This window comes from Peribacillus sp. B2I2, assembly GCF_041261685.1.
Taxonomy (GTDB): domain Bacteria; phylum Bacillota; class Bacilli; order Bacillales; family DSM-1321; genus Peribacillus.
Map to the genome: position 1 here is coordinate 5076139 of NZ_JBGCCB010000001.1, position 114225 is coordinate 5190363.

The window sequence follows — 114225 nt, forward strand, 5'->3', positions numbered from 1 at the left end:
ATTCCATCAAAACTGTAAAATGGTATTTCAGGTTTTATTTTCCTTGATTCTTCAACTGCATTTTTAACGATTTCCGAAATGACATAACCACGCTTTTGAAAAAACTTCAATGCCTGTAAATTATCGTTCGTTGTAATCGCTTTAATAGTATGGCAATTTTTTTCCTTAGCGATATTTTCCATCACATAAAGCAACGATGAGCCCACTCCTTGATTCTCATGCTCACTGTTCAAAGAAATGATCTGACATACATGGTCGGATAATTTGTATGTTCCCAACCCCGTGATTTTTTCATTCTCGTCCATCACTCCAAAACCCTCAAGTTCCGCATAATGAAACAAGCCTCTTGAAAAAACGACTTGAGTCGTCTCCCAGTGCTGAATGAAAAAACTCTTGACCGTATCTGTCGCAATCATTCTTTTCGCTACGATTTGCATAACTATTTACGCCCCCAAAATTTCTCTCTCTCTGCTTATAGTATAAAATGCTTATGCTGATAAGGGAACATTTTATTCTTCATCCAGGTCCTTTACAACCTTCTAACAAAACATAATACCATTCATATTCAGATAATCAATAATCATGGAATAAAAAAACGGCAGGACCTCTCGCGATGCACCCGCCTCTTCCGGGATCAAGTAATGGTATCATCCTTTATACGCCGGTTCCTTTTAGTGACTTCATCTTCAAATTGCTTGGTTTTCATTTCTTCCTTCTTTGAATATCTTATAATAGCCCTCATCGTAAAAACCGCTGCAACCAAAAAGATGAAGCAAGTTATGCCAGCCGAGATATATTCAGTCTTGTCTTCTGGAAAGTAAAGAAACAAACCTAGTAAAGTATGATTGAGAAAGTCCATCCGATACATCCTTCCTGATAGGGAATTAAACTGCATTATCCCATTATATCAATTACCAGAACAATCCACTAGTGGGCCTTATCCACTAAAACCTAAAAAAAACGAGAGGCCATTAGCCCCTCGCTTCCCTTTTATTTATAAAATGGTGATCCCTTTAATGACCACATCAACTGCTGGTTTGTCTCCCGCAACTGTCTCTACGTTAGCAATCGTATCAACAACGTCCATGCCTTCAACCACTTGACCAAAAACAGAGTGTTTATGATCCAACCATGGTGTGCCACCTTGTTCCATATAAGCGCTGATGATTTCTTCCGGATAACCGGCTTGCTTCATTTGCTCACCCATTCTGCTGTCTACATGCTGGGCTTGTACGACGAAGAATTGGCTGCCGTTTGTTCCCGGGCCTGCATTTGCCATGGAAAGAGCTCCACGCAAATTGAATAATTGCATAGAGAACTCATCCTCGAATGGAGTTCCCCAGATACTTTCTCCACCCATTCCAGTTCCTGTCGGATCTCCGCCTTGAAGCATGAAATCCTTGATGACACGGTGGAAGATGATTCCTTCGTAGTAGCCGTTTTCAGCATGGGTCAAGAAATTTTCCACTGTCTTCGGAGCCAGCTCAGGGAATAGTTTAATTTTAATATCGCCCATCGTCGTTTGCATGATGACCGCTTTTTCATTTTCCAAAACTTCACTTGTTAATTGTGGAAAGTTTGTCATTGTACATACCCTCTTTCTGTTTTAAATAAAATGGCCTTAACTGCCATTTTCCATCTTCATTTGTACACTTTACACGATTTTCGTGAAAAAAGCATCTTTGCGAAGTTGAACAAAATCGCTGTAAAAAATCGTTGTTCTTATGTATCATGAAGGAAGTTAAAAGAAAGGTGGTAGGGAAATGTCAGAACAGGATTTTAAAATCGGCGATAAGGTTACCGCCATATATAAAACTGGAAAATACATCGGGGAAATTACCGATATCAGACCTGCTGCATATCTTGTTAAAGTGTTGGCTGTCTTGAAGCATCCCATGCAGGGAGATCTTCATAACCCGAAGCAAACGGAAGTGTCCATGTTCCATCAGCGGCGCGCTCTTGCATTCCGGGAGCAAACCAATGTACCGAAGAATATGGTAAGGATCTTTGAAGAGGAGATTCCTGAGTATAAGGAGTCCTTAAGAGAAGCTGTCGAGAAAATGAAACGCACCTTAAGCGAAGCACACACAGAGTGGAATGATAAAAGCTTACAGTTGCTTGAGGATTTAGCGGCGGACTATTTCAAATAAAGCATGATAAAAGCCAAATCAGTAGTAGATGATTTGGCTTTTATAACGCTAAATGATTCAAAACCTTTGATAAATCAATGCGCTCGCCAATTGTCGTCGGTTCATGATTTTGCATATAACTTTTATCTTTCTCTACTAACTTAAAGATATTATATGTCGTGATTGCATCATCCAGCGCCCTGTGATGCTTGCCTGTCCCTTCTTTGCCATAGGCCTGTACAGCCTTCCAAAGTCCGGTTTGATTTTGATCTCCGAAAAAGCGTTTATACTCCATGCAAAGATCCGTTTGTTTCCCTGAAAAAGGGAAATCAAGTCCTGATTTCTGACAGTTCTGGCGAAGTACCTTCATGTCCATATTTCCCCAGGTCACAATCGTCGTCGGGTGCTGCTCATCAATTCTCTTCAATAAAGAAACCAACTCTTCAAATGAAATCCCACGGTCCACCTGATCTTGGGTAATGTTCAAGAACTTCTTGCATCTTCCCGTTAGGACTGGAAATTTCAATGGGTTAACAAAAGATGAGTATTGTTCCTGAATACTCTCATTAATGACTGTGACTAACCCAACCTCAATGATTTCTGGATAAAATCCTGATGGATTGGCTTTTCCTTCCGGCATCGTAAATTCAAAATCAATGAATACATATTGCTGTTGTTCCTCCATTTTTATGACCCCCTTCATTTTCCTGACATCACGTATAAACAAAAATTGGATTTAATTTTCTCATGAGAATATTATAACAGAAGATTTAGAAAGTTTTTAATTGGATCGTAATACACCATTCAGATAGGAATTTTGCCTTCATACCTAATTTACCCAAAACTCTTTATTGTCTACCTTAATTGGATTATGATGGATGAATGAACCAAAAGTACCATTCTTTCTTTCATCCAGTCATTTTTCCCTAGAACATACTAAAAATATATTAGTTAGGAAGTTGATCTATGCGCAAGTGCCTTGGTTATATCACGATTTCCCTCTTAGTTCCCGTATTGATCCTTTTCATTTTCCTTTCCTATCAGGAATGGTCCTTAGCGCAATCTCCCTATCATGTACTCGACGAGCGAATTCCCATTGATTCGGTAGAGCTGTCTCAGACCAGTTACATGAAGGCTGCAAATGGAAAGGTCATCAGTGAAATTTCCACTGGTGAAAAAAGGACCTACCTAAAACTTGAAGACATCCCCCTTTTCCTGGAAAACCTGTTCATCGTTACAGAGGATCAGAAATTTTATGATCATGCAGGCGTTGACCTATCCGGCATAAGCAGGGCGCTTCTTATCAATTCACAAAATAAAACAATCGAACAAGGCGGCAGTACCATTACCCAGCAACTGGCCAGGAATGCTTACCTTTCACATGATAGGACGTATAACCGAAAACTTAGTGAAATCCTTTACGCCTATCAGTTAGAGCGAAAAAAATCAAAACCGGAAATCATGGAGCTATATTTGAATGCCATATATTTCAGTAATGGAGCCTATGGAATCGAAGCTGCCTCCCAGTATTATTTCAGTAAACCGACTGGGGAGTTGTCCAAAGCGGAACTTGCCTTCCTTGCAGCGATCCCTAATAATCCCGAAAACTACAATCCTCTTAAACATTTTGATGAGACGAAAAAGAGGCAGGAGAGATTACTGAAACAAATGGTAGCCGAAGGTGATTTAGAACAGACCGAGTATGAAAAGCTCATCAAAACTACGATTAAATTAGACTTGTCCACCTCGGTCGACTTATATCCCGATTACGTGACGTATGTTCATCAGGAATTGAAAAACCTGGTGGCATCCTCTGAAGGTCTCACCAAATCTCTGCAAAGTCCTGATGTCGATATACGTCAGCAGGCGGAAGTAGAACTGAATAAAAAGGTCGAAAAGCTTTTGAATTCCGGTGTAACCATCCATACCGCACTCGATACCAAGCTGCAAACCCAGTCCAAGACTGCTGTACAATCAAAAATCGGTGTCAATGATATCGAAGGAGCTTTAGTGGTTATACAGCATCATACGCACGAGCTTGTCTCTTTGATTGGGGGAAAGGATTATAAAAAAAATTCTTTCAATCGGGCATACCAAAGTTATAGGCAGCCAGGTTCAGCCATAAAGCCACTTCTCGATTATGCTCCCTATATTGAAGAAACGGGTGCTGACATCAATCAGCTTGTAAGTGGAGCGAGCTATTGCAGCAATAGCTATTGCCCAAAGAATTATAGCGGTGACAGTTATGGGATGGTCACACTAAGGACAGCCTTCGCTCAATCCTATAATACACCCGCCATAAGGCTTTTTGAAAAGACGGGGATGGAGACTAGTTTCAAGTACCTGGAAGCTTTCGACTTTAAAAAAGTGAGCAAAAAAGACCACCATACGAGTTCGGCCATAGGCGGGTTCGAATATGGCATGAGTCCCCTTGAACTGACAAATGCCTATACTTCCTTCAATGACGGAAACTATCAGCCAGCGCGGGCCATTATTAAAGTCACTGATCAAAAAGGTGAAGTCCTTTATAAATGGAACGACAACTCCAAGGAGATATGGAACAAAAGCACCGTAGCCAAGATGCGGCAACTTCTCCATGAAACAACGCTTTCCGGGACAGCCCGCAAAGCCTACTTTCCCACAGATTATATCGGCGGGAAAACCGGTACGACCAATGATGTGAAAGACATGTGGTTTGTCGGCCTGACAGCAAACTATACAACAGGCGTTTGGATTGGGAGGGACAAGCCATCCAATCTGCAATCCATTTATTCACATACACCCCATGTACTGATTTGGAAAGATATCAGCCAGACTGCCGAGTGAAAAAAAGAAGGTGCCATGATGGCACCTTCTTTTTTTCTATATGGGAAGACTTGCAATAACGCTGTTATAAAGCTTCAATCCCGCATAAGCGACTATTGAAATCAAGGCAGCCCAAACGAAGATTGGAAAGAAAACCAATCCGACAAGCCTGGACAAATTCAGGCTCGGGCTTAACTTATTGACAAAATAAATTAAGGCCACGACATTCGTTGCGATAAAGATAGAACCAAGCCCGATGATGAATTGGACACTGAACAATGAACAGGCACCGCCAATGACATAAATGACAGACCCCCTTCTTACACTGTTCAGTGCTTTACCTTCCGAATCTTTGGAAAAGAATAATAAGGACAGCTCCAATATAGTATCGGAAATCAACTTCAATGCGGCAAAAACCATAAAGAATAATAGCAGCAATACGATCAGCAGCGCCAGCTTAATGCCCGCTTCAGAAAAAAACTCCAGCATCCCTTGGTAGATTCCCAAATTCCCAAATAACTTGAGCATCTGCATTTCCCCATAAATGGCAAAGGAGAGGCCGAACAATAGGATTGAAATGATTGGAAAGTAGCTAAGTAAATATGTGTTTTTCATGATTTCTCCATCCATGTATCTTTTATCCTATATTATGCTAGATAATCCACCATTTCACAATGGATACTCTACTAATTCACCCTTGAAAAACTTTTAAATTAAATTTTTCAGGTCGATTTCCTCTCCTTTTCTACCTATATATAAAACTCCATTTTAGTCGGCCTTCACTGTTTTTAAGGCCATGCAAACCCACAAAAATTGCGTTATACTTTTAAGCGAGACAAGTATTCGATAAAAAAATTCATAATCAACGAAGATTTCCTAACGTCTAGGATTGCGTGAAAAAAGCATAATAAGACGAATGACTTCGTTTTAAAAAGGGGGGAGTTTATGTCTTTACTTCATTGGGCGGTATTATCACCGTTTCTATTAGCACTTATTGTACCAATATTATACAAACTATTTCGACAAATACATACAGGTTGGTTTGTATTGATTTTACCGATTCTCCTTTTCACCTATTTTTCAAGTTTCATTTCCTTGACCAAACGAGGGGATATCATTACAGAAAGGGCTGCATGGATTCCTTCTCTCGGAATTCATGTTGATTTCTATGTGGATGGACTAGGGCTTTTGTTCGCCTTGCTTATCACAGGGATAGGTTCACTCGTCGTTCTGTATTCGGTTTTCTATTTATCGAAAGAGAAAGAAAAGCTGAACCAATTTTACGTCTTCCTTTTGCTTTTCATGGGAGCGATGCTGGGCGTCGTCCTTTCCGATAATCTGATTGTCCTTTATTCGTTTTGGGAATTCACGAGTTTATCCTCATTTTTATTGATAGGATATTGGAATGAAAGGGAGCGTTCACGTTATGGGGCGCAGAAATCCCTGTTGATCACTGTGTTTGGAGGCTTAAGTCTGCTTGGAGGCATCATTCTCCTTGCCATTATGGGGAACACATTCAGCATACGTGAATTGATAGCACAAAGTGGGGAACTTATGGACCACCCGCTCTTCACTCCTGCCCTTTTGCTTGTGCTGCTTGGTGCGTTCACTAAATCCGCACAGTTCCCGTTCCATATCTGGCTACCTGACGCGATGGAAGCTCCGACACCAGTCAGCGCTTACCTTCATTCCGCTACAATGGTCAAGGCCGGAATTTATTTGGTTGCCCGATTAAGCCCTGTTTTTGCAGAATCCGGAATATGGTTCTGGCTAGTTTCGATTGCCGGATTGATCACCCTGTTCTGGGGCTCATTCTCTGCAATCAAACAGACAGATTTAAAGGGGATTCTCGCTTTTTCCACCATCAGTCAGCTCGGATTGATTATGTCGCTTTTGGGGCTTGGAGCGGCGGCACTCCACTATGAATCTTTAGGGGAAAATATATACTTGGCAGCCACGGTTGCAGCTGTATTCCACTTGATTAATCATGCGACCTTTAAAGGCAGCCTTTTCATGGTTGCAGGCATCATTGATCATGAAACCGGTACGCGTGATATCAGAAAGCTTGGCGGATTAATGCAGTTGATGCCGATTACTTTCACCGTCGCCGTCATAGGTGCTTTTTCAATGGCTGGCCTTCCACCCTTCAATGGTTTTTTAAGCAAGGAAATGTTCTTGGCCAGCATGGTGGATGTATTGGAACTGAATATCTTCAATATGGCGACATGGGGGATGCTGTTTCCTGTGCTGGCATGGGTCGCCAGTGTATTCACTTTTATATACAGCATGATTGTCGTGCTCAAACCCTTCACAGGCAAACTTCAGTTAAACCTATTGGACAAGAAACCCCATGAGGCACCGATCGGGATGTTGATTTCTCCAATAATCCTTGCTTCGTTGGTGATCATTTTCGGCATTTTTCCAAACTTGCTATCATCGTCAATCATTGAACCGGCGGTAGCTGGCATTCAGCCAAGCTTGGTGGGTCCGGATTTCCAAGTCCATATCGCCTTCTGGCATGGATTCCAACCCGAATTATGGATGACGGTCGGCATCATTGCATTTGGAATCATTTTATACAAGACGTTTCCAAAGTGGCAAAAGATCCATCAGTGGATGCCTGAACGTTTATCCCTGAATGCTCTGTATGATAACGGGCTAAGAGGGCTCGAACGCTCGGCATCCTCCGTCATGAAATTTTTAATGACAGGTTCGATCCGTACATATCTGCTTTCGATATTCCTATTCTTCATTCTTTCATTGGGCTTTACGCTCTATTGGAAGGATGCATTTAAATTGGATACAGGAAATTTAGCTCCGATTGGCTTATATGAATGGGTATTAGCGGCGATTACCGTGATTGGCTCGATCGCCATTCTGTTTGCAAGATCCCGTTTGACTTCCATTATCATCTTAGGAGCGGTCGGTTATACGATTTCCCTATTTTTCGTTTTGTTGCGGGCACCGGATTTAGCCCTGACTCAACTTGTCATCGAAACGATTTCTGTATCACTGTTTTTGCTCTGTTTCTTCCACCTTCCGTTAATGGCAAGCAGAAAGGAAGAACGGATGACATTCAGGTTGAATAATGCCCTGATATCCATTGGTGTAGGAGTCATGGTTACATTGATTGCCCTATCGGCACATAGCAATAAACTATTTGACTCCATATCAAGTTACTACCTTGAAAATGCTTATAAGGAAGCAGGCGGAAAGAACGTCGTAAATGTCATTCTCGTTGACTTCCGCGGACTTGATACGATGTTTGAAATCACTGTCCTTTCGATCGCTGCGCTTGGAATATTCGCGATGATCAAATTGCGTTTGACAGGGGGGAAAGATAAATCATGAAGCAAAATGACCTGATTCTCCAAACGGTTACGAAGGTCGCCGCCTTTGTTATCCTGCTTTTTGCAGTAGCCATCTTTTTAGGGGGGCATTATTCGCCAGGAGGCGGGTTTGTCGGCGGCTTAATGACATCAGCCGCCATAGTCCTGCTGTTGCTCGCTTTCGACATTAAAACCGTCACAGGCATCCTGCCGATTGACTATAAGTTAATGATTGGTTCAGGCTTGTTCATATCAAGCCTGACTGTTGCCGGGCGGGTTAGTGTTCGGGGTGCCGCTCATGACACATGTATATCAATATATCGATTTGCCTCTGCTTGGGCACATCTCGCTTCATACTGCGGTACTTTTTGATCTGGGTGTTTATCTTGTGGTTGTTGGTGTAACGATGACCATTATTCAAACGATAGGGGAGAGTGAATAATGGAACTTTTAATGGCCATTGTCATTGGAATACTATTTATGTGTGCGACCTATTTAATGCTTTCAAAAAGCATTTTAAGAATCATAATCGGTACTGGGCTGCTCAGTCACGGCGCCCATCTTTTGATTTTGACGATGGGCGGTTTGAAAGGCGGTTCCGTTCCATTGCTAAGTGATGATGTTACAACCTATGTTGATCCGCTTCCGCAAGCGCTTATCTTGACGGCCATCGTCATCAGTTTCGGAGTCACATCATTTCTGCTGGTTCTTGCTTATCGGACCTACCAGGAACTCGGAACTGATGATATGGAAGAAATGAGAGGTACGGAAGCTAATGAATAATCTTACTTTCATGCCTGTTTTATGGCCGCTTTTCACAGGCATACTTCTCATTTTCTTTGTAAAAAAAATTAAGCTACAAAGAGGAATCTCTCTTTTTTCCTCTCTTTTCGGAATCGTTATATCCCTTTATCTAGTGTTCTCGGTTCATACTCAAGGGATCTTGACTCTCGGTGTCGGTAGCTGGGATGCCCCGTTCGGAATCGTGATCGTCGCAGACATGCTTTCTTCACTGTTGGTCCTGACCACGAATATCATTGGATTGGCCATACTGATTTACTCGTTTTACTCCATAGGTGAAGAACGTGAAAGACACTATTATTATCCTGTATTTCAATTTTTGCTGATTGGTGTAAACGGTGCCTTCCTTACGGGGGATCTTTTCAATCTATTCGTCTTCTTTGAAGTCATGCTGATGGCTTCTTACGTGCTGCTTGTACTGGGAGGGACGAAAGTACAACTAAGGGAATCATTGAAGTATATCATCGTCAATGTGCTTTCCTCTTCCTTTTTCGTCATCATGGTGGCGTACCTTTATTCAGTTCTTGGCACATTGAACATGGCGGACATCAGCAAGAGGATAGCGGAAGTCAACCAGCCTGGAATCATCTCGGTGATAGCAATTGGCTTCTTGATCGTCTTCGGTTTAAAGGGAGCCATTTTCCCGCTCTTCCAATGGCTGCCTGGGTCCTATTATGCTCCACCCATCCCAGTGATCGCACTATTCGGGGCATTGCTGACAAAGGTAGGGATATACTCCATTTTCAGGACCTATACACTCATGTTTTATCATGACCAGGATTTCACCCATACTTTCCTTGCGATACTTGCGATCTTGACCATCATCATCGGTGTCATAGGAGCGATAGCTTATTGGGATGTTAAAAAAATCATCATTTACAATATCATCATCGCCGTCGGGGTTATCATTTTCGGCATCTCGATCATGAATGGGCAGGCATTATCAGGCTCCATTATATATATCATTCATGACATGCTTATCAAGGCTGCGCTCTTCCTGCTGGTTGGCATCATGATCAAAATCAGCGGATCGGATGATTTACGTGATATGGGTGGCTTGATCAAGCAATACCCTGCACTTGCATGGACCTTCTTCATAGCTGCCATATCATTGGCGGGAATTCCACCGTTCAGCGGATTTGCCGGCAAACTCCTGATTCTTCAGGGAGCTGCAGAAAAAGGTGCCTACTTTGGGATGGCCGTTGTCTTGATTTCAAGCTTGATGGTCCTATACTCGGTTATGAAAATATTCATGAATGGTTTCTGGGGAACTCCAAAAGCTGATTATGCCTTATCTAGTAATACGGTAAATAAAATGCTGGTTCCTGCCGTCCTCCTTGTTATCATTTCCGTTTTATTCGGAGTAGGAACAGAATCGATTTACCCATTCATTACACAAGCTGCAGATACATTAATGAATCCCGATATTTATATCAAAGCGGTTTTAAAGGAGTAGTGCCTGATGTCATTCCAAATTTTACTGAATGTGTTCCTTGCGGTTATCTGGATGTTTTTGAAAAATGAGTTTAACGGGAGCACTTTTATCATCGGATATGTATTGGGGCTCGGCATCATGTTCGTCTTCCGTCATTTTTTCAATGATCGTTTTTACCTGAACAGGGTGAATGCCGTCGTTCTATTACTGCTCATATTCGCAAGGGAACTCATACTTTCCAACGTTAGCGTCCTTAAGGTCGTGCTTAAACCGAGTCTGGATATGAGACCTGGCATATTCGCATTCGAGACTGTGCTGACTAAGGATTGGGAAATTACGATACTATCGAATTTAATTACACTGACACCAGGAACACTTGTCGTTGAAGTATCAGTGGATAATCGGATTCTTTATATCCATGCAATGGATATTGCCGATAAGGATGAAGCCGTGGACAGCATTAGAAATACATTCGAAAAGGCGATCATGGAGGTGAGCAAATAATGTTCGATCTAATACTTAAAATCGCGTTGCTCGGTGTTTCGCTTTCCATGATTGGATTCTTATACCGTTTAATCAAAGGGCCTTCCGTACCGGATCGGGTCGTCGCACTCGATGCGATGGGAATAAACCTAATAGCAATCGTTGCACTTGCCTCCATTGTCATGGATACAAGCGCTTATCTGGAAGCCATTCTACTGCTCGGAATCCTATCTTTCATAGGAACGGTCGCGTTCGCCAAATTCCTTGAGAAAGGGGAGATTATCGAAGATGACCGCAATCGTTGAAATCCTATCAGCCCTATTCCTATTAATGGGGGTCTTTCTCTTTTTAGTCTCGGCTTTCGGAATCATCCGGCTGCCCGATGTCTATACAAGAAATCACGCTGCCTCAAAAAGCTCGACACTTGGGATCATGTTCATCCTGATTGGCACCTTGTTATATTTCTATTATAAGCATAGCCATTTCGATTTCCGGGTCGTGCTCGCGATCATCTTCATCTTCATGACCAGCCCTGTTGCCGGGCATTTAATCAATCGCTCGGCTTACCATTCAGGCGTTAAAATGTGGGATCGGAGTGTCCAGGATGATTTAAAGAAAATCCGGTGATTCCCTGCCATTGCAAAAGAGCTGCCCTGTTTAACAGGAGCAGCTCTTTTCTGTCTCAATCCTTTAAATATACCTGGTCCCCTAAATTGATTTCACCTGTTCGTATGACCGAGGCGTATACACCAAAATGATTGTTCCTTTCCTTGACGACAGTTTTCAAAAGTGATGGATCTCTATGGGAATCGCTTGGATCAACTGTTATGATCATACAACGCTCACAATGCCTTTTGATTTCCAGTTCAACATCTTCCCCGATCAGAATCCTTTTTCCGAACCATCGCTCTTCTAAAAAGGGCGTTTTGTTCTCTAAAGATAGCACCAAATTGGGCCTGAATCTTCTGCCATCCACTTCTCTTCCCCAAAGCTTCGACAATTCGCCAATCGAGGCATCACTGACTAGCAGGATGTTTTCTTCTTCAATCGCACCGAACGGGATATGTGCTGGCGGATAAACAACGGATGTTGCCTCCTGATTTAACAACCGTTCCATTTCCTCCCGAAAGGCTTCCTCTCCCCATGTCAGCACGTTTCCTGAAGGGGTCTTCACTTTTATTTCCGGATATTGGTCAAGTGTTTCCTCACCAGAAAAAACAGCTTGATAGCGGACCATCTCCGGGACTTGGGTTATCGTCAGGAACTTCCCATTTTTGTCTTTAAAGGCATGACTGCGATCTCCATATAGTCCATAATCCATCACCCTTGTTTTCTGTACCTGTTCACCAGTGAAAGATTTTACAGGATGACGGGTGATTTCCTGTATATGACCAACCAGCATAAAATAACTCCTTTTCATACAATAGTCTACTGCCATATTATACGTAAACCGGAAACTGTAGAATCAAAATAGTGAACCGGCTGTAAAATCATTACGTCACCTCAAAGCGATCGTTCCCTGATTCACTTCGGTAAGTCGATAACGGCCAATGTACAGCGTGAAATGCAGATAAGATTATCCTCTTCATCACGGATTTTCACGTCCCATACCATCGTCGTCCTCCCGCGATGGATGATGTTCCCTTCGGCGGTAACAATACCGGAACGGACGCCCCTTACATGATTGGCATTGATTTCAAGGCCCACGACAGCTTGTTTTTCACTGTCTACAAGCTGCATCCCGCCAAAACTTGCAACGGATTCCGCAAGGGCAACGGACGCTCCCCCATGCAATAAACCATATGGCTGCCTGGTACGTTCATCCACCGGCATCGTCGCAATGACTTTCCCGTCACCGTTTTCTTTCATGTCTATCCCAAGCGTGCCTATCAACGAATTTTCAATATTTCTCTCCATCCCCAATACCCCCAACTCTTATGTTTTTTCCTACAACGAATGATTCAGAAAAAGTGAATCACTATTCATAATAGTATACAAAAAAAGGATGACCCAAGTCTATCAAGTCATCCTTCAATAATGTGAATTGTATTATTTCGAGAGTATTTCTTTTAATTCAAACCAGTTTGTCAGTCTTGGGATATCCAATTCCCTGTTATAGGAGTTATCAATTGCATACACTTTCGTTGGAATATCCAATAAAGTTTCCAGGACTGCCGGTTTATCATCAAAATAATAATCCAATTCCAATTTGCGAATCGTATCAATTTTTTCATGATCCTTCATACCACAGTAAAAATGGTCATCCTTAACCGGAAAGCCGTTTTCAATCAACCATTTTTTCGTCCGTTCACCATGCTCCGATTTTCTAGCGGTGATGTAATAGATCTCATGACCATCTCGTTCAAGCTCCTGCAGCGTTTCCACCGCTCCCTCGAAGGTTGGACAGGATGAATAATACACTTCCTCGGCAAGGCTGTTCCACATCTTGCCCCCAGCCTCTTTATCAAGCCCGAAAGCTTCATGGATCTCTATTGTCTTTAATGCTTTGAATTTCGTTAACTCTATGTTCTTATTAAGCTTTTCATTATAAAGATGGAACGCGAACTCCCTCAAATTAATAAGGGTATCGTCAATATCAAAACCGAATTTCATATCTTTCACTCCTCTTTAAACATAAGCGGCGGCAAACTGTGATGCGAAGGAAATTTCCTTGTCCACCTGAATGGCCTGTAATCTTTCAATTTCGGCTTTTCTTTCCGGTTCAGCCATTTTTAATCCAAGGAATCCAATATCCCCCTGCATGATGCATCGTTGAATAAGCTCGGCTAATATATCGGCATCTTTCATGGCACAATTGAGTCCGAATGCACCTGTAGGTGTCATCGTATGGGCTGCATCACCTAATAATGCAACACCATCCTTTGTCCACGTTTCACAGTAGCTGCTGTAAACATCCAATAAAATGAAGTCATGCCAAGAGCTGATATTTTCACACACGACCTTTTTTAATTCAGGAAATGCAAAAAGTAAATCTTCAATGAATGGATCAAATGGCTGTTTTCGCAAATGGGGAAATGAACCATGTTCTATATTCCATCCAATTTGGATGAAACCTCCAGCCTGAGTGAAGAGGGCAACCTGGGAGCCATTGACCAATGCCATCTTGATCGATGGCTTCCATCCCTCTGGAGCAGGAATCTTTGCCCACAGTAAATCATAGCCATGATTTTTAATCACGACTGGTATCCCCGCTTTTTTTCGAACCATGGAAAATCTGCCATCCGCTCCGATTACCAATGAACTTTGCACTTCCAGGTCATTTCCGCCCTTTCGAGCCTTGACACCCGTAAACCGGCCCATTTCATTCTGAATCAGGTCCGTAACCCTCGTATTCATCATCAATTGAAAAGAATCCAGCTTTTCAGCTTCATTCAATATAGCTGTAAGCAGATGATTTTGAGGGACATGTATCCCAACATGGTCTATAGGAAATTCCGGGAAAATCCTTTTAAATAGTTGGCCGTCATTCCAATATTCAATTTGTTCCATCCTAAGCAAGCCAAGCCTTTCCACGTCCTCGAATAAACCGTGCTTTTTAAGAATGGCCTCTCCTTCATCGTTCAGGAACTCGCCCCGGAACTCCCTGGCAACTTCAGAATGCCTCTCAAGCAGGACGACTGAAATGTCCTGCTTGGCCAATAGGTAAGCTAGCAGCGCTCCTCCTGGTCCTGATCCGACTATGCATACATCTGATTTAACCAACATGCCTCTTCACCTGTTGTCTATTTTAATTTAGGATAAGCCGTTATGCGTATGTCTTCACCAAACGTGTCCACGCCAGAGAAGGCAACATCCATCGCTTCATCCATAGTATCTACATTCATTCCAGTATACGGTGTTAGTGAGTTTCTCCCACCCAATAGTTTAGGAGCTATATAAATCAAGTATTTATCGATGAGCCCCGCCCTTAGGAAAGAGGCATTCACTTCACTTCCACCTTCCAGCAAGACATCCGTAATCCCCTTTTTATACAGCTCTTCCATCAAGGTCCTTAAATTCAGGCCCGTATCGTTTTTGGGGACGAGAATGAATTCGACTCCTTTTTCACGTAAAGCCGCCATTTTTCCCGCAGGTGCTTGATCATGCGTTACGATCATGGTTTTCGCATCTGATACCTGGACAACATTGGCTTCCATCGGAACACGTAATTCACTGTCTAGAATGATTCGGATCGGATTTTCCCCTCCGCCCTCCGGAAGTCTTGTCGTCAGTGATGGATCATCGGCCAAAACAGTCCCAATACCAACGAGAATGGCATCCACCTCATCACGCAGCAAATGAACGGAATGACGGGATTCTTCTCCTGTTATCCATTTTGAATGGCCTGTGTGGGTTGCAAGTTTTCCGTCAAGTGTCATCGCATACTTCGAAATGACAAATGGACGGCTCGTCAACATATTGTGAATGAAACGCTCATTCAGTCTTTGCGCTTCCTTCTCCAGGACGCCAACTTCCACTTCAATGCCCGCATTCCTAATGATGGATATCCCTCTTCCTGCAACTTCCGGATTTGGATCTTGTGTAGCCACCACAACCCGCCGGACACCTGATTCTTTCACTAAATTTGCACAAGGAGGTGTCTTACCATAATGGGAACACGGCTCAAGAGTCACGTATAGCGTTGCACCTTCTGCATACTCACCCGCCATTTTGAAAGCATGGACCTCGGCATGCGGCTCACCCGCTTTACGGTGGATTCCTGTACCGGCTATCACACCGTCCTTAACTATGACTGCACCGACCACTGGATTTGGATTCGTCTTTCCTTTAGCACTGGCCGCCAAATCCAATGCCAGCTTCATGTAATATTGATCATCATTCATACTATGGCTCTCCTTATACAATCAAAGTTGGCTTCTTGTGGGGAATATGTCCTGACTTCTTAACCTTTGTATCCAGATAGAAGCTATTATCTTCCGTCAAACCGCCCCAAAGTGGGATATGGTCCTTTGCCGCAAGTCCATGCTTCATAAGGGCATCCAACTTTTTGGGGTTATTCGTAATTAAAGTAACCGGCTCCTCACGCAGTTCCCTCAACACTCGAATGGCTCCCTCGTAAGATCGCGTATCGTCTTCGAATCCTAACGCCTGATTCGCCTCTACCGTGTCATACCCTTCCTCCTGAAGCAAATATGCAAGAGATTTGGAAAACAGGCCGATCCCTCTTCCTTCATGGTCCGCAAGGTAAAAAATGGCCCCGCACCCATGCTCGGCTATCATCTTCATCGATTGGTGGAGCTGGTAGCCGCAATCGCAGCGTTTACTGCCGAAGATATCACCTGTGTGACAGATGCTATGCATCCGGACGAGTGCATCCCCCGACTTTTCAAAATCTCCATACACCAATACGGAGGATTGCTGTCCAAAAGCAAGGTTAGCTTCCGAAAGCGATTCAAGCACCGCTTCCTTGTCATTATCCATGCCATCAAGCTGGAGCCACGTATACCATTGGAAAACCGTTGAGAAATCGCCTTGTTCGACAGGCAGGTTCACTGGCCCCACAAGGCAAATATCCGCCTTTCCCGGGGTTTTGAGGATTTTCATTTTATCTATTAAAAGGTCTTTTGTTTGCTGGGTTATTTTCATGTTAACATCACCTATTTTATAATTTATAGTGTGCCTTCTCCTTACTTTAGGTAAGTAAGTATATTACTATACACTATACCTGTCAACGAAGCAGTTTACAAATAATAGTGTGTCTTTGATCATAATTTTCAAGAAGTTTTTTTGCAAAAGAAAGTCATTCACAAACCGCTATCATATCGGCTGGCCTTTATACATATTTTAACGTATAACGAAAACGTGTCTATATACAGACTTAAGGAAAGGAAGGAAACCTTTTGGAGGATTTCCCTTATTTTTTGTATGACCCCATCCTATTTCCACCTCACGCCGGGGCAATGGATATGAATCGGGAGCGGGGAGGAACATTCCGTCCCTACTCGGCAACCAATCCAGATCAGCTAGTTAAATCGGCAAAGACATCACAATCTTTAATGCTTGATGTAAAAAAAGTCATGGATACTTTAGCCACATCCAAGCCTTTTTCAAACCGGCTGATGACTGCTGCCCAAGCATCGAAAATGAGTGTCGTGATCGATATGATCCGAAAGATAGGAATTAAGAACGAACCTGATATCACGTATAACCCCGATGGAATCCGTTTTGATTTCTATCCTAAAGCAGAGGAAGAAAATTGTCATATCATCGTCAGCTTGAAATGGAGGGATGTATAACGTCCAACACCTTTTTGGTAAAAAATCCGAAGCCTTTTTTCGGCTTCGGATATTTTTGGTTCATCTCGTTTTCGTTTCAAAGGTTTCAACCAATAGTGCAAGCGTTCGTGCCATGACACCGGTCGCCCCCGCCGTGCACAATTCGGAGCTGCTCGAGGTTGTGGATGTTCCGGCAATATCCAGATGGACCCATGGAGTATCTTCGGCAAATTCGCCGATGAAGGCCCCACCCATGATCGCATGCCCTGCCCCGCCAGGTGAATTATTCAAATCGGCTATTTTACTATTGCGTACCCGCTCTTTATCCTTTTCGGTAATCGGCAATCTCCAAATGGGCTCCCCGGCCTCCTCTGAGGCTTTGACCACTTGTTCATAGAATTCCGTGTCATTGGTCATCGCACCCGTCATATCCATGCCCAACGCCGTTATGACACCACCCGTTAGAGTAGCAACGTCAATAAGATAGTCAGCACCATGATGTTTAGCGTAAGTCATGGCATCCGCCAAAACAAGCCGGCCTTCCGCATCCGTATTCAATACCTCTATCGTCTTGCCGCTCATGGCAGTGATCACATCATCTGGCTTGAATGCATCACCGCTGATCATGTTATCAGTGGACGGAATGACAGCCACGACATTTTGATCCGGTCCTAATTCCCCAATAATTTCCATTGCACCTAAAACAGCTGCCGCACCGCCCATATCCGTCTTCATTCCAACGATTCCGGCCTTCGTTTTCAATGAGTATCCACCTGTATCGAATGTGATGCCTTTACCGACCAACCCGATAACATCCTTCCATTCATCTTTACCTTGATACTTCAGGACGATCATTTTCGGAGGCTCGACCGAACCTTGATTGACAGCAAGGAGGGCGCCCATACCCAACTTGAGCATATCTTCCTTCTCCAGGATCTCCACTTCAAAGCCATATCGTTCACCCAAGGCAGATGAATATTCCGCCATATCCGTGGAAGTCAACAAATTGCCTGGTGTGTTAACCAATGTTCTTGCTGAATTCGTCGCCCTTCCGAAGATTCTCCCTACATGAAGTGCGGCCCCGACCTCTTCATTATCCGATTCACTGTAAACCGTAATCGATTCAATGCTTTTTTCGACCTGGTTCGATTTTTGCTTGTATCCGTCAAATTTATAGGAAGCAAGTTCAAAGGCCTCTGAACAAGCATGGGCTACATCCAATGCATCCAGGTTTTCAGTCGTGAATGTATCCAAAGCAATCGAAAGCGTCGTAAGCTTGGATTCTTTAATCGTTTTACGGGCTTTCCCCAACGCTTCGCGCAGCGTTTCAAAGGAAAGCTCCTTTTCCTTGCCCAACCCTACAAAAATCAATCTCTTTACGCCTAATTTACCTAATGTATGTATTTTAACTACTGATTTTTTCTTGGAAGAGATTTCTCCCGCTTTAACTAACTCGGTTAACTGACCGTCCAATCGTTCATCGGCTTCTTTCCCTATGCCTGTGAATTTTACGGGTTTGTCAAATATGCCTAGAATCAGGCATTCATCAATCAAATCTATATTCAAGGAATCTTTAACTGTAAACATTCTGCTACCTCCTTCATTCGATTACCTTCATTATAACGAAATTTTCAAAAACTTTCGAATAAGGCCCCTTAAAATAATAATAACAAGGGATATTGTTTAGAATGGGTGACTTTAGAGTAATAGTATAAGAAAGATCATATTTATACTTATAACCAGCAGGGAATCGACAGGACCGAATTGAACTAATAATAATAAGGGCCTTGTACCGAGCAGGATTTCTTATTTACCCATATATGGATTTCATCGTTACTCATAACTAGAAAGAAGGCTGATACTCTTGGAATTATTTCTCAACTTCCCTTTAATTGCAGCATTGATTGCCATTTTCTTTGCTCAATTCATTAAAGTGCCCATCCACTTCATAGCTTTTCGTAAGGTTAACTGGTCACTTCTTAACTCCACAGGCGGTATGCCAAGCTCCCACTCTGCGGCCGTGTCAGCTCTAACAGTAGCAGTAGGGATTGAAACCGGAATGGATTCTCCTGTATTTGCCGTTGCCGCGATCTTTGCCATCATCACGATGTTCGATGCGACAGGAGTGAGACGGCAGGCAGGAGAACAGGCAGCCGTCTTGAACCAGCTCGTCACGGACTTCAATACATTTGTCGAGCAAGCAAAAAACTGGCAGAAAAAAGCAGAAAAGCAGAAACAGCAACAATTAAAGGAACTGTTGGGCCATAAGCCAATCGAGGTATTTTTCGGAGCCTTGACCGGAGTTTTCATTGCACTGGCACTTCACTTTTTCATCTTTCAAGGGTAGGTGGTCAATTTGAAAATAATCTCTCTTTGCCCCAGCAATACGGAACTCTGCACATATCTAGGAATTGAAGATCAGCTGATTGCTATCGATGACTATTCCGATTGGCCCGAAACCATACAGTACCTTCCTAAGGTGGGGCCCGATTTATCGATTGATATCGATCATGTAGAATCACTGATACCCGATTTGGTGCTCGCTTCCCTGAGTGTACCGGGTATGGAAAAAAATATTGAAGGATTAAAAGAACGGAACCTCCCTCATATCATCTTCAATCCGCAATCACTTGAAGATATAGCAAAAGATTTGCTGATCCTGGGCGAAGCCACGGATCTTAATGATAAAGCAGCAGAACAGGCTGCTAAATTCCGTGAGGCCATCCTTCAATATAAAAACGTCGCCGATAAAATCGAAACGAAGCCGTCCCTATATTGGGAATGGTGGCCAAATCCCTTATTCAGCCCTGGGGGAGTTAACTGGTTAACCGAGATCAGCCTTCTTGCGGGAGGATATAATCTTTTCGAAGATGTGGACATGGCAAGCATTCAAGTCACTTCCGAAGAGGTCCGGAAAAAGGATCCCGACCATATTTGCTTAGCTTGGGTCGGCGTACCTTTACGAAAAGTGAATCCAGAGCTGGTCAAGAAACGAAAAGGGTGGACCGATATGAAGGCAGTCCGGGATAACAATATCCACATCATGGAAGAACCCTTATTCTGTCGGCCTTCCCCCCGTTTACTGGATGGTCTTTCAAAATTGGCAAAGACTCTTCACCCTGAAGCATACAACGGCTTGGGCTAAGGGATTTCAAATGAACGTGATATCAAAAAGGCTGCCACAATCTCGGGGCAGCCTTTTGACCTTCGCTGGACTTTATCCATCATTTCATTAAAAAGCAAAGGATGATACATTATCGTTCAATGTTTTTTCAGCGATTTTAGGCTTGAAAACCTGCCTGATCCTGGTTTCGTTCAGCTTTTTTAACTGTTCTTCAGATAATTCGCCGTTCCCTTTTTGTACAACATATACTTCAAGGGTTTTCTTTCCCCAGTTCTCGTACACGTCTTGTACCGTTTCGTAGTATAGATCCAAGTGATTGCCTTTGATCGCGCCACCCTTGTCCGCTACAACCCCATATCCATAGCCCGGAATCCAAAGGATGGTTCCGAGAGGAAAGACGGCAAGATCAGCTGCAATGGTGGAAAACAGATCCCTTTTCACCTTCACCCCTGAATAAGTGATTCCATAAGATGGGCTCTCCGGGAACTTTCCGGTTGATTCATACCCTGCTGTATATCCTGTAGCCAAAACTTCGTGCTTCGGGTATTTAGAGAGCTCGATTGCCTCCGCTATCGTAGTTGGACCATTGCTCATGGATGCGGATGCCACTAGCGTTGCCACTTGGCCACCACTATGGATGGCTTTGTATTCGAGACCAAGCATTCGATTTTGTCTCATCGCCTCTTCAAAGAGATGATTGTCAGACTCAGCTCCAAAAACATGATTTAAGGTTGATTCGATGGCCAAGATAAATAATATGATAATAGCAACCCTCAAAAATAATGCCTTTACAATCTTCATATGTAATAGTTCCACTCCTCTCACAAGGATATTTGTTCCCTTTCCCGAGTGAAAGTATTCATAAAGAATGAAAACAACCATTTTTTCTTACAAAAAAGGACCTCCATTAATGAAGGCCCTTCCCAATTCAAAACATTTGATATCCTTTATTCCTTAAAACCCTAATGACCACACCAGCTAAAACCGCGCCAAGAAGCCCACTCGATAAAATCATGATATCTGCCATATGTAAGGATGTTAGGTTCGTTCCAAGATGTGAAAAAGATATTCCCGGATTTCTGAAATATTCTATTAGCTTTGTTTCATTGACAATGATGATGAAGACGATTGGAAATAAGATGACCATGATCCACGAAGAACGAAAGAGCATATTCAGCAAAAAGCCAATTCCGAAAAACAGGATGAAAAATAAGAGTATTGAGATAATTAAAACAGGCAATGGCATGTTATTCTTGACCCTCCTTAAAAGCGACACCTTTAGTTTACTGAAAAAATAATTGCTACGTCAACGACTTATACCAAATAATACCGAAGAAAAGATAATTACCCAAATCACATGAATAATTTATAGGATGTATAGCCAAATTGATCTCCAGGATTCAACCCGTCAAGCATCGTCTGCATTCTTTCCTTTTTAAACGCTAAAAGCTGTTCCAATAGTAAAGATTGCTTCCCCTCCTGCACGAGTAATTCAGGGTCATGAAATTTAGCTTCATATAATTCATCCAATTGAGCGGTGACCTCAAAACTGAGCGGTTTAAGTAAAAATACTAACATATTATCACTTATATCCCCTTTGATGACTCCACTTCTCACTCCTACAATACCTTCGATTTCTGTATGAATACCCGTCTCCTCCAACACTTCCCTTACGACAGCTTCATCAACGGTTTCATCATTTTTGACAAAACCAGCCGGAAGCGACCACTGCCCTTTCAATCCGCCATACCTTTTGTTCACGACAAGCCACTCACCTTTATCAGATATCACAAGGCCGGACACTGCCAGCCAAACATTTTTGCATCGTTCCACCAAAACCCACTTCCCCTACATTCATTATAAGCAGTATAAACTCCAAACCGCATAAGAACATACGATGATTTTAAAGCTGTCATCCTTATCCCCATTATATTCCACATACGAAAGGTGCATACTCCCCGCTTTCATGGCACACTCATCGAGAGAACCCAAGAAAAAGCCATTCAGGGAATCCCCAAATGGCCATTATTTATGATTCAAAAAATTAAAGGACGTTGAATTTACCTTTTTTAGCAACCAGGGAAGCTCCGCCAATCATTAACAATGCTCTGTTATCGACCATTTTCTTCATGAATGATGCCGTCTTACCTGTAACTTTCTTGCCGAATACAACACCGATCGCATTGTCTTCACCAAGTGAACATACCGTTCCTTTGTTTTCGAAAGTGAACGTTTCAAGGTCGCTTTCGTTACGAACCAATTTAGTCAGGTTCTTCGCAATGACCTCACCTTGTTGCATGGCGATTTGTGCAGTTGGTGGATATGGACGATTAATTTCTTCGTTGATGATCAAAGCGCAATCCCCTACGATGAAAATATCGTCATGACCCGGTGCACGCATGTCAAGGTTCACTTTGATACGTCCACGCATAGCTTCAAAACCAGAAGCCTCAATCACGGAGTTACCACGTACGCCAGCTGCCCATACAACGGTTCCCGCCTTGATTTCTTCCACTTCATCTTCGCCTTTTGCCACGATGATACCTTCAGGAGTTGCCCCCTTGATCGGTGTACCGATTTTGAATTCCACACCTTTTTTCTCAAGGTAAGAAACTGCATAATCCACCAATTCCGGATCGAAGCCAGGAAGGACGGCTGGTGCTGCCTCCACACAGTACATACGAACCTTTTGGAAATCGATGTCATATTCTTTACAAAGTTCAGGAACACGATTAGCTAATTCGCCAAGGAACTCGATACCCGTAAATCCTGCACCGCCAACGACAATCGTCAATCGGTCTTCATTCTTCTCGACTTCAGAACTGTACGTAGCAAATTGCAATTGGATATGGTCACGGATTTTACGTGCAGTGTTCACATTGGAGATGGAGAAAGCATATTCTTTTAGCCCTTGGATCCCGAATGTTTCCGATTCCGGTCCAAGTCCAATCACTAGGTAATCATAAGAAATTTCGCCGTTTTCAAGGATGACTTTTTTGTCTTCTGTTTTCACTTCCAAAACAGAATCTTGGATGAATTTAACTTTGCTGCCGTTAATGACACTTTTGATTGGATAGCGCACACGATCATGATGAAGCGTTCCAGCAGATGCTTCATGCAGCCATGTTGTTTCATAGTGGTAATCATTTTTGTTAACTAATACGATTTCTGCTTCATTTTGACCTAATGCCTTCTGTAAGCGAGTAACGGTCATCAATCCACCATAACCTGCCCCTAAAACAACGATAGTTGGCTTTTTCAAAAGTATTCGTCCACCTTTACGATATTTTCTTGTGATGCTTTCCATAACTAAAATCTATTGTGTATCTTATTAATTTCCATTATAAAAAGCACTCTTATACATTTGTGACGTATTTCACGTAACAATTCGTAATTGTAATAAAAAATTCATAAAAATTTTACCAAATGATGTCTAAGTAAATATTAGTCTTTTTCCATACCTTTTTCAAGTAACAAACTGAACTTTTTAGCGTTAAAATAAAGCTAAAAAACGTTACTTTTCACCCGGTTACTGACCATATTTTTTCTATATGTTCAATCATGGTAAAGAGTATTTTTACCCACTTATGAAAGAGGGTGAACAGTATTCATCATGTGACTGCTCATATATAGTCAAAACTTTCTCACTTTTCTAATCTTTCTCCGCTTTTTAAAAGATCATCTATGTTAAAATAAAAGAATAAATTTCAGCAAACCTAGTATATCGGAGGGATAACGTTGGAAGTTAATGAAAAAGTTTATGATATTACCATCATTGGCGGAGGCCCGGTTGGATTATTTACTGCATTTTATGGCGGTATGAGACAGGCATCCGTAAAAATCATCGAGAGCTTGCCACAATTAGGCGGACAATTGTCGGCCCTTTATCCTGAGAAATTCATCTATGATATCGCAGGTTTCCCAAAAGTGCGTGCTCAGGAGCTAGTGAATAATTTGAAAGAACAAATGGCAAAGTTTGAACAAGATGTTGTCTTGGAGCAAGCCGTTCAAGAAGTGGAAAAGCAAGCCGACGGAGTTTTCAAGTTAACGACGGATAAAGAAATCCATTACTCCAAAACCATTATCATCACAGCTGGAAATGGGGCTTTCCAACCCCGCCGCATCGAAATTGATGATGCAAAAAAATATGAAAGCAGCAACCTTCATTATTTCATCGACGACCTCAATCATTTTGCTGGCAAAAAAGTGGTGGTATTCGGAGGTGGGGATTCAGCAGTGGACTGGGCACTTATGCTGGAACCGATCGCCGAGAAAGTGAGCATCATTCATAGAAGAGATAAATTCCGTGCCCACGAACATAGTGTAGAAAACCTTAAACATTCAAAAGTTGAAATAAAGACTCCTTACATACCTTCAGAATTGATTGGTACAGACGGCCGGATCAATACAGTTGTCATCAAGGATACAAACGGTGAAGATACAGAGACGATGGAGGTAGATGCAGTCATCGTCAACTACGGCTTTGTTTCCTCCCTTGGTCCCATCAAGGAATGGGGACTTGATATCCAGAAGAACAGTATTTTGGTGAATTCCAGAATGGAAACGAATATCCCAGGAATTTATGCAGCGGGTGATATCGCAACATATGATGGCAAGGTCAAATTGATTGCAAGTGGTTTTGGTGAGGCACCCACTGCCGTCAATCACGCCAAGCAATATATTGACCCAAAAGCAAAAGTCCAGCCAATGCACAGTTCTTCCATGTTTTAAAATTACGCAATAAAACCCGGCTTTCGTAGCCGGGTTTTTTTGTCCCCAATTCCATGATTGTGGATAACTGTTTTTCATTAGTTATCCACAGTGCTTAACATTGTTATTCTAAGGGTAGAGAGTAGGAGAAGACTTGAAAGGAGAATGCACATATATGAATATTTTAATTGCTGGAGCCAATGGAACGACCGGAAAGCAGATCATTGGGGAATTATCAAAAAATCCACAAATGAATGTATTCGGAATGATCCGGAAAGAGGAACAGGCTCAAACGATAAAAGAACTCGGTGGGCATCCAATTCTTGCAGATTTAGAGGGAAATGTGGATAAAGCAGTGGATAACATGGAAGCCATCATTTTCGCAGCCGGATCTGGACCAAAAACGGGACCGGATAAAACGACGGCTGTGGATAAGAATGGGGCGATTAAACTAGTTGATGCCGCCAAAAAGAAAGGGATCGAACGTTTTATCATGTTAAGCTCTGTCGGTACTGATGATCCGGAACAAGCCCAAGAAGGAATGCGCCATTATCTTGAAGCAAAACATGATGCCGATGAACATTTAAAAGCAAGCGGGCTGACATACCCGATTGTCCGGCCGGTTGCATTGACAAATGAACAAGCTGCCGGAAAAATCTTTGCTGAAGAACAAGTGGACCATGCCAACAAATCCATTCCAAGAGCAGATGTCGCCTCCGTTCTTGCCCAATCAGTCACAGCGGAAAATACGTTCAATAAGACATTCGAGATTTTCAGCGGTACCTTTCCAATCAAGGAAGCCCTTAACAATATTTAAAATAGGAAATAAGCATGAAAAAGGGGGGCACTTGTTAAAGTACCCCCCTTTATAAATGAACCAGTTTGTTAGCAATTCTCAGGCGTTCCGGCGTTTTTTGCCGTTTTGAAGGAAGACCCGCAACCGCATGAAGCGATGGCATTTGGGTTTTCGATCGTAAAGCCTCCGCCCATCATCGTTTGTTTATAATCAATTACCGTTCCTTTTAGTATATCGGCATCCCCGTTATCAACAAGGATCTTTATTTCAAATTGCTCCAGTTGGCTATCTTTTTCTCCGGGCTCTTCTTCAAAACCCATTCCGTAGGATAATCCACTGCAGCCCCCGCCTTTAACGGCCACTCTTAAAAAGGAACCCTCTTCACCATTTTGTTTCATCATTTCTTTTATCTGAAAAGCAGCAGCTTCCGTTATTTGAACAACTTCACTCACAATAAACCCCTCCTTCTTAAGATATGTGAGATAGAACTATTTCTCTTTATAGTATATACCAAAGAATTTCCCACGCTCAATTTTCCAGCTTGAAAAAACTCATATTCCCGCACTTATTTTACCCATTTACGGATTGCCTTGCTATACAGAATCAATCAAACAAAGGACCAAGAAGGAAGATTCTTGAGATTCGCACTTAAGGAATATGAAGCATCCTATTTAAAGGGGACTTGGACTTTAGCGTACTCAGGCATCTGAAGCCAGAATCCTCTAACTCGCTGGAGACATTTCAAAAAGGACAGGGAATGAAAAGGCTGTCCCAAGAGGAGCAGCCTTTTCATTCGCCGTTGATGATTACATTTCAAATTCATCAATGAACTTATATATTTTATCTACCAATTCATCCGTTGTGTCGCCGGAAACCACTTCACCGTTTACTAGTGCATATAAGTTACTGGAGCATTTGCCGCAATATCCCAAACAACCATATTCTATGATATCTAAATTTGGATCCCTCTCCAATCTTTCCAGAGCCTCTTGAGCACCGCTGGCTAGATTGCTTACGCAAAATTCAATAATCGGGTACATTGTTTCACCTCACAGTTACTAACAAATCATCTTATTACTTTTCCCAGTTACAGTCAATATTTACGCATAAAAAGTAAGCTGATTTCAAGATATCGGTTGTGATTTCCTTTTATATTCGTTATACTTTTGTCGGGGTACGTAAAAAAAGAAAATTATCTAATTTTTTATTCTTACTACTAATTGGGGTATATATATTTAATTAAACTTTAAAAGGGTTCATTTGGGGGAATCCTATAGTTGGATACTTGTTTTCACAAGTGAAGCATTTTTTCAAATTTTTCAAGAGATCAAATAAAGGGGAAAATCATATGAAGAATTTAGTCATACTTGGTGGTGGGTATGGTGGTATGCGCATGTTGCAAAGATTGCTGCCTAATCAGCTGCCTGAAAATGTGAGCATCACGCTTATCGACCGTAATCCTTATCACTGCTTAAAAACGGAATATTATGCTTTAGCAGCAGGTACCATTCCTGATCAGCACATCCGTGTTGCATTTCCTGAACATCCTCGCTTGAAGAACGTATACGGAGAAGTACTTTCCATCGATATGGAAAATAAACAGGTCATTATAGAAAACCAGGATCCTGTCGTTTATGATGATTTAGTCATTGGCCTTGGCTGTGAAGATAAATACCACAATATTCCTGGAGCAGACACACATACCTATAGTATCCAAACAATCGATAAATCACGTAGCACATATTCAGCTTTGAATAATTTGGGTGCAGGTGCAACCGTTTCTATCGTTGGTGGCGGACTTAGTGGTGTTGAGCTAGCAAGTGAATTAATTGAAAGCCGTTCAGATTTGAACGTTAAGCTATTTGACCGTGGACCGCATATACTATCTGCTTTCCCAGAAAGATTAAGTACCTTTGTCGAATCTTGGTTCGATAAACATACAATCGAAATCATCCATCATTCCAATATAACCAAAGTTGAGCCAAACCTTCTTTATAATGGTGACGAAGCCGTTCAAAGTGACGTCATCGTCTGGACAGCGGGAATTCAGCCAAGCAAAATCATCCGCGATATGGATATTGAAAAAGATCGTCAAGGAAGAGCCGTTCTGACTCCTCAGCATTTCCTTCCTAATAATGACAGCATCTTTGTGGTCGGCGACTGTGCGAGCCTGCCTCATGCACCTAGTGCTCAATTGGCGGAGTCCCAAGCTGAACAAATCGTCCAAGTCCTTGTGAAGAAATGGGCAAATGAACCACTTCCGGAAAGCTTCCCTACAATGAAATTAAAAGGAACATTAGGTTCCCTTGGGAAGAAACAAGGTTTTGGTCTTGTTGCAAATCGCCCAATCACCGGTAGAGTGGCACGCCTGATGAAATCAGGCATTCTCTGGATGTATAAATACCATAACGGTTGATTCCAACCCATCCATGCTACATTTCATAAACTGGCCCAATGAGCTGCTTGCAGCTCATTCATGGGTCAGTTTTTCTTATTTCTTCCATTATATATCACACTCGCATCGTATATCCGTATTTTTCCATCGTTTCCACCACTTTTTTGAGACGCACATTTCCCTCTGCAATGATCTCACCTTCGATGAGGACCAGTGGATAAAATAAATCTTCTTCGATCATCTTCGCGGCAAAGTTCTTTTGCTTCAGCGTTTCTGGGGGATTATACATATCTATATAGGATATTTTGAATTTCTGCTCAGGAAACTTTCTCGTTAAAGCGGCTTCAAGCCACTCACAGGTATCTTTTGAAGATGGGAGATTTACACAACTCGCGCAAATTTGCTCCGCTCCATACACTTCTATCTCAATTTCTTTCATTACCATACTCTTCCTCCTTCATTTTAGTATATCTGCTTCATTTTGAATAATGTTTAAAAACTTCTCACCTGTTTCCATCATACCAGAATAATATAGATTATATTTCCGCAAAGTTACAGTTGGATTTTTTACTACCTTCGCTTTATAATATGAATAGGAAAGGAGTCGATTGCAATGTCTGAACAAACAATGGAAGTTCAAGTTCAAGAAGTCCTAGATAAACTTCGTCCGTTTCTTCTTCGTGATGGCGGTGACTGTGAACTAGTTGACGTAGAAGATGGAATTGTAAAATTACGATTACTAGGAGCCTGCGGAAGCTGTCCTAGTTCGACCATTACGCTAAAAGCTGGGATTGAGCGTGCCCTTCTTGAAGAAGTTCCTGGTGTAGTGGAAGTAGAACAAGTTTTCTAATAGCCCTTTAAATAACATGCAGCGTATGGATGAAGGACCACTTCATCTATACACGTTCAACCTTTTTTCATGCAGGCCGGAACTTTTCCTGGACTGTAATAAAAAATAAAGCTGACTCGGCTTTTGCCCTATCAAATGAATTGATACGGCTTGACGCGAGTCAGCTTTTTTATATGGACAGTAAATGAAATGCGGCTCACGATTTCAAAAATTTCAATTCCTTTTTTTCCTGTTCTGAAAGGATTGCCGTATAACTGCCAACATTATCTATTTCCAATTCTTTCACAAGATATTCCGGAAATTTTTCCTTCAATCCAGTGAGCACACTTTCGCATTTTTCTGCGGATGCCAAGCATAAAACAGTGGGGCCAGCTCCGCTTAGGGCTGCACCAAATCCACCTTTTTGAAGGACGACCTCTTCTATAAGTGCTAAATGAGGAACTAACCCCGCTCTAAAAGGTTGATGGAATCGATCGCTTTGCATCATTTCACCAACAAGCTTCCAATCTTTCGATAAGACTCCTGCAAGCAAAACATTTGCGGCTGCACTTCCGCTTATCGAATCTTTATAGGAAAGTGAATTAGGAAGAACATTTCTTGAATCCTCAGTAAGCAATTCAAAATTGGGAATGACAGCAATCACCTTAACTCCCTCGATCGGAAACGACACGACATCCGTTCTCTCCTCTGTATGCAGGCCCACTACCAATCCACCATAAACAGATGCCCCTGCATTATCCGGATGCCCTTCAAAGAGGGAAGCATGCCTATTCTTTTCATCAACGGATAAATGGAGTTCACCAACGATGTTCGCTAATTCAATCCCCGCTACAATGGCGGAGGCACTGCTTCCAAGACCCCGTGCCAGTGGAATTTCACTAGAGACGAAAAGCCGGCATGGGGATAGTTCCTTTCCATAATAAGCCGCCGTTTCCTTGGCAACTTTAACGATAAAATTACGATCATCTCTTGGAAAAACAGACATTTCCTCTGATAGTGGAACGACTTCCCAATGATCTGATGAAGATCCGTGTATTTCCAAGTAAAGTCCTAGCGCCAAGCCGATGGAATCGAATCCTGGTCCTAAGTTGGCCGTACTCGCCGGTACACGGATCAAGAACATCTCGGAATCTGCACTCATGCCTGTTTCACACCCTGCAGATGTTCTAATATGACCTCTTCGTCCATTGGCAACAATGTCGGGTGAATCGTGCTAGTATCGACTGCCACATTCGGATCTTTCAATCCATTTCCAGTCAGCACCGCAACAATCTTGCTTCCTTTTTTGATTTCACCGCTTTTTAATTGTTTATAGATTCCTGCAATGGAAGCACATGAGGCTGGCTCTGCAAATACCCCTTCTTTTTTAGCGAGGAAATGATAGGCTTCCAGAATTTCTTCGTCTGTCACCTCATCAATTTTACCTTGGGATTCTTTTGCCGCTTCGACAGCAAAGTTCCAACTGGCAGGATTCCCAATCCGGATGGCTGTTGCAATCGTTTCGGGATTTTCAATGATGGTATCCCTGACAATTGCAGCCGCACCCTCCGCTTCGAACCCTCTCATTTCAGGTAGGCCCGTTTGTTTCGAGTCATTATATTCTTTAAACCCTTTCCAGTAAGCAGTGATATTACCTGCATTCCCGACTGGAAGCGCCAAAATATCCGGTGCAGAGCCTAGAGCATCACAAATTTCGAAAGCCGCCGTCTTCTGCCCTTCGATCCGGTATGGGTTGACAGAATTCACAAGGGTGATCGGTGAGCTCTCACTAAGTGAACGGACGATTTTTAAAGCCTGGTCGAAGTTCCCTTCGATAGAGATTATTTCTGCTCCGTACATAACGGCTTGTGCAAGCTTACCCATGGCTATTTTACCTTCTGGAATGACAACGATACAGCGCAGGTTGGCACGGGCGGCATAAGCCGCTGCGGCTGCCGATGTATTCCCAGTAGAAGCACAGATGATCGTGTCGCTACCTGCTTCGATCGCTTTTGCGACAGCCATGACCATTCCGCGATCTTTAAACGACCCAGTTGGATTAGCTCCTTCATATTTTACATGTAAGTCGATTCCCCACTCATCGGATAATCGATTCAGTCTGATTAAAGGTGTATTCCCCTCCAACAGGGATAGTGCAGGTGTATTTTCATTGACAGGTAAAAAATCTTTATATGTGCTTATAAGTCCTTGCCAGCTCATTTGATGTCCTCTCCTTCAACTCTATATGTGCTTTTCACTTCTCTTACCATATTGTATTCATTTAATTTCTGTATAATTTGCTCAAATGCTGCCAAAGTGGCTGTATGCGTAACTAATACGATTTCGGAAGATTCCTTTTCATCCAGCGGCAATTGAAGGATTTTATCGAATCCTACCCCATGCTCGGCAAATAAATTCGTGATTCTGGCTAAAACGCCAACTTCATCCTGAACATGCAATCGAATGAAGAACTTAGCGAAAATCTCAGTGGCATCCTTTAATTGTTTCGGGTACTGCGGTGAAACGGCACTGCGGCCATTTACGCCCAGCCTCATATTCTTGATGACCGTCACCATATCCGAAACGACTGCAGTCGCAGTCGGAAGACTTCCGGCTCCCGGTCCGTAAAACATCGTTTCCCCTACAGCTTCCCCATAAACGTATACCGCATTATACTCATTATTTACCGAAGCTAACGGATGTGCTTCCGGAAGAAGTGCAGGCTGGACACTTACTTCGACCCTATCGCCTGCCCTGGAAGCGACGCCAATCAATTTCATCGTATATCCTAGCTTTTTACTATATCTCAAATCCTCTTCGGATATATCGGTTATTCCCTGTACCTCCACATCATTCAAGCCAATGTTCATTGAGAACCCGAGTGTGGATAGTATCGCCATTTTGCGGGCTGCATCCAATCCCCCTACATCTGCTGTCGGATCCGCTTCAGCAAATCCCAGCTCCTGGGCTTCCTTCAATACGTCATCATAAGCTCTGCCTTCCTTGCTCATTTTCGTTAAAATGAAGTTTGTCGTCCCATTGACGATTCCCATCATTTTCGTGATGCGGTCAGAAGATAATCCATCGACAAGACCTCTTAGAATCGGAATTCCCCCTGCAACACTTGCTTCATAGAACAAATCACATTGATTCTCGGTGGCCAATTCCAACAGTTCCGGTCCATATAGAGCCATTAGGTCTTTATTGGCCGTAACGATATGCTTTTTATTTTTTATTGCTTCTATCAGATAACCGCGTGTTTCTTCAATTCCACCCATAACTTCAATTACAACATCAATCTCGGGATTCGAAAGGATATCCTCAGGTTTGTCAGTTAACATATCTTTATCAACCTCGACAAGCCGCTCCTTAGTCGTGTCCTTGACTAGTATCTTCTTAATGGATATGGAACAGCCCACTTGATGCATGAGCTTGTCCTGATGACTTTCAATGATTTGTACGACTCCTGATCCAACTGTACCTAACCCCAATAAACCGATCGAGATGGCTTTCATATTTGGTTCCCCCTTAAAAACTGTTTACCTGTAGAAAACATTTGTATTTGTATAGTAGACATTATAAGTTTAATTCATATAATTATCAATAGTTAGAAAAGATGGATGAACGAAATTTTTTTGCCCATCCCTTGAACGAGTAAGAACGGCTAAAGCTAAATTTTTATGGGAAAACCATTTTGAAGATTATTACTCAACGCTCTTTAATGAATCATTCGTTCCCATTACTACATGTGGCTTTTGCACGGGATCCATCCATTTCAGTAAGCTGAGGACATTCTTTTCGGCAGTGGCTGTACATCCTGCCGTCGGCTTTGTTTCCCCTCTCCATATATGAAGGAAGATTGCACTTCCTTTTCCTTTTATGATGGGATTCGTATTATAATTGATGACCGCCCCATACCTATAGAGTTCATGATTCATCCTTTCGAAAGACTTCCATTTACTTGAAGGATTTCCTTTATAGGTTATCCACTTGTTATAATCCTTGGATGTCCGATCATCAATCCAGTAGTCATATTGGGTAGTTTTCCTATAATTCATTTTCACTCCGGGCGGCTTCGTTTTGCTTCCAAAGGCCGTACCAAATGAATAAATTCCAACCGGTGATTTTCCATCACCCTCTTTTTTACTCTTCGTGAAGCCGTTCTTCCCAATGACGCCCTCCATCTTCTTTAATGCGCGTCGCCATTCACCTTGTTTCTTCTCGTAAGTTTGGATCGCGACCTTCGTATCACTCATGGATTTCCCTGTCACCGATACAACTTGATTAACACCTTTCCTCGTATCGAATTTTTTCAGAAGGACTTTTTCACCTGAACTGAAAACCTCTTTTGCATCTGCCATCTTGATATATGCAGTCTTTTTTGAATGACAGACCTTATACCAGTTTCCAGTTCTCCCACTTGCCGATAGTTCTTTATTTTTCTTATAAGTTTTTAATGTTTTACTCGTAGCCGACGCCTTTTCCTTTACATCCGTAGTAGTCTTCATGACAATCTTGAATTGAGTTGCTTCGCAGCTTGTTTTCGTTTCAGCTTTCGTAAGATCTGTCGGTTAGATGATTAAAAGGGCTAAAAGGGTGGCCATCATCAATCTTTTCATGGATCCATCCTTCCGTAGTAATAACCAAATATCTAACTATTCGAAAAAATCTTTTTATCATCATAACATAGTAAGTAAGGATGAATCATATTTCTTTCCCGTTTTTATCTAAATCCAGTCAATTTTAGGCAAATCATATTGCTTGGCCGGAACCTCCGCCAATTCATAAAAATGTTTGAGGAAGGACTCATATTGTTGGGAGGATTTCGTGATCGCAGATATTTTATCCTCCAGTTCATTCGCCCTTGATTCCGTCGTTTTTGAAAAATATTCTTCCACTGTTTCAAAGTAATGAATGGGAAATAGCATCCTTGAATATAATAACCGGGCTGAAAAGCTGGAGAACGGTTCTATGGATTGATATTCGTGAAAGAAATGGCCAATGCCACGCTGATGGGTATGCACATTTTGAAAATAATGTTCCCTCACCCATTCCGCGACATCCCTTGTTCCGTGGTCGAATACCCAATCAAACGGATTTTTCATCCATTTATTGCTTTTCCACGTATCATGTAAAAAACGTTCATAACATACCGTTCCACTATCGACAATTTGCGGGGTATCATCAATTTCCGTGTCGACTAAATATTGAATCGCATTTTCACCCAAGACCATATAATAGGGAAAGGTTTCTATAAATAATTTTTCAAACTGGTTATCAGGATGGGCATTGAGCTTATCCCGCCAAATCTTTTCTAACTGATCGATCCTTTGTTCCCAGAGTTCTTTCCATTTACCGATTCTTGAGCATGTTCGAATCGTTTCATTAATGTATCTCCCACGCTGATGGAATCTTGCCAGACGTCTTCCTGGGTTGAAATTTTTCGGACCTTCCAATGCCTGATTGGCAAGTAGGATGAATAATTGTTCATCCGCTTCCGAAACATAACTTCCATGATTGGCAAGAACAAAAGCCGATACGTGACGATCTCCTTGTGAAATCATGTGTTGAGACATTGTATGCCGTTCCACTAATTCCTCCTGCTCCATATTTTCAATGGGAACGATGCTGTAAACCATATTCCCTGAACGGAAGCTTGGAAATCTGCTATTGGCTTCTTCATGACCTACCTGTATACCATAATTATTAAAAATGATTTCTTCTATCATGGAATGGCCCCCTTCATCAAATGGATATAATAGAAATATTGGACTTCATATACTTATATATATGTGGAATAACCCGTTTTCTGAATGATTATCGAAACCTTATTATAAAATCGAATCGAAATCCCTTTCATGGGTTTTGACTTTAATCAAATCAAACTACCGGCAATAGAACTATCCCTTTAAAATATAGAGAAATGGGTGATGACATGGCTAATATTGAACAATCAATGTCTGAAAAAACGGCTCGTAGGTGGCTAATTGAACGAGGAGTGAAATTGGAGGATATCGCTGAGCTTGTCATGTATTTACAATCTGGCTACCATGAAAATCTCCAAATGTCCGATTGCCTTCACAATGTCGAACGGGTCCTTTCAAAACGCGAGGTCCAAAATGCCATCCTTACCGGCATTCAGTTGGATATTCTAGCTGAGAAAAAACTGCTCGAGGAGCCGCTACTGAGCATCATTGAAATAGATGAAGGACTATATGGGGTCGATGAAATATTGGCTTTTTCAATTGTGAATGTTTATGGATCCATCGGCTTTACCAATTATGGTTTCATCGATAAACAAAAGCCAGGTATCTTAAAATATCTAAACGATAAAAGCACAGGTAAGGTGAACACCTTTTTAGACGATATCGTTGGGGCAATTGCTGCTGCCGCTTCAAGCCGGCTTGCCCATAGAACCGAAAATGCAGAATAGTGAGCTTATGATATTAAACGACATAAAAAAACCAGGACTGCTTTCGCAGGCCTGGTTTTTTCATTCGAAGTGCCATAGGTCGAGCGTATCCACCACATACGTTGGCTGCTCCTTATATTGCTTCAAGCGTTCTTTGGTCGTTACGCCAGTATGTACAAGCATTGTATCGATCCCTGCATTAATGCCGGCTAGGATATCCGTATCATAGTTATCGCCAACCATGATCGTCTCTTCTTTAGGTACCCCTAATACTCTTAGAGCTTGCTCCACTATGACGGATTCAGGTTTTCCAATGAAAATCGGCTGTACTTGAGTCGAAACGGAAACAACGGAGGTCAAAGCACCATTCCCCGGCAAAAGGCCTTGTTCAGTAGGAATGGCAATATCACCATTGGTCGAAATGAAAACAGCGCCATTCCTGACAGCAAGACAGGCTTTTGACAACTTTTCATAATTGACGCCGCGATCGATGCCCATTACCAGAAAGTCTGGATGTTCATCCACAAGCTTCATTCCTTTTTCCTTAAGAGCCTCGATGATGCCTTCTTCACCCACCACATAGACCGATGCATCTTGCTTTTGTTCAGCTATGTAATTGGCAGTGGCCATGCTTGTCGTGAAAACTTGATCATCTTCCGTTGATATGCCGATGCTTCTCAATTTATCCGCTACCTGTGCCGGAGTCCGGGATGAGTTGTTGGTGACGAATAAATAAGGGATCTCCCTTTTTCTTAGGTCATTAATAAACCCTGCCGCTTCCGCAATTTGTTCAGTTCCGCGATACATGGTGCCATCTAAGTCAATTAAATATCCTTTATACGACTTCATTTGAATTCGCCTTCCTAACGCTACTAGTTTTTAAAAGCTGATACGGGTCCCAATTCATTTGTTAAATAGTTCCTCACCAAATCGGGGAATTGCTTGAATGCCTCGATATTTTCCGAGAATACGGCATGCAGTTCGTTGTGATCGACTTCAATGAAGTCCTGGACCAGCATTTTCCTTAGCGGCAAAACCTTTTTGAATTGTATCGCTTTTTCTTCTGAAATGACTTTTTCATCTTGAAGGATATCGATAATATCTTCATAACTTCCTGGATCACGCATAATAAAACCATCAATTACCGCATTTCCCACATCCAACACGGAATCGATGGAAGTATGTATAAGCCTTTCAGCGATAAGTTCCGAAAGGTCTCCATCCCAATTATCATGCCCTTCAAAAAGTCCAAGCTGCTTTTCAAGAAAACCTAATATTTGTTCAATCTTTTGGCGGTCTACAAAGTACATTTTTTTCCAGATCCTTTCTGATCTAAGATGATATAGGGAATCATTGGTTGAATGAGCGGCATAGGTAAAACCCTGTGCCGGACCAACCTTATTCCTTGATGATACCATAGCTTCTCCCTTACTCTCAATTCCTTCAGCCATTTGAAACAATCCCTATATTAAACAGCAGCAAAAACGCAAGCATTGCCCTAAAAAAACCTAAATTTACGGTCCCATTTGTATTCTTGACAATTTTCCTTTAATCAATGAAAACTCTGAAGGCAAGATTGCCGGACTTTCCTGTGGAACCATGAGGCGTGACGAAGTTCCTCCTGCCGGGAGCCCCGAAAAATGTCTGTTCCCCTATTGAAGTCACTTTGTTATGATGGAACTACAAATGTGAAGATAAGAAGGGAATGATACTATGGAAGATCGTTTTTATTTATACAATGACGTGGTTGATTCAAAAACCCGGTTCATAAGTTTCATGGGAGAGGAATCAAGATTCGATCTGGCCATTACGACAACCGATCGTTTTTATGGGAAGAAACTTGTCTTAAATATGCAGAGTAACCGTTTTGCGATTATTGGACCTGATGATTTAGAAGAGGAAGGCTATCTTGAGCATGCCTTTCAGTTGTCAGAAGCGGAAGCCGAAGAACTAAGTCACTTTTTAATGGAAATCGTCTGAAAGCCGACGTTTTTTTCTTAAACGGGATAACCTACTGAATGTACGATTACATGAGGGGGGATTACCTTGGGCAAAGAAGAGGAAATATACCACGATTTCTCCAATGTCGAAAAACAGCGGGATTATTTAATTCCTGAAGAATTTCCCGAAGGACCTTTTGGATCATCGATAGCAAAAGATGCACCAGTTCAGAATAAAAACACCCCGTGGCAGGAAGGGCAACGCTATCAAAGTGCCTTTAATTATGAAAATAAATCCTTGCACGAAGACTTACCTCGACAATATCCTGGTGCTCATCCGACACATGATGATCCAGAAAAAGATGAACAGTCTCCTTATAAAGGATATGGAAACTCTTAACATGGAAAGGCCAGAGTAAATCCTGGCCTTTCTTATTTCTTTATTTTCTTCACGACGAAATATGGACAGCCAAAATTGCAGTATTCATATAAATATTCACTAAGCGTGCTTATTTTTGTATCGAAGGTCGCTTTCTGATTAGAGTCATCAAAAAATCCACGCAGCCTCAATTGGCCGTAACCCCAATCCCCCACTATATAATCATACTTCGTTAAAATCTCACTGTATCTGGCCTTAAACGCTTCTTCGTTATAGCCTTCCCGTTCATCCTCGATTATTTCATAGGTCATGTTATTGATGTTAATCATTGTTTTCACCTCTCATAAATACATTCCTTCTTTAAATTATAACTGATTCCCCATCAATTACTAAGCGAAAAATAGAGAAATATGTTCATCCTAAAGTTATGGGGGTGTTATTGATGAAAAAAATGCTAATAACGATAGGTTTAAGTTCGATTATTGCACTAACTGGATGTGCTGATAAAGAAAAGGATCAGGGGCTCGGTGCAAAAAACAATGCCGGCAACCCAACAAACGTAAACAACCCAACTCAATATTATGATGAGGATTATCGTAATAATGACAACAAAAGTGATGATTTCGGTTTTACCCGCACAAATAGTGCAACCATTGACGGCCGTAATATTTCCAACAAGGATGCTTCCATTGACCGGGAACAACTCTCTGATGTCATTTCAAAACTGAGTGTTCAGATTCCTAATGTCAATGATGCGGCTACTCTGGTGACCGACGAGGAAGTTCTTGTCGTATATGATACCAATACCAAGGATCGGACTGAAACCGCAGACCAAGTTAAACGTACTGCCATGTCCATCGTGCCTCGCTACTATCATGTCTATGTTAGTGATGATTATCAAAACCTTGCCCAAGATGTCGAGAATTTCTCTACATTGAAATCCGGCAGCAAAGGGATCGACTATACGATTGAACAAACCATCAAAAGAATGCTGAAATCGCCTCAAGGATACAAAATGAGTGACGGGGAAAATGAAAATGGGGAAATGATTAACGATAAAAGGGATCATCACGATAACATCCATCAAAAAATGGATAACCGTTAATAAAAATGAAAGGACCGAATTTTTTCGGTCCTTTATTTCACTCTATTTCAATAATTCTTCACCTTTGGTTTGTTTATGCTTTGCCGCAGCATTAACCTGTTCGTCCGCATGGTAGGAAGAACGGACAAGCGGGCCGGATTCACAATGGCTGAAGCCTTTTTCCAATGCACGTTCTTTCAATTCGGCAAACTCCTCAGGCGTATAGTATTTCAGCACCTTCAAATGCTTTTTAGTCGGCTGCAAATACTGGCCGATAGTCATGATATCCACATTATTGGCCCTTAGGTCATCCATCGTTTCAAGGATTTCCTCCCGCGTTTCACCAAGGCCAACCATTAAACTCGACTTTGTCGGAATCTCCGGATACAGTTCCTTGGCTCTTCTTAAAAGCTCCAATGAACGTTCGTATTTGGCTTGAGCCCGTACACGGTCGGATAAACTTCTGACTGTCTCTATATTATGGTTCAGAATGTCTGGTTTAGCATCCATCAAAGTCTTAATATTTTCATGTACCCCGCCCATATCCGACGGTAATACTTCAATCGATGTAAATGGATTCTTGCGTCGGATGGCACGGACCGTTTCAGCGAAAACTTCAGCGCCTCCATCTTTTAAATCATCACGGGCAACAGCTGTAATGACGACATGCTTTAAATTCATCAATACGACGGAATCGGCAACACGCTCCGGTTCAGCCCAGTCCAATTCATTAGGTCGTCCGGTTGTAACAGCACAAAAACGGCAAGCCCTTGTACAGATTTCACCTAATATCATGAATGTAGCCGTTCTTCTCACTGCCCAGCATTCGTGAATATTTGGACATTTCGCCTCTTCACAGACAGTATGAAGATTTTTTTCGCGCATCATATTTTTTAAACCGAGGTAATTTTCATTAGTATTAAGCTTTATTTTTAACCAATCTGGTTTACGAAGAATTTCTTTATTTGTAGAAGACATGAAAATGCCACTCCATTCTATAGAAATTAACACACCCTACTTTAACAATAAAAAAGCATTTATACAAGTTATAGTTGGTTTCCCATTATTTATTTTTCATGTTTATAGCTAAATCAGCAAAACTATAAAAGATGGATGGACTGATGTCTTTATAAATACGGAGAGTGACATGAAAGGAGCCTGCCCCGTTGAAAAAATTATTCCTTCTTACCCTAACTTGTTTGTTTATTTTGAATGCACCAAGCCAAGTGGCTAAAGCTGCCGATACCCCTGAAGCTTATGCCGGGAGAATGGAGCTATACAAAAATATGGAGGCTACCCTCCAAATCCCATGGTATTACCTTGCTGGGGCTGATCAATATGAGCACAGCCTAAGGGCTGCCCGACGGGATTTAGAGCCGGCAAAGGGTTTAATAGGCATCAACATCGAGCCTTCAAAGTGGAGCGGTGCCCTCAATCCTGACTTGAACGACGTGAACCCGCTCACGATCACATTTTTTGATGGGCTTGGCCAGGATGGGAATGGTGATGGCAAAGCTGATATTACTAATGATACCGATCGCTTATATGCTTTTTCGAAGCATCTCCATACTTATGGTGCAGATGAAGATAATATCCGGATCGGCTTGTGGGATTATTATAAACGAGATAAAGCCGTCAGCATCATTATCGGCAATGCCGAGATTTATAAGAAATATGGCCGGCTGGATTTACAGGAAAAGGCCTTCCCCGTTCCAGTACGGACTCATTATACGTATTTGAATACATGGGGAAGCGCTCGTGGATGGGGCGGAAGGAGAATCCATGAGGGTACTGATATATTTGCGGATTATAGCCTTCCCGTTCGATCAACGAGCTATGGCATCATCGAAATGAAAGGCTGGAATAAATTTGGCGGTTGGCGGATCGGGATACGGGATTTAAATAATACGTATCATTACTTTGCTCATTTAAGCGGTTTTGCCAAAGGATTGAAAGTCGGACAGATCGTCGAGCCCGGGCAAGTCATCGGAGGTGTTGGCAGTACAGGTTACGGCCCTCCGGGAACTTCAGGGAAATTCCCTCCGCATCTTCATTACGGAATGTACAAAGACAACGGAATCACGGAATGGAGCTTTGACCCTTACCCCTATTTGAAAATGTGGGAAAGGAAGGATTTAGCTAAAAAGAAAAAGTAAGCGGCGATGAATTTTACGCTGCTTTTTTTTGATTCGAACATAAACCCCTGAACTTGATGCATAGGTATTAGTAAAGGGGGCTAAAGCGTGTTCCGAAAAAGATTTCGAACAAAGAAATTCCGAAAGAAGGGGCCTCTTCCCACCCGAAAAGTATTTCTCTATTCCTTTATCCTTTTTATCATAACCAGCATCATGACTCTTTGGTACGTTGATAAATCAATCGAACCCGTGATCATGAGTGTAGCCGAATATGAAATCAAACGGATTGCAACGGAAACGATTCATGAATCGGTTGATGAGAATATAGCCAAGGTTGATATGAACAAAATCATCACCAACAACGAGGGTGGTAAGGACTCCAGTTCATCCTATAGCTTCAATCCGGTCATATACAGCGAATTGCGCGCTAGCATTACGAAGGATATTCAAAAGAAGCTTGGCATCAAAAAGGGAAATCCTTTTAAAACGGGTTCAGCCAAAATAAATGATGAACAATATAAAAGTGTGGTCTATTATATACCCTTGGGTGTCGTGACCGGGAATAACCTCCTTTCCAACTACGGACCTGAAATCCCAGTGAAAATGTCAGTCATCGGCAATGTTGAATCGGATTTGAGGACAAAACTGACAAACGCAGGCATCAATAATGTGTATTATGAATTGATTGTGGATTTTGATGTCAATATTCAAATCGTCATCCCCTCTTTCACAAAGGAGACCAAGGTAAGTCAGGAAGTGACAGTCGGCAGTCTGCTAATTGAAGGTGATGTACCAAGTTATTATAGTAACGGAAACGGTTCGTTGGCACCTGCCATCATGAAGGAAAACAAGGAATAATAAAACCAGCTTATCCTTGTGGTTAGGCTGGTTCTTGTATATTGAGACATTTCATGATCAGCAAATGCAGGTTTTTATTCAAGTCCACTTCATACTTTTATCTGTTCCCCATTTTGAAGTATCCTGATCATTGGACGGTCCCCTATCCCCTCATTTTGAGCTGATATCACCCCTTTTCTCCCATCATTCAATTCTGAGCTGACCGGGTTTACGAAGGATTTCCAAAGGTACGAGCATTTTGCCGACATCATGTAAAATCGTGCCCAGCCCAAGAATTTCGAGATTCTTTTCATTAATGTTCAATTCCATCCCGATCGCCAGGGGGTATATAAGGTCACATTGAAGGAGTGAGTAAAGATGTAGTCGTCGTATGTATAAACTTCGGCCAATAAAGTCATTAACTCTTTATTCCTATTCAGCTCGTCCATGATGACTTGACGTTAGCCTGCTCTATCGTGAACGATCCATCAAGGTTGATTTTGTTTTTCATGTCCAGGAATGTGGTTTCAATCGTATTAATGGCTTCTCTCCTTAGTTTCCCGGATACTGGAGGCATTGGAATAATGTCATCCGTCCTGTAATCTTGGATGTAAACAAAGGGAATATTAAGGGACATCAGTCGATTGATCATTTTCTAAGTTAATATAAGACCTTCACATAATAGGATATGGCCCCGCTCATTATAGATATTTTTTCCGAGCCTGGCTCCAGGGCTTAGGGTCTTTGTGATAGTTAGCCTCATTCTTGGACTCCATCTCCCCATTCAATATTTATAAATCAAACCATTTCTTTCCTTTATAAGGGTTATCGGAAAATAATTTGATAAATGAATCCATTATTGAATAAATCTTTGGTAAAAAACAAGGCCCCCTTCTGGGTAAAAGAAAGCCCACCTTTTCAAATCATCTTGATTAATGCTTCTTTACCAATCATTCCTGGATGAATGCCCTTTTCCACGGCCTCCCAGGTAACTGATTCAAGCGGCGCTTCCAAAAGCTCTTCAATCGATTTAACTCCTGTGGCCCTTCCTGCAAGAATTTTACGATCTCTCAATTTATCATTCAACAGTCCTACATCTAACGCACCGCACATTATATACCCTTTTTCGGACGCGACAGCAAGTAAATTCGTTTTGGGAAGTCGGACTGAAATGGCTAGGAATGTATGATTATTAAGTATTATAGGTATCATGCTAATCAATTGGTTTCGCCCCTTTCTTCCCCATACTTTATGAAAAAAAGGGCGAAACCGTGATTTAGCGTTAGGCATCCGTATACATTTTTTTCAACTTCCATAAAAGGATATCCCGCAAGAATTCCGGTAATAGGTATTTCTTACGATTGGAGCGCTGGATACTTGGAAAAAAGTGCCCAAACGTGAACATATCAGGTATTGCCAATTTATAAGACTTATCTGCCTGCAGTTTCTCCCCTTTTATCAGAATCCCATTTACGATTCCATTCTCCATTTCGTTAAATTCAATTTGATCATATTGCATGACTCCCATGATTTTTCCGCGGAAACCGAAACCTTTCACTTGGATATGAGGCCACTCCTCATTTCTCGATTGCATTAAGATTTCTTTTAACTCATTCCCATTTACTTCAACGACGCAAGGATTGATGGGGTGTGGACAGATTCTGTGAATATCCCCTTTTGTGACTGGTCCCTTCGGCAATCCCTCGAGCAGAAGACCAGCATTCAAAAAGGTGCAATCCGCCTGACTCCATTCCCTTAAGGCCTCTCCAAGGATTTTCGTCAAAGCACTAACCTTGAACCAATCATTGTCCAAGGCTTCCGGCAAGTCCACTGCGACCTGTTTTAGCATTTCCCCTCCGGCCTGGTACATCGCTTCAATCCATGCCCGTTCATCCTCTAATTCTGAAAAGTCATTGGTATCATATAGAATGGCACTCTTCTGGCTAATTCTCTTTTCCTGATTGACGGTCATTTCCACCTGCCCAACAAAAAAACCATATTTTCCCGCAGCGCAAAGGAGTGTATCATTGATCAATTTCCCTTGGTGAAGGATATGGTGGGTATGCGCGCCAAGTATGACGTCAATCTCCGGAAAGTCCTCTGCCATCCTCTCATCATCATGGATGCCCAGGTGAGAAAGGATGATGATTACATCCGCCTCTCTTTTGACCCTTTCAAGCTGTGCCTTTAACTCCGCGAATGGTTCTGTTAATTCCCAACCCATCGCAGAATAAAACTTTTGATAAAAGGCTGTCAAACCTATCATGGCGATCTTAGTGCCTTTTTCCGTTGTATGTATCCAATATGGCAGCGCCCATTCCGGTCTTTCAGTATTTCCGTAATAAATATTGGCTGCCAAGACTTTGAACCTTGCTTGATCATATAAGGAGTCTAACGCATCATGAGGTAAAGTGATCCCTTCATTATTGCCGATGGTCACATATTGGTAGCCCGCTTCATTCAGCAGTTCAATATTCCCTTTACCCAACGTACCTTCTGTATATGGATGCCAGCGGTCCACATGATCACCTATATCAAGTATGATCGCTTCTTCTCCCGTTTCTTGATGAAGTTGTCTTCTTTCTTTAAGAAACTTATCAATACGAGGCCAATTCTCAAAATGACTATGGAGATCATTGGTGTGATATAAATGAATGATTTCTGACATCATTTTTCCTCCTCGTTTATCCTGTAATACCTTGGTATATAAGACGTAAACCAATGATTATCAGCACTATTTTTAACATATTTTCCAGCGACGCGCTTTTTAGGCGCGTATTGATGAATGCCCCCAACTTAGCACCGAACCATGCACCCGGAATCAGGGCAAAAACATATGGCCAATTTACATTTCCAAGGGAAATATGCGTAATCGAATTAGTGATGGAAGACAGAAATACCATGAACATCGAAGTCGCTACAGCCATATGCGGAGGGAAGAAGAAAAGAAGCATCATTACGGGAACCATTAAGGCTCCGCCGCCAATCCCAAATAACCCGGAGCTGAATCCCACGAAAAAAGTAATCAATACAGCTATAAGGGGGTGGTAACCATAAGAAAATGAATGTCCATTTTCAGTTTTATACGTTTTGACCATTTTCCCTTTTCCAGGCTTGAAAACCATTGGCTTCAACCGGTCCTTCACTAATAACACGATAGCCATGAAAACCATGAAAATCCCAAAGTACAATGAAAAAGCTTCGACATTAAGGTTTTTATTAACATATGCCCCTATTATGCCACCTGGTGCACTGCCTATAAAGAAGATTAAGCCGGCCTTATAATCCACCACTTTATGTTTTAAATAAGATAAAGTAGAAGATAACCCCGTGAAAATCATGATAACGGTTGAAACACCTACGGCCACCTGAGGTGTCAGCTCATCGATTATATTTGTCGAAGTACCTAAATATAAAAGAGAAGGCACAATGATGATGCCTCCGCCCAGACCGACAAGAGAGCCGATTGATCCCGCTAATAATCCGATACCCACTAAAACTAACCATACCATGAAGAAATCCGCCTTTACCTGTTTGTGAGGAAAGCACCTCTACTAGCTTGTCACATCTTCTCTTTATTGATTATATAATGCCTTTTAAAACAAACCAAGCTGCCTTGGAGCCAGTCCTTCATATTCAATACCAAGCAACTCAATCATTTGTTTGGCATTATCGGCGGCATCTCCGCCTGAGTTATTATTGAACAGGACATATATCTCCTTGGATTCCTTTTCCAATATCCTTATTTTCTCCACCCATTCAGTCAATTCCTGATGATTATATCGGTATAAGTACCTAACCTCACGCCAATCATCACCCGAAGAAGGTCTCTGCCAACCATGCAGGTTACGGCCATGAAAGCGTATCAGGGTTTTATCTTTATCGGTGGCATGCAGAACGACAGGAATGGATCCCTCTCCAGCCTGCGGCTCATCGCATACAGTATGGATCCAGCCTTCCTCTTGGATAAAGTCCAAAGTTTGCTGGACTACGCTTGGTCTGTACCAGCTTTGATTCCGAAATTCTATGGCAGCTGGAATATCGCCCATTTCAGCTTTGCACCATCGCAGGTAATTCACGTTTTCACGCTTACAATCAAACCATGGCGGAAACTGAAATAAGACCATCGCGAGCTTCCCTGACTTCTGATAAGCTTCCAGAGAGTCGCGAAATGCCTTGAACATGTCCTTCTTACTTTCAAATGGGACCTCCCCACGCTGATGTCCTGTCATCCCTTGATAGGCTTTGACGACAAACTTGAATGATGCCGGCGTCTCTGATACCCACTTTTCACTGTTCCTCTTTGGCTGGACTGCATAAAATGAGGCATCCACCTCCACAATGGGAAAATGAGCCCCATACTCTTTGAGTTTATCACGTTGGGACACACCGCCATGATACAAACTATCATGATCCCCCCAACCTGTCACGCCAACATAAATCATCTGCACCATCACTCCTCCCGGGACAGTCCCCATTTCCTTACTTCTTCCTTTATTATTTTTTACCCTTATTGAGCCATATTTAATCTTTGGTATAAGGGTGCCAAAGATCAAAACAAAAAGCCTGCCAGTCAGACCCGGCAGGCTTTTGTATGAATGGTTATTCTAAATCGCCTTACAGGCAGGCCAGTCGGTCATTATCCGATGGAGCCTTTCATTTTGACATCAAGTATTTCTGAGGCATTATAGTCTCTTAAATCCCTATTTTTAAATCTAATGATAATACTCTTTTCAGATCGCATCAAGTTTTATGAATCGTGGTCCGCTCAAAAAAGGCACAGTAAAGAACGTTTTTTATGAATGTAACTTTAATGATTCTTGATTTTGTATCTTCACCAAAAAATTCAAATGCTTCATACTAGCATATTAAATTTCTCCAAATTTTCCAGGTAGAATTGAAAATAATAATCATGTACATCCTCTTCATATTCTGCAGTTCCATGGAACAGTTTTGCACCCACCATTAAAGAATTAAGATATCCATCCAGATAATCACATCTAGCTTTCACCTTAAATTCAGAAACATACTGTCCATCTTTACTTTCAAGAACAATATCAATTCGTCTTCCTTCATGTTCATCGATAATCATTTGATTATAATTATAATCGAGCCAGTTTTTTTTCATTTTACTTTTTTTAAGTGGGTAGCGTCGATTGTACTGCCGTTGTTCTTCATGAAATTTTAGCTCATGAGGCAGGAAGACTTTTTTCAACACTTCACTATCACATATTTTGAGGCAAAGAAATATCTTCTCATAATCAAAATGCTCATCCCTTGGCAGATCAAGAATTTCCGCTTTACTGAATTCCTCTGCCTTGAACTTTTGCTTCAATCTAGTTATAATCTCTTCTTTATTGAAAACCAAGTGTTGTTTCTTTTTTAAGTACTTCTTATAAATCTCCTCGTAATTAAAAACCATAACACTCCCCCACTATTTAACAGGTCCCCCATAAAAAGCATGAGCATTTGGTGTTTTTTTATAAGGATGCCAATGCACCCATGGTTTCAGACATACACATGCGGTTCTGCTGCTTGAATCAGGTGCAAGCCTTAAATATGTATCAAATCGATTGGGGCATAAAACCATCAAAACAACAGCGGATACTTATCTTGATATTACTGAAAAAATAGAAGAAGACGAACTTCAAAAGTTCGCCTCCTACACTAAAAGATAAAATCAAATCGGCACAAAATCGGCACGCTAGCAATTTTACAATTCATTATAATCCCTCAAACCCTTATAAACAAAGGTTTTCACTATCTTAACCAATAGAGCCTTCCATTTCGAACTTGATCAGACGGTTCATTTCAACCGCATATTCCATTGGAAGTTCTTTTGTAAATGGTTCGATGAAGCCCATTACGATCATTTCCGTTGCTTCTTGCTCAGAAATTCCGCGGCTCATCAAGTAGAACAATTGTTCCTCAGATACTTTGGAAACCTTCGCTTCGTGTTCAAGGGAAATGTTGTCATTCAAGATTTCGTTGTAAGGGATTGTATCAGATGTAGACTGATTATCCATGATTAATGTATCACATTCAATGTTGGAACGAGCCCCATCGGCTTTACGTCCGAAGTGAACGATACCGCGGTATGTTACTTTACCGCCTTGTTTAGAAATTGATTTTGATACAATGGTTGAAGATGTATTTGGCGCTAGGTGAATCATTTTAGCTCCAGCATCTTGGTGTTGGCCTTTACCGGCAATGGCAATGGATAATGTCATACCACGAGCGCCTTCACCTTTTAAGATGACAGCAGGATATTTCATTGTCAATTTAGAACCGATGTTACCATCAATCCATTCCATTGTTGCGTTTGCTTCACAAACCGCACGTTTCGTAACCAGGTTAAACACATTGTTTGCCCAGTTTTGGATCGTCGTGTAACGGCAGTAAGCATCTTTTTTAATGACGATTTCAACAACCGCACTATGAAGGGAGTTAGTTGTATAAACAGGTGCTGTACAACCTTCTACATAGTGAACGGATGCGCCTTCATCAACAATGATAAGCGTACGTTCGAATTGACCCATGTTTTCAGAGTTGATTCGGAAATAAGCTTGAAGCGGAGTATCCACTTTAACGCCTTTTGGTACATAGATGAAAGATCCACCTGACCAAACTGCTGAATTCAATGCCGAGAATTTATTGTCAGTCGGCGGAATCGTTTTTCCAAAATGCTCACGGAAGATATCTTCATTTTCACGAAGTGCTGAGTCCGTATCTTTAAACACGATACCCATATCTTCCAATTCCACTTTCATGCTATGGTAAACCACTTCTGATTCATATTGAGCAGATACGCCTGCAAGGTATTTTTGTTCAGCTTCAGGAATTCCCAATTTATCAAAAGTCTGTTTGATTTCCTCAGGAACTTCATCCCAGGATTTCTCTGATTTCTCTGATGGTTTAACATAGTATGTGATTTCATCAAAGTTCAAGCTTTGCATGTCGCCGCCCCATTGAGGCATTGGCATGTTGTAGAAATGCTCCAATGATTTCAAACGGAAATCAAGCATCCATTGCGGTTCATCCTTCATTCGAGAAATTTCTTCCACGATTTCTTTTGTCAGACCACGCTTTGAACGGAAGATGGAAACATCTTTATCCGCAAAGCCATATTTATAATCGCCTATATCAGGCATTTTCTTTGCCATAGCTCGTATTCCTCCATTTCAAATGGCTGAATTACAACAGCTCATTTTAATTTAATTATTCCTTCAATCCCTTTTCCATGGCCTTCCAAGCTAGCGTCGCACACTTGATTCGGGCAGGGAATTTAGAAACACCTTGAAGGGCTTCAATATCCCCAAGGTCCATCTCATCATCGTATTCTTTTCCTTGAATCATTAAGGAAAAAGTCTCGGACATCGCTAAAGCAGTATCTACGTCTTTGCCCTTTATGGCTTGAGTCATCATGGAAGCTGAACTCATGGATATCGAACAACCGTCACCATCGAATTTAACATCGCTGACTTTTCCATCTTCAATCTTCATCGTTAAACGAATCCGATCGCCGCAAGTTGGATTGTTCATATCAATTGTCATGCTGCCATCCTCAAGCATACCCTTATTACGTGGTTTCTTATAATGATCCATAATGACCTGACGGTAAAGTGTATCTAAGTTATCAAAAGACATTGCTGAAATACTCCTTCGTTTTAACAAGCCCGGACACAAGCTTATCAATATCTTCTTCCGTGTTATAGAGATAGAAACTTGCTCTTGCTGTCGATGACACGTCAAGCCATTTCATTAATGGCTGTGCGCAGTGATGACCGGCACGGACAGCAATTCCATCTGCATCAAGTACGGTAGCGACATCATGTGGATGTACGTCATTAATATTAAAGGTTACTACGCCCGCACGTTTTTCTGCATCTTTTGGACCGTATATGGTAAGTCCTTCAACTGCAGACATTTTTTCCATTGCATAAGCAGCGAGTTTATGTTCATGCCGCTCAATATTATCCAAGCCGATTTCTTCCAAGAAATCAATCGCAGCCCCCATGCCGATCGCACCAGCAATGATAGGGGTTCCGCCTTCGAATTTCCACGGGAGTTCTTTCCATGTAGACTCATACAAACCTACAAAATCAATCATTTCCCCGCCAAATTCAATCGGCTCCATTTTTTCCAGTAATTCTTTTTTACCATATAATACGCCGATACCAGTCGGACCGACCATTTTATGACCTGAGAAGGCAAAGAAGTCACAATCCAAATCGCGGACATCCACTTTTAAATGAGGTGTACTTTGTGCCCCGTCGACTACCATTACAGCATCGTGATCATGGGCAATTTTCGCGATTTCCTTCACAGGATTGATAACACCAAGTACATTCGAAACCTGCATGATGGAAACGATTTTCGTTGCATCCGTAATTGTAGCCCTCACATCATCAAGGGAAATCGTTCCATCCTCTTGAAGTGGAATGTACTTCAGTACCGCGCCTTTTTCTTTGGCAAGCTGTTGCCACGGAATGATATTACTATGATGCTCCATGTAAGAGATGACGATTTCGTCACCCTCTTTAACATTTGCTCCACCGTAACTTTTTGCTACTGTATTCAAAGAAGTAGTCGTACCTCTGGTAAAGATGATCTCTTCAGTAGAAGAAGCATTAATGAATTTACGCACCTTTTCACGTGCACCTTCATACGCATCCGTAGCTTTTGTTCCTAGTGTATGCACCCCGCGGTGAACATTCGAGTTGTATCCGCGGTAATATTGCTCAATCGCTTCAATCACTGCAGCCGGTTTTTGAGAGGTTGCAGCACTATCTAAATAAACTAATGGCTGACCATTGACTTCTTGATCTAATATTGGAAAAAGCTTACGAATTTCGTATGGGTTCATTACTGTACTTTCCTTTCAATGACCGCTACTAATTGTTTTTTTACTCCCTCAATAGGAAGTTGGTTAACAACAGGGGCCAAGAATCCGTGAATGACAAGTCTTTCCGCTTCTTGCTTTGTTATACCACGGCTCATTAAATAATAAAGTTGAAGCGGGTCAACACGTCCGACAGAAGCGGCATGACCAGCCGTTACATCATCTTCATCAATTAAAAGGATTGGATTGGCGTCTCCGCGTGCTTTTTCACTTAACATCAGTACGCGTGATTCTTGTTCGGCATTGGATTTTGTCGCACCATACTCTATTTTTCCAATTCCATTGAAAATCGTGGATGCACTTTCCTTCACAACACCATGCTTAAGGATATACCCCTCAGAACGCTTACCATAATGAATGATGGCAGTCGTGAAGTTTTGCTTTTGCTCCCCGCGGCCAACTACAACGGATTTAGTATCCCCATGTGAGCCATCGCCCATTAAATATGTTGTGTTATCCGAAATCGTATTACCGTCATTCATAAGACCTAGCGCCCATTCGATATGTGCGTCACGGCCTGCCACTCCACGGCGGTTAACATATGTCGTAAATCCTTTTGAAAGGGTGTCGACCGCTCCGTATTCCACTTTTGCATTTGCATTCGCAATTACTTCGGTTACGATATTGGCGATACCTTCGCTAGATTCAACGTTTGAGAAATAGTTCTCCACATACGTTACCGAGCTGTTATCTTCCGCTACGATCAATACATGGTTGAAAAGTGTAGTATCTGGATTATCCAACAGGAATACCGATTGAAGCGGTTCTTTGATTTCTACATTTTTCGGAACATAAAGGAATGCTCCCCCATTGACTAATGCAGCATGCAACGCTGTTAAACGATGTTCATCTATTTTAACGCCGTCTTTCATGAAATATTTTTGCACGAGCTCAGAATGGTCACGGGCCGCTGTGAAAATATCCGTAAAGATGACGCCTTGTTCTTTAACATTAGCTGACAGATTGATATATGCCGGCGTATTGTTGCGTTGAATGTATAAGTTCCCATTTTCTTCAATGATGGATTTGATTTCTTCCGGAAGCTCCTCTAAAGAGGCAAAAGCTTCACTTTCAACCGCGTGGGTTTTGAAGGAAGTAAAATTCCATTTGTCGATTTTCGTTTTATCCGGCTTTGGCATCGGGAGCTTTTCAAATTCAGAAAACGCTTGAATCCGAAGCTCGGAAAGCCAAGCTGGCTCATTATTTTTAGTTGAATAGGAGCTTATATCCTCTTGTTCGAACGGTAATTTCGTTTCTGTAGTCATTGCAAATCCTCCTACTTACGCTTCTTCGCCAACAGTTTCGTCTTCAATGCCCAATTCTTGTTTGATCCAATCATAACCTTCCGCTTCCAAGCGGGCAGCAAGTTCAGGACCGCCTGATTTAACAACACGTCCTTGCATCATTACATGTACATAATCAGGAGTGATGTAATTTAATAGACGTTGGTAGTGAGTGATGATCAAGCATCCAAAGTCTTCTCCGCGCATTTCGTTGATTCCTTTTGAAACGACTTTAAGTGCATCGATATCAAGACCTGAATCAATCTCATCCAAAATTGCAATTTTAGGTTGGATCATCATTAATTGAAGGATCTCGTTACGTTTTTTCTCTCCGCCGGAGAAACCTTCATTCAGATAGCGTTGCGCCATATCTTCATCCATTTCAAGGAATTCCATTTTTTGATCCATTTGACGAATGAATTTCATCAATGAAATTTCATCGCCTTCTTCACGGCGTGCATTAATGGAAGAACGTAGGAAGTCAGCGTTTGTAACACCACTGATTTCACTTGGATATTGCATAGCTAGGAATAGGCCTGCACGAGCGCGCTCGTCGACTTCCATTTCCAATACGTCTTCACCATCGAATGTGATGCTTCCGCTTGTTACTTCATATTTAGGGTGACCCATGATCGCTGATGATAAAGTGGATTTACCAGTTCCATTTGGTCCCATGATCGCATGGATTTCCCCACCTTTAACTTCAAGGTTTACCCCTTTTAAAATCTCTTTGCCTTCAATTGATACGTGAAGATCTTTAACCGTTAATGTAGAAGCTGACATAATAATACCTCCGTGAACTAATTCCTATTTTATTACCAGAAAGTAAAGATTACTTTCTTTACTATAAATTTACGTAAAACCATTCTCATTTTATTCTCATTCCAATTTTATAACAAATCCAATTTGGAATCAACTAATATAGAAAGGTGTTTCCACTTCTTACATGTTAAAAACCTGTCCTATTCTTACCATACTAACAGATATAGCCTATTTACAGCATATTAAGCCTTATTTTAGCTTTTGTTAAAATTATCTTATTATTCGGCAAACCTTCGTTCTTATTAATATATGTCCGAAAGAGTCGATCGGATGGTATGAACGTTCCGCTTTGAAAATAAAAAAATCGGACTGTAAGGCATTATGTAAGTTCATCCAATAAGGAAACCCTTATTTTCTGGACCACTTACCATTTTACCTCTACAGACCGATCTTTTAAAGAACTCTTTTATATGCTTAGCCGTGAATTTTGCGTTGCAGGTCCAGGACCATTTTGTTGCATTTTTCATGTTCCCTATCTCGTTCTTTCTCAACCTCGATACGGAGGTCTAAGTTTCTACTGTACTCACTGTAGCCAATCCCATGTGAAGACTGCATCGCCTTTTCCATTTCGCTTGTTACATTTAAATCCAGAGTATTGATAGTGAACCATCCTTTCAAATTTGTGTATCATTTTATTACCTTCAATCATTCTCTACCCTTTTACTATCATATATAAACATGAAAAAACGACCTGAATTACATCAGGTCGTCATTGTTGAATTATTTATCCGCCGGTACAACTGCACCTTTGTATTCTTTAAGGATGAAATCTTGAATTTCTTTAGAATGCAATACTTCTACAAGCGCTTTGATTGCTTCTTTGTTTTCGTCACCTTTGTTTACAGCGATGACATTCACGTATGGTGATTCAGAATCTTCAATGGCGATTGAATCTTCAATCGGATTCAAACCTGCATCGATCGCATAGTTGGAGTTGATCAAAACAGCATCGCCTTCGCCGCTCTCATAAATTTTAGGAAGCAGAGCCGCTTCATATTCAGAATCGAATTTAAGGTTTTTCTTATTTTCAACGATGTCTTTAGTTGTAGCTGTCGTTTTATCGATTCCCTCTTTCAAAGTGATCAGGCCATTCTTTTCCAAAAGGGATAAAGCACGCCCATGATCAGCGACAGAGCTGCTTAGAATGATCGTTGCCCCATCAGGAAGTTTTTCGATGGTTTTATATTTTTGTGAGTATAGAGCTATTGGCTCGATATGGATTCCGCCTGCATTAACGAAATCATATCCGTTTTCTTTAATTTGTGATTCTAAATAAGGAATGTGCTGAAAATAGTTAGCATCCAATTCCTTATCGTTTAAAGCCTTATTTGGTAACACATAGTCCTGGAATGTTTCGATTTCCAATTCGATTCCTTTTTCTTCAAGAAGCGGCTTAGCTTCCTCAAGGATTTCAGCATGCGGAACATTGGATGCCCCTACAACTAATTTCTTGGATTCTTTTTCCGTTTCACTGCCGCCTTTATCCTTTTCACTTCCACAAGCAGCCAAAGCGATGGATAACACTAAAATCAATGCAAATCCTAAAAACTTTTTCATCCTTTTCATCTCCCTTTATCTTTTGTCCAATTTAGATGTAATCACATCTCCAATAATTTGAATTATGAAGACGATAATTAGAATAACGATAGTCGCTACAAGCGTAACGTCATTTTGATTTCTTTGATAGCCCTCCAGATAGGCAAGATTACCAAGTCCGCCTGCGCCGATGACCCCGGCCATTGCGGTATATCCAACCAATGCAATCGATGTTACCGTAATCCCGGAAATAAGGGCAGGCATCGACTCCGGAAGAAGGACCTTCCAAATGATCGTGCTCGTTTTTGCCCCCATCGATTTAGCGGCTTCAATTACACCTTTATCGATTTCACGGAGGCCGATTTCAACCATACGTGCATAAAACGGTGCCGCACCGATAATAAGTGCCGGCAGTGCAGCGTTCTCTCCAATCATGGAACCGACAAGCGCTTTAGTGAAAGGAATGAGCAGCACGATCAAAATAAGAAATGGAATGGAACGGAATATATTAACCACAGCACTGATGACCGCGTTGATTGCCCGGTTTTCCCACATATTCCCCTTCCCTGTCAAGAACAGGATCAATCCTAATAATATGCCTATAAAAAAGGTTGCCACCACAGAGATACTTGTCATATAAAGCGTTTCTTTCGTTGCTTCAATAATGTCTTCCCAATCAACATTCGGCAATAATTCTTCAAGCATGAGTAATCACCTCCACGCCTACCTGCTGTGCTTTAATGAATTCGATTGCGCGGAGCATTTCATCCTCTTTGCCATCAAGATGGATAAACAACGTTCCATATGAACCGCTTCTGGTTTGCGATATTTTACCTTGAACGATATTGACATCCAACTCGAAGTTACGTACGAGCTTAGTTATCAACGGGCTTTCTGCATGATCACCTACAAAAGTCAATTGAATCACTTTGCCTGCAGGAAAGCGTTCGAGCAGATGGTCCATCGTTTCTTTCGTTTCTTCTGGTTCCGTCACCTGTTGCACGAAACGCTTCGTCATTTGTTCTTTAGGATTCTTGAAAACATCCAGGACAGGTCCCTGTTCAACAACTTGCCCGCTTTCCATCACAGCCACACGATGACAGATTTTACGTATTACATGCATTTCATGTGTTATCAAGACAATCGTCAACCCGAGACGCTGATTGATGTCAACAAGCAATTCGAGTATAGAGTCGGTAGTCTGCGGATCCAAGGCAGAAGTCGCTTCATCACACAGCAGCACTTTAGGATCATTCGCTAGAGCCCTGGCTATTCCCACCCGTTGCTTTTGCCCTCCGCTTAATTGCGAAGGATATGCCTTTTCTCTGCCTTCCAGTCCGACTAACTTGATCAATTCGTTCACACGTTTGGTGCGTTCAAATTTTGAAACTCCAGCAATTTCCAACGGGAAGGATATATTTTCCTGAACGGTTCTGGACCATAATAGATTGAAATGTTGGAAAATCATGCTGATTTCTTGACGGGCCTTACGAAGCTGAGCACCTTTAATTTTTGAAATTTCCTTCTCAGCCACCACAACGGATCCTTCTGACGGTGTTTCCAATCCATTGAGCATCCTGATCAAAGTACTTTTCCCCGCTCCACTATAACCAATAATACCGAAAATCTCGCCTTTATTTATTTCAACATTCACATTATTTACAGCCTTGATCGTCTCACTGCTTCCTTTTCCTGTTCGGAACAGCTTACTGACTTTTGTCAATGTAATCATTAATCCTCACCTCTTTTATCCAATAAAACCTATGAACTTAGTTAATTTCTCTACATTATTATCTGTTTCCACTACCAATTTTGCAGTTCATGCAAAGGTTTTTCCTACTGAAATAGAAAAAACCTTTCTGCATGAGCAGAAAGGCAGGTGAAGAAACAGGCCTTCCTCTCATCTTCCAAAGTGATTAAACTTTGTGTGAATTGGCACCTTTCCAAGGAAATCTCCTTGTCGGTTGCCGGGTTTCATCGGGCACATCCCTCCACCTCTCTTGATAAGAGCTAATATATAGAATATTTGTATATCATTAAGTTCTTTAGTATGTTGAAATTTTATCATAGATAAAAAAGGAGCGCAATGTATAATATTTCTAGTTCAAGAATGCCCAGGACTTTTTGCTTAAACCGTTTTAGAAGTCAAGGAGACGATATTCGTCGCTTTTTCAATTGCCTGCTCCAAATCTTCTATTAAATCCTCTACATTTTCAATCCCAATGGATAAACGGACTTGATCAGCACGCACACCCGCTTTCGCCAGACCTGCATCATTCAATTGCTGATGGGTCGTACTGGCAGGGTGGATGATCAAACTCTTCGCATCCCCTACATTCGCTACATGGGACCATAATTCCACCGAATTGATAAGTTTCGCCCCGGCTTCGCGGTCTCCCTTAATTCCAAAAGTCACAACGGATCCTGCTCCCTTGGGCAAATATTTATCCGCAAGGGCTTTATCGGGATGATCCTCATTAGAAGGATGCGAAACCCAAGTCACGGCAGGGTGATTTTTCAAATATTGAAGTACAGACTTCGTGTTCGAAAGATGCTCTTTCATCCTTACATGCAGCGTTTCAAGTCCAAGCGTAAACTGGAATGCGCTTTGGGCACTTAGCGCAGGGCCTAAATCACGAAGTAACTGCACTCGGGCTTTCGTTATAAAAGCGGCTGGTCCAACTGCCTCGGCGTATACCAGACCGTCGTAACTTGGATCAGGCTCCGTAAAGCCAGGGTAGTTTGGTGAGTTCCAATCGAACTTCCCTCCATCCACGATGACACCGCCTAAAGTGGTTCCATTTCCCAGAAGCCATTTTGTAGCGGAATGGATGACAATATCCGCTCCAAAATCAATTGGTCTGCATAGATACGGTGTAGCGAAGGTATTATCAATGATTAAAGGTATCCCGGCATTGTGGGCAATGTCAGCTACCGCTTCGATATCAAGGACCCTCAAACTTGGATTTCCGATTGTTTCGGCAAATATGGCTTTAGTTCTTGGCGTTATCGCCCTTTTGAAATTTTCAGGGTCATCAGGAGAAACGAACTTCACTTTAATCCCATATTTCGGAAGAGTGTTTTCAAAAAGATTATACGTACCGCCATATAAAGTGGAGGCTGAAACGATCTCATCCCCTGCACCGGCAATATTCAGGATTGACAGTGAGATGGCAGCCATTCCGCTTGCTGTTGCCAATCCGCCGATACCGCCTTCCAATAAGGCCATTCTTTCCTCAAAAACGCTGACCGTGGGATTATGTAGTCGTGTATATATATAGCCATTCTCCTTTAAGCCAAATAAATTCGCTGCATGGTCAGTGTCTTTGAACAAGTATGCATTGCTTTGGTAGATAGGGACTGCACGTGCACCTGTTTCATCAGCTTGCAGACCGCCATGAACACTCAATGTTTCGAAACGCAACTTTTTCTCTGACATACTATTTCTCCTCTTTCTCTATGGATTTAGTAGGAATTATATTGAAACCGGGCCTTTCAAAACAAAAAAACCACTTCCAAAAGAAGAGGTTTTAAAAACGCACCTCATCTTTTCAGAGCTAACACTCTGCTGGAATTAGCACCGTATATAAATTTATACCGGTTGCCGGGCTTCGTCGGGCCAGTCCCTCCGCCACTCTTGATAAGAACTATTAAATTCAGGATGCTTTCTTAATACAAAATATAACATTTTAGAATTAATCAGTCAATGAATTGTTAGAATATTCTTTGTTCAATTCCAATTTGGCCGCCACTTGTCCACAACTAAAAAAACCAATCCGTTTCTGATTGGTTTTTCAGCTGATTTCCTTAAGCAATCCATATAAATAAGGAACGGATTGAAAGGCATATATTTTTCTGTGCAGCTGCCCTTCTTTGAAAAACAATAAACACGGGACACTTTCAATTTCATATGATTCGGCAATAGCTTGAACATAATTCATATTCATTTTACCTGCCTTCAGTTCCGGGAAAAGTTCCATGGATATCGTCAGCATCTTGGAAGCCACCTGACAGGTGCCGCATAATGGCGTATATAAATATAAGCAAAATGTTTCCCCTTGTTCAACGGCAAGCTTACACTCTTCTTCTTTCCATTCCTGAATCAATTAGTCGTTCACCCTTTGACTTAAAAATTTCATTTTAACATTCATATTGGCAGATAAAAGCACAGTTGCGATATGATGTTCAGGTGAGCTCTCCACTTCTTTGTACATTTTATTAATATACAGGTGGTTCGCTTCCGGCATTTCCCTTCGGAATTGCTTCCGGAGCTTTTCTCCTGATTCATCTGCGTCAAAAAGGAGATAAACATCACGGTCCATCAATTCATCCACCAATTCATCAAGCTTAGTTAATGATATGGTCCCATTCGTACATCTAATTTCCACATCTTCATTTAAAACGGAGGCAACTTTTCTTCTATCGGAACTGCCTTCTACAATGATCACTTTATCGAATTCGCCCCATTCCATGTCATCACTCCATCTCACGAATTATGTGCGCAACTGCGATTGTACAAAATGAAAAAGAGAGCAGGCCTTTTCAGTCCCCCCTCTCCTTCGTTTTTAACCGTTAATCAAACTCTCATATTCTTCAGCGCTCATCAGGTTTTCAATATCACTGCTATTTGATGGTTCCAGCACGATCATCCATGCTTTTTCAAAAGGAGATTCATTTACATATTCAGGGTTGTCACTTAAGTCTTCGTTTACTTCAACAACCTTGCCACTGATAGGAGCATACAGCTCTGAAACGGTCTTAACGGATTCAACACTTCCAAATGGTTCGTTCGCTTTCAGTTCATCCCCGATTTCTGGAAGCTCAACGAAGACGATGTCCCCAAGCTCGGACTGGGCGAAAGCTGTAATTCCAATGCGCACTGTTCCATCTTCGGTTTTGACCCATTCATGTTCTTTAGTGTAACGAAGTTCTTTTGGTGTTGTTGTCATTATAAACCCTCCATATGTACATCTTATTTTATCTATTCCATTATAAGGTAGATTTATTGTTTAAGTAAGGAATTAACCAAATATTTTGTAAAATTTCAGTTCCAAACCTGTTCGAATTGCTCTTCTTTGAAACCTACCGTCACTTTGGTACCATCCGTAACAATCGGCCTTTTCAGAAGCATGCCATCTGTGGACAATATATCAAGCATCTCTGCTTCAGAAGCTTCTTTCAGCCTATCCTTTAAGCCTAGCTCCCGATATTTTTGACCGCTAGTATTGAAAAACTTCTTCAATTCCAAATTGCTGATTTTATATAGTTGTTCTATTTCAGTTCGCGAAGGCGGATTTTCCGCTATATGAATCGCTTCATATTGCAGTTCATGATTATCCAGCCACTTCTTCGCATTACGGCATGTGCCGCATTTTGGGTACCAATATAATGTTAAGCCCATCATTTCACCACCTATCAATAGAATACCCGTTTTCACCACGCAATACAACGAAATGTCTTTTGAATTTCCATTGCGATTTCATGAAAGGAAATAAAGGGAATGCCTTTACGGGCATTCCCTTTACAGATTCTGATTCATTGCTTAAAGTGCATATTTTTCCGTTTCGATTACCTTAACGGAAGCTTCACGTTTTTTCGCAATGACATTGATTGGATTGTGTCTTGTCAGCTTGCGAAGTGAAGAAAGCATGATGCGAAGGGTATCGCCTGTTTCCACCGCAATTAACGTTTCCTTTGCATGCTGTTCTATTTCATTGAAAGCTTCCTGAACGAAAATTTCCGTGTAAAGCACTTTTTGTTTGTTCTTCTCCAGCCCTGTAGCCGCAATTGCTTTTTCCGTACGTAATACCACGGATTCAGCTGCATATGCAAGGGATGCTATATCAGCAATATTGGAGAGGATTTCTTGTTCTTGATCAAGCTTATTGCCGTATTTCTGTGCAGCAAGGCCAGCTGCCAAAATACCGATTTTCTTAGCGTTTCTAACAAGCATTTTTTCTTGTGCCAATGGCTCATCGCCAGGCTCTTCCGGCATCATCATCATTAATTCCTCTTGCAGGCCTTGAGCCTTTTGAAGAAGCGGCAATTCCCCTTTAAGTGCTTTCTTCAGGAAAGTTCCCGGTACAAGCAATCGGTTGATTTCATTTGTACCTTCAAAAATCCGGTTAATACGGGAATCACGATATGCTTTTTCAATTTCATACTCCTGCATGAAACCATAACCGCCATGAAGCTGTACGCCTTCGTCCGTAACATAATCCAATACTTCGGAAGCGAAGAATTTATTCAATGAACACTCAATTGCATATTCAGCGATTGCAGCTGCCATTGATTTCCCATCTTTCACTTGCTCATCAGTCAATTTGCTTTGCCTTTGATCATAAAGGCCAACAGTACGGTATACAGAGCTTTCTGCTGCATAAATTTTAGACGCCATTGTTGCAAGTTTTTCTTTCGTCAAGTTAAAATCGGAAATTTTCGTTTTGAACTGTTGGCGTTGATTCGTATAAGCAGCTGTAATCTCAAGGGCACGTTTAGATCCGCCGACAGCACCCACGCCTAATTTATAACGGCCAATATTCAGGATATTGAAAGCAATGACATGCCCTTTTCCGGCTACACCCAAAAGGTTTTCGACGGGTACATGAACATCTTCGAGGATTAATGTACGTGTAGATGAGCTTTTGATGCCCATTTTCTTCTCTTCAGCACCAGTTGATACACCTTCATAATCACGCTCTACAATGAAAGCAGAGAATTGTTCGCCGTCGATTTTGGCGTATACACAGAAGACATCTGCAAAACCTGCATTTGTAATCCATTGTTTTTCACCATTTAAAATATAGTGTGTTCCTTCAGCATTCAATTTCGCAGTCGTTTTTGCCCCCAAAGCATCTGAACCTGAGCTTGGTTCCGTTAAGGCATACGCAGCAATTTTCTCACCCGTTGCCAGTAAAGGGAGATATTTTTTCTTTTGTTCTTCATTTCCGAATAATACGATCGGCAAAGATCCGATACCTACGTGTGCACCATGCGTAATTCCGAAGCCGCCTGCAAGTGCCATTTTTTCTGTAATTAATGCCGAACTGATTTTATCAAGACCCAATCCGCTGTATTCCTCAGGAACGTCAGCACCAAGTAAACCGAGTTCACCTGCATGCTTCAGTAATTTTACAGAACGGTCGAATTCATGGTTTTCTAAATGTTCAACCTGCGGCAGAATTTCATTCACCACGAAATCCTCTGAAGTTTTGGCAATCATTTTATGCTCTTCGGAATAATCTTCCGGTGTAAACACTTGATCATACGTAATATCTTCTACTAAAAAAGCTCCGCCTTTAATGAGGTTATCTGTTGTTTGATTGGACATGTTTTTTCCCCCTAAGTGATTAATGAAAGTAAACCCGCCGGAAGCATGTTGACAGCTTCCGGAAGGGATGGAATTACGCTAATAATTCAAATACTCCAGCAGCTCCCATTCCGCCGCCGATACACATTGTCACAACTCCGAATTGTTGGTTTCTGCGCTTCATTTCATGAAGCAGGCTTAATGTCAATTTTGCTCCAGAACATCCCAGTGGATGGCCTAAGGCAATGGCTCCGCCATTTACATTGACAATCTCTTCATTCAGCCCCAGCTCACGAATGATTTGAATGGATTGGGAAGCGAAGGCTTCATTCAATTCAAATAAACCAATATCGGATAACTCAAGGCCTGCTAGTTTCAAAGCTTTAGGAATGGCTGCAATCGGTCCGATCCCCATAATTTCAGGCGGTACCCCCGCTACAGCAAAGGAGCGGAACTTACCAATCGGTTTCATCCCCAATGACGAGGCCTTTTCCCCATCCATGACCATGACCGCGGCTGCTCCATCACTCGTTTGTGATGAATTCCCTGCTGTTACGGATCCTGTAACAGCGAATGCAGGTCTTAGTTTTTTCAGCACTTCAACAGTCGTACCCGGACGAACGCCCTCATCCTGTGAGAATGTGAATGATTTTTCCTTTAATTTAAGATCTGGACCCACTGAGCGAAGGGTTACGTCAACCGGTACGATTTCATCCGAAAACTTTCCTTCTGCAATGGCCTTAGCCGCCTTTTGATGACTTCGTACAGAAAATGCATCTTGATCATCACGGGAAATCCCGTATTTTTTTGCAACGGCTTCAGCAGTGTGACCCATACCCATATAATATTCCGGGGCTGTTTCCGCAAGTTTCGCGTTCGGACGCGTTACATGACCCATCATTGGTAAAAGGCTCATGGATTCCGCTCCGCCTGCAATGACTGTATCACTTTGGCCGAGCATGATTCTTTCCGCTCCATAAGCGATACTTTGCAACCCGCTTGAACAATAACGATTTATGGTTATGGCTGGTACTGTATAAGGCAACCCTGCCAACGCTCCAATGTTACGCGCCATGTTCAATCCTTGCTCCGCCTCAGGCATTGCACAACCGATAATCAGGTCATCGATGGTTCCTTCATAATTCCCTGCACGCTTTAACGTTTCCTTTACAACAAGTGCCCCTAAATCATCAGGACGTACATTAGCTAGAGAACCTTTTTTCGCTCTTCCTACCGGAGTCCTTGCTCCAGCTACTATTACCGCTTCTTTCATGAGGATCCCCCTTACTCAATTTTAAGCTATCGATCTATTAATCTTCCTTATCGGTTTGGCCATATCTTCATCTAAACATCAATTACGGAGTGGTTTCCCTTTAACGAGCATGTGCTGCATCCTTGCTTGAGATTTCGGCATCGAAATCAGTTTTAGGAACGCTTGTTTTTCCAGGTTCAAGATATACTGTTCATCTACTTCCGTGCCAAACGGGAGTTTCCCCCCTGCCAGGACGTATGCAAGCTCTTTGGCTATGACAAGGTCATGATCGGATAAGAATCCAGAAAGGCGCATGGATTCCGCCCCTAAGAGAAGTGCGGCATATCCCGTTTCACCAACGACAGGAATCTTTGTGCGGGCAGGAGCGGTATAACCTTGTTCATACATGGAAATGACAGCCTGCTTCGCATCATATAGTTGATGATCCGCATTCACACTTATTCCATCATATGAATTAAGGAAATTATTCCCGCGTGCTTCCTCAGCAGAGGTCGAAACCTTTGCCATGGCGACCGTTTCAAATACTTGGTTGGCCACTTTCTGTAAATCAAAGTCGACACCCTTCGGCATATTCCTCAATGTCTTGACATAAAGTTCTTTAGTCCCGCCGCCGCCAGGGATCAAACCTACACCAGCTTCCACCAGTCCCATATATGTTTCAGTCGTTGCCTGGATGTGCGCAGCCGGAAGGGATACTTCAGCACCCCCGCCAAGTGTCATATTAAACGGGGCAACCACTACAGGAACTGCACTGTACTTAATTTTCAGCATCGCCTTTTGGAATTGGCTGATGACCATATCGAGTTCAAAAATATTGTCATCTTGCGCTTCCATCAACATCATTGCAATATTGGCGCCTACACAGAAATTCTTGCCTTGGTTTCCGATGACAAGGCCTTTAAAATTCGCTTCCGCTTCGTCGACCGCCGCATTGATCATTTGCATGATATCCAGACCGATTGCATTATTCGGCGAAGTGAATTCAAGAATGGCCACTCCATCGCCGATATCTATCAAGCTTGCACCACTGTTTTTCTTGATTACGCCTTTTTGCTTCTTGATTGCTTTAAGATTGATCACCTTAGGATTTTCGACAATTTCTTTATATTCACCATTATCATAATAGTGGACTATGCCATTTTCTTCTTTATAGAAAGAAGTGATTCCCTTGGCGAGCATATCCTTTACCCATTGCGGAACGGAGATGCCTTCCGCTTCCAGACGGGCTACCGATTTCTCTACACCTATAGCATCCCAGGTTTCAAATGGACCAGTGGACCATCCGAATCCCCATTTCATCGCTTGGTCGATTGCCACGATGTCATCCGCAATGTCCCCAAGCAGTTGGGCAGAATACACAAGCGCCGGATTCAGCACATTCCAAAGCAATTGGCCAGCACGGTCTTCGCTATAAACAAGCGCTTTCATTTTATTTGGCAAGCCCTTGGCCTGTTTAGCCATTTCAATGGACGGCGCTTTTAATTTTTTTCGTGCATCATATTCAAGCGTTTCGGGATTCAATTCAAGGATTTCTTTGCCTTTTTTCAAGAAAAACCCTTGTCCTGACTTGCTTCCAAGCCACCCATTCTTAAGCATTTCATTCATGAAATCAGGTATTTTGAAAACTTCTTTTTCTTCTCCATCCACCTGGTCATATACGTTTTTGGCAACATGTGCAAAGGTATCCAATCCAACTACATCAAGTGTCCGGAAAGTCGCGCTGGTTGCCCTTCCGATCAACGGTCCTGTAACCGAATCGACTTCACCGACACTATATCCGCCTTTTTGCATTTCCCGGAGAGTGACCAATAAACCATAAGTGCCAATGCGGTTTGCGATGAAGTTTGGCGTGTCCTTGGCTTGGACGACACCTTTCCCCAGTACATCTTCGCCAAATCGTTTCATGTATTCGAGCACTTCTGGTGAAGTTGCTTCAGTAGGGATGATTTCCAACAATTTAAGATAACGCGGCGGATTGAAGAAGTGGGTTCCCAGGAAGTGCTTTTGAAAATCCTCCGAACGGCCTTCTGCCATCGCTTCGATTGAAATTCCGGATGTATTCGATGAAATGATGCTTCCAGGTTTACGATGCTGATCAACCTGGGCAAAAACACTTTGCTTAACCTCAAGTTTCTCAACGACCACTTCGATGACCCAATCGACATCCTTTAAACGGCTTATATCATCTTCCAGGTTTCCCGCCTCGATCAACGCAATATTTCCCTTAGCCGAAAGCGGAGCTGGTTTCTGTTTTAAAAGTTTAGTAATCGCAGTTTGGCTAATGCGGTTACGCACTTGTTTATTATCTAATGTAAGACCCTTTTTCTTTTCATCCTCAGTGAGCTCACGAGGTACAATATCCAATAATAAAGTCGGAATGCCGATGTTAGCAAGGTGTGCAGCAATCCCTGATCCCATAACTCCTGACCCTAGAACAGCAGCCTTTCGTATTTGTCGAACCAAGTTCATATCCCCCTTACGCAATGTATTGAATGAATGCTCATTCATTTTTAACCCAAAAATTTTTTGAATATTTTTTCTTATTACTAATATAGAATATATTTGGAAATTCCGCAATGATTAAACAGGAAAAAAATATTTTTTTCTCCAAATTCCTTTGGTTATTTCTCCTCCGTTCAGTAAAAAATAACCGTGCAGGAGGTGACTTATAAAATGAAGCGTAAAGATAATCCTTCTAAAGCAGCCGTAAGTGCAGCAAGCGTTAAAGGCAATGCCGGCCCTGGCGCTGAACGTCAACATGGAATCAATAAAGTGAACAGCCAGAACAATCAGTTTAAAAAATAAATCCTTCTTAATTTGAGCAGCCGTCCCTTATCCGGGGCGGCTCTCGCTTCCTATTTCTTGAATAGGCCTTTTAAAACGAAAGCAATATTGGCCGGTCTCTCCGCAAGGCGGCGCATGAAATATCCATACCAATCCGTACCATAAGGAACATATACCCTTACCTTATATCCTTCTTCAGCAAGCTCAAGCTGCTTTTCATTGCGTATGCCATATAACATTTGAAATTCAAATCGATCCCGGGGAATTCCCTGATCTTTGACCAAGTCCCTCGTAAAATCGATGATTTTATCATCATGTGTGGCAACTGCGGTATAATTGCCATTCAGCAAATGCTGCTTGATAATTTTCTTGAAATTCTCATCCACATCTTTTTTCTCGGGAAAAGCCACTTCCCTCGGTTCTTTATAAGCTCCTTTAACAAGTCTTAAATTCGGATGGTATGCATCCAGCTCCTCAATATCCTTCTCAGTCCGATACAGATAAGCTTGGATTACGGTCCCCAATTCATTATATTCAGACTTTAGGTTTTTGAATACATCCAAAGTTGGCTGACAGCGCGGAAAATCTTCCATATCAAGCGTCACGAAAACCTGATGGGCTTTAGCTTCATCCAAAATCCTCCGCATGTTATTCATTACGACCCGTTCGGACACATCCAAGCCCATCGAGGTCAACTTCAGGGATAACTGTGAATCCAGTTGATTTCTGCCAATCATGCGAATCGCTTCGATACACTCATCTGCCATCTTCCCTGCTTCATGTTCATCTTCAATGAATTCACCTAAATAATCAAGGGTAACAGCAAGCCCTTTCCGGTTAAGATCTGAAATCACACCGGATGCCATATTCAATGATTCTCCTGCCACGAAACGAGATGCACCAAACCGAAGCCCGTATTTTTTCGCTGCCTTTGTCATGCTTTTGTTCTTTGATAAAAAAAGCAATAGATTTTTCAATATTCCTTCCATCTGCATTCCCCTCCAAATCATTTTGGAAAATAGATGCACAAGATTATTTTACCATTTAATTCATTTTTCAGACATTTAGAATCAAGAATAAATAAATTTCATTAAGGGAAAATTAAGTTCGTTTAAAGAACACTTAAGGAGGTAGAATGATGGAACAGCAAAATTCGTTTAACAGCCAACAGCAGTCCACCGGCTTTATGAAGCAGCCGCCGGAAATGGTTTCGGTGAAAGATAGCTTATACTTAACCGATATGCTTGCATGGAATCTGAATGCGATTAAAAAAGCACATTTTTTTGCCACACAATGCAAGGACCCGCAAATCATTGATGCATTAAATCGGTGCGGTCTCATGCATCAACGCCATTACGATACCATTTTGAAACATTTGAACCCGGACCAAATTCAGGGTCAACAACAATACCAGTAAAGGAGGGTTCTTGATGCCCAATGAAAACAAAGTTCAAAATCCAGAATCTCCTGTAGCCAAGACACCGCAAATGAATGACAGGGATTTTATAAATGATATGCTTACAACTGAAAAGTACTTTTGTAACTCCTTTTCCGTTGCCTTGCATGAAATGAGTAACCAAGCATTATTCCAAGACATTTTCTCCGTATCAAAAGAAAATCAGGAGATGCAGCGTGAGCTCTATAACCTTATGTTTGAAAAAGGCTGGTATAGTTTAGAAAAGGCGCAAGCTACCAGCTTAGGCCAATCGTACCAACAATTTTCCGGATATAAAAATCAATTTCCTTCTGGATCGAACCTTCAATAAGTAAACATTCAGGGGGCGGATTCTGCTCCTTTTGTTTTTTTGCTACCAATAAAGCCGGCCCATGGTGGGCCGGCTTTCCATTTAGATATCCGTTGAAAACATATACTTCTTATAGTGATACCGAATGCTGAATATTAAGCCCATGGCCATCATGTTCCCCATTAGCGAGCTTCCTCCATAACTGACAAATGGAAGCGGAATCCCCGTAATCGGTAAAAGGCCTACAGTCATGCCGATATTCTGAAAAACATGAAACGTCAACATGCTTATAACGCCAACACAGATATATGTATAGAAGTTATTTTTCGTGTCCATTCCCGTTTTTGTTATATGGTAAATCAATAGGAAAAACAAGGAAATAATGATACTTGATCCGATGAAGCCGAATTCTTCACCGATGATACTGAAAATGAAATCCGAATGACTTTCAGGCAAATACACTTCCCTCGAACCGATTCCCTTGCCTGTGGTCTGGCCGGAGCCGATAGCCAGTAATGATTTGGTTAAGTGATATCCTTCGGAGCTGGCATAATTATATGGATCCAGCCAAGAATAGATACGGCCGAATTGATATGATTTTACCCCTAGGTATTTTTCCAGGATTTCCGGCTTCCAAAGGACGAAGTATAGGACCACTGAAGCGACGACAATTCCTCCCGAAACGATGGGCAGCAGGATCTTCCATGATACACCTGATATGAAAATCATTCCGAGCATGATTGACATGATGACAAGCGAGGTACCCAAATCCGGCTGTTGCATGATTAACAATAAGGGGGCACCAGTCACAAGACCGATTTTAATAAGTAGCCAAATATCGGTTTGAATTGTTTTCAACGTGTTTTTGAGATGATGGTTCGAGATGACATTCGCTAAAGCCAGGATCAGGAAAACCTTCATGAATTCCGATGGCTGAATCGAACCGATTCCCGGAATGATGAACCAACTTTTCGCACCATTCCGGACAGGAACGATGGAATCTGGCATAATGATCAGCAAAAAAAGCAAAAATAATCCGAAGCCATAGGCATACCAAGAGATTTTTTTCAGCTGATCCGAATCCAGGGTGATGAACCCTAATACGATTCCGATCCCCACTATATACCAAAAAATTTGTTTAATTAAGAAGTTTTCAGCGTACTGTCCAGTCGTTTGGGCACTATAGATTGCTAAGCAACTTCCAACGCATAATAACAGCAATATTGTGACCAAAGAAAAATCTATTCGTGATGAAAATTTATTTTGTTCTTCCATGCTTAACTCTCCCTTAAAAAGGCTCCTGCGATACAACTATAAATACACTTATTCATTATACTTTAAACAAATAAAATCACAACTATATAGAAGAATAGTTTACAGGCTTCACGGAGTTATTTCCATGAAGCCTGTAGGCAGGGGGAGTTATACATGTGATTCCCTTGATTTTCTCCGTTTCAGCAATCTGCTGACCAATCCATGGCTTGGGGAAAAGAGAAAGGTCAATCCGAATAATATGGCGGCCGATCCCACCATGCAACCGGATATCGATGCATCCATAATGGTAGCTGAATAGTAACCAATGATGGAACTTAGCACCCCGACCCCGATACTGACCAATATCATACGGCTTAAACGGTCTGATAACAGATAAGCCGTTGCCGCAGGTATGATGAGCATTCCAACTACTAAAATGGAACCTACACTATCAAAAGAAGCTACAGTTGTCAGTGAAATGAGGCTCATCAATAAGTAATGAAAGAACAGTACAGGAATTCCCATTGCAGCCGCAAGTGATGGATCAAAGGATACGAGTTTAAACTGTTTGAAGAAAAGGAAAATCAGGATGAGGTTCAGGATGAAGCAACCGCCGACGATCCAAACAGCTTTTGGTCCAGCCTCGATTCCCGCGATGGTCATCGTGTTCCAGGGGGTATAGGCTATTTCGCCATAAAGGACATGTTCCAGGTCAAAATCTATTTGTTGCGTATACAAGCTCACGAGTACGATCCCCATTGCAAAAAGGGAAGTGAATACAATCCCGATCGCTGCGTCAGATTGAACGCCCGACGATTGGAACAGCTGGATTAAGAATACTGTAAGTAAACCTAGAGCAGCTGCCCCGATCAGCATTGGAACCGAGTCACGAGTCCCGGTTATTAAAAATGCCAATACGATTCCCGGCAAAACGGAATGACTGATGGCATCCCCTATCAACGTCATTTTCCTGACTATCAAAAAGCATCCTAATACACTGCAAGAACTCGCCACCAATGCTCCGACTAAAATAATCCAAAAATCATTCATGATGAGTGGCTCCTTTTCCTTCTATCCTGTTCGAGAGAATATTTCTTTTTTGTCGATACCCTTCTCCATACAGATGAAAGCACTCCGCGTTTAGGTGCAAAAAGCATGGAAAAGAAAAACCATACCGTCGCGGATAAGACAATTAAAGGTCCTGTTGGTAAATCATTCACTGATGTACTGATCAACGTTCCAGACACACCGCTCAACATTCCGAATACACCGGACAGGATGACCATGATATGCAGCCGCTCCGTCCAATACCTCGCAGAAACGGCTGGCGTGATTAGTAAAGATGCCATCAATACGACGCCTACAGCTTGGATACCGATCACTACAGCTGCCACGATCAGCATCATGATGAAATAATCCAGAAAAACAACCGGCAATCCCATCCCCTTAGCAAACCCAGGGTCAAAGGATAGTAATTTGAATTCTTTAAAAAACACGGTACAAGTGAAAATGAGTATAAAGGAAACCGTCATCATCATATATACATCGGACATGACCATTGAAGCCGTCTGCCCGAATAAAAAGGTATCCAATCCACTCTGGTTTCCATACTCGCTCTGCTGAATCTGTGTAAGCATGACAATTCCGAAGCCAAAGAAGGAAGATAAGACGATTCCCAAGGCCGCATCCTGCTTGATCTTACTGTATCGCGTTAGCACACTGATCAAGAAAACAGCCACTAAGCCAGCCAGGGCAGCTCCTATAAGAAAATAGGAAGTGGATTTCACTCCAGTTAACATAAAGGCGACACAGATACCTGGTAAAGCTGCATGTGCTAGTGTGTCGCCAAGCAAAGACTGCTTTCTGAGGTAGGCAAAACTGCCGATGACCCCACTGCTTAATCCTAGGAACATCGTGCCAAGCAAAATCCACCTTGTATTTGGATCAGTAATAATATCCAGTATATTCATCGTGTACACCTCATTTTAATAACAGGCCGGACTTTGTGTCTGATAGTATCGCTAGGCGGCCTCCATATGTTGCCTGCAAGTATTCGGGAATGAACACTTCTTCTGTCGGTCCTATTTTCATCACCTTTTTATTCAATAACATCGTCCAGTCGAAATATTCCTTCACGGTGGAAAGATCATGGTGCACAACCAGAACGGTTTTGCCTTTTTCCTTCAATTCCATCAGCAATTGTATGATTGCTTTCTCTGTTGCGGCATCCACCCCTACGAACGGTTCATCCATAAAATAAATATCCGCTTCCTGTGCCAATGCACGGGCCAGGAATATTCTTTGCTGCTGCCCGCCTGATAGCTGGCTGATTTGGCGGTTAGCGTATTCAGCCATCCCCACCTTATCAAGGCACTCCATCCCCTTCTGCTTTTCGGCCTTCCCTGGTCGCTTCAGCCATCCGAGATGACCATATCTGCCCATCATCACGACATCGAGTGCGTTGGTCGGAAAATCCCAATCCACTGACTCCCGCTGCGGTACATAGCCGATACTTTTCCTCATCGATTTATAAGTAGATCCCTTTATTGTGATTTCCCCCGATATTTTTGGAATCAATTCGAGTATCCCCTTTATCAAGGTGGATTTCCCTGCTCCATTGGGGCCAATGATACCAATTAAATTCCCTTCAGGCACCTCAAATGAGACATCTTCAACAACCGGTTTCTTATGATAAGCAATCGTTAAATTCTCGACCTTCAAAGCTGATTGATACATTTTTTCTCCCCCTTATTTCAAAGCACGAACGATGGTGTCGGTATTATGACGGACCATTCCGATATACGTTCCTTCTTCCGTCCCTCTTTCACCCATTGCATCCGAGAATAATTCACCGCCAATTTCCACTTTATGGCCCTGCTTCCCGGCACCTTGAATCACAGCCTCGATAGCCTTCCTTGGCACGCTAGACTCAATGAAAATCGCTTTTATTTTGTTCTCTACAAGATAATTCCGCATATCAGTCACATCTTTTGATCCATATTCCGATAATGTATTGATCCCTTGAAGCCCTCTTACGTCCAGACCATATGACTGGCCGAAGTATCCAAAAGCATCATGTGCTGTAACGAGCACCCGTTGATCTTCTGGTATTTCATTTATTTCTTCTTGAACATATTTATCAAGTTCCTCCAACTGCAGTACGTACTCTTCATAATTTTCACGATAACTTGATTCATGGTCCGGATCAGTAGCAATCAACTCTTTCTTAACTGCTTCCGCCGCTACTATCCAAAGCTTTACATCAAACCATACGTGGGGATCATGTTCCGTCGCACTAACTTTTCGAAGTTGGTCCTCCTTGAAATCCTCCGTTACGGCAATCGTCGGTTTATCCTTGCTCATCATTTCAAATATATCCGTCATTTTCCCCTCAAGATGCACACCGTTATAAAAAATCATATCAGCCGAATCCAGTGTCTTCACATCACCCTGTGTCGCTTTATATAGATGGGGGTCGACTCCCGGTCCCATTAAACTTGTGACCTCTACATGTTTACCGCCGATATTCTCAACCAAGTCCCCAATCATTCCCGTTGTTGCAACGACATTCAACTTGCTATTGCCTTTATCCCTTTCGGCCGCGTCATTGCCGCACCCCGTTAAAATCAGCAATGCAGCAAGCACGCCCCCAATAGATTTTAGAAAACCCATCCATATTCCCTCCCTTTTTCATCTCTCTAAAAATGTTTGCCATGTGCAAAATTAAGCGTAAATTTTTTTACATTGTCGCAAATGCTAAAAAGTTTCCTCTACACAACTTATTTTATACTATACACAAGTATATGAAAAAAGTGCAACAATTTTTTCATAAAGCAGATTAATCATTTATTAAAAATCCCCAAAAATAACTTCGGGATCTGAGTTCACCGAATGATTTTACAAACAGCAAAAAACTGTCCGGAAAATCACGTGCACCTTCCGGACAGTCAGTCATTTCTATGAAGAAGAGTTCCCTCTTCCATAACATGAAACGTGATGAAGTTATATTTATATTGTGGAGTTTTAATGGTGAAAATAAACTTGAGGGGCTATTTCGATTGTTTATGGCGGGAAAACGTGAAATTCACGAGTAAATGCATGGGTTTCACGAGTTAAGTGTCAAAATTCACGAGTAAAAGCGCGGATTTCACGAGTAAAGTGCCAAAATTCACGAGTAAATGCGGAATTCACGAGTAATTCCTTATTATTCACTAGGAAAATGGCGAATTTCACGCCTAATGCCGTGGAATACAGAGTAAATCGCGTAATTCCCGACGGGCATCCCGTCATTCCATGTGCGCTGCCACTCATTTTTCCGACTTCAATGAAATTGCCAGGTACGCCAATCCCAATTCGATTCCGCAAAGTACACACAGGGTAATTAAAGTTTGGACCATCATGATCTCCTCCTCCTCTAAGACTTAAACCAATCTTAAAGGATGAAACCCATACCAGAACAAGACCTTATTTGAAGAAATCCTCAGCAGCCCCACTGTGTTCTCTTGCTATGAAATGGGTTTCATACTGTACAATATAAAAAAAGAAAATACGGTGATCCCATGACAAATATTAAAGAAATTGCTCAAAGTGCTGGTGTATCTGTCTCAACAGTGTCCCGTGTATTGAATGACCATCCTTATGTAAGCCCTGAAAAAAGAGCGAGCGTTTTACAAGCCATTGACCGTTTGAATTATTCAAGAAACATCAACGCCATCCATCTTTCTAAAGGCAAAACAAATCTTATCGGCATCATCATCCCCTTCACCAATCACCCATATTACGGGGCAATCGTTAACGGAATTTCTAAACAGGCGAATGCAATCGGCTGTCATCTAGTCATCTTTCAGACCCATTACGAAAGAGAGAAAGAAATCCAGGCTTTGGATATGCTGCAAATGAAGCAACTCGATGGCATTATCGTTTGTTCAAGAATTTCGGAAATGAAAATCCTCTTGGAGTATCAAAAATATGGACCGATTATCTTATGTGAAGATACAGCCCAGGCTGAATTCTCATCCATCAGCGTTGATCATTATGCAGCTTTCTCCTGTGCCCTTGAATACGTGATTGCTAAAGGTTATCAGAAAATCGGATACAGTCTTGGCCGTAAAAAGAGCAGAAACAGTTCTCTCCGTACAAAGGCTTTTAACGATATCATGAGTAAACATCAACTTATAAACAATAAAGATTGGCTGTTTGAAGGCAGTTATCACATCAAAGACGGTGAACAATTGTTTCAGGATTGGAATTCGATGATGAATAAACCTGAGGCCATCATCATCACTAATGATGACACGGCGGCAGGCTTCATTCTAACAGCTAAGAAATCTGGCTTGAGGGTACCTGAAGATGTGGCCATTCTCGGCTTCAATAATGATAGCCTGAGTGAAATGCTCGAAATCACGACCATTTCCTTACCGCTGGAATGGATTGGGAAAATGGCAGTGGATCTATTCGAGAATCCCGAAGTGGTCAAACATGTAAAACTGGAATACGCCCTTATAAAAAGAAGGAGCGTTTAATAACGCTAAGAATAGCTTTACTTTTGTATCATCAAATCTTCCAGACTTTCTTGAACTAGGAAAAAATAACCACATAAAATAATCATTGCGATATCCATGAGATTATTTTATAATTTTGATATAGTAAAGTTTACTCAATTACTAGCAATCTATTAGCTATTGCATGAATTTCATGAGTATAATCGTCCGTCGTCAATTACAAGATGGCGCAACGATTTAAGAAAATTGAATACTTCCTCATTTACCGATGAGTTAGAGGCTGCAGCTTATAAAAGTAAAACGGACGAGATTCTGGAAAATTAAAGACTCCGTTTGAAAGGATAAGTTGCCGAAGTTTGGGTATATTCCATGTATACCTTGGCTGGCGGTGTTTCCGAACAGGAACATCACTGTCACGTTTTTTCTAAAAGCGTGGGGAGCTATCTTCGGAAGGATAAACGGGTTTATTACAAACAGCCGTCGATCTTTTTCGACTGCTGTTTTTTATATTTCGTTCCCTTCCAATAAAAAGGAGTGTAACATCAATTGGCAAATTCACAACAAGCATCAAGCCCTACTGAATTGAAAAGGAGCCTGAAAGCGCGGCACTTGATGATGATTTCATTAGGTGGAACGATTGGAACAGGTTTATTTTTAGCAAGTGGCGGTGCCATTCATTCAGCCGGACCCGGCGGTGCCTTGGTGGCATACGCGATTATCGGCATCATGGTTTATTACTTAATGACAAGTCTTGCAGAAATGGCAGCGTTCATGCCAGTGGCCGGTTCGTTCCGTGTCTATGCATCCAAATTCGTCGATCCGTCTTTCGGTTTTGCGATTGGATGGAACTACTGGTATAACTGGGCAATCACCATTGCCGCTGAATTAGCAGCCGTTGTCTTAATTATGAAGTTCTGGTTCCCGGATAGTCCTTCCTTTATCTGGAGTGCCATTGCATTAATCACAATGTTTCTTATCAATTACATGTCCGTTAAAGGTTTTGGGGAAACGGAATTCTGGTTTGCCATGATCAAAGTCGTGACGGTCGTCATATTCTTGATCACTGGTGTTTTGATCATACTCGGAATCATGGGTGGGAAAGACCCAATTGGTTTTTCCAATTTCACAATGGGCGAAGGTCCCTTTAACGGGGGGTTCTTCACGATTCTAGGCGTATTCATGGCAGCTGGCTTTTCTTTCCAAGGAACGGAATTGCTTGGAGTGACGGCTGGTGAAAGTGAGGATCCGGAAAAAAATATCCCTAAAGCGATCAGATCCGTTTTCTGGCGCATCATCTTATTCTATATCCTTGCAATTTTTGTAATTGGAATGATCATACCGTTTACGGATTCACGTTTATTGAGTGAAGATGTTGCCGTAAGTCCATTCACGCTTGTATTTGAACGTGCGGGCCTTGCATTTGCTGCATCCATCATGAACGCGATCATTTTATCATCCGTACTCTCTGCCGGTAACTCTGGCATGTACGCTTCAACCCGTATGCTATGGGACTTGGCACGTGATGGGAAAGCACCGAAATTCCTTGGCAAGTTAGATAAAAGAGGAGTACCAGTGAATGCACTTATCGTGACTTCCTTAGTTGGCTGCGTTGCATTCTTAGCTTCATTTTTCGGAGATGGTGTTGTTTATATCTGGTTATTGAATGCTTCAGGCATGGCCGGATTCGTCACCTGGGTCGGGATTGCGATTGCCCATTATCGGTTCCGCAAAGCCTACGTGGCTCAAGGCCTTGATATGAATGCTTTACCATACCGGGCCAAAGGCTTCCCATTCGGACCTATATTCGCACTTGTCCTTTGTATCATCATTATCATTGGACAAGGCTATCAAGCCTTCAGCAGCAATGGGATCGATTGGAATTCAATGTTCGTTTCCTACATTGGCTTGATTCTATTTTTCGTCCTATGGTTCGGCTATAAAATTAAGCATAAAACGAAAATAATTCCCCTTGAGGAATGTGACCTTAAATCCAAATAATACGTAAAAGGACCTGCTCTTCTCTAAACGGGGAAGAACAGGTCCTTTTTTCATTTCAAATGATAAACACGACATTCATATGGACGCAGAGGTTTGGTGGAGATTCCTTCTTCTTCCTGATCATAATTACCGATCAGCCTTGTAGCAGAATATGCATGCAGCTCTTCAGGCAAAGAATAGGAGGCCGGCTCCTCTTTAAAGTTGCATAGCACTAACAGCTTTTCTTCTTCAAACGTTCTCGTATAGGCAAATATTCGTTCATCATCTGGACAGAGCAGTTCAAAACGGCCATAAACGACGATTTCATGATTCTTGCGTATTTGGATAAGCCTTTTATAAAAATGAAAAATGGAATTCGGATCATTGTAGGCTTTTTCCGCATTGATCTCGGGAAAATTGGGATTAACCTTAATCCATGGACTCCCATTTGTGAATCCTGCGTTCCGGGAGTCATTCCACTGAATCGGTGTCCTCGCATTATCCCTGCTGCGGGCGTGAATGGCTGACATCATCCGCTCTTTTGACCAGCCACGCGAATTGACGAGTTCGTCATATGAATTCAACGTTTCAATATCCCGGTATTCATCGATGCTTTCAAATGCAACATTGGTCATGCCCAACTCTTCGCCTTGATATATATAAGGTGTCCCCTGAAGCATATGAAGACAAGCGGCAAGCATCTTTGCGCTTTCAATACGATACTTTCCATCATTTCCAAACCTTGAGACAACCCGGGGCTGATCATGATTGTTCCAGTATAAACTGTTCCAGCCATTCCCCTCCAAACCAGTCTGCCACTTGGAAAGAATTCGCTTTAAATCGCTTAGCTTCCACTTATCGTTACTCCATTTCCCTTCTGGTCCGCACCCCAAATCCATATGTTCGAATTGAAAGACCATATGTAGCTCACCACGATCTTTACCTGTGAACAATTGTGCTTCCTCGGGTGTGACGCCTGGCATCTCCCCAACGGTAATCACGTCATATCGAGAAAGTGCCCGTTGATTGATTTCCTGTAAAAACTCATGTATGCGCGGTCCATTCAGGAAAAAGGGGCTTCCATCACCATACTGCTTCTCATGATGAACGGATCCATCTGAATAGCTCTGATCTTTTGAAAGGAAGTTGATGACATCCATCCGAAATCCATCGACACCCTTATCCAGCCACCAAGTCATCATGCTGTAGATTTCTTCACGGAGCTTAGGGTTCTCCCAGTTTAAATCAGGTTGTTTCTTGCTGAATAAATGTAAATAATATTCATCCGTTCCTTCATCATATTCCCATGCCGAACCTTTAAAAATGGACTCCCAATTATTTGGCTCTTCCCCATTCCTTCCAGGTTTCCAAATATAATAATCACGCTTTGGATTATCTTTTGAGGATCGGGATTCAATGAACCACGAATGTTCATCTGAAGAATGGTTGACCACCAGATCCATCATGATCTTCATCCCACGTTCATGCACCGCCTTCAGCAACCTATCAAAATCAGCCATTGTCCCGAATTCAGTCATGATTGATCGATAATCACTGATATCGTACCCATTGTCATCATTGGGAGATTGATAAATGGGGGATAGCCATATCACGTTCACACCCAGCTCTTGTAAATAATCGAGTTTCATCAAGATCCCGTTTAAATCCCCTATCCCATCTCCATCACTATCCATAAAACTCCTTGGATACACTTGATACACAACTGCCTCTTTCCACCATGCTTTGTCCATGCCTTTCCTCCCCTCTTTAAACGCATTGACATAATCATTACACCAATACCCTATTATAAAGGGAGAAACTTCAGAATATTCTTCTTTTATTCCGCAATTCCGGTTTGAATCATTTCAATGTCCAAATCCACCTCGATGGGAATATGGGGATATGCCTCCTCCCAATGTTTTTGGTCGAAATTTCTTGTTTTACTTTTAGCGTGATCACCGAGTGCAATCGGATCTATATTGTTTTCCTGAAACATGGTTACCATCTCATTTAATTTATTACCAATGACATGTTCAGCCCTGGCCTCTATTTTATTCAGGTCGACCCCTTTGCCCAAGTCATAACCTTGGACCTCTAGCAAACTTGCTTTTAGTTTCACTTCAATCCTGACTTTGGGGTCTTGATTTACATTCGAGAAATCATAATGGACACGTGACTCCACGTTATTGATATCTGTATAGTCATTTTCCTTCCATTTAATTTCATAATTCCCCAGCTTAAAGTTTTCACTAAGGACTTTGAATAAAAACCCATCCTCATAATGGATATATTTACCAATATACTTATCACTTTTAAACAGGGCGATCCCTTTTACCTGTATTTGGTCTTCTTCAGTTTCCAATAAGGGCAGGACCGGATCGATCCCTTTACCATGAACTGCATATAAATACCTGTGCAAATCTACATCAGGCAAATTAGTTCGGATATTCTGTTCGATCAGTTCTTTTACTTGAACCCCTGGAGTTTTAATCAACTTCGGCTCCATTTTAACTACATCCTCAGCTTTACCATGAACGATCGCTAAATACAAATCCCGTCCCACCATCGGGTCACGCCGATATGTATCGACGTAATCATTCAACCCCTCACCCGCCAATTCTTCACCATAGAGAATGACTGTCAGCCTCCCGCCGACAATCGGGAATGGTGTCTTTGCATTTTCTTGCTGGCGGGCTGCCTTTATATCATGGGAAATCGATTCATATACTTCATTACCTAGATCTGCTTCCTCACCTGGCTGAGGAACGCTGACAACGACCGTACCTTTGATTTTATTGTCTCCGGCATCATCATAACCTACGACTTCAGCAATTAAAATATCTTCTAATATTTGCTTTTCCACACCGCACGCCGTCATCAAGAAACAAGCTAATGTAATCATGAGAAGTTTGATTTTCATGATTTATCCCCCCTAACTTTATAGACGATCGACTGCCATATGAATAAGAGAGGAAGATACAAATAAATGATATAAAAGCCTATTTGTGAACTGATCGTGTTAAACCTATCGATTTTATAGCGGTTATCCAAAAAAAGGCAGGAAGCTAAAATGATAAGCAGGATGAAAACCAACATCTTTTTCTGTCTGAATCCAAATGCTCTTTTCGCTGTTCTGCTTGCTGCCCAAACCCCTAAACAAACATTCGGCAGCACCATGAACAGCCAAACGGAAATCCCTATGTATTCGAACCTTTCAATGAATGGAAGGTCTACAATTTTCCATAACGTCAAAGTCGCCCATATTACATCTTTCAGCTGATCTTGATGATAGTAGGCTAATGAAACAATAATAAACATTAAATATATCGACATAGTAAACAACACCCCTAAGTGGGCCCACTTTTGAGAGTGTTCACGCTTTTTAATGAATGGGTAATAAATCAGGAGTAATTCAAAACCAAGGTAATTCAGGGTCATTTTCTTACAGGCCTTCATGATTTCCAAAAAGGAATGATCAAGAAAAGGACCCAAATTTTCAAAGTGGGCGTGCTTCAATGGAAAATAATTCAAAAGGAATAATGGTGATCCAATAATAAGCCCGATTATACAAAAACCAGTTATGACCCTGAACCCTCCCGTCACAAAGCTATACAGGAGAATAAGAATGAAGGTTAATAGCATCAGGACATTAACACCAGGGAACATCCAAACTTGAATGACCTCTAAATAAGTCCTGATAAGTATAATGGAGATCATTATGAAGTAGAGGATGAATAAAATATTGAAAGCATTTCCTACCCATTTACCAAACAAATCTTTATGGATGGCAATCAAATCAAGTGTTTGGGGGCCCCTGCCTAAAAGCTTGAAACACATCCAAAGCAGAACATTTATGATTAACCCTGAAATTATGATTGATATCCATGCGTCTTGGCCAGCCTCTTTCGCTATGACCCGTTCAAACCCCAATACCCCTACGCCAATCTGCATGCCGGGCATAAGGAAAAAAACAAAAAATGGGGATATTTGTTTAGTTTCATTTGGTTTGACTTCCATACCTTCTCACCGCTTTCTACACCTTATTCATCAATATCACTTTGGGATTTTTGAGTTTCCGCCTTCTTCCTCATCCTTAGTGGGTTTTCCGTCCGCAGAAATTGCGGGCGTTTTTTCTGCTTTGAAAAAGGGAGGCGAATCAGACTATCTTTAAAGTCATGAATCCTTAACGGGTAAAGAGGATCTAAATATGGACTGCCAAGCGAAGTCAATTTCAATAAATGACTTAAAATGAATGCACTGCATAAAGCTATTCCAAACAGTCCGTATAACTGGGCTGCAATTAGAAAAGGAAAGCGGATAAGGCGAATCGTATTACTGATTTGGTAAATCGGCACCGTAAATGAAGCCAAGGCAGCCAAAGCGACAAGCATCAACAAGACATTACTGACAAATCCCGCTTCCACAGCAGCTGTACCGATGACTATTCCGCCAACAATACCGATGGTGGAGCCAACCTTAGCTGGCAGCCTGACCGCTGCTTCCCTGAGCAATTCGATCGTCCCTTCCAGCACGATCGCTTCCAAAATCGGCGGAAAAGGGATCACGCCCCTGGATGATATTAAGATGGGCAGCAAATCCGTTGGAATCACCTGATAATGATACGTTAAAACGGCAACATACAGAGGTGATGACAAAACGGAAAACAGCACTGCGAAAAGCCGAATCAAACGGAATGAAGTACCGAGATTCCAAATTTGAAAATAATCTTCAAATGACGAAAAGAACGAAATGATGGTATTGGGACCAACTAATACATGAGGAGATCCATCTAGCATGATCCCTATTTTCCCTTCCGATAATACACTGGCCAGATGATCGGGCCGCTCCGTATCAATCAGTTGCGGAAACATCGAATTCCGATTATCCGTGATCATCTGGCTTACAAACGAAATATCGACGATCGTATCATATTCTATATCTTCTATTCTCTGCATGACTGTATTAATGATCTGTTGATTTACTATCCCATCTATGTAGAGAACGGCTAACCTTGTTTGCGAGATGCTCCCGACCCGAAATTCCTTGGACTGCAATTCAGGAGTGGGCAAACGGTTACGGATCAGATTCAAATTCGAATCAATCGATTCAACAAAAGCCTCCTTGGACCCAACAACCGTATACTCCGACTCGGGTGTGGAAATTTGCCTTTTCACACTATGAACACATGGAACCAACAAACACATTTCATCATCTTTCTTGTATTGAATCATGACCGATCCGGCCAAAACCAACCTTTGAATGTCATTTATATCAGCCGTCAATTTCATATCTTCCATCGGAATTTCGCCTTTTAATTGCTTAAGATCCTTCTTAGGTTGATTCGAAATGGCAGTCAGTACATGTTCATGGAGCTGTTGTTCACTAACCAGTGAATTGAAATAGGAGATGGTAAAGTCGTCTTCATTCGGGTATTGGAAGGTAAGAAAATCATTAGATGCTTCAAACTTTTTAAGAAGTTCCTGAAAATCCTTGGAAGAAACCTGAAAGGTTGCTGCATCCTTATCCTTCCTGTCCTTAAAAAACCTCACTATTCCACCCCCCTATTACTTGTACTTAGTTTTTTTAGTGTAACCACCCTCTATAAAGTTAGTCATAATTCACCGATATCCTTAAAACACATTCAAAGGTGATTTTTTTCTTAAAACAGGAAAAGACCTATCCAAATTCCACGCCTTCAGAAAGCACGAAATCAACGGATAAGTCTTAGAGTTTTCATTCAATTAACTATTACCACTTACCTTTGGGTTGGAAAAATGCGTGTTACCATTTCACGGAACTCGTCAGCGAATCCCGCAACGGGTTTTCCATTCTCGACATCATTCGCATACTCATCTATTCTTTGAACAAAGTCAGGGTTCGCCGACACATAAACTTGGTCCACCGACGGATCGGCTCCCCTTACTGCATCAGCAACCCTTTCTTTAAGGTCATTCGGGATATCCTTATCCCCGCCGTCTTTTAATACTGCCCCTACATATGCATTATTTTCAGTCACGATGACACTGGCGTTCTTCACTTCCTTCAAAGCTTCGACACGATTTGCGATATCTTCGGAAACCCTCATATCGTTTACACCATTTTCATTTTCATTATTATTATTATTATTATTATTATTATTATTATTATTATTTTGCCTTGTATCGCTTACATTCATCGGATTATCCAAATTATCCTGATTGGTACGATTCAGGCCAAGATTTTCACTGGCATCTTCTTTATCATTAGGTGAACAACCTGTAATCACTAAAGCCATCATCGCACTTGATACCATCGCTTTATAATTCATTTTCTTCACTCCTCTAAAATAATTTAATATTAATATTTGCGAGGAGACGATAAATTATTCAGAAGAAGTGACCTTCAAGCCGATAGTTCCAACCAAAATAAAACCGAGGAATACCAAACGCATCGATAATTTTCGTAAAACCTTTTCATTTTTTTATTCGTTGGCCATTGCACTTCAAATAATCATTCAATCACGATTTGAACCAAAGCCCTTTTTCCCTCCAATTACAGAAAAAGCCCAAAAGGTCATGTATCATAACCTCCCGGGCTTTTTCCCCTCCTTTTACGCAGAATCCTCCGCTTTCTCTTGGACCCTACCGGTAAAATTCAAACGAGGAATCCTTGAAACTTATTATTTCAAGACTATATCATATACTCCAAATCGTAACGCTTATGCTCTGTTTCTAAGCTTCCACTTGTCACCTTTTATTGAAAACCAAATATTTTTGAAGGGCTCCGGTGTTTGTTTAGCAGCATCAACCGTATATTGTACGGCCTCTTTTTTATATTGAACATCATCAGTGATTCCTTGCTGTGTCATGGCGAGTTGGTCCGTCTCAGATTTAATCTGCTCCGTTTTTGCCTGAATGCGTGTAACAGTTTTATTCACATTTTCAATTGTCGGTTTGGAATCCTTAAATGTTTTGAAAGCGAAAAAGGCTAAATAGATAATCGATCCGATAAAGAGGGCAAGACTAATATATACAATAACCACCTATGATTCCTCCTTTTATTTTACCTTTACTATACCCATAATACTTGAGCAGAAAACGAATCCCCATGTATTTTCTTTTATGCCTGGTCATATTATTGAAAGAAAAAGGAGGAATGAAAATGAATCACATGCCTCTACTTAAAGCCTGTTTTAAAGCTGGTGTACACTTCATTAGAAATATGACCATACAGCAGGCTGCCACAATCGCAGGAATCATTTTTTTAATCATTCATCCAGAAGTTTTAAGCCCCATTTGGCTTACATTGGCTACGTCCGTCTTGATTTTGCTCCTGCTTTGAAGATTGTTGAAAACCTCTTTAGCGACCTCCCGCATACTGGTTCCACTAAGGACCGCTTCAATACCCCTGCATTCGAAACAAGAAAACGAGGGGACATACTGACATTTCCCTCTTGGTGACAATAGGCGAATGAAGTAAACATTAAAAAGTACATACGGGACAAGAAGGCAAAACGCAAAAATATGAAAATACGATATTTCGATATGACCTCCTTATTCAAAACCTTCACCACGATTGAAACCCATAGGCACATTTCTAATATCGGAAGTATAATCCCCTTTAATAAAACAGGTTAAGTGACCACGTCCATCCATGGATATTACACTTGCTGCCGAAGGGGATTTCCTTAAACATTCCTGTCTATAAAGTTTAATCAAACGATTGATTAAACATGGATTTGTCTTGAACTCCTTCTATAAGCAGAACTTCCCTCCCCCTTCATTTAATGATTACACCAGATTTACCATTTTATCAAACACGAAACTATTAGAAAATTACAAAATTTGTGTATAATTAGGTTATATTCAATAACACTCAAGGAGGAATCATATCATGGATACTCTTATTCAACAGTTCATGAATTTGCCTACAACGGCCATTTCAGATGCAATGGAAGGATTGAACAATCTGGAATCAGCGATTAAACCCTTAAAAGAAGAATATCATTTTGCCGGACGTGCTTTAACCGTACAGATGCCCGTCGGTGATAATTCAGCGGTTTTAAAAGCAATCGGCGAAGCAAGTCCTGGGGATATAATAGTCGTTGACAGCAAAGGCGATACATACCGGGCTATTGCAGGAGACTTTGTTGTCGGCATGATGCAGACAATGGAAATTGGCGCCCTCGTAGTTGATGGTGTCATTCGTGATCTTAAAGCGGTTAAAGATCTGAATTTCCCTGTATTCAGTAAAGGGACGACGGTTGCCTCAAGCTGCAAGGCTGGTGTAGGACAAACCAATATCCCCATTTCCTGTGGAGGTGTCACCGTATTTCCAGGGGACATTATCATAGGGGACATAGATGGAGTCGTGGTCGTGCCACAAGCCATGGGTGAAGAAATCCTGAACAAAGCAAAAGATAAAATCTTAAAGGATGAACGGCGTGCAGAAAAATATGCAGGAAAGCCTGATGAAATAAGAAAGTATATCGCCATGATGACCAACAAAGCATAAATATTCCTTTTGCATATAAAAAACAGGCAGGAAGCAATGGCTTCCTGCCTGTTCTTTTCATTAAGCTTATTTATCTTTATCGGTCCCGTCTTCCTTTGAACCTTCTTCTTCATATGTGTAATCATAATCAGCAGGGTCAATCGGTTTAAAGCCATTTGGAGTATAGAAACGGAGTAAGTCACCGTTCACGACTTGGTCGGATAAATTGAGCATCGTTTCAACTCTCGTCTTGTAATTGAGGATGTCATCATTTTCCTCGACCATTTCCCCTGTATCCGTATCGTAGTATTTCCCTTTAATGGAAGTGACATCCGGTGTTACAAAATCACCATTCCTGAAAGGTACCACTTCATTATGATCTTTTGATAACAAATCCGAACCGAATTGTACATAATCTTTAGATTCAATTCCTAACAGATGCAATAAAGTCGGGAGAAGGTCAATTTGTCCTCCGTATTGGTGCATTTCCCCGCCTTCGACACCTGGAACATGAATCAATAATGGTACACGTTGCAATTGGGCATTCTCAAATGCGTCAACATCCTTGCCAAGCACTTTTGACATGGCTTCTTTATGGTTTTCGGAAATACCATAGTGATCACCATACATAACGATTACCGAGTTATCATAAAGACCGGATTCCTTCAGATAATCGAAAAACTCTTTAAGCGCCTCATCGGCATAGCGTGCAGTTTGGAAGTAACTATCAACGGAAGCATCGCCTGTCGTATGCTTACCGATTGTTGCTTTTTCCTGGTCCATGGCATATGGGAAATGATGAGATACCGTTATGAATTTTGTATAGAAAGGCTGTTTAAGCGTTTCTAACATAGGAATCGATTCTTTAAAGAAAGGCTTATCCATTAATCCATAACTTAGAACTTCCTCTTTATTTTCCATATTATAATGGTTTGCATCGAAGAACTGATTAAAACCAAGAGACTTATACATATTATCCCGGTTCCAGAAAGATTTGTAGTTACCATGGAACACAGCAGATGTGTATCCTTGTTGTCCTAAAATCGCTGGTGCTGCTTGATACGTATTTTGGGATCGGTTTGTGAATGCTGCACCCTGTGGTAAACCGAACAGGGAATTTTCGAGCATGAATTCAGCATCCGCCGTTTTACCTTGGCCTACTTGATGGAAGAAATTATCAAAGTGCATGAAATCTGACTTATCTGCTGCAAGTGAGTTTAAAAATGGAGTAACTTCTTCTCCATTCAACTCATAATCGATCAGGAAATTCTGCATGGATTCCAAATGCAAGTATATGACATTCTTACCTTTAGCTGCCCCAAAATACTTAGGGTTCGGTTCAGCGCTTGTTGCCTTCGTATAGTTGACCACTTCTGCGATATCCGTGCTATTTGCAGTCGCACGCTGAGCGTATGTTTTTGTATTCTGAACGGCATCATATACCGTATAGTTGAACATGCCCAAATATTTGACGATATAGTTCCGGTCAAATGTTCTTGATAATAATTGCGGGCGATCCTTTTCAGCAAGTCCTAAATTGATAGCGAAAATTGCAAGACCCGCTAGGTAAACCATTCCAACTGTACGGCGTTTGACTTTGAAGTCTTCCACTTTAAAGTCTTTGAATCTGTACAATACGATCAAAAGAACCGTATCAAGGAAATAAAATACATCATGGGTTTTAAATAATTCTAAAATACTCGGTCCTAAATCCCCGGCATTTTGCACTTGCGTCAAGGTTGGTAATGTAATGAAATCGGTAAATGAACGGTAGTATACAATATTGAAGAATAACCATAAGGACATCAATAGGTTCAACCTGATGATCCATTTGAACGATTTTTTGCCTCTAGCCAATAGTGCAAGGCCAAAGAATAAAATGGCTGAACTAATCGGGTTTATGAACAGTAAGAACTGTTGCAGGCCATTTTCAAGACCTAAGTTAAATTCAATTCGATATCCAATATAAGTTTTTATCCAAAACAAGACTACCGCAATAAAGAAAAAGCCTAGTATGTTATCTGCAAATAAATGCTGGCTTTTTTTAAGAAATTTATTCATGCTTTCACCTCTATTAATCTAGTGGTTTATTTATATAAATTTTTACATACTTACAAAAGACGGAAAATCGGAAACCTTATGATAGCATTCTTTCACTCGGATAGTCAAGATTGTGAAAACCACCTTTTGTCACATCTATAATCCTTATATCCAGAACACTTCCTTAGCTTATGAACAAGCCTTTTAAAAAATTACAGAGTTTTGCCCTTCTCGAATGTTTAGTACACCTATAACAAATATATAGGAACTCCATGTCTTAATCCAATAAATATCACCGTAACTTTTTGGGGTGACTGCGGATGACAGTCACTATATAAATTTCACGTCCTTCAGGCTTTTACCATTATAAACGACTCTTAATAAAAACACCAGCACATTACAAAATATGTAAAGATATAAATCTTCAAACATTTATAACTGTTGATATTTCCAGGATATCTTTCCCGATAATTCGACAGTTGAAAATTGATTGACGATTACATTGATGCATGGCTCCACCGCACTTTTCGTATCCCTTTCAGAACCAAAGCCAGCATAAGTTTCACCCGTCTATCTCCTGCGTCATACCATTCCAAAATTCCATAAAATAACAAATGGTTTTGAAGCCTGTTTAATAAACGCATTTCGCGTAAATCGACATCATTCCCTTCTTGACTTCGTTTGATCAACTTTTATTAAATTATTTTTCCTGATAGTAAATGACGCCAAATTCCCTGAAGTATTGTATGATGAATTCGATCATTTCCAGGTTTAAATGAATGTTAATTATTAGATTGTTTTTCCAACCCATGAAAGGTCCAATTTACCAAATTTCACTTAAATTACAATTTAAAAACCACACCGGAACCTGAAAGTGCATCAAGTATCCAGGCAAATGACATTATAATAGGAAGAAACTTAATTTTCTCGTTGTTATTTGATTGACTGAAAAGTTATTTTCTTTCTATAACTGCCCATATAAATCCCTGACAGCTGAAACTGGCGTGTAAGGGCCCTTGTCCTATTTATTCACCTTATTTGGTTGTGAGGAGCTTATAAGCAGTTGTTACGAGATTTTCCTGGTTCCCCTCTTGTTAGTATATATTTTTCAGTCAACTTTATTATTAGAAAATAAAAAAATCCTGCCCCCAATCGAGGGCAGGATTTCCTTTATATTACTTAAGGCCTTTTGAAACTTCTTTAACCATTGCATCAACGGATTCTAAACCGCCGCCTGATAAGTACCAGTAGTTAGGGTCAAGATAAATGATGTTGCCTTCTTTAAAAGCCTTTGTATTTTTCACAATGTCATTTTCAACAGTTTCTTTTGCTCTAGCTCCATCACCGGCAACCGCATCTCTGTCTACAACGAATAGGTAGTCAGGATTCTTTTCAGCAATGTATTCGAAAGAAATACTTTGTCCATGTGTCGATACTTCCAATTTATCATCTACAGCAGGTACTCCGAATACATCATGGATAATTCCAAATCTTGAATCCGGTCCGTAAGCACTTACTTTTCCACCGCTAGCAAGAACGATTAAACCAGTTTTATCCGTTGGAGCTTTTTCTTTCAAAGCATTGATGTTTTCTTCAACACTTGCCAATTCCTTAGCAGCTTTGTCTTTTTTATCGAAGATTTTACCCAAAAGTGTTACGTTTTCTTTAAATGATTCCATATACTTTGCAGTATCTACACCTACAAAAACAGTAGGGGCAATTTTGCTTAATTCTTTATATGCTTCAGATTGACGGCCAGAAATAAGGATCAAGTCAGGAGCCATCTCATTGATTTTTTCGAAGTCAGGTTCTTTTAATCCGCCAGCATTTTCAGTTGTACCTTCATATTTAGAAAGGTATTTTGGAAGGCCATCATGAGGAACAGCTGCTACTTCCACACCTAATTTATCAAGTGTATCAAGAGCACCCATATCGAATACAACGACTTTTTCAGGGTTTGTTTTCACTTTCGTTTCGCCTAGCTGGTGCTTAACCGTAAATTCTTCGCTTTTTGCACTTTCTTTTTTCGCACTGGATTCTTCTTTTTCCTTATCTGCTCCACAAGCTGCAGCCACTACAGCCAGCATTGCAACTAATAGCAGTAAAGATAATTTCTTTATCATTATGGTCACCTCGAAAAGTATTTTTTTATTTAAAATTACATATTGAATCCTCACCTTCACAGAATTCACCTGATCACTTTTCCCTGCCATATAAACAGGAGGCGGCTATAATCTGGGCGCGCCCGCCAACTTTTAACAGCCTAATGAGCGTACGAAGTGATTCTGGATCGGCTACGAATACTGAAGTAATTTAAAACCAAATGGCATTGACTTAAGTGAAGTACACACAGATCTTATTGTCATTGATATTTTGGATTTCAATATCCATATCATAGATTTCCTTTAATACATTGGAATTGATGACTTGTTCGGTAGGTCCATTATGAACGACCTTGCCATCCTTCAATGCGACAATATAGTCGGAATAACAGGAAGCGAAATTAATGTCATGAATGACGATGATGACCGTTTTACCTAATTCATCGGCCAATCTCCTCAATACCTTCATGATTTGGACGGAATGCTTCATATCAAGATTGTTCAGGGGCTCATCAAGAAGGACATACTCCGTGTTCTGAGCGATAACCATGGCAATGAATGCCCGCTGCTGTTGCCCGCCGCTAAGCTGGTCAAGAAATTTATCCTGCATTTCGCCAAGTTCCATATATGCAATCGCCTCATCGACATATTCCCAATCCTCTTTAGTCAGTTTACCTTGTGAATAAGGAAAGCGGCCAAAGGCGACGAGTTCACGAATCGTTAAACGGATATTGATGTGGTTGGCCTGCTTTAAGATGGCAATCTTTTTCGCTAGTTCATTGCTATTGAATTTTCCCATATCCTTACCCTCGATCAGGACTTCTCCCGAATCCCGGGTAATGAGCCGGCTGATCATCGAAAGGACTGTACTTTTCCCCGCACCATTAGGACCGATGAAGGATGTGATTTTCCCTTTCGTTATTTCAATGGAAACATCCTCGACAACCGTTTTACTATTATATTTTTTGAATAAATTTTTCACTTCTACCATGATTTATTCTCCTTTAATAGAAGATAGATGAAATAGACCCCGCCAACAAAGTTGATAATGACACTCAAAGTGGTTGAGAACGTAAAGATCCTCTCTACAATGAATTGGCCGCCGACCAAGGCAATCACACTGATCAGCATTGCACCAGGGATGATATGTTTATGCTGATAGGACTTAATGAATTGATAAGCCACATTTGCAACAAGTAATCCAAGGAACGTGATTGGACCAATCAGGGCAGTTGAAATGGAGATTAAAATCGTGACGACGATTAAAACCCGCTTTGTGACAAAATCATAATCCACACCCAGGTTAATGGCTTGGTCCCTCCCTAGGGACATGACATCCAAATACTTCAAAAATCTCATGAAATATATCATTGCCGCTATCATGAGGATAATCGCTAATGTTAACAGGTCCGTGTTGACATTATTGAAGCTGGCAAACATTTTATTTTGAATGATTTGAAATTCATTCGGGTCAATCAATACCTGCATGAATGAAGACATGCTGCCGAATAAGGTCCCGAAGATGATCCCAATCAGCAATAGGAAGTAAATATTTCGGTTTTTCTTGAACATGAACTTGAACAGCAGACTGGAAAAAATAAGCATGGCCGTAAGGGTAACCAGGAAATTGAGATTTTTATTCATAATCATGATATGCGTTGAACCGAAGAGGAAAAATCACTCCCGTTTGAATCAGCATATACATGGAGTCCAACCCCAAAATGCTTGGTGTCAGGATTTTATTATTCGTAACCGTCTGGAAAATCACTGTTGAAAAGGCTATCGCACAACCTACCACGATGATGGCGATGATTTTTATAACCCTTCTCGGCAGTGCATAATCCCAATTCGGGCCAAGGTCCCAAAATATGTAACCTGCCGTTAAAGCTGCTGCTAGAACAGCTAATATTATGATCCTACTTTTATTATTCATATGCCTTTCTCCTCATAATCAGATAGATGAATACGGCGCTTCCTATCACACCAACCACGAGTCCGATCGGGATTTCAAATGGATATATGATGATCCTGCCCAGAATATCGCAGATCAATAGGAATACTGCCCCTAGCAATGCTGTATGAGAAAGACTCTTTTTCAAATTATCACCAAGGTAAAGGGATACAATATTTGGTACGATCAATCCTATGAAAGGAATCGTTCCCACCGTTAACAGGACGACAGTGGAGGATAATGCCACGATGATCAACCCAAAATTGACTATAAGTTTATAATTGAGTCCTAGATTGATAGCAAACTCCTCACCCATCCCTGCCACAGTGAATTTATTGGCAAAGAAGTATGCGAGAATGACTAGAGGGATACTTACATATATAAGTTCGTACCTTCCCGACATGATCATCGAGAAATCTCCATTCATCCATGTGTTAAGGCTTTGAATCAAATCATATTTATAAGCAAAGAAAGTCGAGATGGATCCGACGATATTACCAAACATCAAACCGACCAGTGGAATGAATATCGTATCCTTGTATTTCACTTGATCAAGAATTTTCATGAACAAGAGCGTACCTGCCAAAGCGAATATGAAAGCGAATGCCATTTTCTCTATAAGTGCTGCCGAAGGGAAAATGATGATGGCAAGAAGAAGTCCAAGCCTTGCAGAATCCATGGTACCGGCAGTCGTCGGGGATACAAATTTGTTTCGGCTCAATTGCTGCATGATCAGACCGCTTATACTCATCACAACACCGGCAATGACTATGGCCATCATTCTGGGGAAACGGCTTTGCAGCATGATTTGCACTTTATCATCACTTAGATCCAATAAATCCAGGGGGGTAATATCTTTTACACCAATGAATAATGACGTAAATGATAATACAATTAACGCCATGACTAAATATCTTATCTTCATCTACATTTCCTACTCTTCCTATCTCATTAAATACAACGATAATATTTTTAATTAAAAATATATGAATAAAGACTATTGTATATCTCCTATTGAAATGGGATTCATGGAGATACAATAGTTACAAGCTTCTTCCATTCATGATAATGAGATTCATTATCATTATCAGTCTTTCTTATTCTACCATTTCTTTGACATGTGTCAATATATACAAGGGAATTACTTTGATAAACTTCGGATAGTCATATTGTAATGAATTTGGATGAACCAATCATGCATTTCGCTCCAGGAAATGATAAAATCAAAATAACAAATATTTACTCTTCTAATGAAAGTAGCGATATGATGAAAAACTTGCTATCCAAAGTGTTCTCAAAAAAAGCGAAAATCCAGATTGAATTTTGCCAAAATAATCTTGACCGCTTCCTTAATGAACAAACAGTTGCTGATTATGGTAAGTTCTTAGCGAATCCAAGGGTACAATATAAGGAATATGAATGTTTAAGTGAATGTAAACTTTGTCAGAAAACCCCCTATGCGAAAGTGAACGGCCAGATCATGAGTGGCAAGGATTCACAGGAACTTTTAAATCAGTTGAATGATGAATTGAAATGATACGGGCCAGGCAAATTTGTTTGATCCGTATCATTTCAACTATCCACCTGTAATTATACAGAATACAGGTGATGAACATCTATTAAAAGGAATCACAAACTTCATCATTTTTTGCTCCAACTTCCCTTTAATAAATAAGCCCGGATAAGGTTTCTTGAAATTGGATACATAAGCGTTCTACTATATATCCCCGCTCTTTTTTGCAGAGAGAAGTTTTTTTAGCGATTTCAACACTACAATCATGTTAAATTCTTAGTGTGAATTACTGGGCAGAAGCCATGTGATTTTTTCAATAATCTAGTAGATACTTCCTGTTTTTCACTATTTCCTACCATTATACTGTAAAAATAGCTTAATATATGATAATTTATGGAAAAAGATAGATAGGAGGACGTCCGTGAAAAAAATCATTCCTGCCATCGTATCAGTCGTCACACTAGGTCTTGTCACTGGATTCCCTGGCCAGAGCCACATCGCCGGGGCAGAAGAATTCACCCCTTATTACGGAAATGGTCCAAGCTATATTCAACCTGATAACCTCTCCCACCTTTTCCCTGAACCTAATGTTTCTTTCAACACACCAGCCTTTAAAAATGACAAGATCGCCTTTACGAGCCAAGAAGAAATGATTGGTCATATCAAGTCCCTCTCCCATAGAAACAAGAACATCCAAGTCAAGACGATAGGTAAATCCACAGAAGGACGCGACATCCCGATGCTTCTTTTCAGCAAGGATTCAAAAAAACTGAATAAGGATTCCCATAAACCATTGATTTGGATTCAAGGTCAGATCCATGGCAATGAACCAGCTTCAGGTGAATCAGCATTAGTCCTTGCACAATGGCTGGCTGAGGGCAAGCTTGGTGATGTCCTCGATAAAGTGAATGTTGCCATCGTTCCACGCGTGAATCCTGATGGTTCTTATTATTTCAAACGATATACCTCCAATGACATGGATGCGAATAGGGACTATTTAAAAGTGGAGTATCCTGAAGTCCAGACGATTCATCAGACAATCGATGAGTATGAACCTGAGGTCATTCTTGATGTACATGAATATACAGTGAATCCCGCCCCCCTTAAAAAGGTGGGAACAAATGGATCAATCGCTTCCTATGATTTACTTATCTCCTCGGCCAAGAATTTAAATATTCCCGAACAGCTTCGAAAAGCTTCCGATGAACTGCTTTTACCTAACGTTTTTAAAACATTGGAAAAAGAAAAGCTTTCCTATCACGATTACTATACACTGGCTACATCTGATGATGGAGTCCTTACCGCCACAGAAGGAAGCACAGAAGCCCGGATTGGCCGAAACGCCCTCGGTTTAAAAAATACAATGACCTATTTAATTGAAACAAGGGGAATCAATATCGGCCGTACGGATTTTAAACGACGTGTTTTTGCACAAGCTACAGCACAGGCAGCATTCATCCAAACGGCAGCCGAACAGGCCAGTAAAGTAAAAAAGTCCGTTAAACAGGCAGAAACTGAAGTCGTGCAAAAAGGGCGAAAAGCAAATGATAACGATAAAATTGTCATCACCAGCGAAAATAAATTGGTTAAGAATCAAAAATTGACAGTAGTCGATTTAGCGAAAGCTAAAATGGTCAATGCCTCCATCGATTGGCTGGATTCTACTGACGCCTACCCTACCCTGGTTAGAAATCGTCCGACAGCTTATATCCTTCCACCAGAATATAAAGACATCGCCAAGAAACTTCAGGTATTGGGAGTAGAAGTGAAAAAATTAAAAAAACCTATGAAAGTAGCTGTCGAAAGCTATCGGGTCAAAGATTTAAAAGTTTCAGATGAACTGGAAAGCGGACATTCCACAAGGGAAGTCACGACAACTGTAACTAGCAAAAAACAGGATTTCCCCAAAGGAAGCTATGTATTCGACATGGCCCAGCCTGATGCCAACTTCATCTCCCTTGCCCTCGAACCTGAAGGCATGGATAGCTATGTGACATTCAATTTCATTCCTGCCGACAAAGGGAAAGAACTCCCGATTTACCGTTATATGCAACCAACACGCTTACCCACTAAATAATGCATTTTATCTAAATGACGCTTTGGCAGCTTTCATCGCCAAAGCGTTTTTAGTTTCCATCCTCCTTTATTCATGTTGGGACGAGGCACCTGAAATGATTTCTTGAATGCAGCCACAAGTTTTGAATATACATATAAACGGAAAATGTGTTTTTAAAGGAGGAACGTCATTGAACCAACATGTACAATTGGAAATCAATCGCCTTGTTCATCGCTTGAAACAAGACCAATCCGCTGATGGTTCGTGGAATTATCCCTTTGACACTGGGATAACGGCAGATGCCTATATGATTATATTATTGAAAATTTTAGATATGGAAGATGCTCCTCTTATAGAGGCTTTAGTAAATAGAATCGAAAGCAAGCAAACGGAAAACGGGTCATGGAAACTATTCCACGACGAGAAGGACGGCAATGTTACGGTTACGATCGAGGCTTACTATGGTCTTCTTTTTAGTGGACTCCGAAATAAGCGCGATCCCCATATGAGGAAAGCCAAACAATTCATTCTTTCCAAGGGTGGAATCAAACAGGCCAAAATGTTAACGAAAATGATGCTTACAGTCACAGGACAATATCAATGGCCACGCCTATTCCCCATTCCTCTCGAAGTCGTCTTACTGCCTCCGACCCTTTTTCGTCAGCATATATGATCTTTCGGTATATGGGCGGGTCAACATGATTCCATTGCTTTTACTTGGCCATAAAAGATTTCAGATCAAGACCCCGGAAACTCCCAGTCTAAAAGATTTATATCACACAAGGGAGGATCGTTCCGAAGAACATGTGTGGGAGGAGTATCGTACCGAAGAATATCGTTCCTTCTTCTCCAAACTTCAAACAGGTGTCAAAACGTTAATTGGGTATCCGGATTATTTGCATTCCTTAGCCTTGGATTCAACGAAAAGGTTTATGCTAGACAGGCTGGAACCGGACGGGACACTGTACAATTATTTCGGTTCTACCTTTTTTATGATCTTTGCGCTCCTTTCAATTGGTTATTCGAAAAAGGATCCGGTGATTCAAAAGGCCGTTGCCGGTCTGAAGGGGATGGCTTGCTCCGTTGAAGGCCACACACATATCCAGTTCACAACGCCCCATGTTTGGAATACCTCCTTAATAAGTTACGCCCTTCAAGAAGCGGGCATATCTTCCAAAGACCTAACTGTCAAGGCCGCTAATCAGTACTTACTGTCCCGCCAGCATTATATGTATGGAGATTGGCTGATCCATAATCCTAACGCGATTCCAGGCGGCTGGGGGTTCTCGGATTTGAATACCATGAATCCTGATGTAGATGATACGACTGCCTCACTGCGGGCGCTGGCTAAGCAACTTCAAGCAAAACCCGATAATCGGGACAGCTGGCAGCGCGGTGTCTCCTTCACGATATCCATGCAAAATGATGATGGTGGATTTCCTGCCTTCGAACGGAATAACGACCATAAATGGCTGCACCTTCTTCCTATAGAGGGTTCCAAATATCTCCTGACCGACCCTTCTACCGCGGATTTAACAGGGAGAACGCTGGAATTCCTAGGGAACTATACAAATATGAAGAAGCAGGAAGAAGTCAGTAAAAGAGCGGTGGATTGGCTATTGGAGGACCAGAAACGTGATGGATCCTGGTATGGGGCGCTGGGGCATCTGCTATCTATACGGCACATGGTCTGCACTGACTGGCATGAAGGCCGCAGGACAATCCACTGAACATCCATCCATCCAAAAAGCCCTAACCTGGTTGAAGAAAATTCAAAATAAAGATGGTGGCTGGGGTGAATCTTGTTACAGTGATATCAAGCAGCGGTATATCCCCCTTGGAGCAAGTACCTTGACACATACAGCTTGGGCTGTGGATGCGTTGATATCGGCAACCGAAAAGCCGACAGCCGAAATTGAAAAGGGCATTGCCTTCCTCATCCGCGCAGGTCAACAAGAAAGCTGGACAAATGATTATCCTGCAGGCCAGGGAATGGCAGATTTTTTGTATATCCATTATCATAGCTATCGCTATATTTATCCCCTTTTGGCCTTAAGTCATTACAATAAAAAATTCCTGAATGCTTAATCGCCATTTTAGTGTTTTTTTATCATATAAAGGTGAATATGTGGATTACCTGTGGAAAAGAGGTGAATAACAACGAAAAGTTATCCACAATCCAAGGTTATCCACATTCTTTTATCCGATAAAATGACTAAAAGCAAGTCATCGATAAAAATTGTCCTTATTTTTATAGAATCTTGTTGATTAATTCATTTCGGATATGTAAAAATGACTTTTTTATGCACCCTTTGTGGATAGTTTGGGGATGAATGATCACTATTACGTAAATACTGTATCCAGTTTATCACTATAGAATTCTATGGCCTTCGCATAAGATTGTATTTCTCGATCGTTGGAGGTTTCCGCAATTATTTTCAATAAGGACTCCATTGCAAGATCATGTTGGCCCAAATTATAAAATGCCATGGCCCTGAATACCAATAAAGCCTTATCCTCCGGAAACTTAGCCAGTCCGGATTCAAATGTCCGTCTTGATTTTTCATATTCCCCAATGGTACGGTAAGTGCTCCCCAGCCCCAGATATGCCCCTTTTGCGTCCTCCTCCGGCAAACCTAATTTGAGGGCAGCTTCATAATGGGACACCGCCTTTACCTCTAGTCCAAGAATATCCAAACTCCAGGCACACTGATACTGTATGACTGCATCCCCGGGATTTTGCTTTGCCAGATCCATCAATAATTGATTGGATTTTTCAAATTCTTTCTTGCCTCTTAATGACAGTGCCATTTCTAAACTATCCATTGCCATTCCTCCATTGAAAAAGATTCCTAATTCCCCCTATTCGCGATTCCTCTTTTTAATTCCTTTTTAATGGGCGGAATTTCAAATAGTTTATGCATGATTATTAAGGATGAGGAAGCTTCACTCCCTAACTGTCTTGGCAATAAAAAAAGGATCTGCCACTTGGCAAATCCTTTCATACCTTTCAGTTCAAGATATTGATTAATCATCCAACTGGTTTTTCAATACTTTTCCCGTGGTGGCATCTACCACTACATCATATTCCTTTTGTCCTTGGCTTATCTCCAACTCGTACACTAGGATGCCATTCTCCGAATCCAGCTCTGCATCAGTCACTTGACCATCCACCTCTTTCAAGGCAATCTTTTCAGCTTGATCCATGCTGATTTTTGCAGTTTCCACCGCTTGTTGTGTGCTCATATCCTCATCGTCATCGTTTTCCATCTCCTGAGAAAGAATCTCTCCTTTTTCAGCATCTACGTCTACGTCTTGATAACCTTCTTTCGTTTTAACGGTCATCTCATAGGTCATTGGCTGGTCCCAATCCTTTTCAAATTGAGTAACTTCCCCGCCTAGTTTTTCTGAAATCATTTTTACAGCCTCGTCCTCGGATAGTGCACCCTTATTGACCGCATATACCGCCGTTCCAGCAGCACCGCCAAAAAGCAATACTGAGGCTACGGAAACCGTCATGATTACCTTTTTCCTTTGAATGATACCTTCTTTTATCGTACTCCACTGCTTTTTCATGAATGAATTCCTCCTTTAATTTGTTACCTTAAGAATAACCATCCTTCATGAAAGGAACATGAACGCTAGATTAGAATTTGATGAGAAAGAGTGATAGTAACCAAAGTCCCCTCTCCCACTTCGCTTTGGATTTCCAATTTACCGCCTAATGACTCAACAAGAGTCCGGGCGATGGAAAGCCCGAGTCCATTGCCTCCCGTTTTCCGTGCCCTCGATGAATCCACGCGGTAAAAACGTTCAAATACATGCGGGAGATGTTCTGATGATATCCCTGCGCCTTGATCTTTCACACCAATGAAAATTTCATTAGCCTCCCGTGTTATGATGATCTGTATACCCGATTCACTGTATTTCATGGCATTGTCCAATAGGATGACAAGCACCTGTTCAAGCTTGCTGGAAATGGTCGTTGCATATATTTCCTTAAACTCGGATTGTATCTTTATTTCTCGATTCCCTGTCCTTCTAAATGTTTGGGCAATCTGTTCACAAAACGAAATAAGTTCGATCTTTCCTTCCATATCCACTGAGGGTTCCGTTTGGGAAGCCGACTGGAGCAGATGTTCCGTCAGCTGTTTTCATCCGGATGGCTTCATGATGGATTGCCTCCACCGCCTCTTCCTGAATCGCCTCGTCCTTCATTCCCCAGCGTTTCAATAGAGAAGAGTAGCTTTCAATGACCGTAATCGGTGTTTTCAATTCATGTGAAGCATCTGAAAGGAATTGCTGCTGTTGGTTATAATTCCGCTCCAACCTATCTATCATCCTGTTGAATGACACCCCCATAACCTGAAGCTCGTCCTTTGATTGGTCTGATAGCGGTATCCGTTTGAATTCTCCACTTGTCTCAATATCCTTCATTGTTCCGCTCATGATCGATATGGGTTTGAGTATTAGATTGGCTAGCCACTTACCGGCAAGAATGGATAAAAGAATGACAAAAAGGGACGCCCCGCCTAAAACGAGGGCAAGAGTCGATAAATTATCAAGGAGGGTATCCTGCGGCTGTGTGACCTCGATCATCCCTAGCTTCTTCCCTTCTTCGGGATAAGGGTAACGGTAGGTCAATACATAATCCCCGTCAGCTTTGGTGAAATCGAATCCTTTCTCGGTAATGGCTTTAACCGCCAGCCCCTGAAGGTCCTCTTCATCAGTAAACGATTTTACCAATCTCCCATCAGTGCCAAATATCCGCACCATTCCATCGTCTGGGGTATACGGCTCCATTAAATCGGAATCACCTGAAATCAAATCTTTCGACAGGATATTTTCTGCAATTAATGAAGCTTGATCTTCAAGCAGGTCCCGTTCCCTTTCAACCGATATCCAAAGAAAGGCGAGTAAAACGATGATACTCAACAATATAAGCATGACGCTTAAAAAAAGGCTGGAATACGATTGGATTTTCGTCCGAATCTTCATACAGGCTCCTTCAAGCTGTAACCTACCCCGCGGTAAGTATGTATGAGTTGCAAATCAAAGGGGTAATCTATTTTTTTACGTAAATAACGGATATACACATCAACCACATTCGTATCCCCTGCAAAGTCATATCCCCAAACATGTGTCAGGATTTGATCCCTTGAAAGCACTTGATTCTTATTTTGCAAAAGATAAACCAGCAAATCGAACTCGCGGGAAGTCAGCTCAATCATTTTGCCTTGCCTGTGAATGTCCCTTGTACCAAGGTTCAATTGAAGATCATGGACCTTTAATTCATCCGCTTCCCCTTCTGATTGGCTCACCCCTACATTGGTACGAAAACAAGCACGGATCCGTGCCAGCAGCTCTTCGATTTCAAACGGTTTCGTTACATAATCATTCGCACCATGGTCTAGCCCATTCACCTTGTCTGGCACAGCATCCCTTGCAGTTAGAAGGATGACTGGGGTTGAACCATTCTTTTTCCGGTAACGCCTAAGTACTTCTATGCCATTCAACTCGGGCAGCATCACATCCAATAAGATTAAATCCCACTCTTCGGCTTCTGCCCTTTCCAGACCTGTCTTTCCGGTAAAAGCCGATTCGGTTAGATAACCCTCATGATTAAGTTCCAGCTGGAGGACCCTCGCGATTTTTTCTTCATCTTCTATTATTAAAATCCTTTTATTCATGTTTACCACCACCTACCCCTTAGTGTACTGAAGAAAAATGAAAATATCATGAGAAATTGAGCCGTCCGCAAAAAAATCCCATGAAAAAACAACTTTATTTAAAATATCCGGACTAAGGGAATCAAGGCCTATAAAAGACCAAAAAGAAGCGGATGTGAAAAGAAAAGTCCGATAGGTTCGTCACAATCGTAAGAATTTCCGTATAGCTAAATAATAAATGCCTATATAACAATGGTTAACCATAATAAAAAGACTATGGAATATTTCCATAGTCAATGTTTTGCTTTATATGGGATGAACCTCTCACTAGTTTGAAGAAATTTGCGACACTCCTGCCGAATAACTGGCTAGCCGATACCCCACAGACGCTTGCTTTGATGTGGCTTGGCAGAAAAACGGCGGAAAGGAAGCGGATTTCTGAAAACAACTGGATCGTTTAATAATGATTATTCAGCAATCCAATGTTGATCAATGAATTCATCGCGTCCTGATTTCGCACGGTCCGCTTTATAATCTTCTTTGTTTTTTTTATGGTAGCCTTGATGGTATTCTTCGGCAGGATAAAAAGTTTGGGCCGGAAGGATTTCAGTTACGATGGGTTTCTGGAACTTCCCGCTGGCTGCTACCTTTTCTTTCGCCTCAAGAGCCAGTTTCTCTTGAGCTTCATCATGATAGAAGATGGCTGTTCGATACTGGCTTCCCCTGTCATGGAATTGACCACCATCGTCGGTTGGATCGATTTGCTGCCAATATAGTTCCAGCAGTCTTTCATAAGGAAATAACAGAGGGTCGAAAGTGATTTCAACGACTTCATAATGTCCCGTAGTGCCCGTCTTTACTTCCTCGTAAGTCGGGTTTTCGACCTGTCCTCCTGTATAACCGGATACGATTCCCCCAATCCCTGGTTGTTCTTCAAATGGTGTCACCATGCACCAAAAACAGCCTCCAGCAAATGTAGCTTTTTGCATAATGGTCATCTCCTTCCTATATGTAATAAAAATTAATATACCATATCCTGATCCCAACACTGTGTTTTTTTGATTTGCGAAGTCGATACACCATTCGCGCCAAACGGGATCACCTTGGATCAATCTTTCGACCAGCCCTTTTCCTTGAATCTTACAATAGCTTCAACGCGATTGCTTACCTCCAATTTATCAAGAATGACCGAAATATAATTACGAACCGTTCCATTGGTCAGATAAAGCTGGCTGGCGATTTCCTTTGTTGTCTTGCCATCTGCAATCAATTCAAGTACTTGGCTCTCTCGTTCAGTCAAAGGGTTTTCTTCTTCAAAAGCCATATCCACCAGTTCAGGAGCATAAATTCGCCGACCATCCATGATGACACGGATCGAGTTTGCGAGTTCCTCACTTGGACTATCCTTCAGAAGATATCCACCTACCTCGGCCTTTCTGGCTCTTTCAAAATACCCAGGGCGTGCAAAAGTGGTTAAAATGATGACTTTGCATTGGTGGCCCTGATCCTTGATCTCTTCCGCTACATCGAGCCCGGTTTTGACTGGCATTTCAATATCCGTAATGCAGATATCCGGCTTTAAACGATTGACAAGATTCATTGCTTCTTCCCCATTGCTCGCTTTTCCGACAACTTCCATATCCTCTTCCAAATCAAGGATAGAACCTAGCGCACCAAGCAGCATCCGCTGATCTTCAGCAATTACGATTCGAATCAATGTTAATCCCCCACCTATCCATTATTTTTTATAGCATTCGGAACCCTTATATAAAGTGTAGTTCCCTCAGTTGATTGAATATCCAGGCTGCCATTAACGAATTCAAGCCTTTCTTTCATACCTTGAAGTCCATTGCCTTTATAAAACTCTGATTTATGTGAAAGCCCCACTCCATTATCCTGGACTTTGATCGTCACTCCAGTCTGTAATTCCTCGATGACAATATTACAGGAGTCGGCCCGGCTATGTTTGACGATATTGGTCACAGCTTCTTTCAAGCACATGCTTAAAACCGTTTCAACAAGCAATGGGGTATCTCGCAATTCCGCAGTGCCTTCCAAATTGAAATCTATCTCTGCCGCTTTCAATATTTGCTTGACCCGGATGATTTCATCACTTAATTTGGCCCCACGCATTTCCGACACCATTTCCCGTACTTCCTTGAGTGCCGTCCTCGCCGTTTGACGGATATCCTTGATCTCCTTCTTAGCCGAATCCGGATTTAAATCAATCAATTTCCCTGCAAGGTCACTCTTCAAGCCAATCAAAGAAAGTTTTTGTCCAAGTGTATCATGTAAGTCACGGGCAATCCGCTGACGTTCTTCCATTTTGCCAAGCTCGGATATTCTTTTATTAGCATCTTCCAATTGTTCTTCAAGCCTATCCCGTTTATTCCGATTATATGTGTTGAATGGGAGAAGGATCACGCCCACTACACAAATGAGCATAAAGGGAAATTGCGAAAAGAAGGTAGGGTCCTTCATGATGAATCCAATATTGACAGACACGATGGTAGCTAATAGCTGAATCGAATACAATACGAAAAATCCGACCTTATTTTGAACATTCCCAATAAAGAATGCTAAGAAAAGCGAAAAGTAAATGTAGCTGAAAAATATGGTCATGGATATGGATATGACTATTTGTATCGCCGTCCATACGTATACGGGCCATCCCTTCGAAACGAATGAGAGACCATATGATATGAAAAACAAAATGATCATGACGATTCCAAAGACAATCTCCAACATCGAAGAAGATTTGAAAATGAAATAAAAAGGTAAGATACAAAAAATGATCCAGACATAAGGGCTCAGCCCTGTGTTCTTGGGAAAGATATGATACCAACTTTGCATGGCGCCGCCTCTATTTCTTTTTACCCTAGTATATACTAAGGAGTTTCATCAAAAAACCACCCAATGGAAATTGAATGGTTTTTTGATGAACTATTTATTTTTCTTGAAGACTTGGACGTTTATTATTGATTTCCACCTTTGATTTTGTTTCATTTAGACGTTCCTTAATCTCTTTAAAACTTACAAACGTCTTGTTTTCTCCATCAAAAAGGCGGAAGCGAAGCGCTTTTAAACTTGAACTAAGAGTGATTGTCGTTGCCTGCTGCAAAGGCAGGGTGGAATCATGGACTTTTTCCAGATTATAGTTCGGCACCCTTGGACTAAGATGATGCACGTGGTGGAAACCGATATTACCGGTTACCCATTGCAAAACCTTTGGAAGCTTATAATAAGAACTTCCATCAATGGCAGCCTTCACGTAATCCCATTCCGATTCCTCTTCGAAATAAGAATCTTCGAACTGATGCTGTACATAAAACAGCCAGATGCCCAGTGATCCCGTTACAAAAAGCATCGGTACCTGGATCATCAGGAATGCCTGCCATCCGATAGCCAAGCATAAAAGACCATAAATTGCCACGATTGCGGCATTTGTCAAATACGTATTCATCCGTTCCTTCTTTTTAGCGCCTTTTTTATTCAGACGATTCGATACAAGAAATAGATAAAATGGACCTAATCCAAACATGACGACCGGATTTCTATATAAACGGTAAGCCAGACGCCCCCAGAATGAAGCGGCTATATATTCATCAACGGTCATGATCCAAATATCTCCTGTACCGCGTTTGTTTAAATTACTGCTTGTGGCATGATGTATGGAATGGCTATGCTTCCACTGCTCATACGGAAATAATGTAACGATTCCACTGATTGTACCCAGGATGCTATTCGCTTTCCTGCTTTTGAAAAACGATTGATGACAGCAATCATGGAAAATGATGAAAATCCTGACTACGAATCCTGAAGCCAGGACGGCCAATGCAAGGGTCAGCCAGTATGAAATGGTTAAGCTTTGATAAGCTAAAAACCATAACAGGAAAAATGGCGGAAATGTATTTATAAGCTGTTTCACACTTGATTTAGTATTGGATTTTTCAAAAGGGGCAATATCTTTTCTCAATTGTTTATGATTACTCATGATTTCCTCCTCATATATTTTATATAGAACTTGGAGTGTTTTAATTGATTGGTTAGCTTGCATATTTCGCAAACTTTAGTTATGCCTTGGCAGCATTTGTTCCTTAAGTATAGGATTAATAACCGATCTTCTATAGTCATAAACGTCAATTTGCTGGCATGACAAATGTCATATACTTGTCTACTTCATCACTTTTCACACGTATTTTTTCCTTTTTCATCATTTTTACCCCTCAAAAAACAAAATCCCATCAACCAAACCACATTTATTCAAATTCCAATATCCGAATACCGAGCCAAATATTTATTCGATTAAACACAAAAAAAAGATCCGCCACCTGGCGAACCCATTCAAAACCTGATGGCGTAAACCCGTTCTGGCCGGCCTACCGTGCCATAGGTTAAATCGGCATCAATTTTATCCTCGGATATCAAGTGTTCAAGATAACGTCTTGCCGTTGTCCTACTCACCCCGATTTCCTTTGCCACTATCTCGGCAGTTAACCCAGGGGAGGCTTTCCCCAACACAACCATCACCTTCTCCAAGGTCATCCGATCGATCCCTTTTGGCAGTGAAGTCATTTCCCTTTCCTTTTCATTCATTTCCTTCCGTAAAAGCTTATCAACCTGTTGCTGCGTTACGGGGAAATTGCCCTTTTCCATTTCAGACAATTTTATATAATACTCTTGATATCGGCACAAGGACTGCTTGAAACGCTCAAATGCGACAGGCTTGATAATATAATCAAATATGCCGATTTTGATGGCTTCCTGGACTTTTTCGATTTCTTTAGCTGCCGTTATCATAATGACATCCATTTGTTTGCTTTGCTGCTTGATTTCTTTCAAGATATCGAGCCCATTCATATCCGGAAAGTACATATCGAGCAGTAATAGATCCGGCTGCATGATTTCAATGAAGCTTTTAGCCTCGACATAACTTGATGCGATCCCGACCGTTTGAAACCCCTCGATTTTTTCGATGAATAGCTTTTGTATCTCGGCAATCCGTAAGTCATCTTCTACGATCAAAACTTCTATATCGCGATGTGCCTTCATTTAATCACCCCTCTGTTTTTTGGTATGGCTACGGTAAAGATCGTATATTCCCCTTCTTTCGTCGAAAAAGTAATAGATCCCCCTAATCCATCAATTGCTTCCTGAACTAGGCTCAACCCTATACCTGAATTGGTTTGATGATTTTTCGTCGTAAAACCGTTCTGGAAAATCCGTTCGGTAACATCCGAATTCATTCCTCTTCCATTATCTTCAACTTCGATGATCAGCTCTTTACCCAAGTCCGTGACGAATAACGAAACCCTTTTTTCCTCCCTTTCGTTTTCCCGTACAGCTTCGAAGGCATTATTGATAAGGTTGCCGATGATCGTAACTAATAAATCCCGATCTATTTCGGACGGAATATCCTTAAAACTGCTCTCTCTATCAATTGTAAAATCAATTTTCAGCTCGCTGGCTAAACTTACCTTCCCTAGGATGAACCCAGCAATAATCGGATCAGGAACTTCCTTGATCAGAAAGTGAATGAAGCCTTGGGTAACATCGACTTCCTTCGATATGAAATCCATCGCTTCTTTATGGGAACCCAGTTGAATCAAACCTAGTAAAGTATAAAGCCGATTGGAATATTCATGTGTCTGGGCCCTCAGCCCTTCTGCATAAGCCTTTACATGTGATAGTTCTTGAAGGAGATTGGATAGTTCAGATTTATTCCTCAAACTTGCAACCGCACCGATGACTTCACCCTGTCCATTCAAAATGGGAATCCGGCTAGCCAAAAAAACTTCACCGTCAATCATGAATTCCTGATCATACTCGGCCTGTGCCGTGCTGACTACATCAAGCAAATGTGTATGCGTTATGACTTCTTCAATTTTTTGCCCGCGAAGCATGATGTCTTTAGGGATATGTAGGATTTTATGCGCCGTTTCATTGACGACGGTGATTCTCCCATGAACATCAATGGCAATGATACCTTCATGAATCGATTCCAAAATGGCATGCTTCTCTTGAAACATCCAGGCAATCTCTTTTGGCTCCAGTCCCAATATCGCCTTTTTTATATTGAATGAAATGAAAAAGGCTATCAATAGACCTCCGATTAAGATAAAAGAGATGGTCCATACTATCTTTCTTTGTATTCTGGACACTTCTTTTTCAATATCATCCTGAAGGTAGCCAACAGAGACTACTCCAATGACTTTTCCATTTGCCATTATCGGGGATTTCCCCCTTATGGAAGGACCCAATGTCCCAGTTGACTCCGTGATGATGGATTTCCCATTCCAAACCTCGCCATTATCTCCCCCTACCATTTTCTTCCCGATCAAGTTAGGATCTGGATGGGACAGCCGTTTTTCATTCTCATCTCCTATTACTATAAATTCCGCATCGATCTGCCTGCGAATCTTTTCCGCAATGGGCTGAATGATTACTGAAGGATTATCATTTCGAAAAGCTTGTTTAATTTCAGGCAGCAAAGAAACGGTCTGGGCAACCGACAATGCTTTTTCCCCTGTTTCCTGTTTCAGGTTATTTTCTAAGATATTTATAAAAAGAACTTCAAAGATTCCACCCATTAAGATGATTAACGTACAGATGCCCAGCATCAACTTGGTGTGTAAACGCATTCAATCACCTCTTCTACATCATATAAAAAAAACCCCCTTTAAAAAAGGGGTTTTTTCATAACATTCAGAAAATATGCATTAACCTTCAATATTGATGACAACATCCTTCCCTCTCTTCTTAAGTAAAACCGGAATGAGCAGCCATAATGCCGTTACAATCAGGAAGGTCAGGGAAAGCGGCCGAGTGAAAAACAAGCTGTAATCCCCATCGGATATCGTCAATGCCCTGCGCATATTATTTTCTATCATCGGTCCTAAAACCAGCCCTAATACCAATGGGGCGATTGGATAATCATTTTTACTTAAGAAATATCCCAAGACCCCGCATCCTAATAATAGCAATAAATCATAAGTCGATACTTGTACCGCATAAACGCCAAAAATGGAAATCGCGATAATGATCGGAATCAAATATTTCTTTGGCGTTTCAATGATTTTCGCAAAAACCTTAACGAGCGGGAGATTAAGGATGAGGAGCATCAAATTCCCAATGAACATACTGGCGATGAGACCCCAGGCCACCTGAGGATGATCCTCGAATAATAATGGACCAGGCTGAACATTGTACATCATGAGCGCCCCCATTAAAATGGCCGTTGTACCGGAACCTGGAATTCCCAGCGTCAATAATGGGATCATCGCCCCCCCGGATGCCGCGTTATTGGCCGTTTCAGGTCCAGCCACTCCAGCGATCGTCCCCGTACCAAATTTCCCAGGTTTTTTTGAGATCCGTTTTTCCATAAGGTATGAGAAGAAAGAAGCAAGAGTGGCCCCTGCACCAGGCAGGATTCCTACAAAGAAACCCAAGAGCGATCCCCGGGCAATGGGACCCGCAGATTCCTTGAATTCTTCTTTGGAAGGAATCAAATTATTGATCTTCGCGATTTCCCCATCTTCCTCTTCTTTTTCCAAGATTGTCTTGAATACTTCTCCAAGGGCGAATAGACCCACTGCAATCGTCAGGAATTCGACCCCTTGATATAGCCATGGTATATCGAATGTAAAACGGGCGATACCTGATACATTATCAATGCCGATCGTCGCGATCAACAAACCACAAACCGTCATGATCAGTGCCTTGGTTACGGATTTTCCCGCGAGACCACTGACAGCCGCCAGCCCTAGAAGCATGAGCGAAAAATACTCAGCCGGACCGAATTTGATGGCAATCGTCGATAATGGCTGAGCTAAGGCAATCATGGCGATAAGGGTGACGATCCCTCCAACGAAAGAACCGATGGCCGAAATGGATAAAGCACTCCCCGCTCTGCCCTTCTTCGCCATTTGGTAGCCATCCAATGTGGTGACGACAGAAGAAGATTCGCCCGGTGTATTCAATAAGATGGAAGTTGTCGACCCTCCATACATCGCTCCATAATAAACACCAGCAAGCAAAATGATGGCGCTTGTCGCCGCTTGCTCTGGTGGAAGTCCGCCTGTAATGGAAGCAGTTACCGGAATTAAAAGAGCCACACCGCTCATCGGCCCGATTCCCGGCAAGACGCCGACTGCCGTTCCAATCAATACTCCGACAAATGCAAAAAGTATGTTATACCAAGTAAGTGCCGTTTCAAATCCTTGAATTAAATAATCAAAAGTGCCCACTTGCCATCCCCCTTCCTTTTATGAAAACCAGATTGGCCAACCCGGCAGTGTTCCCTTTAAGACATTCACGAATAAAAAATAGATGATTCCGGAAAACCCTGCGGATATGATGAGCGATGTCACCCACTTATTCCGTTCCATCGTTTGAAAGCAAACAAACAAAAAGAGGAAGGTCGTAATGACATATCCTATCGTTTCCAATGTCAAAATATAAATCAATGTGGAGAGTACAATGATGATAAAGGGCTTATATTCAAACTTTTCCTTACTCGATTCCTGCCTCTTGCCCCGATATGACTCATAGAACAGGCGAATGCTTAAAGCAGCAAGGACGAGTCCCAGTACAAAAGGGAAAATGTCCGGTCCTACCGAACTTCCATAAGAAGAACTGGCCAGTTTCCTGCTTCCAATCATAAACAGTACTCCGACAGCCAGAAAGGCTACAGATGCAAAGCGATCAAATTTCACGTCCATCCTTATCCCTCCATTTCAGAAAATAAGAAGAAGGTGAAAGCACCTCCTTCTTCTCCATTATTTTTCCATGCCTAAAGCTTCCAATAATTGCTGCACCTGTTTCTTCTGTTCTTCTAAAAACTTGCTGAATTCCTCACTATTTTTATATTCTTGTTCCCATCCTTGAACTTCCACTTCCTTTTTCCATTCAGAAGTTTCTACTAACTTTGCAATGGATCCGTCCCAAAAGGTTTTCGCTTCCTCGGACATATTCTGAGGTCCAAAAACGCCTCTCCAAATCGTGAATTCCGCATCAACACCCTGTTCCTTTGCAGTCGGTATGTCCTTTAGATCTCCACCCAAACGTTCAGTCGAGGTTACGGCCAACACTCTAATCTTTCCTGCCTTTAAAAATTCCCTGACACTTGATGCATCCGTTCCGATTACATCCGCATTTCCACCAAGCAATGCCGTAATCGCTTCCCCGCCACCGTCGTACGAGACGTACTTAAGTTCTGTTGGATTCAAACCATATTCATAGGCTGGAAGAATGGAAATCAAATGATCCATGGATCCCGGAGCCGATCCTCCTGCAAAAGTTAACTTACGCGGATCTTTCTTCACCACTTCCAGCACTGATTTTAAATCCTTGAATTCAGAATCCGCCTTTACCACTATCGCTCCATAATCCTTTGTCAGCTGCGCCAAAGGAGTCGTATTTTTATATCCATATGGACTGTTACCCTCTTTTTTAAGGTTATTGATGATGACAGGCGGTGAATTCACGAACAGCATGTCATTATTATCCGCTTGCTGTGTTGCATAATCCGCCATGAAGACAGCACCCCCGCCACCGGGTTTGTTTTCGACGGTTAATGGCTGGTCCACCAGTTTTGTCTCACCCAAGACCTTTGTAAATGAACGGGCGGTTAAATCCCATCCCCCTCCTGCACCCGACGGAGCAACGATCGTTATGGCCTTTTTCGGATAACCTGTACTTTCTTTCTTTTCTCCCGATGTATCCGCACTGCTGCATGCACCTAAACTTAAAGCTAACGAACCTGCCAATATGACTGCAGAAATCTTTTTACGAGAAAACATATGAATCCCCCTTTTGAAAGCGTTTTCTTAATTCTACAAAAATATCTTCCACATCTTTAATTATCCACCTAAAATACATAAATTCCATAATCTCCATATTGTTCATAAAGTTTTATGGGGAGACATTGGGAAAAGACTGCCCATGAGGGCAGCCCTGCTAAAATAGTATTTTTGATAGATATACGACCATCGTTACCGTTATACTGCTGAATAACGTCGACATCAAGACCGCCTGTGCCGCATATTCCGGATGGTTATCATATTCCAAAGCGAATAATGCGCTGTTTCTTGATGTTGGAAATGAGCTTGCGATGAATAATCCCTGAGCGACAGTCCCTTCCAATCCCAGCATGAGAATGATAAGGTATGCGATGGATGGTGAGAGTATTAATCGTCCAATCAAGCTAAGGATAAGCGGAAGCGGGAAATGCGTAATTTTCAAGTAGGCACTCTGAGCACCCAATGTAATCAGGGCAATCGCTATGAAAGCACTCGCGATATTATCGATCGGGGTCCATAAGAACAGAGGAATATCGAAAGAAGTGGCCTGTAAAAGAAAACCGAGTAATAGAGCATAAATGACTGGATTCTTCAAAAACTCACGAATGGCACCCTTTGCACTTTTTGTATGGACGGAAACGGAATTCATCAATCCATAGGTATAGGTCAACAGGTTTTGAAAAATGATCACGATGACTTGGATCGACAGGCCAAGAGGATTGCCATGAAAAACCATCTGGCTGACGGGTAATCCGAAATTGGCTGAGTTATTCAGGACCACACTATTTTTAAACGTGGCAGAAAGACTTTGATCAAACCGGGCAAGTTTAGCAATCACTGTACTCACGATGATTAGGCTTAATGCTTGAAGAGCAAGGAAGCTGAATATCTGGACGATCATCCCCCCGCCCATATTGCTTTGATAGATATTGACAAAGCTAATGGCCGGCATGAGCAGGAAGTGATTCAATTTAGACAGCGTATTCATATCCAGTTTGAATTTACGATGAAGGATTGCCCCCGCCCCTATAAGGAAAAAGACCGGCACAATGACATTCAATACGATTAGAAATAGGACACTCATTTGACTTCCTCTCCATTCCATAGGCAAGTTCCTGATGATTTATATCTCCCATCTATCATAATGCCGGGAAAACCATAATTAAAATACCAATAAATTATCGTTAACCATTCAAAAATGGAATGATGAAAAAGCACAGAAGTTTCTGCGCTTCATTTAAATATCCCTCATGAAATCGACACCTTTGACAAATTGGACAAACTCTTTGACCAGTTTTAATTCCAGCGACTTTTCATGATATAACATCCACGTATTCCTAATAAGGGGATTACCTTGCTTATCCAAAAGGTCCCATTGACGAAGATTTTGGTCTTTCTCCAATAAAACGCTAGGAAGAATCCCATACCCCAACCCATTCCTGACCATTTCTTTGCATGTATCCCCTTTGTCCACTTCCATCCCCACCAAAGGAGGTCCTGAAAAATTATCTCTCCACCAATTATCGATCATTGTTTTTAAAAGGGCATCGGTCCCATAATCGATCCTCGGCAATGAAGGCAGGTCCCGGACCTCTATTTTCTCCTTAGAAGCAATACAAATCGTTTCCTCAAAAAGATGGTGCCTTGACCCGGACCATTGATAGTCCCCCCGAACGATTCCCACATGCACTTCTTCCTTATAAATGAGGTTCAGTACTTCTTTACTCCATCCGGTAGTCACCTGGAAATCCACCTTAGGATATCGCTCACGGAATATTTTTAACAGGCCAGGCAATTTATGCAGCGTAATATAGTTGGAAACACCCAGCCGTAATGTCCCACTGATCTCCTGACCCATATTGAACGCTGTCTCTTTTATCTGACGGAGCCTGATCAGCATCTCATCTGCACAGATGGCCAGATACTCCCCTTGAGGGGTGAACTGCACTCCTCTTGTTCCCCGCTCCACAATCTTTAAATTGAATTCCTTCTCTATTTGTTGAATTCGTTTCGTTAGAGAGGGTTGCGAGATATATAAACTTTGCGCCGTTTTAGTAATATTCTTGTGTTCATGCAACACCTTTAAAATATGCCAATCCCTTTCATTCATAACCCTTCCCCCGATACGCTTTTCCTTGAATGCTTTATCCAAACTGTATCACAAAAGGCCTGATGGATATATCCTTTTACAAAGACAAAAAAGCCCAAGCCATGCCAGCAAGGACTTTCCCTTAAGCATTCCCCAACCCGCCTTAGGAGCTGCATCTTTCAGCGGAGGATGATCAGTCATTCAATTGAATTCTTTCAGGGCAGGTATAGATATTCAGTGAATCATTACGAATGAACCCGACCGTGGTGATCCCCAATCCTTCAGCCAACTCCAAAGCCAATTCGGTTGGAGCGGATTTCGAGAGTATCAGTTCACAGCCGATCTTCGCCACTTTCAAAAGAATTTCCGATGAAATCCGGCCGCTGAACACGATGGCTTTTCCTTCTATCGAAATACCATTTTTCAAGCAATGGCCGTATATTTTGTCCAAGGCGTTATGCCTTCCAATGTCCATCCTGCTTAATACGAGGCCATCGACATCACATAATGCAGCATTGTGAACTCCGCCTGTATTCTGGAAGGTGACAGCAGAATTTTGCAAATCCTTCATCAAGCGGAAGCAGTCATCAGGAGTCAATTTTACCGAAACATGATCCATTTTCTTGGCAGTCAACGCATCATTCACAAAGACGAATCCCTGTCTGCTCATCCCGCAGCAAGATGTGATATACCGCTTATTTTGAAAGTCCTGGTAGTAAGGGTTCACTTTATCAGTCTTTACATGGACAAAGCCTTCTTTTTCCTGGACCCAGATTTCTTTTATCTCTTCATATTTTTTGATGATGCCTTCAGAAGCCAAATAACCAATCACCATATCTTCGATGTATTCAGGTGTACAAACCATCGTGACAAATTCCTGGCCATTTATTTTCACAGTAACGGGAAACTCCGTTACGACCGTATCTTCCGTTCGCTCCATGTTACCTTTGGCTATCCGGATGATGTCCCTCTTCATTTCAATCGCTTTCATGTTCCCACTCCTTTTAATATCCAGGAGCCAATTGACCAATATGTAAGGAACATGGTCAATGCCCGTTGAGTTTGTCAGCAATATTCTTATCAAATACAAATACGGAAATCGCTATGTTCTCTTTGATTTTGATGTCTGAAAACAAATGGACCAGTTTAGCTCCAACCAGTTCTTCCATTCCATCAGGAGGACTCTCTGAATACACATCCTGTATCATTTTGGTACGTGCTGAATGGACCATGTCCCTTCCTTCCTCTGATCTTGATATGAACATTTCCGTAGGAGTCAAATTCCCATATAGTGTAGTAACGGCCATATTATCGACGAAAACCGTGTGTATGCGGTCTGGTCCTTTACCGAAGAGTTCCTTGCGCAGCTTACGAATCATATCATTAAATTCATGGATAACTTTTGACACCCTTACGTCACTCCAATTCAAGGAAATTAAGTTCTCAATTGTTTTATCATAAAACAACGCGAAGAAAAACGAAAGGCATTTGGGAATGATAACCTCCATCAAGGATTGTTTCTCCTTAAAATTAAAGTTATAATATCAAAGAGGAAAGTTGGGAGTATAATAGTGTACTGTTGTGTCCCCATCTTTTTTAAAATTATCCATTATGGTATGGATTGGTATATTGGCAAGCATTGCTATTAAACTATTCCACCATGACCTACACTTCCGTTCAGAGCCGGAGGTGTGATCATGGTGGTTTTTTGCGTGTTTTTGGCTATAAAAGGGGGATATATAATGAGCGATTCAAACATCACCATCAAAATCAATGGAATGGATTATACCGCTAAAAACGGTGCGACAATACTGGAAGTCATCAATCAAAACGAGATAGCCCATCCACAGATTTGTTATGTACCTGAAGTGGATCCGATCCAAACATGCGACACATGCATCGTCGAGGTTAACGGGAAACTCGTCCGATCATGTTCGACAACGGCAATGAACGGCATGGATATTGCCTTGGACTCAAACAAGGCAAAAGAAGCCCAAACCGAAGCCATGGACCGTATCCTGGAAAATCATTCTTTATACTGTACTGTATGTGATAATAATAACGGAAATTGTAAACTGCATAACACAGCAGAATTAATGGAAATTGAGCACCAAAAATATCCTTACACACCGAAAGTGGAATTAGGTGCCGTCGATATGTCCCATCCATTTTACCGCTATGATGCCAATCAATGCATCGCATGCGGGCAGTGTGTTGAAGTCTGCCAAAACCTTCAGGTCAATGAGACTCTGTCCATCGACTGGGAAGCAGAACGCCCTCGGGTAATC

General features: G+C 41.6%; 124 protein-coding genes, 3 pseudogenes and 3 riboswitches (2 of these 130 cut by a window edge). Of the genes and pseudogenes, 37 read left to right on the forward strand and 90 right to left on the reverse strand.

The window, feature by feature from the left end; all coding sequences use genetic code 11:
- From ABIE66_RS25335 to ABIE66_RS25345, 3 genes are all read right to left on the reverse strand, one after another.
- Window positions 1-437, reverse strand: the 5' portion of a protein-coding gene (locus ABIE66_RS25335; protein ID WP_289314540.1) for a GNAT family N-acetyltransferase. The gene continues 40 nt to the left of window position 1, outside the view; 437 of the gene's 477 nt are visible here — the first part of the coding sequence; its start codon is at window positions 435-437; its stop codon lies off the left edge, out of view.
- A gap of 197 nt (window positions 438-634) precedes the next feature.
- The gene (locus ABIE66_RS25340) at window positions 635-859 is read right to left on the reverse strand and encodes a hypothetical protein (RefSeq protein ID WP_289314539.1); all 225 of its coding nucleotides are present in this window, start codon (window positions 857-859) and stop codon (window positions 635-637) included.
- 135 nt (window positions 860-994) lie between these two features.
- A complete protein-coding gene (locus tag ABIE66_RS25345) occupies window positions 995-1585 on the reverse strand; it encodes a peptidylprolyl isomerase (RefSeq protein ID WP_098371439.1) in 591 nt (196 codons plus the stop codon).
- Between the two features lie 178 nt (window positions 1586-1763).
- Here ABIE66_RS25345 and kapB point away from each other — a divergent pair, with 178 nt between their 5' ends.
- Window positions 1764-2150 carry a kinase-associated lipoprotein KapB gene (kapB, locus tag ABIE66_RS25350; RefSeq protein ID WP_289314538.1) on the forward strand — a complete coding sequence of 129 codons (387 nt, stop codon included), beginning with the start codon at window positions 1764-1766 and terminating at the stop codon, window positions 2148-2150.
- Window positions 2151-2190: 40 nt separating this feature from the next.
- On the opposite strand, the gene kapD is transcribed toward kapB, so the two are convergent.
- On the reverse strand, window positions 2191-2814 hold the full coding sequence (gene kapD / locus ABIE66_RS25355) for a 3'-5' exonuclease KapD (RefSeq protein ID WP_370016710.1): 624 nt from the start codon (window positions 2812-2814) through the stop codon (window positions 2191-2193).
- Window positions 2815-3095: 281 nt separating this feature from the next.
- Here kapD and ABIE66_RS25360 point away from each other — a divergent pair, with 281 nt between their 5' ends.
- Window positions 3096-4955: a transglycosylase domain-containing protein gene (locus tag ABIE66_RS25360; protein WP_370016711.1), complete on the forward strand. Its 1860-nt coding sequence runs from the start codon at window positions 3096-3098 to the stop codon at window positions 4953-4955.
- Window positions 4956-4991: 36 nt separating this feature from the next.
- On the opposite strand, the gene ABIE66_RS25365 is transcribed toward ABIE66_RS25360, so the two are convergent.
- Window positions 4992-5549: a DUF5366 family protein gene (locus ABIE66_RS25365; protein WP_370016712.1), complete on the reverse strand. Its 558-nt coding sequence runs from the start codon at window positions 5547-5549 to the stop codon at window positions 4992-4994.
- Window positions 5550-5879: 330 nt separating this feature from the next.
- On the opposite strand from ABIE66_RS25365, the gene ABIE66_RS25370 reads away from it, so the two are divergent.
- From ABIE66_RS25370 to mnhG, 7 genes and pseudogenes are all read left to right on the forward strand, one after another.
- On the forward strand, window positions 5880-8285 hold the full coding sequence (locus ABIE66_RS25370) for a Na+/H+ antiporter subunit A (RefSeq protein ID WP_370016713.1): 2406 nt from the start codon (window positions 5880-5882) through the stop codon (window positions 8283-8285).
- Window positions 8282-8705, forward strand: a pseudogene (locus ABIE66_RS25375) (Na(+)/H(+) antiporter subunit B). The gene ABIE66_RS25370 and the pseudogene ABIE66_RS25375 overlap by 4 nt, the downstream one beginning before the upstream one ends.
- Window positions 8705-9046, forward strand: coding sequence for a Na(+)/H(+) antiporter subunit C (locus ABIE66_RS25380; protein WP_289314532.1), 342 nt, complete (start codon window positions 8705-8707; stop codon window positions 9044-9046). The pseudogene ABIE66_RS25375 and the gene ABIE66_RS25380 overlap by 1 nt, the downstream one beginning before the upstream one ends.
- On the forward strand, window positions 9039-10520 hold the full coding sequence (locus ABIE66_RS25385; RefSeq protein ID WP_370016714.1) for a Na+/H+ antiporter subunit D: 1482 nt from the start codon (window positions 9039-9041) through the stop codon (window positions 10518-10520). Before ABIE66_RS25380 ends, ABIE66_RS25385 begins: the two co-directional genes overlap by 8 nt.
- Window positions 10521-10526: 6 nt before the next feature.
- On the forward strand, window positions 10527-11003 hold the full coding sequence (locus ABIE66_RS25390) for a Na+/H+ antiporter subunit E (RefSeq protein WP_370016715.1): 477 nt from the start codon (window positions 10527-10529) through the stop codon (window positions 11001-11003).
- 47 nt (window positions 11004-11050) lie between these two features.
- On the forward strand, window positions 11051-11287 hold the full coding sequence (locus tag ABIE66_RS25395; RefSeq protein ID WP_370017115.1) for a Na(+)/H(+) antiporter subunit F1: 237 nt from the start codon (window positions 11051-11053) through the stop codon (window positions 11285-11287).
- A complete protein-coding gene (mnhG, locus tag ABIE66_RS25400; protein ID WP_289326828.1) occupies window positions 11271-11609 on the forward strand; it encodes a monovalent cation/H(+) antiporter subunit G in 339 nt (112 codons plus the stop codon). The genes ABIE66_RS25395 and mnhG overlap by 17 nt, the downstream gene beginning before the upstream one ends.
- A gap of 55 nt (window positions 11610-11664) precedes the next feature.
- Here the strand turns inward: mnhG and ABIE66_RS25405 are convergent, their stop codons facing one another.
- The 6 genes from ABIE66_RS25405 to ABIE66_RS25430 all read right to left on the reverse strand — a co-directional run bounded on the left by ABIE66_RS25405 (window position 11665) and on the right by ABIE66_RS25430 (window position 16589).
- Window positions 11665-12384 (reverse strand): MOSC domain-containing protein, encoded by a 720-nt coding sequence (locus ABIE66_RS25405; protein WP_370016716.1) that lies wholly within the window; start codon window positions 12382-12384, stop codon window positions 11665-11667.
- Between the two features lie 122 nt (window positions 12385-12506).
- Window positions 12507-12899, reverse strand: a complete 393-nt coding sequence (locus ABIE66_RS25410) for a hotdog fold thioesterase (RefSeq protein WP_370016717.1) — start codon at window positions 12897-12899, stop codon at window positions 12507-12509.
- 132 nt (window positions 12900-13031) lie between these two features.
- Window positions 13032-13595 carry a 5' nucleotidase, NT5C type gene (locus tag ABIE66_RS25415; RefSeq protein ID WP_289326831.1) on the reverse strand — a complete coding sequence of 188 codons (564 nt, stop codon included), beginning with the start codon at window positions 13593-13595 and terminating at the stop codon, window positions 13032-13034.
- 15 nt (window positions 13596-13610) lie between these two features.
- Entirely contained in the window at window positions 13611-14708 is a 1098-nt protein-coding gene (locus tag ABIE66_RS25420) for an FAD-dependent monooxygenase (RefSeq protein WP_370016718.1), read from the reverse strand.
- A gap of 17 nt (window positions 14709-14725) precedes the next feature.
- Complete coding sequence (gene ribD, locus ABIE66_RS25425) at window positions 14726-15826, reverse strand: bifunctional diaminohydroxyphosphoribosylaminopyrimidine deaminase/5-amino-6-(5-phosphoribosylamino)uracil reductase RibD (RefSeq protein ID WP_289326833.1); 1101 nt, start codon at window positions 15824-15826, stop codon at window positions 14726-14728.
- Window positions 15827-15839: 13 nt separating this feature from the next.
- Window positions 15840-16589: a GTP cyclohydrolase II gene (locus tag ABIE66_RS25430; protein WP_289326834.1), complete on the reverse strand. Its 750-nt coding sequence runs from the start codon at window positions 16587-16589 to the stop codon at window positions 15840-15842.
- 275 nt (window positions 16590-16864) lie between these two features.
- Between ABIE66_RS25430 and ABIE66_RS25435 the strand changes: the two genes are divergently transcribed.
- Window positions 16865-17239, forward strand: coding sequence for a YuzC family spore coat inner layer protein (locus ABIE66_RS25435; RefSeq protein WP_370016719.1), 375 nt, complete (start codon window positions 16865-16867; stop codon window positions 17237-17239).
- A gap of 60 nt (window positions 17240-17299) precedes the next feature.
- Here the strand turns inward: ABIE66_RS25435 and ABIE66_RS25440 are convergent, their stop codons facing one another.
- On the reverse strand, window positions 17300-18805 hold the full coding sequence (locus ABIE66_RS25440; protein WP_370016720.1) for a leucyl aminopeptidase: 1506 nt from the start codon (window positions 18803-18805) through the stop codon (window positions 17300-17302).
- 277 nt (window positions 18806-19082) lie between these two features.
- On the opposite strand from ABIE66_RS25440, the gene ABIE66_RS25445 reads away from it, so the two are divergent.
- Window positions 19083-19565 carry a divergent PAP2 family protein gene (locus ABIE66_RS25445; RefSeq protein WP_289314519.1) on the forward strand — a complete coding sequence of 161 codons (483 nt, stop codon included), beginning with the start codon at window positions 19083-19085 and terminating at the stop codon, window positions 19563-19565.
- Between the two features lie 9 nt (window positions 19566-19574).
- Window positions 19575-20363, forward strand: coding sequence for a cobalamin-binding protein (locus ABIE66_RS25450; RefSeq protein ID WP_370016721.1), 789 nt, complete (start codon window positions 19575-19577; stop codon window positions 20361-20363).
- Between the two features lie 87 nt (window positions 20364-20450).
- Here ABIE66_RS25450 and ABIE66_RS25455 read toward each other — a convergent pair whose 3' ends face one another.
- From ABIE66_RS25455 to ABIE66_RS25470, 4 genes are all read right to left on the reverse strand, one after another.
- A complete protein-coding gene (locus ABIE66_RS25455) occupies window positions 20451-21143 on the reverse strand; it encodes a 3D domain-containing protein (RefSeq protein WP_289326838.1) in 693 nt (230 codons plus the stop codon).
- Between the two features lie 127 nt (window positions 21144-21270).
- Window positions 21271-21588 carry a YuiB family protein gene (locus ABIE66_RS25460; protein WP_289314516.1) on the reverse strand — a complete coding sequence of 106 codons (318 nt, stop codon included), beginning with the start codon at window positions 21586-21588 and terminating at the stop codon, window positions 21271-21273.
- A gap of 107 nt (window positions 21589-21695) precedes the next feature.
- Window positions 21696-22178, reverse strand: a complete 483-nt coding sequence (locus ABIE66_RS25465) for an NUDIX domain-containing protein (protein WP_370016722.1) — start codon at window positions 22176-22178, stop codon at window positions 21696-21698.
- A gap of 208 nt (window positions 22179-22386) precedes the next feature.
- The gene (locus ABIE66_RS25470; protein WP_289326841.1) at window positions 22387-23604 is read right to left on the reverse strand and encodes an NAD(P)/FAD-dependent oxidoreductase; all 1218 of its coding nucleotides are present in this window, start codon (window positions 23602-23604) and stop codon (window positions 22387-22389) included.
- Window positions 23605-24080: 476 nt separating this feature from the next.
- Here ABIE66_RS25470 and ABIE66_RS25475 point away from each other — a divergent pair, with 476 nt between their 5' ends.
- Window positions 24081-25073, forward strand: a complete 993-nt coding sequence (locus ABIE66_RS25475) for an NAD(P)/FAD-dependent oxidoreductase (RefSeq protein WP_289314514.1) — start codon at window positions 24081-24083, stop codon at window positions 25071-25073.
- Between the two features lie 154 nt (window positions 25074-25227).
- On the forward strand, window positions 25228-25869 hold the full coding sequence (locus ABIE66_RS25480) for an SDR family oxidoreductase (protein ID WP_370016723.1): 642 nt from the start codon (window positions 25228-25230) through the stop codon (window positions 25867-25869).
- 68 nt (window positions 25870-25937) lie between these two features.
- Here ABIE66_RS25480 and ABIE66_RS25485 read toward each other — a convergent pair whose 3' ends face one another.
- Both ABIE66_RS25485 and ABIE66_RS25490 read right to left on the reverse strand, forming a co-directional pair.
- Window positions 25938-26300 (reverse strand): HesB/IscA family protein, encoded by a 363-nt coding sequence (locus ABIE66_RS25485; protein WP_289326843.1) that lies wholly within the window; start codon window positions 26298-26300, stop codon window positions 25938-25940.
- A gap of 354 nt (window positions 26301-26654) precedes the next feature.
- A complete protein-coding gene (locus ABIE66_RS25490) occupies window positions 26655-26888 on the reverse strand; it encodes a YuzB family protein (protein WP_289314512.1) in 234 nt (77 codons plus the stop codon).
- 308 nt (window positions 26889-27196) lie between these two features.
- Here ABIE66_RS25490 and ABIE66_RS25495 point away from each other — a divergent pair, with 308 nt between their 5' ends.
- A complete protein-coding gene (locus tag ABIE66_RS25495; protein WP_289314511.1) occupies window positions 27197-28264 on the forward strand; it encodes an NAD(P)/FAD-dependent oxidoreductase in 1068 nt (355 codons plus the stop codon).
- A gap of 94 nt (window positions 28265-28358) precedes the next feature.
- On the opposite strand, the gene ABIE66_RS25500 is transcribed toward ABIE66_RS25495, so the two are convergent.
- On the reverse strand, window positions 28359-28688 hold the full coding sequence (locus tag ABIE66_RS25500; RefSeq protein WP_063234044.1) for a YuzD family protein: 330 nt from the start codon (window positions 28686-28688) through the stop codon (window positions 28359-28361).
- Between the two features lie 168 nt (window positions 28689-28856).
- Here ABIE66_RS25500 and ABIE66_RS25505 point away from each other — a divergent pair, with 168 nt between their 5' ends.
- Complete coding sequence (locus ABIE66_RS25505) at window positions 28857-29093, forward strand: NifU family protein (RefSeq protein WP_034310199.1); 237 nt, start codon at window positions 28857-28859, stop codon at window positions 29091-29093.
- 196 nt (window positions 29094-29289) lie between these two features.
- Here ABIE66_RS25505 and thrB read toward each other — a convergent pair whose 3' ends face one another.
- The 5 genes from thrB to yutH form a co-directional block, all read right to left on the reverse strand.
- Window positions 29290-30234, reverse strand: coding sequence for a homoserine kinase (gene thrB, locus ABIE66_RS25510; RefSeq protein ID WP_370016724.1), 945 nt, complete (start codon window positions 30232-30234; stop codon window positions 29290-29292).
- Complete coding sequence (gene thrC, locus ABIE66_RS25515) at window positions 30231-31292, reverse strand: threonine synthase (protein ID WP_370016725.1); 1062 nt, start codon at window positions 31290-31292, stop codon at window positions 30231-30233. Before thrC ends, thrB begins: the two co-directional genes overlap by 4 nt.
- Entirely contained in the window at window positions 31289-32587 is a 1299-nt protein-coding gene (locus tag ABIE66_RS25520) for a homoserine dehydrogenase (protein WP_370016726.1), read from the reverse strand. Before ABIE66_RS25520 ends, thrC begins: the two co-directional genes overlap by 4 nt.
- Window positions 32588-32776: 189 nt before the next feature.
- Window positions 32777-33580 carry a L,D-transpeptidase family protein gene (locus ABIE66_RS25525; RefSeq protein ID WP_370016727.1) on the reverse strand — a complete coding sequence of 268 codons (804 nt, stop codon included), beginning with the start codon at window positions 33578-33580 and terminating at the stop codon, window positions 32777-32779.
- 219 nt (window positions 33581-33799) lie between these two features.
- Window positions 33800-34801, reverse strand: a complete 1002-nt coding sequence (yutH, locus tag ABIE66_RS25530) for a spore coat putative kinase YutH (RefSeq protein ID WP_370016728.1) — start codon at window positions 34799-34801, stop codon at window positions 33800-33802.
- Between the two features lie 194 nt (window positions 34802-34995).
- Between yutH and ABIE66_RS25535 the strand changes: the two genes are divergently transcribed.
- Entirely contained in the window at window positions 34996-35505 is a 510-nt protein-coding gene (locus tag ABIE66_RS25535; protein ID WP_081112960.1) for a phosphatidylglycerophosphatase A family protein, read from the forward strand.
- 60 nt (window positions 35506-35565) lie between these two features.
- Here ABIE66_RS25535 and ABIE66_RS25540 read toward each other — a convergent pair whose 3' ends face one another.
- Window positions 35566-36333: a TIGR01457 family HAD-type hydrolase gene (locus ABIE66_RS25540; protein WP_289314504.1), complete on the reverse strand. Its 768-nt coding sequence runs from the start codon at window positions 36331-36333 to the stop codon at window positions 35566-35568.
- 23 nt (window positions 36334-36356) lie between these two features.
- The gene (locus ABIE66_RS25545; RefSeq protein ID WP_353957927.1) at window positions 36357-36935 is read right to left on the reverse strand and encodes a DUF86 domain-containing protein; all 579 of its coding nucleotides are present in this window, start codon (window positions 36933-36935) and stop codon (window positions 36357-36359) included.
- Between the two features lie 262 nt (window positions 36936-37197).
- Between ABIE66_RS25545 and ABIE66_RS25550 the strand changes: the two genes are divergently transcribed.
- Together ABIE66_RS25550 and ABIE66_RS25555 are read left to right on the forward strand one after the other, a co-directional pair.
- Window positions 37198-37464 (forward strand): DUF3055 domain-containing protein, encoded by a 267-nt coding sequence (locus tag ABIE66_RS25550; RefSeq protein ID WP_061465473.1) that lies wholly within the window; start codon window positions 37198-37200, stop codon window positions 37462-37464.
- Window positions 37465-37530: 66 nt separating this feature from the next.
- Window positions 37531-37824 (forward strand): cytosolic protein, encoded by a 294-nt coding sequence (locus ABIE66_RS25555; protein WP_289314503.1) that lies wholly within the window; start codon window positions 37531-37533, stop codon window positions 37822-37824.
- Between the two features lie 32 nt (window positions 37825-37856).
- On the opposite strand, the gene ABIE66_RS25560 is transcribed toward ABIE66_RS25555, so the two are convergent.
- Complete coding sequence (locus ABIE66_RS25560; protein WP_034310177.1) at window positions 37857-38132, reverse strand: YutD family protein; 276 nt, start codon at window positions 38130-38132, stop codon at window positions 37857-37859.
- Window positions 38133-38245: 113 nt separating this feature from the next.
- On the opposite strand from ABIE66_RS25560, the gene ABIE66_RS25565 reads away from it, so the two are divergent.
- Window positions 38246-38908 (forward strand): YhcN/YlaJ family sporulation lipoprotein, encoded by a 663-nt coding sequence (locus tag ABIE66_RS25565; RefSeq protein ID WP_370016729.1) that lies wholly within the window; start codon window positions 38246-38248, stop codon window positions 38906-38908.
- Between the two features lie 42 nt (window positions 38909-38950).
- Here ABIE66_RS25565 and lipA read toward each other — a convergent pair whose 3' ends face one another.
- Window positions 38951-39865 (reverse strand): lipoyl synthase, encoded by a 915-nt coding sequence (gene lipA / locus ABIE66_RS25570; RefSeq protein ID WP_125162574.1) that lies wholly within the window; start codon window positions 39863-39865, stop codon window positions 38951-38953.
- A gap of 188 nt (window positions 39866-40053) precedes the next feature.
- On the opposite strand from lipA, the gene ABIE66_RS25575 reads away from it, so the two are divergent.
- Together ABIE66_RS25575 and yunB are read left to right on the forward strand one after the other, a co-directional pair.
- Window positions 40054-41043, forward strand: a complete 990-nt coding sequence (locus tag ABIE66_RS25575) for a M23 family metallopeptidase (RefSeq protein WP_370016730.1) — start codon at window positions 40054-40056, stop codon at window positions 41041-41043.
- Window positions 41044-41130: 87 nt separating this feature from the next.
- Window positions 41131-41880: a sporulation protein YunB gene (gene yunB / locus ABIE66_RS25580; RefSeq protein WP_289326852.1), complete on the forward strand. Its 750-nt coding sequence runs from the start codon at window positions 41131-41133 to the stop codon at window positions 41878-41880.
- Window positions 41881-42063: 183 nt separating this feature from the next.
- Here yunB and ABIE66_RS25585 read toward each other — a convergent pair whose 3' ends face one another.
- From ABIE66_RS25585 to ABIE66_RS25615, 7 genes are all read right to left on the reverse strand, one after another.
- Window positions 42064-42189, reverse strand: coding sequence for a hypothetical protein (locus ABIE66_RS25585; RefSeq protein ID WP_370016731.1), 126 nt, complete (start codon window positions 42187-42189; stop codon window positions 42064-42066).
- A 106-nt stretch (window positions 42190-42295) separates the two neighbouring features.
- Window positions 42296-42496, reverse strand: coding sequence for a hypothetical protein (locus ABIE66_RS25590; RefSeq protein WP_370016732.1), 201 nt, complete (start codon window positions 42494-42496; stop codon window positions 42296-42298).
- Between the two features lie 281 nt (window positions 42497-42777).
- Window positions 42778-43071, reverse strand: coding sequence for a YunC family protein (locus ABIE66_RS25595; RefSeq protein WP_370016733.1), 294 nt, complete (start codon window positions 43069-43071; stop codon window positions 42778-42780).
- A 70-nt stretch (window positions 43072-43141) separates the two neighbouring features.
- On the reverse strand, window positions 43142-44527 hold the full coding sequence (locus ABIE66_RS25600) for a bifunctional metallophosphatase/5'-nucleotidase (protein ID WP_370016734.1): 1386 nt from the start codon (window positions 44525-44527) through the stop codon (window positions 43142-43144).
- Window positions 44528-44543: 16 nt separating this feature from the next.
- Complete coding sequence (locus tag ABIE66_RS25605) at window positions 44544-45371, reverse strand: sulfite exporter TauE/SafE family protein (RefSeq protein WP_289326857.1); 828 nt, start codon at window positions 45369-45371, stop codon at window positions 44544-44546.
- Between the two features lie 84 nt (window positions 45372-45455).
- Window positions 45456-46304 carry a DUF72 domain-containing protein gene (locus ABIE66_RS25610; protein ID WP_370017116.1) on the reverse strand — a complete coding sequence of 283 codons (849 nt, stop codon included), beginning with the start codon at window positions 46302-46304 and terminating at the stop codon, window positions 45456-45458.
- 410 nt (window positions 46305-46714) lie between these two features.
- On the reverse strand, window positions 46715-47281 hold the full coding sequence (locus ABIE66_RS25615; RefSeq protein ID WP_370016735.1) for a hypothetical protein: 567 nt from the start codon (window positions 47279-47281) through the stop codon (window positions 46715-46717).
- A gap of 76 nt (window positions 47282-47357) precedes the next feature.
- Here ABIE66_RS25615 and ABIE66_RS25620 point away from each other — a divergent pair.
- A pseudogene (locus ABIE66_RS25620) lies at window positions 47358-47537 on the forward strand (tyrosine-type recombinase/integrase); the annotation flags it as partial.
- A gap of 87 nt (window positions 47538-47624) precedes the next feature.
- Here the strand turns inward: ABIE66_RS25620 and sufB are convergent.
- The 17 genes from sufB to ABIE66_RS25705 form a co-directional block, all read right to left on the reverse strand.
- Complete coding sequence (gene sufB / locus ABIE66_RS25625; RefSeq protein ID WP_370016736.1) at window positions 47625-49022, reverse strand: Fe-S cluster assembly protein SufB; 1398 nt, start codon at window positions 49020-49022, stop codon at window positions 47625-47627.
- A 55-nt stretch (window positions 49023-49077) separates the two neighbouring features.
- Complete coding sequence (gene sufU / locus ABIE66_RS25630) at window positions 49078-49506, reverse strand: Fe-S cluster assembly sulfur transfer protein SufU (protein ID WP_034310148.1); 429 nt, start codon at window positions 49504-49506, stop codon at window positions 49078-49080.
- Window positions 49496-50725 carry a cysteine desulfurase gene (locus ABIE66_RS25635; RefSeq protein WP_289326860.1) on the reverse strand — a complete coding sequence of 410 codons (1230 nt, stop codon included), beginning with the start codon at window positions 50723-50725 and terminating at the stop codon, window positions 49496-49498. Before ABIE66_RS25635 ends, sufU begins: the two co-directional genes overlap by 11 nt.
- On the reverse strand, window positions 50725-52026 hold the full coding sequence (gene sufD / locus ABIE66_RS25640; RefSeq protein ID WP_289326861.1) for a Fe-S cluster assembly protein SufD: 1302 nt from the start codon (window positions 52024-52026) through the stop codon (window positions 50725-50727). Before sufD ends, ABIE66_RS25635 begins: the two co-directional genes overlap by 1 nt.
- A 15-nt stretch (window positions 52027-52041) precedes the next feature.
- Window positions 52042-52827 carry a Fe-S cluster assembly ATPase SufC gene (gene sufC, locus ABIE66_RS25645; protein ID WP_289314493.1) on the reverse strand — a complete coding sequence of 262 codons (786 nt, stop codon included), beginning with the start codon at window positions 52825-52827 and terminating at the stop codon, window positions 52042-52044.
- A 453-nt stretch (window positions 52828-53280) separates the two neighbouring features.
- A complete protein-coding gene (locus ABIE66_RS25650; protein ID WP_081092419.1) occupies window positions 53281-53484 on the reverse strand; it encodes a YuzK family famiily protein in 204 nt (67 codons plus the stop codon).
- Window positions 53485-53586: 102 nt separating this feature from the next.
- Window positions 53587-54423 (reverse strand): MetQ/NlpA family ABC transporter substrate-binding protein, encoded by an 837-nt coding sequence (locus ABIE66_RS25655; RefSeq protein WP_370016737.1) that lies wholly within the window; start codon window positions 54421-54423, stop codon window positions 53587-53589.
- Between the two features lie 15 nt (window positions 54424-54438).
- Window positions 54439-55107, reverse strand: a complete 669-nt coding sequence (locus tag ABIE66_RS25660; protein ID WP_289314491.1) for a methionine ABC transporter permease — start codon at window positions 55105-55107, stop codon at window positions 54439-54441.
- Window positions 55100-56134, reverse strand: a complete 1035-nt coding sequence (locus ABIE66_RS25665) for a methionine ABC transporter ATP-binding protein (RefSeq protein WP_370016738.1) — start codon at window positions 56132-56134, stop codon at window positions 55100-55102. Before ABIE66_RS25665 ends, ABIE66_RS25660 begins: the two co-directional genes overlap by 8 nt.
- Window positions 56135-56299: 165 nt before the next feature.
- A riboswitch (SAM riboswitch) is annotated at window positions 56300-56412 on the reverse strand.
- A gap of 118 nt (window positions 56413-56530) precedes the next feature.
- Window positions 56531-57841: an O-acetylhomoserine aminocarboxypropyltransferase/cysteine synthase family protein gene (locus ABIE66_RS25670; protein WP_370016739.1), complete on the reverse strand. Its 1311-nt coding sequence runs from the start codon at window positions 57839-57841 to the stop codon at window positions 56531-56533.
- 101 nt (window positions 57842-57942) lie between these two features.
- A riboswitch (SAM riboswitch) is annotated at window positions 57943-58049 on the reverse strand.
- A gap of 147 nt (window positions 58050-58196) precedes the next feature.
- Window positions 58197-58508: a thioredoxin family protein gene (locus ABIE66_RS25675; RefSeq protein WP_370016740.1), complete on the reverse strand. Its 312-nt coding sequence runs from the start codon at window positions 58506-58508 to the stop codon at window positions 58197-58199.
- Window positions 58509-58874: a toprim domain-containing protein gene (locus ABIE66_RS25680; protein WP_048688210.1), complete on the reverse strand. Its 366-nt coding sequence runs from the start codon at window positions 58872-58874 to the stop codon at window positions 58509-58511. It lies immediately after the preceding gene.
- Between the two features lie 93 nt (window positions 58875-58967).
- Window positions 58968-59351 (reverse strand): glycine cleavage system protein GcvH, encoded by a 384-nt coding sequence (gcvH, locus tag ABIE66_RS25685; protein WP_125162586.1) that lies wholly within the window; start codon window positions 59349-59351, stop codon window positions 58968-58970.
- A gap of 95 nt (window positions 59352-59446) precedes the next feature.
- Window positions 59447-59803, reverse strand: coding sequence for an arsenate reductase family protein (locus ABIE66_RS25690; RefSeq protein WP_289314487.1), 357 nt, complete (start codon window positions 59801-59803; stop codon window positions 59447-59449).
- A 141-nt stretch (window positions 59804-59944) separates the two neighbouring features.
- Window positions 59945-61732 (reverse strand): acyl-CoA dehydrogenase family protein, encoded by a 1788-nt coding sequence (locus tag ABIE66_RS25695; RefSeq protein WP_370016741.1) that lies wholly within the window; start codon window positions 61730-61732, stop codon window positions 59945-59947.
- A gap of 73 nt (window positions 61733-61805) precedes the next feature.
- The gene (locus tag ABIE66_RS25700; protein ID WP_370016742.1) at window positions 61806-62984 is read right to left on the reverse strand and encodes an acetyl-CoA C-acetyltransferase; all 1179 of its coding nucleotides are present in this window, start codon (window positions 62982-62984) and stop codon (window positions 61806-61808) included.
- Between the two features lie 78 nt (window positions 62985-63062).
- Complete coding sequence (locus tag ABIE66_RS25705; protein ID WP_370016743.1) at window positions 63063-65447, reverse strand: 3-hydroxyacyl-CoA dehydrogenase/enoyl-CoA hydratase family protein; 2385 nt, start codon at window positions 65445-65447, stop codon at window positions 63063-63065.
- 210 nt (window positions 65448-65657) lie between these two features.
- Between ABIE66_RS25705 and ABIE66_RS25710 the strand changes: the two genes are divergently transcribed.
- Complete coding sequence (locus ABIE66_RS25710; RefSeq protein WP_289314483.1) at window positions 65658-65789, forward strand: YuzL family protein; 132 nt, start codon at window positions 65658-65660, stop codon at window positions 65787-65789.
- Window positions 65790-65839: 50 nt separating this feature from the next.
- Here ABIE66_RS25710 and ABIE66_RS25715 read toward each other — a convergent pair whose 3' ends face one another.
- Window positions 65840-66757 (reverse strand): proline dehydrogenase family protein, encoded by a 918-nt coding sequence (locus ABIE66_RS25715; RefSeq protein WP_370016744.1) that lies wholly within the window; start codon window positions 66755-66757, stop codon window positions 65840-65842.
- A 149-nt stretch (window positions 66758-66906) separates the two neighbouring features.
- On the opposite strand from ABIE66_RS25715, the gene ABIE66_RS25720 reads away from it, so the two are divergent.
- Together ABIE66_RS25720 and ABIE66_RS25725 are read left to right on the forward strand one after the other, a co-directional pair.
- Window positions 66907-67185 (forward strand): hypothetical protein, encoded by a 279-nt coding sequence (locus tag ABIE66_RS25720; RefSeq protein WP_289326868.1) that lies wholly within the window; start codon window positions 66907-66909, stop codon window positions 67183-67185.
- A 13-nt stretch (window positions 67186-67198) separates the two neighbouring features.
- Window positions 67199-67534, forward strand: a complete 336-nt coding sequence (locus tag ABIE66_RS25725; RefSeq protein ID WP_289326869.1) for a spore coat protein — start codon at window positions 67199-67201, stop codon at window positions 67532-67534.
- A gap of 81 nt (window positions 67535-67615) precedes the next feature.
- Here ABIE66_RS25725 and ABIE66_RS25730 read toward each other — a convergent pair whose 3' ends face one another.
- The 6 genes from ABIE66_RS25730 to ABIE66_RS25755 all read right to left on the reverse strand — a co-directional run bounded on the left by ABIE66_RS25730 (window position 67616) and on the right by ABIE66_RS25755 (window position 73141).
- Window positions 67616-68788, reverse strand: a complete 1173-nt coding sequence (locus ABIE66_RS25730; RefSeq protein WP_289326870.1) for an FtsW/RodA/SpoVE family cell cycle protein — start codon at window positions 68786-68788, stop codon at window positions 67616-67618.
- A gap of 147 nt (window positions 68789-68935) precedes the next feature.
- Window positions 68936-69817 (reverse strand): metal ABC transporter permease, encoded by an 882-nt coding sequence (locus ABIE66_RS25735; protein WP_370016745.1) that lies wholly within the window; start codon window positions 69815-69817, stop codon window positions 68936-68938.
- A complete protein-coding gene (locus tag ABIE66_RS25740) occupies window positions 69814-70737 on the reverse strand; it encodes a metal ABC transporter permease (protein WP_370016746.1) in 924 nt (307 codons plus the stop codon). Before ABIE66_RS25740 ends, ABIE66_RS25735 begins: the two co-directional genes overlap by 4 nt.
- Window positions 70738-70747: 10 nt before the next feature.
- Window positions 70748-71503, reverse strand: coding sequence for a metal ABC transporter ATP-binding protein (locus ABIE66_RS25745; RefSeq protein ID WP_289326873.1), 756 nt, complete (start codon window positions 71501-71503; stop codon window positions 70748-70750).
- A gap of 12 nt (window positions 71504-71515) precedes the next feature.
- Complete coding sequence (locus tag ABIE66_RS25750; protein WP_289326874.1) at window positions 71516-72439, reverse strand: metal ABC transporter solute-binding protein, Zn/Mn family; 924 nt, start codon at window positions 72437-72439, stop codon at window positions 71516-71518.
- Between the two features lie 447 nt (window positions 72440-72886).
- The gene (locus tag ABIE66_RS25755; protein WP_370016747.1) at window positions 72887-73141 is read right to left on the reverse strand and encodes a hypothetical protein; all 255 of its coding nucleotides are present in this window, start codon (window positions 73139-73141) and stop codon (window positions 72887-72889) included.
- Between the two features lie 185 nt (window positions 73142-73326).
- On the opposite strand from ABIE66_RS25755, the gene ABIE66_RS25760 reads away from it, so the two are divergent.
- Window positions 73327-74289 carry a LacI family DNA-binding transcriptional regulator gene (locus tag ABIE66_RS25760; protein WP_370016748.1) on the forward strand — a complete coding sequence of 321 codons (963 nt, stop codon included), beginning with the start codon at window positions 73327-73329 and terminating at the stop codon, window positions 74287-74289.
- Window positions 74290-74534: 245 nt separating this feature from the next.
- Window positions 74535-74719, forward strand: a riboswitch (Lysine riboswitch).
- A 95-nt stretch (window positions 74720-74814) separates the two neighbouring features.
- A complete protein-coding gene (locus ABIE66_RS25765) occupies window positions 74815-76266 on the forward strand; it encodes an amino acid permease (protein WP_289326877.1) in 1452 nt (483 codons plus the stop codon).
- 50 nt (window positions 76267-76316) lie between these two features.
- On the opposite strand, the gene ABIE66_RS25770 is transcribed toward ABIE66_RS25765, so the two are convergent.
- The 6 genes from ABIE66_RS25770 to ABIE66_RS25795 all read right to left on the reverse strand — a co-directional run bounded on the left by ABIE66_RS25770 (window position 76317) and on the right by ABIE66_RS25795 (window position 83266).
- Entirely contained in the window at window positions 76317-77996 is a 1680-nt protein-coding gene (locus tag ABIE66_RS25770; RefSeq protein WP_370016749.1) for a glycoside hydrolase family 13 protein, read from the reverse strand.
- Window positions 77997-78082: 86 nt separating this feature from the next.
- On the reverse strand, window positions 78083-79165 hold the full coding sequence (locus ABIE66_RS25775; protein ID WP_370016750.1) for a Ger(x)C family spore germination protein: 1083 nt from the start codon (window positions 79163-79165) through the stop codon (window positions 78083-78085).
- Entirely contained in the window at window positions 79162-80262 is a 1101-nt protein-coding gene (locus ABIE66_RS25780) for a GerAB/ArcD/ProY family transporter (RefSeq protein WP_370016751.1), read from the reverse strand. Before ABIE66_RS25780 ends, ABIE66_RS25775 begins: the two co-directional genes overlap by 4 nt.
- 23 nt (window positions 80263-80285) lie before the next feature.
- Window positions 80286-81794, reverse strand: coding sequence for a spore germination protein (locus ABIE66_RS25785; RefSeq protein ID WP_370016752.1), 1509 nt, complete (start codon window positions 81792-81794; stop codon window positions 80286-80288).
- 206 nt (window positions 81795-82000) lie between these two features.
- Window positions 82001-82552: a YhcN/YlaJ family sporulation lipoprotein gene (locus ABIE66_RS25790; RefSeq protein ID WP_370016753.1), complete on the reverse strand. Its 552-nt coding sequence runs from the start codon at window positions 82550-82552 to the stop codon at window positions 82001-82003.
- 390 nt (window positions 82553-82942) lie between these two features.
- Window positions 82943-83266: a DUF948 domain-containing protein gene (locus ABIE66_RS25795; RefSeq protein WP_289326892.1), complete on the reverse strand. Its 324-nt coding sequence runs from the start codon at window positions 83264-83266 to the stop codon at window positions 82943-82945.
- A gap of 119 nt (window positions 83267-83385) precedes the next feature.
- Between ABIE66_RS25795 and ABIE66_RS25800 the strand changes: the two genes are divergently transcribed.
- Window positions 83386-83565 carry a hypothetical protein gene (locus tag ABIE66_RS25800; protein ID WP_289326893.1) on the forward strand — a complete coding sequence of 60 codons (180 nt, stop codon included), beginning with the start codon at window positions 83386-83388 and terminating at the stop codon, window positions 83563-83565.
- Window positions 83566-84117: 552 nt separating this feature from the next.
- Window positions 84118-84738 (forward strand): RraA family protein, encoded by a 621-nt coding sequence (locus ABIE66_RS25805; protein WP_370016754.1) that lies wholly within the window; start codon window positions 84118-84120, stop codon window positions 84736-84738.
- Window positions 84739-84804: 66 nt separating this feature from the next.
- Here the strand turns inward: ABIE66_RS25805 and ltaS are convergent, their stop codons facing one another.
- The 6 genes and pseudogenes from ltaS to ABIE66_RS25835 form a co-directional block, all read right to left on the reverse strand.
- Window positions 84805-86778, reverse strand: a complete 1974-nt coding sequence (gene ltaS, locus ABIE66_RS25810; RefSeq protein ID WP_370016755.1) for a lipoteichoic acid synthase — start codon at window positions 86776-86778, stop codon at window positions 84805-84807.
- A 476-nt stretch (window positions 86779-87254) separates the two neighbouring features.
- Complete coding sequence (locus ABIE66_RS25815; protein WP_370016756.1) at window positions 87255-87446, reverse strand: hypothetical protein; 192 nt, start codon at window positions 87444-87446, stop codon at window positions 87255-87257.
- Window positions 87447-87932: 486 nt separating this feature from the next.
- Complete coding sequence (locus ABIE66_RS25820; RefSeq protein WP_370017117.1) at window positions 87933-88877, reverse strand: siderophore ABC transporter substrate-binding protein; 945 nt, start codon at window positions 88875-88877, stop codon at window positions 87933-87935.
- 214 nt (window positions 88878-89091) lie between these two features.
- Complete coding sequence (locus ABIE66_RS25825; protein ID WP_370016757.1) at window positions 89092-89850, reverse strand: iron ABC transporter ATP-binding protein; 759 nt, start codon at window positions 89848-89850, stop codon at window positions 89092-89094.
- A pseudogene (locus tag ABIE66_RS25830) lies at window positions 89844-90792 on the reverse strand (iron chelate uptake ABC transporter family permease subunit). Before ABIE66_RS25830 ends, ABIE66_RS25825 begins: the two are co-directional and overlap by 7 nt.
- A complete protein-coding gene (locus ABIE66_RS25835) occupies window positions 90785-91735 on the reverse strand; it encodes an ABC transporter permease (protein ID WP_370016758.1) in 951 nt (316 codons plus the stop codon). The pseudogene ABIE66_RS25830 and the gene ABIE66_RS25835 overlap by 8 nt, the downstream one beginning before the upstream one ends.
- Window positions 91736-91984: 249 nt before the next feature.
- On the opposite strand from ABIE66_RS25835, the gene ABIE66_RS25840 reads away from it, so the two are divergent.
- From ABIE66_RS25840 to ABIE66_RS25860, 5 genes are all read left to right on the forward strand, one after another.
- Entirely contained in the window at window positions 91985-92347 is a 363-nt protein-coding gene (locus ABIE66_RS25840; RefSeq protein WP_289314459.1) for a DUF1450 domain-containing protein, read from the forward strand.
- A 397-nt stretch (window positions 92348-92744) separates the two neighbouring features.
- On the forward strand, window positions 92745-94400 hold the full coding sequence (locus tag ABIE66_RS25845; RefSeq protein ID WP_370016759.1) for a M14 family metallopeptidase: 1656 nt from the start codon (window positions 92745-92747) through the stop codon (window positions 94398-94400).
- A gap of 169 nt (window positions 94401-94569) precedes the next feature.
- Window positions 94570-95052: a hypothetical protein gene (locus ABIE66_RS25850; RefSeq protein ID WP_370016760.1), complete on the forward strand. Its 483-nt coding sequence runs from the start codon at window positions 94570-94572 to the stop codon at window positions 95050-95052.
- A 25-nt stretch (window positions 95053-95077) separates the two neighbouring features.
- Window positions 95078-96109 carry a prenyltransferase/squalene oxidase repeat-containing protein gene (locus ABIE66_RS25855; RefSeq protein ID WP_370016761.1) on the forward strand — a complete coding sequence of 344 codons (1032 nt, stop codon included), beginning with the start codon at window positions 95078-95080 and terminating at the stop codon, window positions 96107-96109.
- Window positions 96030-96467, forward strand: coding sequence for a prenyltransferase/squalene oxidase repeat-containing protein (locus ABIE66_RS25860; protein WP_370017118.1), 438 nt, complete (start codon window positions 96030-96032; stop codon window positions 96465-96467). Before ABIE66_RS25855 ends, ABIE66_RS25860 begins: the two co-directional genes overlap by 80 nt.
- A gap of 255 nt (window positions 96468-96722) precedes the next feature.
- Here the strand turns inward: ABIE66_RS25860 and ABIE66_RS25865 are convergent, their stop codons facing one another.
- From ABIE66_RS25865 to ABIE66_RS25890, 6 genes are all read right to left on the reverse strand, one after another.
- Window positions 96723-97205 carry a tetratricopeptide repeat protein gene (locus tag ABIE66_RS25865; protein ID WP_370016762.1) on the reverse strand — a complete coding sequence of 161 codons (483 nt, stop codon included), beginning with the start codon at window positions 97203-97205 and terminating at the stop codon, window positions 96723-96725.
- A 26-nt stretch (window positions 97206-97231) separates the two neighbouring features.
- Window positions 97232-97414: a hypothetical protein gene (locus ABIE66_RS25870; protein WP_370016763.1), complete on the reverse strand. Its 183-nt coding sequence runs from the start codon at window positions 97412-97414 to the stop codon at window positions 97232-97234.
- On the reverse strand, window positions 97407-97955 hold the full coding sequence (locus ABIE66_RS25875) for a PepSY domain-containing protein (protein WP_289326901.1): 549 nt from the start codon (window positions 97953-97955) through the stop codon (window positions 97407-97409). The genes ABIE66_RS25870 and ABIE66_RS25875 overlap by 8 nt, the downstream gene beginning before the upstream one ends.
- Window positions 97956-98020: 65 nt before the next feature.
- Window positions 98021-98476 carry a sensor histidine kinase gene (locus ABIE66_RS25880; protein WP_370016764.1) on the reverse strand — a complete coding sequence of 152 codons (456 nt, stop codon included), beginning with the start codon at window positions 98474-98476 and terminating at the stop codon, window positions 98021-98023.
- A complete protein-coding gene (locus ABIE66_RS25885) occupies window positions 98442-99377 on the reverse strand; it encodes a histidine kinase dimerization/phospho-acceptor domain-containing protein (protein ID WP_370016765.1) in 936 nt (311 codons plus the stop codon). The genes ABIE66_RS25880 and ABIE66_RS25885 overlap by 35 nt, the downstream gene beginning before the upstream one ends.
- Window positions 99374-100069, reverse strand: a complete 696-nt coding sequence (locus ABIE66_RS25890; protein ID WP_370016766.1) for a response regulator transcription factor — start codon at window positions 100067-100069, stop codon at window positions 99374-99376. The genes ABIE66_RS25885 and ABIE66_RS25890 overlap by 4 nt, the downstream gene beginning before the upstream one ends.
- A 275-nt stretch (window positions 100070-100344) precedes the next feature.
- Between ABIE66_RS25890 and ABIE66_RS25895 the strand changes: the two genes are divergently transcribed.
- A complete protein-coding gene (locus ABIE66_RS25895; RefSeq protein WP_370016767.1) occupies window positions 100345-100509 on the forward strand; it encodes a hypothetical protein in 165 nt (54 codons plus the stop codon).
- 6 nt (window positions 100510-100515) lie between these two features.
- On the opposite strand, the gene msrA is transcribed toward ABIE66_RS25895, so the two are convergent.
- The 13 genes from msrA to ABIE66_RS25960 all read right to left on the reverse strand — a co-directional run bounded on the left by msrA (window position 100516) and on the right by ABIE66_RS25960 (window position 113346).
- Window positions 100516-101037, reverse strand: coding sequence for a peptide-methionine (S)-S-oxide reductase MsrA (msrA, locus tag ABIE66_RS25900; RefSeq protein WP_289333952.1), 522 nt, complete (start codon window positions 101035-101037; stop codon window positions 100516-100518).
- Window positions 101038-101156: 119 nt separating this feature from the next.
- A complete protein-coding gene (locus ABIE66_RS25905; RefSeq protein WP_289314451.1) occupies window positions 101157-101765 on the reverse strand; it encodes a response regulator transcription factor in 609 nt (202 codons plus the stop codon).
- A 14-nt stretch (window positions 101766-101779) separates the two neighbouring features.
- Window positions 101780-102901 carry a sensor histidine kinase gene (locus tag ABIE66_RS25910; RefSeq protein WP_370016768.1) on the reverse strand — a complete coding sequence of 374 codons (1122 nt, stop codon included), beginning with the start codon at window positions 102899-102901 and terminating at the stop codon, window positions 101780-101782.
- Between the two features lie 94 nt (window positions 102902-102995).
- Entirely contained in the window at window positions 102996-104042 is a 1047-nt protein-coding gene (gene desA / locus ABIE66_RS25915) for a Delta(5) desaturase DesA (RefSeq protein WP_370016769.1), read from the reverse strand.
- 350 nt (window positions 104043-104392) lie between these two features.
- The gene (locus tag ABIE66_RS25920; protein ID WP_370016770.1) at window positions 104393-105100 is read right to left on the reverse strand and encodes a response regulator; all 708 of its coding nucleotides are present in this window, start codon (window positions 105098-105100) and stop codon (window positions 104393-104395) included.
- The gene (locus tag ABIE66_RS25925) at window positions 105097-106689 is read right to left on the reverse strand and encodes an ATP-binding protein (protein WP_370016771.1); all 1593 of its coding nucleotides are present in this window, start codon (window positions 106687-106689) and stop codon (window positions 105097-105099) included. Before ABIE66_RS25925 ends, ABIE66_RS25920 begins: the two co-directional genes overlap by 4 nt.
- Before the next feature lie 78 nt (window positions 106690-106767).
- Entirely contained in the window at window positions 106768-108294 is a 1527-nt protein-coding gene (locus ABIE66_RS25930) for a tripartite tricarboxylate transporter permease (protein ID WP_289314446.1), read from the reverse strand.
- A gap of 18 nt (window positions 108295-108312) precedes the next feature.
- Window positions 108313-108768, reverse strand: coding sequence for a tripartite tricarboxylate transporter TctB family protein (locus tag ABIE66_RS25935; protein WP_289314445.1), 456 nt, complete (start codon window positions 108766-108768; stop codon window positions 108313-108315).
- A 57-nt stretch (window positions 108769-108825) separates the two neighbouring features.
- Window positions 108826-109848, reverse strand: a complete 1023-nt coding sequence (locus ABIE66_RS25940; RefSeq protein ID WP_370016772.1) for a Bug family tripartite tricarboxylate transporter substrate binding protein — start codon at window positions 109846-109848, stop codon at window positions 108826-108828.
- A gap of 157 nt (window positions 109849-110005) precedes the next feature.
- Window positions 110006-110932, reverse strand: coding sequence for an AEC family transporter (locus ABIE66_RS25945; protein ID WP_370016773.1), 927 nt, complete (start codon window positions 110930-110932; stop codon window positions 110006-110008).
- A 153-nt stretch (window positions 110933-111085) separates the two neighbouring features.
- Window positions 111086-111958, reverse strand: a complete 873-nt coding sequence (locus ABIE66_RS25950; RefSeq protein WP_370016774.1) for a LysR family transcriptional regulator — start codon at window positions 111956-111958, stop codon at window positions 111086-111088.
- Between the two features lie 172 nt (window positions 111959-112130).
- Window positions 112131-112928: a formate dehydrogenase accessory sulfurtransferase FdhD gene (fdhD, locus tag ABIE66_RS25955; RefSeq protein ID WP_370016775.1), complete on the reverse strand. Its 798-nt coding sequence runs from the start codon at window positions 112926-112928 to the stop codon at window positions 112131-112133.
- Window positions 112929-112983: 55 nt separating this feature from the next.
- Complete coding sequence (locus ABIE66_RS25960; RefSeq protein ID WP_289326932.1) at window positions 112984-113346, reverse strand: Na-translocating system protein MpsC family protein; 363 nt, start codon at window positions 113344-113346, stop codon at window positions 112984-112986.
- Window positions 113347-113679: 333 nt separating this feature from the next.
- Here ABIE66_RS25960 and fdhF point away from each other — a divergent pair, with 333 nt between their 5' ends.
- Window positions 113680-114225, forward strand: the 5' portion of a protein-coding gene (fdhF, locus tag ABIE66_RS25965) for a formate dehydrogenase subunit alpha (RefSeq protein WP_370016776.1). It continues 2394 nt past the right edge of the window; the window shows 546 of its 2940 coding nt (coding positions 1-546); it begins with the start codon at window positions 113680-113682; the stop codon falls past the right edge of the window.

Excerpts from the sequence above, each read along its gene's own strand:
- ABIE66_RS25340 (WP_289314539.1), bottom strand. The coding sequence starts at position 859 with ATGGACTTTCTCAATCATACTTTACTAGGTTTGTTTCTTTACTTTCCA.
- ABIE66_RS25345 (WP_098371439.1), bottom strand. The coding sequence starts at position 1,585 with ATGACAAACTTTCCACAATTAACAAGTGAAGTTTTGGAAAATGAAAAA.
- kapB (WP_289314538.1), top strand. The coding sequence starts at position 1,764 with ATGTCAGAACAGGATTTTAAAATCGGCGATAAGGTTACCGCCATATAT.
- kapD (WP_370016710.1), bottom strand. The coding sequence starts at position 2,814 with ATGGAGGAACAACAGCAATATGTATTCATTGATTTTGAATTTACGATG.
- ABIE66_RS25360 (WP_370016711.1), top strand. The coding sequence starts at position 3,096 with ATGCGCAAGTGCCTTGGTTATATCACGATTTCCCTCTTAGTTCCCGTA.
- ABIE66_RS25365 (WP_370016712.1), bottom strand. The coding sequence starts at position 5,549 with ATGAAAAACACATATTTACTTAGCTACTTTCCAATCATTTCAATCCTA.
- ABIE66_RS25370 (WP_370016713.1), top strand. The coding sequence starts at position 5,880 with ATGTCTTTACTTCATTGGGCGGTATTATCACCGTTTCTATTAGCACTT.
- ABIE66_RS25380 (WP_289314532.1), top strand. The coding sequence starts at position 8,705 with ATGGAACTTTTAATGGCCATTGTCATTGGAATACTATTTATGTGTGCG.
- ABIE66_RS25385 (WP_370016714.1), top strand. The coding sequence starts at position 9,039 with ATGAATAATCTTACTTTCATGCCTGTTTTATGGCCGCTTTTCACAGGC.
- ABIE66_RS25390 (WP_370016715.1), top strand. The coding sequence starts at position 10,527 with ATGTCATTCCAAATTTTACTGAATGTGTTCCTTGCGGTTATCTGGATG.
- ABIE66_RS25395 (WP_370017115.1), top strand. The coding sequence starts at position 11,051 with ATGATTGGATTCTTATACCGTTTAATCAAAGGGCCTTCCGTACCGGAT.
- mnhG (WP_289326828.1), top strand. The coding sequence starts at position 11,271 with ATGACCGCAATCGTTGAAATCCTATCAGCCCTATTCCTATTAATGGGG.
- ABIE66_RS25405 (WP_370016716.1), bottom strand. The coding sequence starts at position 12,384 with ATGCTGGTTGGTCATATACAGGAAATCACCCGTCATCCTGTAAAATCT.
- ABIE66_RS25410 (WP_370016717.1), bottom strand. The coding sequence starts at position 12,899 with ATGGAGAGAAATATTGAAAATTCGTTGATAGGCACGCTTGGGATAGAC.
- ABIE66_RS25415 (WP_289326831.1), bottom strand. The coding sequence starts at position 13,595 with ATGAAATTCGGTTTTGATATTGACGATACCCTTATTAATTTGAGGGAG.
- ABIE66_RS25420 (WP_370016718.1), bottom strand. The coding sequence starts at position 14,708 with ATGTTGGTTAAATCAGATGTATGCATAGTCGGATCAGGACCAGGAGGA.
- ribD (WP_289326833.1), bottom strand. The coding sequence starts at position 15,826 with ATGAATGATGATCAATATTACATGAAGCTGGCATTGGATTTGGCGGCC.
- ABIE66_RS25430 (WP_289326834.1), bottom strand. The coding sequence starts at position 16,589 with ATGAAAATAACCCAGCAAACAAAAGACCTTTTAATAGATAAAATGAAA.
- ABIE66_RS25440 (WP_370016720.1), bottom strand. The coding sequence starts at position 18,805 with ATGTTTACAGTTAAAGATTCCTTGAATATAGATTTGATTGATGAATGC.
- ABIE66_RS25455 (WP_289326838.1), bottom strand. The coding sequence starts at position 21,143 with ATGAAGATTGTAAAGGCATTATTTTTGAGGGTTGCTATTATCATATTA.
- ABIE66_RS25460 (WP_289314516.1), bottom strand. The coding sequence starts at position 21,588 with ATGCCATTGCCTGTTTTAATTATCTCAATACTCTTATTTTTCATCCTG.
- ABIE66_RS25480 (WP_370016723.1), top strand. The coding sequence starts at position 25,228 with ATGAATATTTTAATTGCTGGAGCCAATGGAACGACCGGAAAGCAGATC.
- ABIE66_RS25490 (WP_289314512.1), bottom strand. The coding sequence starts at position 26,888 with ATGTACCCGATTATTGAATTTTGCGTAAGCAATCTAGCCAGCGGTGCT.
- ABIE66_RS25495 (WP_289314511.1), top strand. The coding sequence starts at position 27,197 with ATGAAGAATTTAGTCATACTTGGTGGTGGGTATGGTGGTATGCGCATG.
- ABIE66_RS25500 (WP_063234044.1), bottom strand. The coding sequence starts at position 28,688 with ATGGTAATGAAAGAAATTGAGATAGAAGTGTATGGAGCGGAGCAAATT.
- ABIE66_RS25505 (WP_034310199.1), top strand. The coding sequence starts at position 28,857 with ATGTCTGAACAAACAATGGAAGTTCAAGTTCAAGAAGTCCTAGATAAA.
- thrB (WP_370016724.1), bottom strand. The coding sequence starts at position 30,234 with ATGAGTGCAGATTCCGAGATGTTCTTGATCCGTGTACCGGCGAGTACG.
- thrC (WP_370016725.1), bottom strand. The coding sequence starts at position 31,292 with ATGAGCTGGCAAGGACTTATAAGCACATATAAAGATTTTTTACCTGTC.
- ABIE66_RS25520 (WP_370016726.1), bottom strand. The coding sequence starts at position 32,587 with ATGAAAGCCATCTCGATCGGTTTATTGGGGTTAGGTACAGTTGGATCA.
- ABIE66_RS25525 (WP_370016727.1), bottom strand. The coding sequence starts at position 33,580 with ATGAAGACTACTACGGATGTAAAGGAAAAGGCGTCGGCTACGAGTAAA.
- yutH (WP_370016728.1), bottom strand. The coding sequence starts at position 34,801 with ATGATAGAAGAAATCATTTTTAATAATTATGGTATACAGGTAGGTCAT.
- ABIE66_RS25535 (WP_081112960.1), top strand. The coding sequence starts at position 34,996 with ATGGGTGATGACATGGCTAATATTGAACAATCAATGTCTGAAAAAACG.
- ABIE66_RS25540 (WP_289314504.1), bottom strand. The coding sequence starts at position 36,333 with ATGAAGTCGTATAAAGGATATTTAATTGACTTAGATGGCACCATGTAT.
- ABIE66_RS25545 (WP_353957927.1), bottom strand. The coding sequence starts at position 36,935 with ATGGCTGAAGGAATTGAGAGTAAGGGAGAAGCTATGGTATCATCAAGG.
- ABIE66_RS25550 (WP_061465473.1), top strand. The coding sequence starts at position 37,198 with ATGGAAGATCGTTTTTATTTATACAATGACGTGGTTGATTCAAAAACC.
- ABIE66_RS25560 (WP_034310177.1), bottom strand. The coding sequence starts at position 38,132 with ATGATTAACATCAATAACATGACCTATGAAATAATCGAGGATGAACGG.
- ABIE66_RS25565 (WP_370016729.1), top strand. The coding sequence starts at position 38,246 with ATGAAAAAAATGCTAATAACGATAGGTTTAAGTTCGATTATTGCACTA.
- lipA (WP_125162574.1), bottom strand. The coding sequence starts at position 39,865 with ATGTCTTCTACAAATAAAGAAATTCTTCGTAAACCAGATTGGTTAAAA.
- ABIE66_RS25585 (WP_370016731.1), bottom strand. The coding sequence starts at position 42,189 with ATGGAATTGAACATTAATGAAAAGAATCTCGAAATTCTTGGGCTGGGC.
- ABIE66_RS25590 (WP_370016732.1), bottom strand. The coding sequence starts at position 42,496 with ATGTCCCTTAATATTCCCTTTGTTTACATCCAAGATTACAGGACGGAT.
- ABIE66_RS25595 (WP_370016733.1), bottom strand. The coding sequence starts at position 43,071 with ATGATACCTATAATACTTAATAATCATACATTCCTAGCCATTTCAGTC.
- ABIE66_RS25600 (WP_370016734.1), bottom strand. The coding sequence starts at position 44,527 with ATGTCAGAAATCATTCATTTATATCACACCAATGATCTCCATAGTCAT.
- ABIE66_RS25605 (WP_289326857.1), bottom strand. The coding sequence starts at position 45,371 with ATGGTATGGTTAGTTTTAGTGGGTATCGGATTATTAGCGGGATCAATC.
- ABIE66_RS25610 (WP_370017116.1), bottom strand. The coding sequence starts at position 46,304 with ATGATTTATGTTGGCGTGACAGGTTGGGGGGATCATGATAGTTTGTAT.
- ABIE66_RS25615 (WP_370016735.1), bottom strand. The coding sequence starts at position 47,281 with ATGGTTTTTAATTACGAGGAGATTTATAAGAAGTACTTAAAAAAGAAA.
- sufB (WP_370016736.1), bottom strand. The coding sequence starts at position 49,022 with ATGGCAAAGAAAATGCCTGATATAGGCGATTATAAATATGGCTTTGCG.
- sufU (WP_034310148.1), bottom strand. The coding sequence starts at position 49,506 with ATGTCTTTTGATAACTTAGATACACTTTACCGTCAGGTCATTATGGAT.
- ABIE66_RS25635 (WP_289326860.1), bottom strand. The coding sequence starts at position 50,725 with ATGAACCCATACGAAATTCGTAAGCTTTTTCCAATATTAGATCAAGAA.
- sufD (WP_289326861.1), bottom strand. The coding sequence starts at position 52,026 with ATGACTACAGAAACGAAATTACCGTTCGAACAAGAGGATATAAGCTCC.
- sufC (WP_289314493.1), bottom strand. The coding sequence starts at position 52,827 with ATGTCAGCTTCTACATTAACGGTTAAAGATCTTCACGTATCAATTGAA.
- ABIE66_RS25655 (WP_370016737.1), bottom strand. The coding sequence starts at position 54,423 with ATGAAAAAGTTTTTAGGATTTGCATTGATTTTAGTGTTATCCATCGCT.
- ABIE66_RS25660 (WP_289314491.1), bottom strand. The coding sequence starts at position 55,107 with ATGCTTGAAGAATTATTGCCGAATGTTGATTGGGAAGACATTATTGAA.
- ABIE66_RS25665 (WP_370016738.1), bottom strand. The coding sequence starts at position 56,134 with ATGATTACATTGACAAAAGTCAGTAAGCTGTTCCGAACAGGAAAAGGA.
- ABIE66_RS25670 (WP_370016739.1), bottom strand. The coding sequence starts at position 57,841 with ATGTCAGAGAAAAAGTTGCGTTTCGAAACATTGAGTGTTCATGGCGGT.
- ABIE66_RS25680 (WP_048688210.1), bottom strand. The coding sequence starts at position 58,874 with ATGGAATGGGGCGAATTCGATAAAGTGATCATTGTAGAAGGCAGTTCC.
- gcvH (WP_125162586.1), bottom strand. The coding sequence starts at position 59,351 with ATGACAACAACACCAAAAGAACTTCGTTACACTAAAGAACATGAATGG.
- ABIE66_RS25690 (WP_289314487.1), bottom strand. The coding sequence starts at position 59,803 with ATGGGCTTAACATTATATTGGTACCCAAAATGCGGCACATGCCGTAAT.
- ABIE66_RS25695 (WP_370016741.1), bottom strand. The coding sequence starts at position 61,732 with ATGTCCAATCAAACAACAGATAACCTCATTAAAGGCGGAGCTTTTTTA.
- ABIE66_RS25700 (WP_370016742.1), bottom strand. The coding sequence starts at position 62,984 with ATGAAAGAAGCGGTAATAGTAGCTGGAGCAAGGACTCCGGTAGGAAGA.
- ABIE66_RS25710 (WP_289314483.1), top strand. The coding sequence starts at position 65,658 with ATGAAGCGTAAAGATAATCCTTCTAAAGCAGCCGTAAGTGCAGCAAGC.
- ABIE66_RS25715 (WP_370016744.1), bottom strand. The coding sequence starts at position 66,757 with ATGGAAGGAATATTGAAAAATCTATTGCTTTTTTTATCAAAGAACAAA.
- ABIE66_RS25720 (WP_289326868.1), top strand. The coding sequence starts at position 66,907 with ATGGAACAGCAAAATTCGTTTAACAGCCAACAGCAGTCCACCGGCTTT.
- ABIE66_RS25725 (WP_289326869.1), top strand. The coding sequence starts at position 67,199 with ATGCCCAATGAAAACAAAGTTCAAAATCCAGAATCTCCTGTAGCCAAG.
- ABIE66_RS25730 (WP_289326870.1), bottom strand. The coding sequence starts at position 68,788 with ATGGAAGAACAAAATAAATTTTCATCACGAATAGATTTTTCTTTGGTC.
- ABIE66_RS25735 (WP_370016745.1), bottom strand. The coding sequence starts at position 69,817 with ATGAATGATTTTTGGATTATTTTAGTCGGAGCATTGGTGGCGAGTTCT.
- ABIE66_RS25740 (WP_370016746.1), bottom strand. The coding sequence starts at position 70,737 with ATGAATATACTGGATATTATTACTGATCCAAATACAAGGTGGATTTTG.
- ABIE66_RS25745 (WP_289326873.1), bottom strand. The coding sequence starts at position 71,503 with ATGTATCAATCAGCTTTGAAGGTCGAGAATTTAACGATTGCTTATCAT.
- ABIE66_RS25750 (WP_289326874.1), bottom strand. The coding sequence starts at position 72,439 with ATGGGTTTTCTAAAATCTATTGGGGGCGTGCTTGCTGCATTGCTGATT.
- ABIE66_RS25760 (WP_370016748.1), top strand. The coding sequence starts at position 73,327 with ATGACAAATATTAAAGAAATTGCTCAAAGTGCTGGTGTATCTGTCTCA.
- ABIE66_RS25770 (WP_370016749.1), bottom strand. The coding sequence starts at position 77,996 with ATGGACAAAGCATGGTGGAAAGAGGCAGTTGTGTATCAAGTGTATCCA.
- ABIE66_RS25775 (WP_370016750.1), bottom strand. The coding sequence starts at position 79,165 with ATGAAAATCAAACTTCTCATGATTACATTAGCTTGTTTCTTGATGACG.
- ABIE66_RS25780 (WP_370016751.1), bottom strand. The coding sequence starts at position 80,262 with ATGGAAGTCAAACCAAATGAAACTAAACAAATATCCCCATTTTTTGTT.
- ABIE66_RS25790 (WP_370016753.1), bottom strand. The coding sequence starts at position 82,552 with ATGAATTATAAAGCGATGGTATCAAGTGCGATGATGGCTTTAGTGATT.
- ABIE66_RS25800 (WP_289326893.1), top strand. The coding sequence starts at position 83,386 with ATGAATCACATGCCTCTACTTAAAGCCTGTTTTAAAGCTGGTGTACAC.
- ABIE66_RS25805 (WP_370016754.1), top strand. The coding sequence starts at position 84,118 with ATGGATACTCTTATTCAACAGTTCATGAATTTGCCTACAACGGCCATT.
- ltaS (WP_370016755.1), bottom strand. The coding sequence starts at position 86,778 with ATGAATAAATTTCTTAAAAAAAGCCAGCATTTATTTGCAGATAACATA.
- ABIE66_RS25825 (WP_370016757.1), bottom strand. The coding sequence starts at position 89,850 with ATGGTAGAAGTGAAAAATTTATTCAAAAAATATAATAGTAAAACGGTT.
- ABIE66_RS25835 (WP_370016758.1), bottom strand. The coding sequence starts at position 91,735 with ATGAAGATAAGATATTTAGTCATGGCGTTAATTGTATTATCATTTACG.
- ABIE66_RS25840 (WP_289314459.1), top strand. The coding sequence starts at position 91,985 with ATGAATTTGGATGAACCAATCATGCATTTCGCTCCAGGAAATGATAAA.
- ABIE66_RS25855 (WP_370016761.1), top strand. The coding sequence starts at position 95,078 with ATGATTCCATTGCTTTTACTTGGCCATAAAAGATTTCAGATCAAGACC.
- ABIE66_RS25860 (WP_370017118.1), top strand. The coding sequence starts at position 96,030 with ATGGGGCGCTGGGGCATCTGCTATCTATACGGCACATGGTCTGCACTG.
- ABIE66_RS25865 (WP_370016762.1), bottom strand. The coding sequence starts at position 97,205 with ATGGATAGTTTAGAAATGGCACTGTCATTAAGAGGCAAGAAAGAATTT.
- ABIE66_RS25870 (WP_370016763.1), bottom strand. The coding sequence starts at position 97,414 with ATGATTAATCAATATCTTGAACTGAAAGGTATGAAAGGATTTGCCAAG.
- ABIE66_RS25875 (WP_289326901.1), bottom strand. The coding sequence starts at position 97,955 with ATGAAAAAGCAGTGGAGTACGATAAAAGAAGGTATCATTCAAAGGAAA.
- ABIE66_RS25880 (WP_370016764.1), bottom strand. The coding sequence starts at position 98,476 with ATGGAAGGAAAGATCGAACTTATTTCGTTTTGTGAACAGATTGCCCAA.
- ABIE66_RS25885 (WP_370016765.1), bottom strand. The coding sequence starts at position 99,377 with ATGAAGATTCGGACGAAAATCCAATCGTATTCCAGCCTTTTTTTAAGC.
- ABIE66_RS25890 (WP_370016766.1), bottom strand. The coding sequence starts at position 100,069 with ATGAATAAAAGGATTTTAATAATAGAAGATGAAGAAAAAATCGCGAGG.
- ABIE66_RS25895 (WP_370016767.1), top strand. The coding sequence starts at position 100,345 with ATGTTTTGCTTTATATGGGATGAACCTCTCACTAGTTTGAAGAAATTT.
- msrA (WP_289333952.1), bottom strand. The coding sequence starts at position 101,037 with ATGCAAAAAGCTACATTTGCTGGAGGCTGTTTTTGGTGCATGGTGACA.
- ABIE66_RS25910 (WP_370016768.1), bottom strand. The coding sequence starts at position 102,901 with ATGCAAAGTTGGTATCATATCTTTCCCAAGAACACAGGGCTGAGCCCT.
- desA (WP_370016769.1), bottom strand. The coding sequence starts at position 104,042 with ATGAGTAATCATAAACAATTGAGAAAAGATATTGCCCCTTTTGAAAAA.
- ABIE66_RS25920 (WP_370016770.1), bottom strand. The coding sequence starts at position 105,100 with ATGAAGGCACATCGCGATATAGAAGTTTTGATCGTAGAAGATGACTTA.
- ABIE66_RS25925 (WP_370016771.1), bottom strand. The coding sequence starts at position 106,689 with ATGCGTTTACACACCAAGTTGATGCTGGGCATCTGTACGTTAATCATC.
- ABIE66_RS25935 (WP_289314445.1), bottom strand. The coding sequence starts at position 108,768 with ATGGACGTGAAATTTGATCGCTTTGCATCTGTAGCCTTTCTGGCTGTC.
- ABIE66_RS25940 (WP_370016772.1), bottom strand. The coding sequence starts at position 109,848 with ATGTTTTCTCGTAAAAAGATTTCTGCAGTCATATTGGCAGGTTCGTTA.
- ABIE66_RS25945 (WP_370016773.1), bottom strand. The coding sequence starts at position 110,932 with ATGAGTGTCCTATTTCTAATCGTATTGAATGTCATTGTGCCGGTCTTT.
- ABIE66_RS25950 (WP_370016774.1), bottom strand. The coding sequence starts at position 111,958 with ATGAATGAAAGGGATTGGCATATTTTAAAGGTGTTGCATGAACACAAG.
- fdhD (WP_370016775.1), bottom strand. The coding sequence starts at position 112,928 with ATGAAAGCGATTGAAATGAAGAGGGACATCATCCGGATAGCCAAAGGT.